Raw genomic sequence first — 115,343 nt, forward strand, 5'->3', positions numbered from 1 at the left:
AAACACATTGGAATTGCCGAAAACCGAGTCGGCATGGAACAAAGAAACCACATCGCCTCCAGCCAACAAGGCCGCGAATGGCTTCCTATAGTTAACATTGTAGCTCGAGCTTTGGAAACCCCCGGGCCAGCTCACCTGTCCGGAGAAACTACCGCTCAGAAGCAGCATGCCCTGGTCGGTCGTGCTCAAAAAATCTGCTCTGTCGGTCAGAATCATCCCAGCCGCCTGACTCTGATTGAGTCGTCCAAAATGCAGCAGGTTTCCGGTTTGCGACACAAACCGGGCGATAAGCACATCATTCCCGCTTAGGCTTATCGTTTGATTATCAATTGAATACGAACCACCAAATACGCTTACTGCATACCACAAAATCCCCTGATGCTCCACCACATTGGGATGCGAGCAGGTAATGTCGGTCATGGTTTTGTGCCACACGTATTGCAACTGGGGATTGTAGCGCACCACATAACCGTTGTAAACATCTCCGAATGAAACATTTACATCATTAAAGTTTGTACTTGCGGGCGCACAGGAACCGGCCACATAAAGGTTACCTTCGGCATCACCGGCCAGGGAGGTAACTGGGGCATCATGCACGAAGCCCGCTATTATGTCCAGCTCAGAATTGAATTTTACAAGGTTGTATGGCTGCGTCCCTGCGGGCAAGACCGCCCATATGCCGCTTGTCTGAGCATGCAGAACAGTGGAAGTTTCGGGCGTGATTGGCGCTGGATAAAATCGGTAGGCCAGCATTTGAAGCTCATGGTTGAAACGGATCAGGAGCAGACCATTGGGGCTGCTGCCGGTGCTCAGGGTTTGGCCATCGGGAAGAATTATCGGACGGCTCTGCAGGCTTTTGAAATATCCGGCAACAATCACTCCGCTCTGGTTGGCCAAAAGCGCCACTTTAGAGGCCAGGCCGGTGATACGGGTTTGCAAATCATTGTCGCCGCTCAGGTTGAAGCGGCGCAATATGATGGCATCCATGGCGGCCGTGCCACCTGTGTCGGCCACATCGGCCCGGTAAAGCAGGTTGTTGTGATAAGCAAGGGATACAGCCTCAGGCCTGTTGGGATAATTGCTCTTAACCAACCAGACGGGCTGTTGTGCAAATGCAGATTGCAAAAGCAGCAATATAACGGCAATTTGTCTCATCAGATAGTCGGTTACACAGTGCAATTTTACAACCCAAAACAGATTTAGTCAATTGATTATCATTGTTTTAACTAATTTTTAACTTGAACAACCGAAACGTAAATTGTCGGACTAAAATTTTGGTAATTCACAAAAAGGCGTCAACCACGGAAATTTTGTTACGCTATAATACTCCCCAAAATTTAGACCATCAGTTAAGTTGAAAAAAAATCAGTAGTGTCCGACTAAAAATTTGAGGTAAATTAAAAAAGGGGTTACTCCCCGGAGGTTTCACCCATGTTGTAAGGTTGTAGTTCACACACTAAAAACAACAACATGGGTAAAAGTAGCGAAATAAAATTTGTCGGACAGCCGATTTTCAAACAAATTTTGAATCTGCTCAACAGCATAGACATGCAAGGGCTGATACGCAAGCACCAGAGTGACCGCTATTACAAGGCATTCAAGACACGAACACAATTGACTACCATGCTCTTTGGCATTTTGAGCCGTTGCGATTCGATGACGGAGATCTGTGAGGGGTTGCGGGCATTTCAGGGTAAGCTTAATCACCTTGGGCTGGATAAATCTCCAGCCAAAAGCACAGCCTGTGATGGCCTGCGCAACAGGGACAGTGCGTTTTTTGAGGAGTTATATTTCACTTTGGTTAAAAGATACCATTCATTTTTGTCGGACAGCCGAACCTTTGGGTTGACATTCAAAGAGGTTTTGTTGATTGATTCGACCACGATCCGTTTATTTAGCGACATACTCAAAGGGTTTGGGCGCAACCCCAAAGGTGATGGAAAGAAAAAAGGGGGCTTGAAAGTACATATGCTTATTGATGCTGTGCAATCGGTTGGACGATTTATCAAAATCACGGCAGCCAAGGTGCACGACAAAAACTTTTTGAAAAGCCTTGAGTTGATCTCACACAGCATGATTGTTTTTGACAAGGCATACAACTACTACCATCAATTTGCCCTTTGGAGCCAGCAGCATGTGTATTTTGTCACCAGATTAAAGAAGAATGCCGTTTACACCGTTATCCAAACCCATCGGCAGCATTATCGCAAAAAGCATCAGGCAAAAGTGCTCAAAGACCAAACCATAGAAATCACCTACCATCCCGAGGATGAAACCGGCAAAAAGCGACATGATCAAAAAAGAACAATGCATTTGCGCAAGGTTTGTTATCAGGATGAGCAGAATCGTTATTATGAGTTTTTGACCAACAACTTTGAAATTGAAGCAGAAGAAGTTGCATTTCTATACAAAAAGCGCTGGGGCATTGAGATCTTGTTTAAGAAGATGAAACAGAACTTTCAGCTGCATTATTTCTATGGCGAGAACGAGAATGCCATCCGCACACAGGTATGGTGCACCCTGATAGCTCAATTGCTATTGACGGTAGTTCAAAAGATGGCCCAGACAAAGAAAGCTTTTTCTGTAGTGGCATCACTTGTTCGGCTTCATTTGATCAGTATGTTGGATGTATTTGAGTTGTTAAGAAGTAAAAAAAGAGGATATGGATTTGAATCTCTTGGTCCACCAGGTACTGCCATTCAAATGAAATTGGATCTGATTTGGTAGGGGTCACTATCGATGCAAAGGAGTGCCACTTCTGTAAATCAGTGAGTTATATCACAAAAATGGCGATTTTAAAATTTAGTCGGATAATAGTGATAAATAATAGCTTGAGCCATCCAGATGTCTGAAAAATAATTATTTACTGATCGAAAGCGGGATTTTGGCCACATTCACCACCGGCCAATGGCTTATTGCCCGGGTTTTCAAAAGAATTCTCAATGGGTTTTAATGCGGCAAACTGTAATTCATCGCGCAATTAGAATCCGATTGGTTTTCAACACATTTAGGTTTGTTGTTGCGCCGGCTAATGACTAATTCTGCCAATCCTTAAGTTTGGCACTAAATTGATCGTAGGCAAAACAACATTTTGGCTTCCTGCTCAAAAAATTATTGCGGTGCCATCTTTGTTCGTTCATTGTATCGCTTTGTCCATAACAGCATTGCCGGGGTATAAATGTTATAAAGCATACCACCAACAAATCCGGCCCAGTTTAGCGACCATTGCATCAGGAGTATGGTTGTTGCAATGCTGACCAAAGGCACCGAAAAAAGGATGCCTAGCCGCCAAAGCTGCATATGCGTGTAAAGTACTTCAAAATCGCTCATTTCCAGTGTTGTTTTAATCCTTAAGGCCCTGACATTCATCAGAAACAATATAAAATACACAGCAAAAAGCAGCAGACCAAAATATATCATCAGCTGTGGCACTTGAGCGCCCCTGATATTCAGGCTTATATCGGTTCCGAAGAATAGATTGGTAAGAAACAGGGTGAGAAAACGCAGCGGATAAACATAAAAGATAATCAGACCAATGAAAACGGTATTGAGTACTGTAAGCCATGAATCCCTGAGCGAGAAAACTTCTGCAAACCTGGAGTGCTCGTTCCAGATGAGCATCAGCATTGCAATGCTGAGCATAAAAGCAGGTAAGGTTTTTGTAAACTGCAACAAGTCAAAAAAGGAGTTGGGATTCATCAGGTTGAAGATGAGCAGTGTAATGGCTATTCCAAACACGGCATCGGTAAGGTTGTCGATACGCGAGGCGGTGGTTCCCCGGTAATTGATGCGTGGATCGCGATTTCTTGCAGAACGGAGTGAATAACTCATACAATTTACAGATTGATTGGTTCGGACAGTATGCTCAAAAAGTTAACACGCAATTTGCATCAATTAGACAAATGTTTGTCTCATTGGTTTCTTATTGAAAAGTTAAATATGCGTAACCCTTCGGCCACGAGCATATTTTAGGATGGGGTTGGGTTGCAGATATTTGCGCTTAAAATTTTTGGGATATGATTCGTAAAGAGCGCAAAGACAAGATGTTTTTTTTGGTTGAGCAGTGGGAGCAAAGCGGTCAAAGCCAAAGGTCGTTTGCAATGGCAAATGGGATGAAGCTTTACACATTGCGTTACTGGGTAAAGAAGTATCGTTCAAAGGAGCAGGCAGCAGGAGGCTTTGTGCAGTTGAATGGGCCATGTAGCACAAACCTGTTGATTCGTTATCCCAATGGCATTGAGCTACATGTGCCGTTGTCTACCCCTGTATCGCTGCTCAAATGTTTAATCCGGATGTGATGATATGTTTTCCATTACTTCGGCAAGGTATTTTCTCTACCTTGAGCCAACAGACATGCGTAAAAGTTTCGACGGCTTATGCGGGCTGGTCACAAGCAAGCTTGGCCAAAACCCCATGAGCGGAGATTTGTACATTTTCATTAACAAGCCACGCAACTGCATCAAAATGCTTCGGTGGGAACCCGGAGGGTTCGTACTGTTTTACAAGCGACTCGAGCAAGGCAGGCTGCAACTGCCCAAACAAAGTATGGATGGGGTGAAAAACCAGATGCTCGACTATAGCCAGCTGGTGATGATAATCAATGGTATTTCAATGGAAAATGCAAGAAAAAACAAGCGATTTTATCGACATGATTTTGTTGGAAACTAAGGTTTAAGGCGGTCATTTCCAGCAGGTTGATTCTGTAATTTTGCCCTATGGCAAGCACAGAAACAATCACTATTTCCAAAGCAGCACATCAAGCCTTACTGGCCGAGCTCAATATGCTTCGTCAGAGCTTGCACGGCATAAGGACATGGTATCGGAATATGATGCGATGGTGGTCGAGCTCAAGCTGCTCAAGCATGAACTTGCCCAGCTCAAGCGTATGCTATTTGGTGCAAAGAGCGAACGGTTTGTGGCTGCCAATCCCAATCAACTAACCCTTTTCGAGCTGCCGGAACCTCAGAAACCGGAGCCCCAGACCCAGCAAATAAACTACACCCGTACAAAAGCCGGGCAAAAAGACAAGCAACAACCGCTTCGTCTTGAACTTCCGGCCCATTTGCCACGCAAACAGCAGGTCATCGAACCACAGAACCTTCCTGAGGGCGCCCGCTTCATTGGTAATGCCATCACGGAGGTACTTGAATACGAGCCTGGCAGCATCTATGTCAGGCAGATTGTGCGCCCCAAGTATGTGCTTGGTCAGAACCAGGAACAAACACAGATAGCCATAGCCGAGCTTCCGAGCCTGCCTATCGAGAAAGGCAATGCCGGCGCAAGCATGTTGGCTCACCTGATAGTGAGTAAATACGCAGATCACCTGCCATTTTACCGTCAGGTACAAATGTTCAAACGTCAGAAGCTTCAGTTGTCGGAGTCAACCATCAACGGATGGTTCAGCGCCAGCTGTCAGTTGCTTGAACCGCTATACCATAGCCTTGTGGCAAAAGTTCAATCCTCGGGCTACCTTCAGGCCGATGAAACGCCCATTGCAGTATTGACAAAAGACAAGCCGGGCTCAACACACAAAGGTTACCTCTGGGTGTACCACGATCCGATGGAGCGCCTTGTGGTATTCGACTACCAAGCAGGGCGCGGACGCGAAGGCCCGGAGAAGTTTTTGAAAGACTTTAGCGGAGTGCTTCAAACCGATGGTTATGCAGCATACAACGGATTAAGGCTCAAAGGCCATATCTTGCAACTTGCCTGCATGGCACATGCCAGACGCAATTTTGAAAAGGCATTGGATAACGACAGCCAACGGGCTGAAACTGCCCTGTTGCTTATAGGCAAGCTATACCAGATTGAGCGCATGGCAAAAGAGAATCACCTGAACCATGATGAGATAAAAATCCTCAGACAGCAACAGGCCCAACCTGTGCTTGAGCAGTTGCATCGGTGGCTCAGTGAGCAACATGCCTGTGTCTTGCCCAAAAGCGCCATTGGCCAGGCCATCACTTACATGTTGACCCTTTGGCCAAGACTGATAAGATACCTCGATGACGGACGATATCAAATGGACAACAACCTGATTGAAAACACCATACGTCCTGTAGCCCTTGGCCGAAAAAAACTATCTGTTTGCAGGCTCGCATGAGGGAGCAAAGCGCGCAGCCATGATTTATTCCTTGTTAGCCACTTGCAAACTCAATGAAGTAGAACCTTTTGGCTGGCTCAGCCATACCCTCGAGGTACTTCCAGACCACCCGGCCAACCAACTGTACAAACTACTCCCAATAAAAAATCCAAAATAACAAGCAACACGCTCGTGGCCGAAGGGTTACAGAGATTCTGGCCGATGCTGCCTACAGCAGCGGCGAAAGCCTTGAATTTCTCAACCGTGCCGGTATTGATGCCTGGATGCCCAACTTCGGGCAGTATGTGGCTCAGCGCGAAGGCTTTGTCTTCATCAAAGAAGAAAACCGCTACCAATGCGTCAAAGAAGGCGGACACAAAGCCTCCCTCACTTATAAAGGTGAAAAAACCGACAGCAAAGGCTACCGCAAAAACACCTACCGAAGCAGCGAAAAAGATTGTGGTAAATGTCCACTGCGCAAAGCATGCTGCGGAGAAAGGACACGGTTTAAAAAGATTGACGATAGCATCCACAAGGAACTCTTTGATAAAATGCACCAAAAGCTTCAAAGCAATCCCGGTTACGCCAGAAAGATGTCCCGCATCAGAAGCAAAACCGTTGAGCCCGTCTTAGGCACTTTGCTCAACTTCTTAAACATGAGGCGCGTAAATACCAGAGGAATTAAACAGGCCAACAAACACGTGCTTTTGGCGGCCACTTGCTACAACCTGAAAAAATACCTCAGGTTCATCACTAAGCATCGCCAAACTTCAGTTAAGGCTGTAAAGTTAGCCACGGGACGACATGCCGGCATCGATTTTTATGCTTTTCAACGATTATCTAACCTTATTATCGCTATACGTAGAAATGGGTTCAGGATGGCATTCTGTTTTACATAAACCGTATAGGCTTATTGCAATACTAAAATTATTAAGCAAAAAATTTTAAGAGGAGAAAACAGAAAGTTTGTGAGGTTGTGCAACGGTTACTGATGTTGGCGGTAGTTGTTCTCATATTAATCCAAGTAGTTTCTTTTGTGCGTTAGTTGTATTGTCACATGGTTTACAAATGTCGGCTATGTTCTCGGGGCATAAAAGGTCAGCGTTGCCACTAGAACTGTAAATTTTTGGTCGTCTTGCAGCTGGCGTGAAAAATAGTCTGTGACGAAAATATGGGTATGCCCTTTGGTCTAATGAGCAAATTATTTTACATCCCGACACTCTCAATAATGCAACTAAATGTTGGTCGTCAAAATTGTTATGTTGAATCATATTTGAAACCACAATTTCTTCTGCATCAACTAGATTACAATCAACATATATAGCTTTTCCCGCCTTTCTTAATTGTAAGTATATGGCAAGATATTTATTTAGCTCACCAAGATATTTGGTTCCGCCATAAACTATTTTTCCCCTACCGTTATAAATCCATTCGATTACATGTTCAAATTCATTGTGATTGACTGCTTCTTTATCAAAAACAGCACTTAAACAATTTGTATCTACTATCAAACACATAGTTATACCTTTAAAAGTTCAAGCTGTTCTTTGATAAAAAACTCTCTAAATTCTTTAGGCTGGTCGTCTGGTAAAGAGCCATTTTCGTTAATATCAATACAGGTTAAAGTGTTTCCATCTTTAGTTCTATTGAAGAAAACAATTTGACTTTCTGGGTTCTTACTTTCACTCTTGAAATTCTTGTTCATTTTTAGTCTGTATCTATCAATCGTATAGTCAGAATGAGTTTCGATAATAAAGTTTTTTTCTTCACTCAAATAGGATTTAAGAATAAAATCACCGAATGCAGCTTGTCCCTTAGGATGCAGGTGTATCTCTGGTTGCTGAATGGCAAACCAAGATTTTGATGGTCTTGCAATTACTTCAACAATGAGTGGTAAAATCTGAGAAACACCATAGCCAACATTTGTAATTTTTAGTGGATTGCCGTTGATTACAATATGAATCTCAAAAGGAGAAGTGTCACTTTTTCCAAGATTCGTTATTTTTATCTCTTCAAATAGTCCGCTATCACGTCCAAACTTTTTTAGAATTTCTTCTACGCTGTTTGCCTTCTTTGTATTCTTTTTTGATGTAAGTAATTTCTTGAGAATATAAGGAGCGTGTGTTCCGTCAGGATTAAAGTTAATTTTGTAGTTGTCATATGTCCTTTTTGGTTCTGTTCTAATTGGAGCAAGCCAAGCTATATCTCTTAAAAAAGATGGTATCTTGAATCCTTTAATTTCATTCTTTTTATCATCTTTCCTTATTTCTCTGGCTATAATCGTGTCAATTTGAAGCAAAAATGCTTGTCTAAAAAACGAACCTTCGATATTTACTTTTGTGTAAGTCTTATTTTCAAGCCCATTGGATTTTATCCATTTTCCAAAATATTTTAGTTTGTTTGATTCTGTAATATTTTCCAAGTCAATGATAGAGTAACGGTATTTAAAACCATTATCTTCAATTATGGCTTGAAAATTTATAGTCTTATCTATCAAGCAAATTTCTCGTAGTTCAGGTTGTCCTTCTTTTTCAACGAATCGCATTTTAATAGCACTGATATTTACTTCCTTGTCTTTGCTGTCCCCTAAAAGTCCAATGTCGAAAAATTTTCTTTTTGATGAGTTTGAACTCATTATTTCACTAAAGTAGCCTAATTCGGCTTCTTCAGAATTGAAGTCTTGCATTAACCAAAATCGAGGGTCTGAAACAATTTTTATTAGTTTCAAAACCGAGGTTTTACCTGTGCTATTCTCTCCTACAAAAAAATTGATATTCTTTAGAGGTAGGAACGTGTCACTGAATCCACGAAAATTGTCAAAATATATTACTGGCATATTGTCTTTGTTTTAGTCGTTAAATTTATGTTTTTCTGTCGTTTTACAATTACCGCCAACGTTTTGCCGCTTGCCGCAGTGGGGGATTTCAGGGCACTTCACTGTCAAATAAGTACAAATGTTGATAGAAGCACTGCACTTGATTTAACCACGTCAGCCCCCATTGCGGCAAACGGCTGTTATAGGGCGTTTTTATTGTCAGAATAAAGTTGGGGATTCTTCTTCATATTTGATTATTTTTTTGATTTTGCCCGGTTGTGCCCAATTCATAGTCCCTTCCATCTTTAATGAGAGTAGATAATTCTCAATTTGTTTGTCGGATAGGCTCTTTTGTATTCTTTCTGCTTCAGCTAATGACTTAACTGGAATATATGCTTGTAATGATTGATTGGCTTGCCAAAAACCTTCAAAAATTTTCGGGTTAAAAGTTGTCTTGCCGTATGCTTCCCACACTACCTTGTATGGAAAGAAATTGTATTCACCAACTCCTAACAAAGCCCACCAGTAACCACGCGAAATCATTGCATTGAGCATTACGCCCTTTCTACCTTGCAAAATATCCTTGTTTGATTCAAGGTAAAAACGTAGTTCTGGAAACTGTTGAATTTGTTTCCATTCTAATGGTTTACCGTTTTTGTTATATGGCAATAGCACCCATTTTGAAGGATTAGACAATTCACCCTTAAACTCTTTTGAGGTGATCAGAGGGAAGATGAATTTCTTAGGTAATATGACTTTGTCTCTGCTCTTATTAGAAACCCTTACCAAATCTTCATTTACATCAGTCAAGTCATCAAAGAAATATACATCATTAGCTCCGCAAGTATTAATTCCTTGTCTTGGGCTTGACTCTTTCTTTATTAGGACCGGTTTTATATTGTCAAAATTATCATCTTCATCATTTGACATTATGCTCAATGGGTCGGTCTCGTGAAACATTGGTTTGGCAATGTAATGATTCCAAGTTCCGCCTTCATTTCGATAATAGGGTATAGGGAATATTGGTTTTTTGTCTCGAATAAAATGACTCAGACCATATCTTGTGGCAATACCGCCAAACACATCTTCGTCATTGAAATCAAAAACAGTATCCACGCTGTATTTTACATCTCCGATACTGTAAGTTCTGAAATTTCTATTAGCTCCATCATTTAGCAATAATGAAAGCGGCATAAAGAATACTGCTTCACCATTCCGAATTAAAAAATCCTTTATTGATATTTGAATTATCAGGGCTGCAATATCAATTCTACTTCCACCTAATAAGAGATTTTGGGTATTGCCAACTAGGTCATATTTGAAAAAGTAACTTTTAATTTGTTCTTTGTAGCTTTCTGGTAAGTCTACGAAGTTTTGCCAAGGTGGATTTCCAAAGATGATGTCGAATTTTCTAGGTTTAAGTCTTAGTAAATCTTCATTCGTGAAGTTTTTGGACATATCTAAACAATACTTTACCTTGAACTTATTTATTGCTTTATTGAAGTAATGAGTATTTAATTCATTGCCAAACAGATTGTTGGTTGGCATATTTTCAATTGCAAAGCCTTTTGACAAACCATAGGTAATTAAGGATTCGAGCAGGTTTCCTTCTCCCATTGTGGGGTCAAAGATTGAAGCACCTTTTATCCACTTGGAGAATAAGTCGAATTTTTCAATGGCAAATTCACCCCATTTTATAGGAGTGAAAATATCTCCAATTTTCAAGTCCTTATCTGATAAATCGAAAGTTTTGATATCCGCCATTTTTAAACTGTTCTATTGATTTAATTCGTTTTTCTGAATCTGCTTTTACTCGCTTGTAATGAGTTATCGCAAGGTCACAAAAAATATCGAAGAAATTGTTGTAAGACCTATTCCAATCAATTTCATCCCAAACTTGATTAATTGTATAGTTTAGTCTTACTTGACCTGTCCCCAAGTTCTCAATTCGATAAGTATTTTCTGGAAGGCAATGAAAAGGGGCAACCCGAATATATTCAATGTCCCTACTGCTGTTTTTTGTTGTTGATTTGTCGTGTCCAAATTCAACAATCATAAAGACCCCCTTGTCATTAGCTAGAAACTTGAGTAGATTTCCAACTGCACATACCCCACCATCAGAATACCTAGTTGAATCAAGGTCTTTGGTTTTTACATCAAAGCCGAATAGTTTATTTTCTATGTTGCAAGCGAAGTCAAATATTGTCCTTCTACCTGGAATATCAATGGCTTGATAACCCAAGTTGGAACAGATATTACCCCAATTTTCCGTTATTCTTTTTTCAATCATTGCACCAAATGCTCGGCTGTCTTCCCTTGCTGAAATTCCTGACCTGAGTTCTTCAAAAAGTGTTTCAATCTGAAGTTCAATTTTTTCCGAGATTCTTTTGTAATCCATATCCTGTTTCTGTTCGTTAATGTGTCTTTTTAAAATGCCCTATAACTCGTTTATAGGTCTGCCAAAATCATCCTTATTCACTGCAAAATGGGTGTATAGGTCTGACAAATGTCAGGTTTTATTTCATTCATTCTTGGTCGTTGTTTTAATAATTCATCAAAGGGTGACTTGATTTTAGTTAAACTTTTTTCGGTAACGTGGGTGTAAATTTCCGTTGTTTTACTGCTTTTATGCCCAAGCAATTCCTGGATATACCTGAGGTCGGTGCCTGACTCCAGTAAGTGGGTTGCGTAGCTGTGCCTTAACCAGTGAAGCGTGACAGGCTTATCAATTTCCGCTTTCGTTATAGCTTGTTTCAACACACTCTGAAGGCTCTTTTCGCTGTACTGTTCTCCTTCAGCCTGTCCCTCAAACAACCAAACCTTTGGTTTGTATTTTGAGTAATACTCCCTCAGCATGCTAATTGTCTTATCCGAAATGGGCACTACCCTGTCTTTTTTGCCTTTTGCGTTTCGGATGATCAGCAGGTGCCGCGCAGCGTCCACATCAGCCGGCTTCAGGTTCAGCAGCTCGCTGCGCCTGAGTCCGCAGGCATAGATCAGGCTAAGCATGGTGCGGTGCTTTACATTGGTCGGCGCTTCCAAAATAGCCTTTACTTCTTTTTTGCTCAGCACATTGGGCAGCTTATGCTGGCGCCTAGGTCGCTCCAGCTCGCCTACATCAAGTTTGGTGTGCATCACCTGGCCATAGAAAAGCTTAAGCGCGTTGATCACCTGATTCTGATACGAATAGCTCAGGCCATTTGCCAAGATGTGTTCGTTAACATAAGCTACTACCTCGTTTTTAGTTACCGAATCAACCGGCCGGTGACCCAGCCAACGCAGAAAACTCTGCAAGGCCCCTGTATATGTGCCAATAGTGGATGCGCTGTATCGCTTGTGAAGCAGCCAGTGTTCGAAGGTTTGGAGATGGATGGCCTTGTCCGGATTTAAATCGGGCAACCGGGGTTTTACGGCATTCGCATCAGGCGCCGGTGCAACAGCCTCGGCCCGCAGCGCTGAATAATCCACCCAGGCCAATCCGCGGAAAGCATTGAAAGCATCGTTGAGCCTGAACTGCGCTGCATCCTGGTACCAGAAATTCCTGCTTTGGCTCCATGCAATGCCCGACAAGGTCTTCACCCGCCGGATAAGCTCCTCATCCTTGTCGAACTGCAAGCAAACCACCTCTGCGCCACGGTGCTGCGTGCGGCTCAGAACCACCTTTTGGATTTGGCTGGCTGTTGCACTCGTTTCTGCCATTGCACTCGGTTTTGGTTTCTTCGGCCTGACCTTCCATTAGATGAACTGGATCATATTCACTTCAGGCATTGACCGTGCCGGTGCCACCTGTTTGCTGCCCAACAAATTCGCTTCGGTTTCGTGCCGCTAAACTGGTTGGTCGGCAAGTGTTAAAATTATATAAAAATTCGTTTAAATCAATAGGTTTAACAAAAAAAATCAGAATGTCTTAACATATTGATAAATAATTACATAGATATCCCAAATCGATTTTCGCCTTGAAGCACAGCAATTCAAAGGCCGGTTTTTAGGGGTTTTGGGATGTGTTGGGACGCTTTGTTGCCGGCATAAGGCGATTGGGGAAGCGTTAGATGTTCGGCTCAGCCGGTATAGGTCAGCAGGTGGAGTGTGCTGCTTTGGGGCCAGCAATGTCAGCTGGAATACTTACGAGGTTTTTCAGGATGGTTGGTGACACAAAACACGGATGGCCGAGGGGTGGCGCTGTTGAATCTGGTGTTTTAGTGTAAATCATTGTGCATGAATCAAACCAACATCTTATATAATTGGTCAAACTGAGATGAAGCTTTTGAGTGGGCTTATTGATGACAACGATTTATTTGAGGGGCCAAACTTCTGAACTACAGACAAGTAGCACTGTGCCATCAGGGTGCATAAGGTCAAGCTACAGTCCGGTTTTGACCTCAGTCTTACTCAACCCGCCTTTTGCCGGGAGGCATATTGTCGTTGGCAGGTAAATCTTAATTTTGAGGAAAACAATTTCATTGCTATGAAAATCAGGTGGTTCTTTTTCACTTTGTTTTTGGCCGTGTTGCAACCATTGGCCGGCCAGCAGACAGAAGATTTTTCAGAAAAATTCAACCAGCTCAGGCACCGGCTCGATGCCATTGACAAAAGCATTGACGACTTGTTGTGGTATCAGAAAGTGGGCGATGTGGCTGATATAGACAAGGTGTACATCTACGGTCCCCCACCGGCAAAAATTGCCAATCCCGACAAAACCGGGGCGGGCAATCCAGTGAAATTCTGGACCTACATCTTTACGCCCCGCAATATGGTTCAAGGGCGGAAATATCCGCTGATAGTGCTTCCGCATGGCGGGGTGCATGCCGATTTTACCACCTACTATGCGCACATTGTGCGCGAGCTGATTGCGCAAGGTTATGTGGTGACGGCTCCCGAATACCGTGGAAGCACCGGCTATGGCGAATCGTTTTACAAACAGATTGACTATGGTGGCCTTGAAAACGACGATGTGCTGGCTGCGCGCAATCATCTGGTGGAAAACTACCCCTTTGTGGATGGCCGGAGGGTAGGTATCATAGGCTGGAGCCATGGAGGAATGATTGCCCTGATGAACATTTTTGACCACCCCGAGGCCTATCAGGTGGCCTATGCCGGTGTGCCCGTGAGCGACCTGATTGCGCGCATGGGCTATGCCACCGACGATTACCGGCGTTTGTTCGACGGGAAGCACCACATTGGCGCCACCCCACGCGACAATATGGCGGAATATCGCCGCCGCTCCCCGGCCTGGCAGGCACACAAATTGAAGACTCCCCTGCTGATCCATACCACGACCAACGACGATGATGTGTATGTGATTGAGGTAGAACACCTTATCAAGGCTTTAAAAGCAGAAGGCAAAAAATTTGATTACGAAATTTACCAGGATGCGCCCGGCGGCCACAGCTTTGACCGCATGGACACCCCCTACGCCTGGAATGCCCGTGTGAAGATATACAAACACCTGGCCAGATACCTGAAACCGGAAAAACCCATCGAAAACATTGATCAGCTCAAACGCGCTGCCTACAAAGGCATGTGATTTCCCGCAAACAGAAGCATAAATCCGGTTTACTTTCGGAAGAACCTGATAATGAGCACTTCGGCGAGCAGGAACAAAAGTGTCAGCCAGATAAAAAGCTGATGAACGGGTCGGCCGGTCATCAGGCTGCTCATCGCCTCACCCAGCCCCCGGGCGTCGGGTTCGATGACTTCGACATGTTTGAAACCAAGCTCCTGCAGCATCTTTTTTACTTCGCCGGCCGGCACAAAATCCATGACCGACTCTTTGCGCGTTTCGTTGACTGCCAGTCTGGTAATGAGGCTATCGCCGGCATGAAGGCCATAAAATCCGGGACGAAGCAAGTCGGGATATACCAAAGCCACATCGCGGCGGCCCTCACTTGAGAGCTCGGGGAGCAACCTGACCTGCCCGTCGGCCGATCGCAGCTCGGGGGGCACACGCTCGCTGAAGGTGGAAGCAAGCGGGATGCGCACCATTCCGTCGATGAGCTGGTACAAGCCCGCATTCCGGTTGCTGAGGAGGAGTGAGCGGTACATCAGCGCCACAAACAGGTTGTTATTCATCAGATTGGTCCATGCCGGATCGAGCGGCGCTGCATGGGCATACACCAGACCTTCGCCGGCCTGGCTGCTGACAAGCATCGGCATGCTATTGAGCATGAGCACTGGCGCCTGCACCACCTGTGTGCCCATCCCACTCAGGGCATACCATTTTTTCAGCGAAGGCAGCTCGGCGTTTTCGGGCACCTTATCGAAGGCGCCTTTGAGCAGCGGATGCTCGGTTTGCAAAAGGCTCACCCTTGTGCGGGTGGTATCGGGCCGTTGAGCGTAGTTGATTCCAAACTGCTGCGCCAGTGCAGCAATGGCAGCATTCGACTGCGCTGACGGAAAAAGAATCAGGTTACCTCCGTTACGCACAAAAGCATCAAGCATGCCTGCCAGCCCAGTATTGACTTCGCTGAGCCCGCTCACGATGATGGTCTCATAGGCATCCAACATCTGCACGTCCAGCCTGAGCCGCTGGGCAACCTGATAGTCCACCTGCGGATCGTCGGCAAAAAGCAGTGAGAGATAGGTATTTGGCTGATTTTCGAAGATCTCCAGCACGGGAATGGCATCCCGGACTTCAAAACTCAAAAACAGCTCATCGTCGAACACCACGGGATCGTCAACCACCGATATCACTGCTTCGTATTTGCCGGCCTTGTCCGGGAGGTATTGCAGGATGGTTTGGGTGCTCCCACCTGCCGGTATATCCACGGTGCCTGCTGCCTTCTGCTGATTATTAACCGAGAGGGTCACAGGCAGGGCCTCCACCTTGTCGTTGCCCCAGTTGGTCAGGCTGATGTAGAAATTCACCGGCTGACCCGGCAGCAGCACCGGATTTTCGACCCAGCAACTGTCCACACTGATGTTGTCGGAGCGCACGGGCTTTGCCGGTACGAGGAAGATACGAAGGTTGCTATCGGGCGTTATTTGCTCAAAGTTAAGGCCACTGCGTTGAAAATCGCTCAACAAATACAAAAAGCGTTCATCAACATCCTTTTGAAGAATATCGTTGCGAAAACGCTGCAGTACCTGGCCAAGGTTTACCCCAGCCGCACTTGGGCGCACCTGAACAACTTCCTGCCTGAACTCGTCGGCCGACATAAACTGCTGATGCCGGGGCAGAAAGTCATTGGTCAACAGCCTGAACCTGTCGTCCAACCGGAAAGCCGTGGGCAAACTCAGTGCATGCTGGCGGAGCTCATCGAGCAGGCTCATGCGCTCGCCCCTGAGCTGCATGCTAAGCGAATTATCCAGATAAACCCCAACATGCTTCATACCTTCTCCGGCCGCGCCTTCAGGCTTGAAATAAGGCCGCGCAAAAGCCAGAACAAGCGAAGCAATGGCCAGCATGCGCGCAAGCAGGATAAGCAGATGCTTCAGTCTGCGTTGTTTGTTGGTTTGCTGCTGCAGGTTGCGAAGCAGCCTGACGTCGCTGAAAAACAGGGTACGATGGCGCCTGAAGTTGAACAGATGCACCACAATCGGAATGAGCAGGGCAAAGAGCCACCATAGCAGTTGCGGATGTACAAAATGCATGTCGGACAAGTGGATTGCAAAAGTAGCGAAAACAGGCTGTACAGGAAGAAGTTTCACCAAGCGCGCTTGCCGGAATGCCTGTCATCCTGGCAAAGACATGTTTTATCGGCAAAAACGGGAAACAAGGCAGCTGCAGCGGGCTGTGCATCAATGACCGGAAAAATCTACCTTTGCATTTCGCGTATTTAATTGCTTGCCAAACCCTATGACACTCGATTCTGCAGCCGATTTTACCCACGATGCCGGCGAAAAACAGCATGAAACCTCTGCCCCCTCCCCCACCGAAACCCATTCGGTGACCAGGCTGGCAGGTATGTTTCAGAACTGGTTTCTCGACTATGCATCCTATGTGATCCTTGAACGCGCAGTGCCGGAAATCAACGACGGACTGAAACCCGTGCAACGCCGACTGCTGCATGCCATGAAACAGCTCGATGACGGCCGTTTCAACAAAGTGGCCAATATCATCGGGCACACCATGCAATATCACCCCCACGGCGATGCCTCGATTGGCGACGCACTTGTGCAACTGGGGCAAAAAGAGCTGCTTATCGAAACCCAGGGCAACTGGGGCAACATCCTCACCGGCGATAGTGCTGCGGCACCACGATACATTGAAGCAAGGCTGTCGAAATTTGCCAACGAAGTGGTTTTCAACCCGAAAACTACCAAATGGAAGCTTTCTTACGACGGCCGCAATAAAGAACCCATTACCCTTCCGGTAAAATTCCCCCTCCTCCTGGCCATGGGCGTCGAAGGCATAGCCGTAGGCCTGGCGTCCAAAATCATGCCCCACAACTTCATCGAACTCATCGATGCTTCCATTGCAGTGCTCAAAGGGGAAGACTTTGTGCTCTATCCCGATTTTCCGACTGGTGGACTGGCCGATGTGTCCAGGTATAACGACGGCATGCGGGGAGGCAAGGTACGCATCCGTGCCAGAATCTCCCAACTCGACAAGAAAACGCTTGTAATCAGCGAGATACCTTTTTCAACGACCACTACCTCACTGATCGACAGCATTATTGCGGCCAACGACAAGGGCAAAATAAAAATCCGCAAGATTGACGACAACACGGCCGAGAATGTGGAAATTCTGGTCCATCTGGCACCAGGCGTCTCGCCCGACCAGACTATTGATGCCCTCTACGCCTTCACCCAATGCGAAGTGTCGGTTTCGCCCAACACCTGCGTGATCCTCGACGGCAAGCCTGCCTTTCTGGGTGTGAGCGACATCCTCAGGCACAACACCAACCAAACCATGTCGCTGCTGGGGCTGGAGCTGAGCATCAGGCTGGACGAACTCAGGGAAGAATGGCACCACGCCTCGCTGGAAAAAATCTTCATCGAAAACCGTATCTACAACAAGATTGAAGAGTGCGAAAGCTGGGAAGAAGTACTCGACACCATCGACCGCGAACTCGGGCCTTTCAAACCCCTGCTCCGCCGCGAAGTGACCCGTGACGACATCATTGCCCTGACCGAAATCAAAATCAAACGCATCTCAAAATACAACACTTTTAAAGCCGACGAGCACATCAGATCGCTCGAAACCGAGATGGACGAGGTGCAAAACCACCTCGATCACCTCACAGACTTTACCATTCTGTATTACGAGCAGCTCAAAAAGAAATATGGCAAAGGACGGGAGCGAAAGACCGAGCTGCGCAATTTCGATACCATCGAAGCTGCTGCCGTGGCTGCCAACAACGAAAAGCTATATGTGAACCGGGCCGAAGGTTTCATAGGCACGTCGCTGCGTAAGGATGAGTTTGTTTGCGACTGTTCCGACATCGACGACATCATCGTTTTTCGCGACAATGGCACCTTTGTGGTGACCAAGGTGGCCGCCAAAACCTTTGTGGGTGAGGGCATTATTCATGTGGCCGTGTTCAAGCGCAACGACGACCGCACCATATATAACATGATTTACCGCGATGGTAAGAAAGGCCCCTGGTATGTGAAACGTTTTGCTGTGGTGGGCGTGACGCGCGACAAGGAATACGACCTCACCGCTGGCAATCCCGACTCGAAGGTGTATTATTTTTCGGCCAATCCGAATGGCGAAGCCGAAATTGTGAAAGTGACGCTCAAGCCAAAGCCAAAACTGAAAAAGCCAAGCTTTGAATACGATTTTGCACAACTGGCCATCAAAGGCAGGGCCTCGCGCGGCAACCTGCTGACCAAAAACCCCGTACGCAACATCCACAAGCGCGAAGACGGGGTGAGCACCCTGGGCGCACGTCCAATATGGTACGACGACACCGTGCAACGCCTCAATACCGAAGGCCGCGGCAGGCTGCTGGGTCAGTTTATGGGCGACGACCGCATTCTGGCCATCATGTCGAACGGCGAATTCAAACTCACCTCCTTCGACCTCTCCACCCATTTTGACGACGACATGATTATCCTGCGCAAGTTCGAACCCGACGAAGTATGCTCAGTGATATATATCGAAGGGGAGACCGGCCTGCACTACCTGAAACGTTTCCAGATTGAAGAAGAGACACCCTCGAACAAGCGCATCAGCTTCATTGGCGAACATCCCGAAAGCAAATTTATCAGCATCATGTTCGGTGCCCTGCCCATGCTCTCGCTCAGCTTCAAACCCAACGAAAAAGGCAGGCAGCCCGAGGACGAGACCATCAACGTGGCCGAATTTATTGGTATCAAGAGTTATAAGGCCAAAGGCAAACGCCTGAGCAACAACACCATAGACACCATCACCGAGCTTGAACCCCTCGAACCTCCGGCCATGGAAGAAGCTGAGGAAACCTCCGAAACAGAAAGCGGAACCGCTGCGACAGGCGACCCAAACAATCCGGCAGACGACGAAGGCCTTATAAACAACCAGGACGAACATGGCAATAATTCACGCGGACCTGCCACACCCGGCATACAAATGACGCTGGAGTTTTAGGGGACAAAGTGCTGTAGAAATGTAGGTATCTGATGGAAATTCAGGGCTATACGTAACGGCGTGATTTCTAAGCATCCCGTCCTTCGGACGAGATCAATAACCACAAAATTTGCTGCTACTAAACCTGACGTAGGTGCATTTGCAGGTGGAGTTCTGATTTGTTGTCATGCGAAAAAAGGATTTGGGCTTTTTGGCGAAGGTTGGCAGGGCCGCGGATGGTGATTTCAATTTTTGCTATACTTTCTTGACTGATTGTTAAAACGAATGTCGGCTATTTCTTTTTAATGAAACTTTTCCGATCAAAGAAGGATTACGGAAAAAGAGACTGATTACTAAACTGTGTCAAGGTTAAGAATTAGAAATAATAACTTAAACAACGTGAAGAAGAAAAAATCATTTGATAACTGCTCATTTGAGCATTAATGCTTCCCCAAATTTTCACTCCGGCACCCAGCCTCCTGATTATTAAGAACATATCGTCACTATCTCTTGATTAAGCAAATTCGGCCTGCAATGCATGCGCTTTGCATTCGCTGCATATTAACTTTTCATTTAGATGTGACCCGATTTAAAACCCATTGTCCTTTAAAACATTACATTTAAGCAAAAACTTATGCAAAAAAGAGTGTTGATCATTGGCGGTGGTGTGGCGGGTTTGTCGGCAGGGATATATGCTGCCCGCAATGGCTTCGATACCGAAATCATAGAAATGCACACTGTGGCGGGTGGGCAATGCACGGCATGGAAACGTAAAGGTTACAGCTTTGACTATTGCCTGCACTGGCTGGTCGGCACCTCAGGAGGGGCATTTCACGACATCTGGAAAGAGACCGGTGTACTCACCGATGATACAGTCGTAGTGGACCACGAGATTCACTCGCACATTATTTTGCCCGACGGGAAAGAATTCACCATCTATTCCGACATCAGCAGGTGGGAGCAATACCTTCTGCAGATCGCACCTGAGGATGCGATCGCTATCCGGCGCATGTGCAACGATATGCGAAAAAGTGCATACCTGGAACCTTTCAGCGATCCGCCCGAACTGCGCTCAGGCATGGACTACTTACGTAGCCTGATAAAAATATGGCCTGTTTTACGAATTATCCAAAGATTTGGCAGAAAATCAGGAAAAGCATATTTCGACAGCCTGAATTTCAAAAATCCTTTGCTTCGGGATGCGCTTTATAAATCTTTCGGAGAGCGCGATTTTTCAGCCCTTGTATTTATTTTTATGCTCGGGTGGTTCAACCAGAAAAACGCTGGCTACATACTTGGGGGTTCTTATCCACTTGCGCAACGTATGCTGAAAACTTACCTGAAAGAAGGTGGTGGCATCAGCTTTGGCAAAAAAGTAAACAAAATCATTGTTGAGCAAAATTGCGCCAAAGGCGTGGTTTTAAACGATGGCACCAGGTTGAAGGCCGATTACATTATTGCAGCCTGCGATGGATATTCGACCATTTACGAAATGCTCGAAGGTAAGTATCTGAGCAAAAAAACCGCAAAGGCCTACAAAGAATGGCCCTTGTTCCCTGCCATGGTTCAGGTGTCGTTTGGTATCAACCGGTCTTTTTCGGAGGCCATTCCGGTGACCAATGTGGTAGCTCCTGGTAAAAAGATCGGAATAACAACGCTTACGCACGGCTATAGCCTCATGAACTACTTTTTTGACCCGAATATGGCCCCCGAGGGAAAAACAACCATTGTCCTCCGATTCGACAGCCCCTGGGAGCTTTGGGAAAGACTTGATAACGAAGCTTATAAGCAAGCGAAAGACGAAACCCTGGCTGATGCCGTTCAATTGCTTGAGGGTCATTATCCGGGCATTTCAGAGGACATAGAGGTAAGCGATGTGGCAACACCCCGAACCACTGTACGTTATACTGGTGTGCGCAAAGGAGCCTACGAAGGATTCTTTCCAACCAGTCAGAATATGATGAAAACGCTCGACATGACCCTACCTGGTCTGAGTAACTTCCTGATGGCAGGACAATGGTTGTTTCCTGGGGGTGGATTACCTCCAGCAGCTCAAACAGGCAAATGGGCAATTCAGAAAATTTGCAAAAGAGAGCGCATTCCATTCGCAAGCAAATCCAGGTCTTTTACTCACCAATAAATTTTGTATGACATGAATGAAACCACTAATGAAAAAAAGCACAGGCCCTACGGCAAACCCCACAGTTCGGACGCTGTGTATGGCCTTGGTCTGATCGGTGCCGCCGTGTACTACATCGGCACAGCCGGAACCTTCTGGGCCGGCGCACTAGGTTTACTGAAAGCCTTCGTTTGGCCCGCCTTCCTGGTTTATGAAGCCCTCAAGGCACTTGGCGTCTGAAACAATCTTGTTGCAACATGTTCTAATAGCCTGGCAGGTAACACACAAAAAAACGGCCTCAGGGCGAGGCCGTTTTTTCTATCGTTCAATGACTGAGAATCAGACGAGCTCCACCGGTTCGGGTTGGGTGTATGCTTCCAAAGGCAGACAGGTGCACACCAGGTTGCGGTCGCCATAGGCATCGTCGATGCGCGATACTGCTGGGAAATATTTGTCGGCAGTAACCGCAGGCAGCGGTGCGACAGCTTTCTGGCGGCTGTATGGGAGCTTCCATTCCTCTGCGATGACCATATCGAAGGTGTGGGGTGCATTGCTCACCACATTATTGTGTTTTTCGGCTTTGCCATCTTCCACTTCGGCAATCTCGGCCCGGATGGAAATCATGGCTTCGATAAACCGTTCAATCTCGCGCAATGGTTCGCTTTCGGTGGGTTCCACCATCAGCGTTCCATGCACGGGGAAAGCGACCGTTGGGGCATGAAATCCGTAGTCCATGAGTCGCTTGGCAATGTCAACCACAGTAATGTCGGCGGTGCGGCTGAACTGGTTGCAATCGAGGATAAACTCATGCGCAACGGTGCCTTTGTTGCCGGTATAAAGAATAGGATAGTGCTGCTGCAGGCGGGCTTTCATGTAATTGGCATTCAGGATGGCAATTTTGGTAGCATACGTAAGCCATTCACCACCAAGCATTTTGATGTATCCGTAGCTTATTGGCAGAATTAGTGCGCTGCCAAAGGGTGCAGCCGACACCGCGTGGATGGCCTTTTCGCCTCCGGTGCTGACCAGCGCATGGCCGGGCAGGAAAGGAGCCAGGTGGGCAGCCACACCAATGGGACCCACACCCGGGCCGCCTCCGCCGTGAGGTATAGCAAAGGTTTTGTGCAGATTCAGGTGGCATACGTCAGCGCCGATGAAGCCGGGACTGGTGAGCCCAACCTGGGCATTCATATTAGCTCCGTCCATATACACCTGACCGCCATGGGCATGCACAATATCGATGAGCTCCGTAATTCCTTTTTCGAACACGCCGTGTGTGGACGGGTAAGTAACCATCACAGCAGCAAGCCTGTCGGAATTGGCCTCTGCCTTCTGACGGAGGTCGTCGAGGTCCACATTGCCGTGCGCATCGCACTTAACCACAACCACTTCCATGCCAGCCATCACCGCACTTGCGGGATTGGTGCCATGTGCCGAGCTGGGAATGAGGCATACATTGCGGTGACCTTCGCCGCGCGACAGATGATAGGCACGAATCACCAGGAGCCCGGTATATTCGCCGCTGGCGCCGCTGTTGGGCATAAACGAAACTGCACTGAAACCGGTGATCTCGCACAAGGCTTTTTCCAGTTCGCTGATCAGCTGGGCATAGCCCTCCGCCTGATCGGCAGGCACAAAAGGATGAAGGTTGGCAAACTCAGGCCAGGTGAGCGAAAACAATTCTGAAGCAGCATTGAGCTTCATTGTACATGAGCCCAGCGGTATCATGGTGCGATTGAGGGCCAGGTCGCGATTTTCGAGCCGCTTCATGTAGCGCATCATGTCGGTTTCGGAATGGTAGGAGTTGAATACCGGATGCGTCATGAAATCGGACTGTCGGACAAAGCCCTCGAGCCTCGAGGCGCTGTCGTCCAACGATTTAGGTCCTTCGGTGATGGCCCGGCCGGTGATGCTGCTCAATACATGTACAATCATCTTCAGGTCGTCGGGCGTGGTGGTCTCATCCAGGCTGATGCCAAAGTGTTTGTCGTCGATGTACCGGAAGTTGATCCGTGCGCCTTCGGCAGCCACACGCAGGGTGGCGGTGCTGAAACCTTCGGGCATGGCCACTTTGAGGGTATCGAAGAAATGGGTGTTAAGCTGCCGGTATCCGGCTTTTTCTATCGAAAGCGACAGGCTGACGGCCAGCGAGTGGATGCGTCCTGCAATGTTGCGCAGTCCTTCCGGACCGTGGTAAGCGCCGTAAAATCCGGCCATGATGGCCAGCAGGGCCTGGGCAGTACATATATTTGAGGTGGCCCGCTCGCGCTTGATGTGCTGTTCGCGGGTTTGCAGCGCCATGCGAAGGGCCGGACGTCCTTTGCTGTCTTTCGAGACACCTATGATGCGGCCGGGTATGTTGCGTTTGTATGCCTCTGTGGTAGCAAAAAATGCGGCATGCGGCCCCCCATAGCCCAGCGGAACGCCAAAGCGCTGTGAACTTCCGATGGCCACATCGGCACCCCATTCGCCGGGAGGTGTAATAAGTACCAGACTCAACAGATCTGCCGCCACCGCCACCTGCACGCCCTGCTGCTTGAGCTGCTGCACCAGCGCACGGTTGTCGTGAATCTGTCCGTATTGATCCGGATACTGAAGCAAAGCACCAAACCAGGTCTCGTCGGCCCTGGCGTCGGCAAAGCTACCCACAAGCACCTCAATACCAAGAGGTTCAGCCCTCATACGGATGACATCCAGGGTTTGGGGAAACACACCGTCGGAAACAAAGAACCGGTTGGCACCTGCCTTAACCTGTTGGCGTGAGCGGGAATTAAAAAACATGATCATGGCTTCGGCTGCTGCAGTGGCTTCGTCGAGCAACGAAGCATTGGCAATCGGCATAGCCGTGAGTTCGCTCACCATGGTCTGGAAATTGAGCAGAGCCTCCAGCCTGCCTTGGGATATTTCGGCCTGATAGGGCGTATATGCAGTGTACCAGCCCGGATTCTCCAGCACATTGCGTTGAATCACCGAGGGCGTTATGGTACCGTAATAACCCATTCCAATGTAGGTCTTGAAAAGCTTGTTTTTCGAGCCCAACATCCGCAGGTGTGCCAGATATTCGTTTTCGCTCATCCACTCAGGCAGATCAAGCGGACGCGGCAGGCGAATATTGTCGGGCAACACCTCGTAAAGAAACTGATCCATGCTTTCCATTCCGAGATAAGCAAGCATCATCTGTACATCTTTTGGGTCGGGGCCGATGTGTCTTTTTAAAAATTCATTCGAAGGCATATCAGATCAGGCGTTTGTAGTTTGGGTAAAAGTGTTTTGTACTGCTAAAAACAGCACAAAGTTAGAAATTGTTCTGCCTTGGCTTGTAAAGCACCAACATTTGTTGTTAATATTTTCACAAATTAGGGGTTCCCATGGGATATTTGCGCAACAGGTCGAATCGGGGCAAAACGAAAGGTTTAAAAAATCTGCCCTTATCAAATATTTGTCATCCATGATGTTTTTAACTTATGTCAGGTTTTTGGTGGAGTAAAGTCCAAAATAAAAAACCGTCCGCTTTGCAGCAGACGGTCGTTTAATTTGGTTGGGCCGCGATGGGCGGGTGTCAGTCGAAATTTTTCTTCATATACTGCAGTCGCTCGAAGCCTGCGGTGTTTTCCGGGTAGCGGCTCACCTTTCCGCGGAATTCATCCACAGATTTGTATCCGTTCATTTTCATCCAGTCTTTTACGCCCTCACGAATGTCGGTCAGGTAGGTAATTCCGTTCTGGTAAAGGGTAGTGCACAACTGGGTCACTGTGGCTCCGGCCAGAAGTTGCTTCACCACACCTATGGAATAGTGAATACCTGTGGATGCTGCCAGATCGGCGGGGAAATTATTTGAACGCAACAAGGCAATCCACCGCATGGAAACAGATTTTTCGTCGGGGCTCGAGAAGATGTTATCTGTAACCACTTTGGCCGTGGCGATATCCACATCAGGATTGTAGAACCTGTTGAAGAGCACCAGTCCATCGGCTCCGGCCTCCTGCAGGCGCCATGCCATAGCCATCATATTGGTGAAGAAAGGTCCGATTTTGACCGAAACAGGTATGTTTACCTGCTTTTTGACCTCGCGCACGATGGCGGCATATGTTTCTTCGATAGCTTCGCTGCTCAAATGCCTGTCGTTCGGAAAAAGTGCAATGTTCAACTCCAGCGCATGGGCGCCTGCCGCTTCAATTTTTGAAGCAAAATGCACCCACTCGTTTGGGCTGACGCAGTTGACGCTGGCAATTACCGGAATATCGGTTTCCTTTCGTGCATCGCTGATCAGGCGGAGGTATTCGTCGAGCACCGGACCTTTGGAGATATTGGTAACAAATTCCTCAGCCTCGGGATACCAGAAGTAGAAATCCTGCTTGCGGGTTTTTGCAGCAATACGCGCAGTGATTTGTTCTTCGAAAACCGACTTGAGCACCACCGCTCCGGCCCCGGCCTTGTGGCACTCCTTTATGTTTTTCAGGTTGCCTGTGAGCTTGCTGCTGCTTACCACCAGCGGGTTCTTTAATTGTAATCCGAGATAGGTTGTTGAGAGATCCATATTGTAGGCTTTAAATTTTCAGTTTACGGTAACTTCGTTCTTCGTTTTAAGGAGAAAATTTTGCAGGAAATCGAGTGCCAGGCTGAGGTTATGCCGGGCATCTTCCGACAGGCGCTCTTCAAAATCCCAGTTGTACCCTCTGATTTGCAGCAACATAGCCTTCGGTCTGTTGCCGTTGATCTTTTGACAGAGGTCGAGCACAAAGGCGGGCGAAACGGCGTGCATGGTAAACTCCACCCGGGCATCGGACGGGTTGACCTCAGTGAAACGAAAATCGTCCACTGCCTCGTCCAGGGTTGCATCCACGAAAATCACCAGCTCGCGCCCGGCAATGGCAGCTGCATCTTCGATATTGAGCTGGTAGTTGCAATCGGTGTCCACCTCAAGTCCGGTTTGGGTGGCGAGCCACTGTTCAAGTTGTTGCACAAGGGCTGCACCCAGGCCATCGTCCTGCCGGCCGGGATTGCCGTATCCATACACCAGGATTTTCGACATCTTCCTGATTATTGTTTCATCTTACGGTCAATCAACTCGTTGCGCTCATTGAGCAAAGTGATTTCCAGAGGCATTTTGCCCAATGCATGGGTGGCGCAGCTCAGGCAGGGGTCGTACGCACGTATGGCCACCTCCACTGCGTTCATCATTCCTTCGGTGATTACCTCCTTGCCATTCATCATTTTTTTAGCCACCTGATTGACCGAGCGGTTCATGGGCTCATTGTTGTTGGTGGTCGAAACGATGAGGTTGGCCATCACAATCTGATCCTGCTCATTGATGCGGTAGTGATGGAACAAGGTGCCACGCGGGGCCTCAATCAAGCCAACGCCCTCGTTTTGCTTGGTGCCCTTGGTCACCAGATCAGTTCCCATGATATCGGGATCGTGAAGCAGGTCGCGGATCACTTCGGCGGCATGCAGGGTCTCGATCAGGCGGGCATAGTGCATATGCAGGCAGTGATTGTTTGGCTTACCGCCGGTGAGGGCTTTGTACTGCTCGAATTCGGCCTGTGCCAGGGGCGATGGAATGAAATCGCAGGTGTTGAGCCTTGCCAGCGGTCCTACCCTGTACCAGCCCTTTTCCTTGCCAAGGTGTTTCAGGTAGGGGAACTTCATATAGCTCCAGCTCCGGACTTCTTCTTCGATATAGTTTGTATATTCCTGGTAATCAATATCATTTAGGATACGATTGCCTTCTGCATCCACGGCCCTCAGGCGACCGTGATAGAGGTCGAGGGCGCCGTCGTCGCGCACCAGGCTCAGGTGATTGCTGGGGAAATAGGCAAAGCCGTCGATGAAGTCTTTGTTGGCTTTGTAGTAGCTCTTGAAAAAGTCGAGGGCTTCCTGTGCCCAGGCTACCATTTTGTCGGCATTCAGCGGGTCGGGGCCTTTGAGAAATTCGTCCACCTCGGCCTGGCTGAGGCTTTTGTTGATACCTCCCGGAATTGCGCCGGTGCCGTGAATCTTTTTACCGGCGGTGGCGCGGATGATTTCCTGTCCGAATTTGCGCATCATCACCCCCTGCACGGCCAGCGAAGGGTTGGTCAGTGCAATGCCGATGATGTTGCGTATGGCCGGGTCGCCGTCGATACCGAAAAGAAAGTCGGGTGCGCTCAGGTGGAAGAAATGCAGGGCGTGCGACTGGAAGAATTGACCGTAGTGCATCAGCCTGCGCATTTTTTCGCCTGTAGGCGTGAGTCCTTTGCCGGTGCCGGCTCCCACAATCACATCGAGGGCCTTGGCTGCTGCAAGGTGGTGGCTCACCGGGCAAATGCCGCACAGGCGCTGCACCAGCACCGGGGCTTCCCAGTAAGGACGTCCTTGCACAAAACGCTCAAATCCACGAAATTCGACAATATGCAGACGACTCTGGGTAACATTCAGCTTATCGTCCATCAGGATGGTAACCTTGCCGTGGCCTTCCACGCGGGTTACCGGTTCTATGGTGATCTTTTTGACATGGCTTTGCAGGTGTTTTAGTCAAACTTTACAACTTCATAGGGCAATTTGAGCGGATTGCCGGTGATCAGGGCCACTAGCGCTTCCCATATCAGGTCGGCTCGTGGCGGGCAGCCCGGCAGGAAATAGTCAATCTTGACGATCTCGTGGCAGGGATACACCCGGTCGAGCAGCATTGGCAGCTCATCATCGTTGGGCAGGATGCGTTCTTTGTTGAGCTGCACAGTCGGCCCGTTCAGGTAGGCTTCCTCGATGCACTCCTCCACCGGGATGCCGTTCCGCATGGCAGGCAGTCCGCCCATGATGGCACATTCGCCCAGCGAGATCAGAATCTTGCAGTTTTTGCGAAACGAACGCAGCACCTCCACGTTTTCGCTGTTGCAACAGCCTCCTTCGATGATGCCGATGTCCACCGGCTTGGTGAAGGTCTTGATATCGTCGACCGGCGATTTGTTAAATTCGACCAGCTCGATGAGCTGCAATATGCGTTCGTCAATATCGAGTATGGACATATGGCAGCCAAAACATCCTGCCAATGAAGTAGTTGCGATTACTGGTTTACTCATTTTAGTTTCCTCCTCCGGTTTTGGTTAAACGGCCACATCGCTGCCGATGGGTTTATGATCGAATTTTCGCTGGCCGATGGGTTGAACGAAGCCTTTTTCTTTTACCAGGATTGAGCCTACTGGGCAGGCATTCATGGCGGCTTCGGCCAGCTCAGGGGTCATCTGCTTGCCCAGATCCTCGTCGAGCACCACTTCCAGGTGGTTTCCCCGGTTGCGGAAAGCAAAGAGCGGGCGTCCCTGATCGTCGCGTATGGCTTTGATGCAACGTTTGCACATGATGCAACGGTTCTGGTCTTTGATGATATAAGGCGAAGAGGCATCGACACCTTTCTGCGGGAAGTCGTAGGGGAACCGCGGCACCATCATCTGATAGTAGTAGCCAAGCGCCTGCAGTTCGCAGTTTCCGCTTTTTTCGCATGCGGGGCAGAAATGGTTGCCACTCACAAACAGCAGTTCCACGATACTTTTTCGCAACTCATTGATTTGCTCTGTGTTGCTTTCAATTTCCATGCCCATGGTTACGGGTGTGGTACACGAAGTCATAAGCCGACCGTTGATGCGCACCGTGCAGATGCGGCATGCCCCTTTGGGTTTGACGCCGGGCATATTGCACAGGGTGGGGATATAAATCCCGTTTTGCCTTGCAGCCTCAACAATATAAGTACCGCTTTCGGCCATGCATTCTGTGCCGTCGATTTTAAATTTGATCAGTTCGCTCATGGGTGCTGTGTTTAATGTTCGTGATGGTGAAACACGGCCTTACGGCCCACGTAAGCATTGGCAGCCTTAACCGAAGCTTCGAGGTCGAAACCCTGGTCGAAGTCTTTGTCTTTCTGCAGCAATTGTTCGTACAGATGAGGGAAGTTTTTCAGGCTCGAAATGATGGGGTTGCCCGCTGTCTGGCCTAATCCGCAACGACTGGCCTGAAGCACTTTACCCCACTCACGCAATTCATCCAGGTCTTTTTTCACGCCCCGTCCGTTTAGGATCTTGAGCAACTTGTTGCGCATTACCTGCGGCATGTTGCGGCAGGTGGAACACGACCCGCATGACTCGTCGATGAAGAATTCCATGAAATTGAGCACCACATCGCGGAGCAGATTGCGCTGCTTGCCGAAGATGATCATCGAGCCGCCTGTAGAAAGGTCGCTGTAGCCGAGGGTACGATAAAACTCATCAGGACCGATGAGTGTACCCGAAGGCCCGCCCACCTGCACTGCCTGCACATCGTAGGCACCAACCATGTCGAGCATATCGGCTACGTTGAACCCCCAGTTGACCTCGTACACCCCGGGGAACATGCAATCGCCGGATATGCTGAGAATTTTCGTTCCCGTGGAGTCGTCGGTTCCAAATTGGGTAAACCATTCGCCTCCGTTTTCGATGATGCGCACCACCGTGGCAAAGGTTTCCACATTGTTTATTATAGTAGGCTGATCGAGATAGCCCTTTTCGACCGGGAAAGGTGGTTTGTCGCGTGGCTCGCCACGTTTACCTTCGAGCGACTCAAGCAAGGCCGATTCCTCGCCGCACACATAAGCGCCTGCACCATATTGGATGCGGATATCAAAGTTGAAGCCTTCAATACCGCAGATGTTTTTGCCCAGCAGGCCTTCGTTGCGCATGTTTTGCAACACGCCTTCCAGATAATCCTTCATGTAGCGGTACTCATAACGCAGATAGAGGATGCCCTGGTCGCCTCCGATGGCATATCCGGCTACGGTCATGCCTTCGAACACAAGTTCGGGCTTTTCGGTCAGGATAACCCTGTCTTTGAAAGTGCCCGGTTCGCCTTCGTCGGCATTGCATACCACATAATGTTTATCTCCTTTGGCCCGGCGGCAAAACTCCCACTTGAAACCGGTGGGGAAGCCTGCCCCTCCCCTGCCCCGCAGGTGACTATGTTTCACCTCGGCAATGACAGCCTCGGGCGACATCACGGTCAGCTTCTCGCGCAACACCTTGCCATAGTGGTAGTTGTCCGAAAGCACCATGCCTTTGCGGCGAATGTTGCTCGAAACCATCGCCCGGAGCCGGGGATCCTGGTTTTTGCCATCGCCAAACCCTTCGTGCACCAGTTCGTTGAGCGAGCGGCCTTCGCGGATGTACCTTATAATCTCTTTGGCCCTGAAAGGGGTAAGCCTGGTAAACACCTTGTTGTTGATGATGGCCGCCGGCTCCTGGTCGCTCATGCCGATGCAGGCCGTGTCGAACAGCCCGATCAAACCGTCGGGAGTTACCTCGCCAAAGCGAATGCCGGCCGCCTTTTCAAAAGCATCCCGAATAGCCTGACGCCCGAACATGTTGGCTACAACACTGTTGTTCAGGTAGATGGAATACTTTCCCCTTGGCTTCATACTCAGAAAATGGTAAAAACTGATGGTCTGCTCGATATCAGCCAAAGAGGTACCCAGAAGCGCAGCCAACTCGCGTGCGTTGGCTTTGCTGATGTAACCCTCCGTTTCCTGGATCTCGATCAGCATGTCCATCAGGCGTGTGCGGTCGTTGCCATACTTCCACGCAATGAGTTTTGCGATGTTTTCCATGCAGTGAGTAGTGTTTGTTGGTTAAAATGAACGACTTAAGCTTTGTTGTTAATCGATTCACAACAAATGTACAAGCAAATCTCAGCTGCACAACAGCAGAATGAAATTTAGAATGTGTTTAAATTAGATTCTTGCAGGGGGTTTCATTGAAAGGCCTGTGCTTTCAAACTCATAAATCGCTGAGGGAATGTATTTTAGCTACTCTTTATTGCACGGAGCATATGCCGTTTTCCCCCAAAACCCGGAAGACGTTCGAGGGTGAAGCCAACCTGGCGCAATGCCTGTTTTACGCTGCCTTTTGCGCTGTATGTGACCAGCAATCCACCTTTGCACAAAGCATGATAAATGGCCGAAAAAATATCACATGTCCAGAGCTCAGGCTGCACAGCCGCACTGAAGGCATCAAAATAGACCAACTGAAACCGGCCGGCCTCCGGCACAAAGGTCCTGAAATCGGCTTCCAGCTTGGTGAGGAAAAAACTTTCCGTGATTTTCTCCTCCTTGTTCCAGGCTGCCGACATGATGCGAAAGTAGCGCTCACCGGCGTCCGGCTTTAGAAAACGGGCATAGTCGAGTTTTTCCCAGAGCTCAGGAATAAGCGGAAACTTTTCAATTCCGGTGTATGCAATCTGTGAATTTTCTCCATAAACCGATGTAAGCAAGGCATTTAAACCTGTGCCGAAACCATATTCAAGCACATGGATGGTTCCTGAGAATTTTTGCAATGCCGGCTCCAAACCGTTTTTGATGAACACATGCAACGATTCGCCCATTGCTCCGGTGGTGGAATGGTAATGTTCGCCCAGCTGCGGGTGAAAGACGGTCATGCTGCCATCGGCAGTTCGATACAGTTGAAAAGTGTCCATTGATTCAAATTCTGACAGGCGCATAAATAGTGCTGTAAAACAAGCCGGTAAAAGCATTTTCGGGCAGGACCAACACAGCTGACCACTGTCCGCTTCGGGAAATTCTGATCAGGTTGCTTTGCACGCGCACCCACACGGCATCGGGCAAAACAGCCACAACATCCGGAAAACCAGGCATATTTATTGACCATTCGACCGTGCCGCCGGGTGAGTATTTTAAAAGACTGAAACCTGAGCGCTTCAGAAAATATCCATCATACCAGAAGATCAAAGTATCTGATGTAACGGACGGAACATTCCGGAGGAGCCTCATCGAGGGTGGATCGGCCGATAGCTCATAAACCTCAATTGCCTCAGGCTTTCGAATGGCAGCGAGCAATTTGTCGTTCCCCTTCCAGCGAAAATCAACCATCTTTCCGCCCATTGGCCAGATGGAGTGCAGTGCACCCGTTTGGCGATAAAAAACCCTGACCGTATGCTTGTTGCCACCTGAACGAAAGGCCACAGCTGTAAATTGGTTGTTGTTTGCCAGGGCATAGGGCAGGCTGTCGGGATTGCCCGTAATGGAAATCAGCATATGCCCGTCGGAGGCCCGCACTGCCTTGATTTGTCCGCTTTTCTCTGCAATCCAGAATCTGGCGCCATCAGCAACCGTAAAAGCAATTTCATGCGGAAGCTGGGACGCCTGCAAAGTGTAGGATATTTCGGAGAAGGGCCACTTGATTGCCAGCAGTTTCCGGCCGTCAGGCTGCAAAATAGCAGCGGTTTGTGCGCTTTCGGACCAGCTTGCCTGCCGGCAGGCCAGGGCAGCAAACTCGCTTTCAGCAATCACCCTGCCGTCGGCCAGCAAATGCATCATGCGCATGCCGGCAGTGCCTGAATTGAAAAGCAAAAAAGCTTCTGCAGGCGCAGGCTTTGCGGTCAGCAAGATCCTCACAGACTTTTTCACCTGCCTCCCCGAACGATCCCAGAGGACCACAAACGTGGCACTCCCCGCATAATCGAGACCCTCGAGCAGAAAATATCCCTGCACAAGGGCGGAATCCGCCAGCTGAAATACCTGCGGACTGACCAGACTCACCCCATCCGCATTGACCAGACTGATTTTGAGCATGCCATAGCTGGAGGGAGTAACATTCAAGCTGTAGTATAAGGTGTCGTTCTGAATCTGGACACCCGGCGCAGGTTCCAAAATATCAATCAGTGGAAAATCCTCAACATGCGCTCTCCGGCAGGCCGTGGCCAACACAAAAAAAATAAGCACAAAAAAAATCGGACGCAAAATTTTGCTCTTTGGTTACCTTTACAAAGCTAATCAATCCTGTTTGCGAATGCTTGACATCAACCTAAGCAAAGTGCTATTTCTGGATGTGGAAACCGTTCCTGCCTTTCCGGATTACGATCAGCTGGACGGTAGAATGAAGAAGCTGTGGGACCGCAAAGCCATGCACATCCGCCAGAAAGACGACCAGAGTCCTGCCGAGCTTTACCAGCGGGCCGGCATTTATGCCGAGTTCGGAAAAATTATCGTCATTTCAGTTGGGTTTCACAATGGTAATGAGTTCAGGATCAAATCGTTTTATGACGAAAACGAAGCTGAGCTCCTCAGCAGTTTTGCCCAGATGCTCAACAGGCACTTCGACGAACCTGATCACCTGTTGTGCGCACACAACGGCAAGGAGTTCGATTTCCCGTATATTTCACGACGCATGCTGGTGAATGGCATCGAAATCCCCGGCATCTTGCGCATAGCCGGCCGCAAACCCTGGGAGGTGCGCCACCTCGACACCATGGAGCTGTGGAAATTCGGTGATTATAAAAGCTATACCTCGCTCGAGCTGCTCACCGCCATTTTCAATATTCCGACACCCAAGGATGACATAGATGGCAGCATGGTTGGGAAAGTATTCTGGCACGATCGCGACCTCGAACGCATCAGGCACTATTGCCAGAAAGACGTGCTGGCCGTTGCCCAGCTGCTTCGCCGGTATATGAACCTGCCGCTGCTTCGTGAGGAGCAAATTGTACTTGCTGATTGAAAATACATTGCTGATAGTCATTACTTTAACCAATCACCATGGCAATCCATCGCCTGTCGAAATCCACCTACATCCGAAGCCTTCAGTGCCAGAAATCGCTTTATCTGCATGTGAAACGACCCTTCCTGCGCGATAAGATCAGTGCCGAACAGCTGGCCAAGTTCAAACGCGGCACCGATGTCGGCGTCCTTGCCCGCCATTTGTTTCCGGGCGGCATCGACATGAGTCCGAAATCGCCCTCGGCCTATGCCACCAAACGCGACGAAACCCTCAGCCTGGTTAAAAACCATGGCGCGGAGGTGATCTACGAGGCAGTATTTGCGCATAACGAAGTCCTCATCATGCTCGACATTCTGGTGCGCGAGGGCGACAGATGGAAAGCTATCGAAGTAAAAAGCTCCAGAAAATTAAGTGCCACATATTATAATGATGCCGCATTACAATATTACGTTTTGAAAGGCAACGAACTAAATATCAGCAGTTTTCAGCTGATTCATATCAATCCGGAGTATGTTTTCGACGGTGAGCTGCGTCTTGACGAACTCTTTGTGCCGGTTGAAGTGTTGCCGGAGCTTGAGCAGATGCTGCCCGAAACTTCCGGGGCTGTGGAACTGGCCAAACAAACCCTCGGGCTTGCCAAATCGCCCGATATTGCCCCCGGTGCGCATTGTCACCATCCTTATCCCTGCGATTTCCTTGGCCATTGCTGGAAATCAGTTCCAGAACATAACCTCCTGCAGATGAGAAGTCTGCCTCTGGAAATCTCTTCTGGTTTCTTTGCACGCAAACAATACACGCCCAACGACATCAAAGCCTTGCCCGAATATGCACTCATTCATCCTGCCGAAGCAGAGGCATTTGAGCTGGAGACACTTACATGCACCGATGATGCTCGCGAAAAAATCAGGGCAATAAAACGCCTGAGCGATCAGCCGCTCTACCTAAAAATTCTCAGTGTGCAACCAGCTGTGCCTGCGATTGAGGGCACCAGGCCCTATCAGCATATCCCTATCGCCCTGAGCTGGTCGAACGTTGCCGGAGGTCACACTATTTTTGCTCTTTCAGCGCAAGGGCTTGATGAAGCGCATGATGCGATCAGTCAACTCATTGAAGGTCATAGCCTTGTGATCACCGACGATCTGGAGGTTGTGGAGCAGGTACTGCAAAACAGTTCCCATGCTGACATTAGCGGCCCGGAAGCCAAAGTTTATGGTATCCGGCAGCTGGTTGGTCAATTGCCCTTGTTTCATCCCGGTTTTGGAATTGATTTTCCTTTCGATCAGATTGTGCGCGCACTCACCGGACTGAAGCTTACATCCGAACACTGGCTGAAACACGACCTGTTGCAGGCAAATGATGGAGATTCTGGACGCAAAATGCTGTGGAAATTAGACCAGTACACCCAGGCGATCAGGCAGGTCTGGGCCAGCATTTCGCAACTTGGCTGATTTCCTTATATCACTGTATTACAATCCTTTACAAAAGATATTAACATTTTATCACCACGTCCGCAAAGCGTCTTAACTTTGGAGCATGGAGAATAAGAACAGCAGGACGCGCTCCAAGGCGCCACAAAGCGAGGCCGACAAAATACGTGAGCTGCTTACGTCGCACGGACGTGTTCCCCCACAGGCAACCGATCTGGAGGAGGCGGTGCTGGGCGCCATGATGCTCGAAAAAGACGCCGTTAACGCGGTCATCGACATCCTCAGGCCCGAAGTCTTTTACAAAGATGCCCACCAGCGCATCTACGCCGCCATTCAGAGTCTTTTCAGCAAGCTGCAGCCCATCGACATACTCACAGTCACCAACGAACTGCGATTTCAGGGCGATCTGGAACTTGTGGGCGGACCTTATTATATTTCCCAGCTCACCAGCCGGGTGGTTTCGGCCGCCAATATTGAGTTTCATGCCCGCATCATCCTGCAAAAGCACATTCAGCGGGAGTTGATACGCATCAGCACCGACATCATCCACGATGCCTACGAGGACACCTCCGACGTGTTCGACCTGCTCGACAAGGCCGAGTCGAACCTGTTCAATGTGAGCGAGATAAACCTGAGAAGAAGCTTTAGCGCCATGCCAGAGCTGGTACAGCAGGCCATTCGCGAAATTGAGGCTGCGCGTACGCATGAGGCCACCATACGAGGTGTGCCTTCAGGTTACACCGAACTCGACCGCATCACCCAGGGCTGGCAAAAAAGTGACCTGATCATTCTGGCTGCACGTCCCAGCATGGGTAAAACGGCTTTTGCCCTCAATCTGGCACGCAATGCCGCCGTAGGTCACCAACGCCCTGTGGCCTTCTTTTCGCTCGAAATGTCGTCGGTTCAGCTGGTAACCCGCCTCATCTCCACCGAGGCTTCCATCCCGGCCGATAAGTTGCGTTCGGGAAAGTTGGAACAACATGAATGGACCCAATTGGTGACCAAGATCTCACCGTTGATCGACGCCAAGATATTCATCGACGATACCCCCCAGCTTTCGATCTTCGAGTTGCGCGCCAAGTGCCGCAGGCTGAAACAGCAGCACGACATCCAGATGGTATTTGTGGATTACCTGCAGCTGATGACCACCGGAGGCGACAACCGTGGCAACCGCGAACAGGAAATCAGCAATATTTCGCGCTCGCTGAAGAGCCTCGCCAAAGAGCTCGACATCCCGGTGCTTGCCCTTTCGCAATTGAGCCGAAGCGTGGAAAACAGGCCTGGTTCGAAAAAGCCTATCCTCTCCGACCTTCGCGAATCGGGCGCCATCGAACAGGATGCCGACCTGGTAATTTTCATCTACCGCCCTGAATATTACGGACTTGCCGGCGACAACGAAAACGAGAACACCCAGGGCCTGGCCGTTATCAACATTGCCAAGCACCGCAACGGCAAACTGGGCGACGTCAACCTGCGTTTTGTGAGCCAGTATGCAAAATTTGAAGACCCGCTCGGCTCAATGACCTATGAACAGGCTGTAGATCTGAAACCCAACCAGGCCTTTGCCGGGAACGGAACGGTGATTAAACCCTCGCGCATGAACGACGACATGGACGATGATGCTCACTTCGAAGAACACCCATTTTAATACCACACACATGAAAAAATCACATTTGCTCCTGATCGTGCTGATGCTGCCTTTCGTAAGCCTGTCGGCCAAGGACATCCGCCTTTCTTACAAGCTGCAAAAAGGACAGCAATTCACCCTTCAGATCAACAACAGGCAAAACATCAGCATGAGCATGATGGGCCAGAGCATGACACTGAACCAGCAGGCCAACCTCACACAAGTTGTAAGCGTGGCCGAAAAAACCGACGATGGCTATAAGCTGGAGCTCAAATACGACCATATCGTTTTCAAACAAAACGCCATGGGCATGGAGCTCAAATACGACTCCAAAAATCCAGACCCTAACAACCCAATGACAGCCCAGCTGGCCGAAAACTTCAAAAAATCTCTTGAAAACACCATTACAGCAGTCATCAACGAACGTGGCATGCCCGTCAGCAACAATGCCAAAGACGTAGTCGGAAACACCAACCTCTCAGGCTTCGAATCGGGCCTGATGGTGGTTTACCCCGACCATAGCCTCAAACCCGGACAAAGCTGGGATGTGCAACTCAAACCTGATCCTGCCAGCGATTTTGTCATCAACTCAACCTACAAACTCGAGTCGGTAAAAGGTAACACGGCCAAAATCAGTTACAGCGGTACAATCACCGGAACCGAAATCATGGGTGCCAGCGCCAAGGTGAACGGCACAATGAGCGGCAATATGGAAGTGAACACCACCACCGGCTGGCTCATCAAAGCCAGCATCAACCAGAACATGGAAATGGAAGTGGAAGAAAACGGCATGAAAATGCCCATGAGCCTGAGCGTATTTACGGATATTTCGACACTCTGAACATTCAGCTTTCAAATTGCCGGCCGCTCCGCACCACAGGGCGGCTTTTTTTTGCAAAAAGGGGGATTGAAACTAAGCTAACTATCTTTACCATAGGATGTAAGGTATCCATAAAACGCTTTTTGATAAGCTGCTCAGGATAAATCAATAATTTAGCCGAAAACAACTTTCAGTGAAGCTGGCGCGAATGATGAGGTTCATCAGGCAATTCCTCCGCGGACTCATGATGGCTTTGGGCATCATCGCAACAGCAATGATTATACTGAGCTTCACTGATTTACCCTGGCATGCATATTATCAGCTGGGGACCAGCCAGACCAACCGCAACATCGAAGCAGACTACATTGTAGTGCTTGGGGCCGGAGCTGTGCCTGGTCACCACTCACTGCTCAGGTGCTGGTATGCCGCCAAGGCTTCCAGACAAATGCCCGAAGCCCCTGTCATTGTTGCATTGCCTGCCGACAGCCTGCAAACAGGCACCGATCACGACCGCATGATTGAAGAACTTGTGCTCAGAGGCATACCGCAGAATCAGATTCTTTCCGAAAAATCAGGAAACAACACCTGGGCTCAGGCCCTGAACATCAGGAAGATGATTCCAGACCTGGGAAGCCGTATTTTGCTCATTACTTCGCCGGAGCATATGTATCGCTCCGTCAAGGCCTTTCGGAAGGCAGGATTCACCAATGTGAACGGACTACCCACCTTCGAGGCGGCATTCGACAGCCAGTTGCTGCTCGAACCCTCCACCAAAAAGAAAAGCAAGAGAAGCCAGGAACAAAACCTTGACCTGCGTTACAACATGTGGAGCTACCTCCAATACCAGATTATCGTGATGCGCGAATATGCAGCCATCGTTTGGTACAAACTCAATGGCATGATTTAGAGTCATTGGCATGATTTAGCGTTTATCACCGATCATCTACGACAAATCCGAAACATTTCAGCCCGGGCACGCGTTTATTCAATGAGGAGGAAAATGTAGTTTTCAGTTTTTCTGAGGCCTACGAAACACACTTTAATCTGCAAACCTTCAGAACCAACCCAGATAAAACAAAAAAGCCTGCAGCAAAACTGCAGGCCTTAGTTATTGACTTCCAGCAATTTATTTCAGAACTTCGTTTACAAGTGCTGCGGCATCCTGAAGCCTGATAGCCGAATACACTTTGAGCCCGGAGTTGTCGATGAGCTCCTTGCCTTCTTTGGCGTTTGTACCTTGCAGGCGGACGATGATGGGAACACCTATTTCGCCGATGTTGGTGTAGGCATCCACGATACCTTGAGCCACGCGGTCGCAACGCACAATTCCGCCAAAAATATTCACAAGGATAGCTTTGACGTTGGGGTCTTTGAGGATGATGCGGAAACCTTCTTCCACGCGTTTGGCATTGGCGGTGCCACCCACATCCAGGAAGTTGGCCGGTTCGCCACCCGACATTTTAATCATATCCATGGTGGCCATGGCCAGACCGGCGCCGTTGACCATACATCCCACATTGCCGTCGAGCTTCACATAATTCAGGTCGAACCTGGTGGCCTCCACTTCGATTGGATCTTCTTCGAGAAGGTCGCGCATATTGGCAATTTCGGCCTGCCTGAATAGCGCGTTATTGTCAATGACCACTTTGGAATCGGCAGCAAATATGCGGTCGTCGGCAGCTTTGATCACCGGGTTGATTTCGAACAGGCTGGCGTCCGAACTTTCGTAAGCTTTATAGAGTGCCTGCACGAATTTCACCATTTCTTTGAAGGCCGTACCCGACAATCCGAGGTTGAATGCAATCTTCCGGGCCTGAAAAGGCTGCAAGCCCACGCGGGGATCAATTTCTTCGGTGAAAATCTGGTCCGGAGTTTCCTCAGCCACTTTTTCGATATCCATGCCGCCTCGTGGCGAATACATGATCATATTGCGGCTGCGGGCGCGGTTGAGCAGGATGCTCATATATATTTCGCTCACCTCCGACGGGCCAGGGTAATAGATATTCTGCTCGATGAGCACCTTGCGCACAAGCTTTCCCTGGGCGCTGGTCTGGGGAGTAACGAGCATCATACCAATAATCTGATCAGCAAATAGCTCTACCTCCTCCAGGGTTTTGGCAATCTTGACTCCCCCACCCTTGCCACGGCCTCCGGCGTGAATCTGAGCTTTGACAGCCCAGCGGTCAGTGCCCGTTAGTTTTTGAATTTCTTTTGCAGCCTCAACTGCTTTGGCCGGCGATTCGGCTACAATTCCCACCGGCACCGATACGCCGTAGTTGCTCAAAATCTGTTTTCCCTGGTATTCGTGTAGATTCATAAAAACAATGATTGCTTGGATTTTTGCTTGCCAAAATTAGCCTTTTTCGGCCAAATGCAAACGGTTTAAATAATTTCTGTGCACACCGTAACGGCCATATGCAGCCCCCATCCGGCCTCATTTTTTCATAGCTTTGCCGCATGCAACAACCTATTATCAAGGCAGAAGGCATCGTAAAGCGGTTCGGCAGCCTCACCGTGCTCAAAGGCATTGATCTCGAGGTTTTTCCTTCCGAAGTCGTAGCTATTGTCGGTCCATCAGGTGCCGGAAAAACAACCTTGCTTCAAATACTTGGCACCCTTGAGCAAGCCGACGAGGGCAGCCTGCATCTGATGGGCACCAAAGTTAACCATATGAGCGACAAAGCCCTATCGGCTTTCAGAAATAAGAACATCGGTTTTGTATTTCAGTTTCACCACCTGCTGCCGGAGTTTACTGCCCTCGAAAATCTGATCATTCCGGCGCTAATCGGTGGGATGAAACGCAAAGAGGCAGAAAGAAGAGCAACAGAACTGCTAAGTTTTTTTGGTCTGAACGACCGCTCCGGCCACAAACCGGGAGAGCTGTCCGGGGGTGAGCAGCAGCGCATAGCCGTGGCCCGGGCACTGATGAACAAGCCCCCATTGGTGCTGGCCGATGAGCCCTCGGGCAATCTCGATTCTGCCAATGCCACAGCCCTGCATCAGCTTTTCTTTGAGCTGAGGGAAACCTTTGGCCAAACCTTTGTCATCGTAACGCACAACACCGACCTGGCCGCGCTTTCCGACAGAACAGTCCGCATGGCCGACGGTCTGATTGCCGTGCAATAATTGCAATTGTAAACCGTTGAACCTTGTTCGATACATTAAACCCACGCGTGGCATGAAGCGCATTCTACACTTTTTGCTTGCCCTTACATCTGTTCTCCTCATCCGGCTGAGTCCTGTTTTGGCCCAGCAACCCCAGACCTTTGAGCAGACCATGAAGTCGGCCGAGGAACGTTTTGCCCAAAAAGATTATCTGAGCGCCAAAACATATTACGAGCTGGCGCTCCGGCTGAAACCCGGCGATGCGACTGCAACACGTCGTCTGAACGAAACCATCGTCCTGATTCAGAAGCAGATGGAGGAACAGGAAGTCTTCTACAAACACATGGACGAGGGCGATAAGCTGCTGGCTGCAGGCAAGGAGGAAGAAGCTCTGATAGCTTATCGCAAAGCCCTGAAAGTGTTTCCCAACGACAGGTACGTCAACAGCCAGGTAGAAAAAATTACAAGGAAGCAGGAGGAAGCCCGGCAGAAGCAACAAAGCTTCGATCAGGCCATGCAACGAGGAAACCTGTTTCTGAACGACGGCCGCTATGAAGAAGCCATATTGCAATTCACAATTGCCACCGAGCTTTTTCCAACCGACAGCGAGGCAAAATCCAAATTGCAGCTGGCCGACCAAAAACTGGCCGAATTGCGTGCCAACGAAACAAGGTTTCAGCAATTGATGACCGAAGCGCGCAGCCAGATGGTCAGACGAAACTATGCAGAGGCACAAAAACTCTCGGCTGATGCGCTCAATCTGTTTCCTCAGCATCAGGAGGCAAAAAGCCTGAACGCCGAAGCGGAGCGAATGCTGGATATAAGCACCCGATACGAAGCTGCCATTGTCCTGGCCGATCAGGCTTACGAAGCTAAACGACTCGACGAGGCCAAAAGACTTTATGCAGAGGCACAGAAAATCTGGCCTGAGCAGGGTTTTGCGGCCGATATGATCAAACGGATCAACGAAACGCTCGACAGTCCGGAATATCGTAATGAGGTGCTCGTGACCGAACTGCTCAAAGAAGCCGCATCGGCTTATGAACGCCAGAACCTCAGGCTGGCCCTGGAAAAATACAACAAGGTGCTGGAAATCAACCCTGAGCACGAGCTCGCGTCACAGCGCACCACCGAAATCACCTTCGCCCTGCGCCAGCAGCAGAAACAGGCAGAAGACCAGGCAACTTTCGAGCGCCTGCTGGCCGAAGGAGTAGCGAAAGAAAAATCCGATGATTTTACATCTGCAGCAGCCGCTTTTGAAAAGGCACTCGAAATCAAGCCCGGAGACGCCACAGCCCAATCCGGCCTCGAACGGGTGCGCGCCAGGATTGCAGAGATCAACGCTGCACGGGAAGCTGATCAGCGCTTCGCAGATCTGCTCGCTCAGGGACGCAACTTATTCACCAGCAATGAATTAGATCAGGCCTTGGAAAAGCTCAACGAAGCGCTGGCCCTCAAACCTGGAAATCAGGAAGCCCTGGCCGAAAAAACAAAGATTGAAACTCTGAAGCGGGAAGCTGAAGCCAAAAATGAGCTCGAGACCCGCTACGCCAACCTCCTGCGGCAGGCCGATGAAGCCTTCGCCAAGGCTGACTACAAAACTGCCGAGCTGGCCTACACGGAAGCGTCTGTCCTGAAACCCTCAGAGAGCTATCCGCGCGAACGCGCCAGAGCCGCTCAGGAAAGCCTGGCACGGCTGCTTGCTGAAGCTGCTCAGAATGAACAATATGCGACCATCATTGCTGAGGCCGATAACGCATATCGTCAGCAGGACTTCGACAAAGCCTCTGCGCTTTACACACAGGCGCTCGACATCAGGCCAAACGAAGATTACCCCAAAACCCAGCTCAGCCGCATCAGCGAGCTGCAGCAGTCGCTGACCCAAAAACGCGAAACCGAACAGCGCATTCAAAGCCTGATGAATCAGGGCAACGAATACCTGAAAAATCGCCAGTGGGTGCAGGCCATCAGCACCTTCGAGCAGGTTCTGACCCTCGATCCCGACAACATCCAAGCACCCGCCCGCAAAGCAGAAGCCATGCTGGCAATGGACAATGAGCGCAAAGAGGCTCAACAGCGCTATGAGCAAAGTGTAGCAGAAGGCGATCGCCAGATGGGATTGAATAATTATCAGGAGGCCATCGCCGCATTTAAAATGGCGCTTGGATACAAACCTGCTGATGACTATGCCACTAAACGAATCAGTCAGGCCGAGGCCATCATCCTCGAACGGCTGGCCAATCAGCGCAACGAATACAACCGGATCGTCACCGAAGCCGACCGCAATTTTAACGCACGCAACTACGACAAAGCCATTGAGTTGTATCTGAGTGCCGAAAACACCAAACCCGACGAAGCCTACCCCAGGCAGATGATTGGCCGGATTGCCGAAATTTTTGAGAAGAACAAAGTGCGCGACCTGGTAACCACAAGTTTTACACTTGATGCCAATACAAACCGTCGGCTTACGTTCGAACCCCTCGAAGTGGCCGACCGCCGATCAAGTTATGTAATTGTCAAGGCCCGCAACCTCGGAAAAGGTAATTTCCCGCTGCTCGTCCAGTTTGGCAGCAACAACGCCCGCAACGGCGGTTTTGTGCTCCCCATTCCCGACAACGAAGAAACCAACGACTTCATCGTTCACATTGGCGCCCAATACCGTTGGTTCAGCGAAGACAACAACTGGCTGGAGTTCATTCCCGAAAACGGCAATGTGGAGATCAGCCTGGTACGCATCTCCAAACAGTGACCCTAATCCTACCCCCTGCTCTTTAGAAACACTCTAAACTCACTCCGCAAATACGCCCTGCATATCGGGAGTATTTTGAACTCAAACGCATTTTCCTACCTTTGTCCGGCACTGAAACGATTTAACCCGTTATCGGACAATAACAAAATCGGGAGGGAATGACTGAGCTGGACAAACATTTCGAATTTTTCAGAAAAAACACCATCGGGCACGACCTGGTTTTCGAAAGCCCTTTGGGCCCCCAAAAACTGATTTACGCCGACTGGATTGCCAGTGGCAGGTTATATGCTCCTATCGAAAAACATATCGCAGAGCTGATTGGTCCATATGTGGCCAACACGCACACCGAAACCAGTGAACTGGGCCAGCGGATGACTTTGGCTTATCATCTGGCGCATAAGCTCATCAAAGCCCATGTGAATGCCGGCCCCGATGATGTGATCATCACCGCCGGCTCAGGCATGACCACTGTCATAAACAAGATGTTGCGCATCATGGGGCTTAAAAACTGCCTCTGGCTCAATCACAAAAAAAGCCGTGATTGCCAGCAAATGAAAGAAAGGCCCATCGTGTTTATCACCCACATGGAACACCACTCCAACCACACCAACTGGTTCGAAGCCAATGTGGATGTAGTGGTGCTGCCACCCAACAAAGATTTGCTGGTCGATCTGGACGAACTGCGCCGACAGCTCGAAATGCCTAAGGATAGAAACTTCAAAATAGGCTCATTTACAGCCTGTTCGAATGTGACAGGTATCCAGAATCCGGTGCACGAAATGGCCCGGATCATGCATGAGTATGGGGGCGTGGTTTTTGTGGATTACGCTGCATCGGCGCCATATGTGGACATCAACATGCACCCTGAGAATGAACTCGAAAAGCTCGATGCCATTTTCTTCAGCCCGCATAAGTTTCTCGGCGGTCCGGGCAGCTCAGGCGTGATGATTTTCGACCGCTCGCTCTACAAGTCCGAATCGCCCGACAATCCCGGTGGCGGCACGGTGGATTGGACCAACCCCTGGGGAGAATACAAATATATTGACGACATAGAGATCCGTGAAGATGGCGGCACCCCGGGTTTCCTGCAGGCCATCAGGGCTGCCCTGGCTATTGAGGTAAAAAATCAGATGAATACGGCAAAAATGGCCGAAGCGGAGCACCGGCTGGTGCAAAGGGCGTTCAAATTGTTCCGTAATATTGAGGGCGTACATATCCTTGCCGATAATGCCGAAGACCGCCTAGGTGCATTTTCATTTTATCTCGAAGACGTCCATTTCAACCTGGTAGTCAAGATATTGAGCGATCACTATGGCATTCAGGTGCGTGGCGGCTGTGCCTGTGCCGGTACATACGGCCATTACCTTCTCGATGTGAGCTACGAGAAATCAAAACGCATCACAGAGCTCATCAATCATGGCGACCTGTCGGAAAAGCCCGGCTGGATCAGGGCCTCATTTCATCCGACCATGACCATGGACGAACTCGAAACACTTGCCGAAGCGGTGCGCGAGATCAGGAAGAACCACAAAAAGTGGGGGCAGGATTACATCTACAACCGCCACACCAACGAGTTCCGTCACCGCAGCGAACCAGCCGACAAAACCCCTGTTGTAGCAAACTGGTTCAAAATCTGATCAAAAAGGCACTTTGTGTGGATATAATGCCCTGACGATAAAGAACAACAACAGGGCAAAGGCTGCAATAAGTACAAACAGCCAGCCAAGAACCTTGCGCTTTTTGTAGAAAAACCAGCCCGAAAGTCCGAAAAAAAGGCCGGAGAGGATCAACAGTTGTATTATCATAGCTTTTTGGTAAAATTAATCGGCCCGGCTAACTTTTTCAACCCCGTTCACCTTGCCCAGCTTATGCATCAGTTGCTCCAGGTGATCAGTATCCCTGATCTGCAAACTAATCCTGCCTTCGAAGGCTCCGTCGCGGGTGTTGAAGGAAATAGCGCGCATATTTACTTTTAAATCACTGGATATCAAACGTGTAATCTCATTCACAAGCCCTAGGGTATCTTTACCCGACACCCTGATGTTGGCAATAAAATGTGGCTGATCGGCCTGCTGCTTCCAGCGCACCTTCAAAAATCTGTAAGGGTAACGCTCATACATTCTGGCAGCATTTGCGCAACCTTTGCGGTGAATGGTGATGCCTGTATTGATGGTCACAAAGCCCGTCACATCGTCGCCAGGGATGGGATTGCAGCACCGGGCCAGCTTGAAATTTACATTGCTGATATTTTCGTCAATTACCAGGTAGTCGTCCTTGCCCCCAAGCTTTTCCTGAAAAATTTTCGGATCAGTCTCCATCGGGCGCTGCGACCCCGTACGACCTTCTTCCATCTGGCTGGTCAGGTACTTCTTAAGCTCAATCAGGTCTATCTTTTCCGTTGCTATCTGATGATACAGCTGCATGGCTGTATTGGTCTTGTAATGGCGCACCAGATTGTTGATAATATCCTCAGACGAAACGATTTTCCAGTTTTTGAGCTTTCGAAGCAACATCTCCTTACCGATTTCCGCCTCGCGCAATTCAACATCCTTCAGATACTTACGAATCTTGCTTTTGGCACGTTCGGTCACTACAAAATTCAGCCAGTCGGCACGCGGCGACTGCTTTTTGCTGGTGATGATCTCCACCTTGTCGCCGTTTTGAAGCACATGGCGAATGGGTACCACCTTGTTGTTTACCCTTGCGCCGTTGCAGGTCGATCCGACCTGGGTGTGTACCTCATAGGCAAAGTCGAGCACGGTGGCCCCGCCCGGGAGTTGTTTCAGATCGCCATTGGGCGTAAAAACAAAAATTTTGTCACGGCCAATGCTGTCGCTGCGTTTGTATGCATCGAATTGAAGCTGATCGGGATTTTCAAGTACATCGCGCACCTGATTGAGCCAGTCCTCCATGTCGAACTTACCCGATTTTTCTTTGTAGAGCCAGTGCGCAGCCTGTCCTTTTTCGGCGTTCTGGTCCATGCGCTCGGTACGTATCTGCACTTCAACCCATTTGTCTTCCGGGCCTTTCACTGTAGTATGCAGCGATTCATATCCCGAAGCTTTGGGAGTGGTTATCCAGTCGCGCAACCGCTTCGGGTTTGGCGGATACAGGTCAGTGACAATCGAATATATCCTCCAGCAGTCTTCTTTTTCGCGTTTTGGCGGGCTGTTGGCAATGATGCGTATTGCAAACAAATCATACACCTGCTCGAAGCTCACCTGCTGCGATTTCATCTTGGCCCAGATACTGGGGATCGACTTGGTGCGCCATTTAATGGTACAATCCAGCTGGTGCTGCCTGAGCTGCTCCTCAATCGGCCGGATAAACGATTGCATGAAAGCTTCCTGCCGGTCGCGCGTGGCGTTGATCATCTGCTCAATCGAGGCGTACACATCCGCATGCTCGTAGCGCATCACACTCTCTTCAAACTCCGACTTGATTTTGTACAATCCCAGCCGGTGGGTGATGGGCACATACAGGTGCTTAACCTCCAGGATGTATTTTTCGAGCTTGTCGGCGTTGTGGTTTGGCAGGTTACGCAGGTCGTACACGCGATGGGCAATTTTCAGAATGATTACCCTGATGTCGTCGATGAGCGAGAGAAAAAGTTTTCGGTATTGTTCCGACTGGTAAGACAAACGTTCCGTAGGCAATTGCGAGATGCGCACAAAACCGCGCAGTATCACGCTCACCTCCTTGCCGTAAGTGGTTTCGACCCGGCGAAAATCCTCATCATCCTCAAACTTCAGGCTGTGCAACAAGGCCGAAATGGCTGTCGGAAGCCTCAGGCCCAGTTCGTTGACTGCAATGCATGCCACCTCGATGTTGTGCCTGATAAAATCCTCCCCACTGGTAAGTTTTCTGCCCTTGTAAGCATCCAAAGCTTGTTCGTAGGCTTTATCGAGCAGGGCCAGTTCCTGTGGCTGGTAATGTGGAAGCAGGCTGCTGCGCAGAAATTCAAAGCTGTAGCCGGATTGTGTTTCTTGCAAATCCATAGGCGGGCTGGTTCCCGAACGAAAAACGTTTGCACCCCTGAAGATACAAACGTTTTTCTGTCAGGTCAATGGTCTGAAGGATTATTTCTTGGGTTCGTCCTTGGTGCCTGAGGGCGGCTGGATGCCGGCTTCCGAAATACTTTCACGCATTCGTGTGTCGGCCTGAATGTTCTGGAATTTGTAGTAGTCCATGATTCCGATGTTGCCGTTGCGCAGGGCTTCGGCAATGGCCTGTGGGATAAGTGCCTCGGCCTGAATCACATTGGCACGGGCTTCCTGGGCTTTGGCTTTCATTTCCTGTTCCAGAGCCACGGCCATGGCACGGCGCTCCTCAGCCTTGGCCTGGGCAATGTTTTTGTCGGCCATAGCCTGGTCCATCTGCAACACTGCCCCGATGTTCTTTCCAATGTCGATGTCGGCAATATCTATGGAAAGGATTTCAAAAGCGGTTCCGCTGTCAAGTCCTTTGCGAAGCACAACTTTGGAGATGCTGTCAGGATTTTCGAGTACCGACTTGTGCGACTCGGCCGAACCGATAGACGATACGATGCCCTCGCCCACACGCGCCAGAATGGTTTCTTCACCGGCTCCACCAACAAGCTGACGGATGTTGGCGCGCACCGTTACCCTGGCCATGGCAATGAGCTGGATACCGTCTTTTGCCACAGCTGCCACACGTTTGGTATCGATCACCTTTGGGTTAACCGACATTTGAACTGCCTGGAGCACATCGCGGCCGGCCAGGTCGATGGCTGTGGCCGTTTTGAAGTTCAGCTCAATGTTGGCTTTATCGGCCGAGATAAGGGCATTGACCACCTGCTGAACACGTCCGCCAGCAAGGAAATGTGCCTCCAGGTCGTTGCGCTCCAGTTTCAGACCAGCTTTGGTTGCAGCAATCAGGCTGTTCACAATGATGCCGGGAGGAATCTTGCGCCAACGCATCAGGATGAGCTGAAGCAGCGGCACACGTACCCCGGAGACCAGAGCCGTAAACCATAAGCCGACGGGAATGAAATAGAAAAGGAACCATATCAGGAATATCGCTCCAAGTCCAATGGCTATAATAATGTACATGTCCATAACGCTATTGTTTTGATTTGACGTAAATTTTATATCCTTCTACTTTGATAACTTCAATCTCCGTATCCACATCCAGGTATTCCGAGCGGGTGTGTACTTCGTGTATTTCGCCGTTAATCAGGGCCTTGCCCGAAGGAGCACACCTCGAAATGGTTTTTCCGACATCTCCTGGCCCGATGTGTGTAAGATCAACCACATTCACCTTGCTGTCGATATTGCTTTTGAGCATGGCTTTGTCCCATGTTTTTGAGCGAAGCGCCAGGACAAGGGCTGCTACATTAACCAGCAAAGTTCCGCCAAGGGTGTAAAGCCCTGCCTCGGTGCCTTCACGTGTGAAGGCAAACCATACTCCGGCTGCCATAAGCAGAAAACCCAGGATACCGGCAAGCCCACCTCCGGGAATGACAAGAATTTCGAGCATTACCATGAGCAGCCCGGTGAGGATAAGTACCAGAATTACAGTCCACATGGGCTAGTCAATGCTTGCAGTAAGGTTCCTGTTTCTAAACTCGTTGTAAATGGGCCTGAGTTCGGAAAGCGGGCCGCTCTTCACGGCACATTTCCCTTTGTAATGCACGATCCAGGTGCAGGTCTCGGCTTGCTCCGGAGTGTGGCCACACACCTGAATCAAGGTTTCTATCACAAAATCGAAAGTGTTGAAATCATCATTGAAAAGCACCAGCGAGCGGGGCTTGTCAACCATGGCGTCGGCATATTCAACCGGTTGAAGTTTTTCCTGTGTCATATGCACATCTTTTTTTGTCTTGGTAGCGGCAAATATAGATATCATTGGTGGTAAATGCGTCAAGCCTCAGTTAAAAAAGATTAAGCCTGAGCCTTTTTTGGTTGAGCTTTCCGGCCCCTGCTATTGAGCTTTGGGTAATTTTGCAGTCATGCCAGAAAAACTGAACTTCCAGCACTTTTGCGATTACCTTCGTCACCAATTGACGCTTAAGCTTCCAGGCTATGCTGCCCAGCAACGCATGGAGCCACCGAGCCGCAGGCAACTGATGATGCAGCCCACAACTGAAGCTCCACGCCAGGGAGCAGTGCTGATTGGCCTTTTTCCTGACGGTGACGACATTTTCACAATGATGATCCGGAGAGCGGTGTACGATGGGGTGCACAGCGGCCAGATTGCTTTTCCCGGCGGGAGACGCGAACCTTCTGATCATGATCTGATTCAGACCGCTCTGCGTGAAGCTGCCGAAGAGGTGGGGATTGATCAAAAACAGGTCGTAGTAGCTGGTACGCTCTCTTCCCTTTATATCCCACCAAGCAATTTCGTCGTCCTGCCTGTCGTTGCTTTTCTCAATTCCACACCAGAACTCAGGATACAGGAAGAAGAAGTGAACGAAGCTTTCTTTGTCTCAGTCCGGCAATTGGCCAATCCGGACAACTGCCGCCTGACTCCCATTATTTTAAGCAGCGGAATCACACTCGAGGCGCCTTCCTACACCATAGGTGATAAAATTATATGGGGAGCAACAGCAATGATTATCAGCGAATTATTGCAGCTACTCCCCAACAAATTCCGGCTGCAGCAAATCAGAGAATGACGATCTTGCTCTCGATCTTGGCGCCCTTACTCAGCAATGCACTCACACCGCAATACCTTTCTTTGGAAAGATCCACGGCTTTCTGAAGTTTCTCCATATCCAGGTTGTCGCCTTTGAACATATAGGTCAGCCTGATGGTATGGTAATATTTAGGGTGCTCTTCGGTGAGCTCTCCTTCCACTTCCACATTGAACCAGCTAGGTTCAACCCGCATCTTTTTCAGGATACTTACAACATCCATTGCCGTGCATCCACCGAGCGATGCCAGGGTGAGCGGCTTAGGCCGGGGACCTTTGTTCTGGCCACCAACCTTTTCGTCGGCATCCATCATCAGTTTGAATCCGTTTACCTCGGCTTCGAAGGCCATTTCACCCGTCCAGGTCACATCTACTTTGTTGGTACTCATTGCTATATTGTTTGTATGGTTTTCATTTGTTGAAAGATAGGGCCACCGGTTGAATCCCCACCCTGACCGAATCAATTGTCATGCCACTCTGCCCGAAGATGTAAAGATATCCATCCGACAGACCGTTTCTGTAACCTGTAAGGTAAAACCTTCCCTGTGAGCGGTCGTATTTCAGGCTCGTGAATACCCGCCCTGAGTCATCTATCAACTCTTCAACAACCTGATTGCCAGAGCTTAGGTTGAGACGATATACCCGGCCTGCAAGCACATAAACTGCCTGATTTCCGTCGAAAGCAAGTGCAGCGCTCTGCCGGTCGAATGGCTGAACAGGAAAGCTGGCTTCGATTGAAAGACTTTCGGGGCTGATACACAGCAAGACATTCGCAGCCTGTTCATTACCCCAGCACAACACCCACAATTTGCCGTCAGGGCCGGCGCTTAAACCTGCCGGATAACCTGGAAGAGAGATGCTGTCGGTAACAAGATCTGAAATACGGTCGATGACGTAAATCCTGTTGGATGAAACCGAATAAGCGGGCGCAGCAAACAACCTGTCCGCAAGAACTTCCATGCGCGAAGCCGGACGTGGCAGGAATATGGTGCCCATTTGCTGAAGCGTGGCGGTCTGCATCACGTGAATTCCCTTGAGTGTAGCAGACGACATGTAAGTTTTCTCGGCATCAATGGGAACAAGGTAGCCTGGTTCTGTCAGGCGGTGGTATTTGCCGGCCAACATGGCAGTTGAGGCATTAATTACCCAAACTACGGATGACTTTTCGGCAGTTATCAGGGCATATTGTTTCCACAGCCGGATATCATTCAGTCCTTTTCCCGCAGCAATGCCATTTCTGAGCTCAAAAATATCGCGTCGCAGACTGTTGGAATCGGTGTTGTAGAAATCAATGCTGCCTGCCTCCCCGCTCGCGAGACCGTAATTCAGAATGAAAAGTCCGTTGCCAAGCCGGGCAGGCTGTTCGGGCATGGGTTGATCAAGTGCAGGGTCGCACGACGTTAGCAGCGCAACAACAAGTAAAGCAGCAAAAAAATAAATCCTTGGGTTCATCATTATGCAAAGATAAGGTTTGGATGGTTCGGGTGTTTCTTTACGCATCCGACCGGCGCACACATGGTAATATAGTCCGGAAGGCCTGCTTTTCCGTATTTTTGCCGACTGAAAGTAAAACAGAATTATTGCACACGCCGAATACAATGAAAAACAAACTTCTCCTACTGCTAAGCCTCACACTCACCGGATTGTTGAGTCTGGCTCAAAACGGACACCACATCCTCCTCAGGATGCCTGCCAGCGAAGACCAGACCTTTTTTCTGGCACATTACCACGGCGATAAAACCTACCTGATCGATACGAGCAACTACCGTACAGGTGAAGCTTTGTTTGCTGGCAGCGAACCCCTCAGGCAGGGAATTTACATTCTGGCCAACAGTAAAAAGGAAAAGCTGGCCGAATTTCTTGTGGGCTTTCAGCAGCATTTCAGCCTGGCATTTCCGCCCGATTTCAACCCCTCACAGACCCTGGTGGAGGGCAGCCTTGAAAATCAGCTCTTCTATGCCTACCTCGACAGGCTCAGCAGTGCCTCCCGCAGCAGCGAGAAACTCAGAGCAAAATTTGATTCGCTGCCCGAAAACGATCCCGAGCGCGAAAAAATACAGCTACAGCTTAAAGCCCTACAAAACGGCTCCGAGGCCTATCGCGACAGGCTGATCGAAGAAAATCCAAACACACTCCTCGCGCTGATCCTCAAGGCAATGAAAGAGCCTGTGGTTCCGGAAGAAATCAAAGAAAACAGGGAAGAAGCCTACCGCTTCTACAAGGCCAACTACTGGAAAGATGTTGATCTTGGCGACGACAGGCTTATTCGTACTCCCCTGCTTCCACGAAAGTTGCAGCAGTATATGGAGCAACTTGTGCCACCGTCGCCCGATTCAGTGATTCAGGCAATTGATTTCCTGATGAATCGTGCCCGTGGCGCCCAGGAGATCACTGATTTTCTGGCCTGGCATTTCCTCTCGGAATATCAGCAACCCAAGCTCATGGGAATGGACAAAGCTTTTGTGCATGTTGCCGATAACTACTTTTTGAAAGGGAAAGTCAGTAGCCTTACCCCATCCATCCGCGAAAAGATTCAGGAACGTGCCGACCGCGTGCGCCCCACCCTGCTCGGAAATCCGGCACCCGATATGTGGCTGATCGACACTACCGGCGCTTACCGGTCGTTCAAAGAGCTGAAATCGGAATATGTCGTAATTGTGTTCTGGGACCAGACCTGCAGCCATTGTAAAAAGGAACTCGAAGACCTGAGTAAAGTTTATTCAAACAAAAAGTTTGATTTTGAAGTATTTGCCGTCAATACAACCAACGACTACGACGGCTGGAAACATTACATCAATGAGAAAAAGTACCCCTGGCTGCATGTGAACGGCACCAAAAGTTTCACCCCCGATTTTCACCAACTTTATGATATTTACAGCGTGCCAGTGATTTACATACTCGACCGCGATCGTCGCATCATCGCCAAACGAATCGCTGCACAATTCATCGAACAAATTATACAAAGTACCATCCCCTAAAAATGGTTAATTACAATTTTTGGAAATTAACCACGTTTTTGGAAAACGTTCACTGAAGCACACAGGTGACAAAGCATATCAAGCGGCATAAGTTGACATTTCCGGCATTTATCCTGACTGCCTGTTTGCTGTTTCTGTTGTTGCCTGTAAGAGCCCAGACAATGTTTCACAATAAAAGATATTATCCTCCTGGGGTTAGATTCACCCTTGGATTTGGGCCTACGACCAATTTTACCGACATCAAAAAAAACAAGGTTTTCAATTCATTCAAGCCGGTCGACGAATGGAGGGGCGTGGCGCAAGCCACCCTGGAATACGAGGTCACAGAATATCTCAATGTGCGCGGCCACCTGTCGTATGCCCAGATAGCCGGCGCAAGTAATCATCTCAGGTTTCAGGCTGACCTTATTGAGACAAGTACAACAATAAATATCAACCCCATACTTCTATTTGAGAATTACGATGGCAGCCAGCGTTGGTTTCCCAGCATCATTCTGGGAGTTGGCCTGGCACACTACAATTCTGTGCTCGTGGATAAGCAAGACAACGAGGTGTCGTCGCGCGGCTTTGGGCGCGGAGGAGGTTTGTTCGGTTATGTAATCGAAGGAGTCGCTATTGGTGGCATTGGTCTAAGCTATGCGATCAACGAAAACTGGAGTGTACGCATCGAACTGGCAAACCGATGGATGAGCGAGGACAACCTGGACAGCTACATCAGCCGTTCTCCCTACGATTTTTACAACTTCGCCATTGCATCGGTGGGTTACAAATTCTTCCGAAAGAATCGTTACCCATTGATCTCCACGCTCCCTCCAACGCGCAGAAACTAAAAAAGCGCCCTGGCAGGCGCTATTTCTGTGGGCATTACTGGACTCGAACCAGTGACTTCCACCCTGTCAAGGTGACACTCTGAACCAACTGAGTTAAATGCCCATTGCGCTGCAAATTTACGAATATCCCGGCTATTGTCAAGCCTGTTCGGGCTTTTGCGTAAATTTGAAGCAGATTGAAAACTGTGTCAACATGCAAAATTACCGTATCATCCTCTGTTTGTTCGGTTTACTCCTCTTCGCACAACCTTATTCGGCCAAGGGACAAACAAAAGAAATCACAGTCGAAGACATCTGGGCAAGTCGCAAATTCAGCGCTGAGGGCGTCTTTGGCATCCATCCGCTGAACGACGGAAAAAGTTATGCCACCATCGAGAAAGGAAACCTGAATGTGTATGCCTATGCCGACGGGCATTTGGTACAAACACTCATACAGTCTGATGAACTGATCACAGCCGACAGCGTCAAAATCAACCTGCAATCGTACGAACTCAGCCAGGACGAAACACTCGCACTGATACCCTGGGCCACAGAGTCCATATATCGCCACTCCTCAAGGTCAGACTACTACATTTTTGACCTTCGCACCCGTAAGCTCTTCCCCTTGAGCAAAGGAGGCAAACAGCAGCTGGCCACCTTCTCCCCCGACGGCACAAAGGTGGCATTTGTGCGCGACAACAACATTTTCGTGCGTGATTTATCCTCAGACGCTGAAACCCAAATCACCAGCGACGGCAAACAAAACCACATCATCAACGGAACCACCGACTGGGTGTACGAAGAAGAATTCAGCTTCACGCAGGCATTTTTCTGGTCGCCCGACAGCCGGCGTATCGCTTATCTGAAATTCAACGAAAGCCGGGTTCGGGAGTTTAACATGGTGTATTACAATGACCTGTACCCCGAATTATACACCTACAAGTATCCAAAAGCCGGCGAAGACAACTCCATTGTTACGGTGCACATCTGGGACAGCTCTACCGGTAAAACCATACAGATTGACACAGGCGCAGAAACCGATATCTACATCCCCCGCATTGGCTGGACTACCAATCCGGAACTGCTGAGCATTCAAAGGCTGAACCGCCTGCAAAATCACCTCGAAATTCTCCTGGCTGAAGCAAGCACAGGCAAGGTTCGAACGCTTTATCAGGAAAAAAATCAATGGTATATCGACATCACCGACGACCTGACATTTCTGCCCGATGGCCGCCATTTCCTGATTACCAGCGAGAAGGATGGAAACAACCACATCTATCTTTTCGACATGAGTGGCAAGCTCGTCCGGCAGCTCACCAAAGGCCCCTGGGATGTGACAAAACTCTATGGATACAGCACCAGGCACAAACGCATCTTCTTTCAGGCAGCCACAGTTTCGCCCACAGAGCGTCAGCTTTACAGTGTTGACCTGCGCGGACGCATCAGCCCCCTGGTGCTGAGCTCCGGTCACAACAATGCCTTTTTCAGCAGCGATTTCAGCTATTTCATCCACAGCCACTCCACCATCAACCAGCCCCCCGTGTTCACAATGCGCAATCTGCAGGGCAAAGAGCTTCGTCTGCTGCGCGATAACGAAAAACTCCGGAATACCATGAAAGAATACGGCTGGCAGGACTTTGAATTTTTCACCGTTGAGCACCCCTCAATTACATTGCCCGACGGCAACCCGGTTGGCCTGAATGCCTGGATGCTTAAACCCAGGGACTTCGATCCGCTCAAAAAATATCCTGTGCTCATATATATATATGGTGGACCCGGCGCACAAACGGTAAACAACAGCTGGAGCGGTGGCAACAACTGGTGGTTTCAGATGCTGGCCTCGCAGGGTTTCATAGTAGTGTCGGTTGACAACAGAGGCACAGGTGCTAGGGGCGAGACGTTTAAAAAAATGACTTATCTGCAGCTTGGCAAATATGAAACCGAAGACCTCATCACTACAGCAAATTTTCTCGCCGGCCTGAACTATGTGGATGCCAGCCGTATCGGAGTGTTCGGCTGGAGCTATGGCGGATACATGTCGAGCCTGGGCATCACCAAAGGTGCGGATGTATTCAAATCAGCAATTGCCGTGGCGCCTGTGACCAACTGGAGGTATTACGACAACATCTACACCGAAAGATATATGCGCAAACCCCAGGACAATGCAGATGGATACGACCAGAATTCACCCATCAACCATGTATCGGCCATCAAAGGAAATTATCTGCTTGTCCATGGCAGTGCCGACGACAATGTGCACTACCAGAATGCTATGGAAATGATCAACGCTTTGGTGGCAGCCAACAAACAATTTGAGCTGATGATATATCCCAACAGGAACCATGGAATTTTCGGCGGAAACACCAGGGTGCACCTTTACAAGCTGATGACCGACTTTTTGCATCGCACGCTTCAAAATTAATCTTTCATTGTTTGGCTCCTAAGAAATATTTTTCTACCTTTGCCGCCCGATTAATCACTCCTGATTATTAACCATTTAAAAAGAAAGAGAGCGTATTCAACATGATTATTGTTCCTGTAAAAGAAGGCGAAAGCATCGACCGCGCGTTGAAAAAGTACAAGAGGAAATTTGAAAAAACCGGTGTAATGCGCGAACTGCGTAACCGCCAGAAATTCACCAAGCCCTCTGTAATCCGCCGCGAACAAAAGCTGAAGGCTATCTACGTGCAGAAGCTTCGCCAGGAATCGGAATCCTGATCCGATCCTGATTTTACAAAGGCAATTTTCAAAAAAACTTTGATGTTGGTTAGTTTTGTGCTAACTTTACATCAAAGTTTTTCGCTTTTATGACTCCCGACAGCTTCCTCGCTTACCTCAAATACGAACGACGCGCCTCCGACCACACCATCACGGCCTACCAAACCGACCTTGCACAATTTCAGGACTTCTGTGCTAATCAATTTGAAATCTTCGACATAACCCTTGTGCAGCCTTTCATGATCCGGGAATGGATGGCAAGTCTGAAATCATCCGGCCTGGAAAATCGCAGCATCAACAGGAAAAAGTCATCCGTCAGTGCTTTCTATAAATACTGCCAGCAATGCGATGCGTCGCTTCAAAACCCTGCCCGGCTGCTCAAATCGCTGAAAACGAGCACACGGACAGCAAGTTTTGTTCCCGAAGGTGATATGAAACGACATCGCGCACCAGAAACCTCTGACTTTGAACCCCTTCGCAACCACCTCATAATCGAGTTTCTGTATCAGACCGGCCTCAGACGTGCCGAATTGCTGTCGCTCACGCAATCAAACTTCGATCTGAGCCGGCAAATGATTAAGTTTACGGGTAAAGGCAACAAACAGCGCATCGTGCCTTTGCCGCCAGATCTCATCAATCGCATATCCAATTACATACAGCTAAAGGAAAAACTCTTTCCCGGTGTTGCACATTTTTTAGTCAGCGCTCGGGGAAAACCTATGCCGGCTTCCACGCTGCATAAAATCGTTGCAGAAGGGCTGGGCGCAATCACAACCTTGACGAAACGCAGCCCCCATGTTTTGCGCCATACCTACGCAACACACCTTGTAAATAATGGTGCACCTCTCATTGCAGTGAAGGAACTTTTGGGACACAGTTCGCTTGCGGCAACAGAGATATACGTGCACAACAGCATAGCCCAACTCAAAAAAATTCATCAGCAGGCCCATCCAAAGGGCTAATTTGACAACCATAACAAAAAACAGGAGGTACTTATGAAAGTTAACATCAATTCCGTGCACTTCAAAGCTGACCAAAAGCTTGAAAACTTCATCAACACCAAGCTCGACAAGCTAGTGAGCCGCTACACCGACGTGCTTGGAGCCGAGGTGATGCTCAAAGTGGAAAAGCCGGAGTCGCCGGTAAACAAGATCGCTGAGATCAAGTTGCTCATCAAGGGCAATGATCTTTTTGCCAGCAAACAATGCGACACCTTTGAAGAGGCCATTGATCAGGGTGTTGATGCATTGAAGAAACAACTGGAAAAACACCGTGCCAAATTCATCAAGTAATCTGATTAACTGTTCGTTGTATATTTTTTTTGATTCAACCACATTTTTTTCGCTTAAACCTTTTGTCAATTTAAAATATCTGTCTATTTTTGCAGACCCTTTTGAGAGGGTCTGCTTTTTTAAGCGAAGTTCTTTAAAAGTGCTGCCGGTGTAGCTCAGTTGGCCAGAGCAGCTGATTTGTAATCAGCTGGTCGGGGGTTCGAATCCCTCCACCGGCTCAGTTCTTTAACATGATGTTTTGTTTTTTGGGGGAGTTCCAGAGCGGTCAAATGGGGCAGACTGTAAATCTGTTGGCACAGCCTTCGGAGGTTCGAATCCTTCCTCCCCCACCGATGCGGGAATAGCTCATTTGGTAGAGCGACAGCCTTCCAAGCTGTAGGTGGCGGGTTCGAGCCCCGTTTCCCGCTCGAAAAAAAAGCCGATGTAGCTCAGTGGTAGAGCGCTTCCTTGGTAAGGAAGAGGTCACGAGTTCAATCCTCGTCATTGGCTCTAATTATTTTTAAAAAACCTTTAATAATCAAATTTCAATATGGCTAAAGAAAAATTCACCAGGACGAAGCCACACGTTAACATCGGAACCATTGGTCACGTTGACCATGGTAAGACTACACTCACCGCCGCCATCACCCTGTGCTTGCAGGAAAAAGGTCTGGCTGAGTTCAAGTCGTTCGACTCCATTGATGCTGCCCCCGAAGAAAAAGAAAGGGGTATCACCATCAATACCGCACACGTAGAATACGAAACCGAGAATCGCCACTATGCACACGTGGACTGCCCCGGTCACGCCGACTACGTTAAGAACATGGTTACTGGTGCTGCCCAGATGGACGGTGCCATCATCGTAGTAGCTGCCACCGATGGTCCGATGCCTCAGACCCGCGAGCACATCCTTCTGGCCCGCCAGGTAGGTGTACCGAAGCTCGTAGTGTTCATGAACAAGGTTGACCTAGTGGACGACGAAGAGCTGCTCGACCTCGTTGAAATGGAAGTTCGCGACCTGCTCAACTTCTATGGTTTTGAAGGCGACGACACTCCTGTAATTCGTGGTTCGGCTCTGGGTGCCCTCAATAAAGAACCCAAGTGGGTTGAAAAAGTGTATGAGCTGATGGATGCCTGCGACAACTGGATTCCGCTTCCGGTTCGCGATCAGGACAAACCCTTCCTCATGCCTATCGAAGACGTATTCTCCATCACCGGCCGTGGTACAGTAGCCACCGGTAGGATCGAAACCGGTATCATCCGCACAGGCGACCCGGTTGAAATCATCGGTATGGGTGCCGAAAAACTGAAGTCGGTAGTAACTGGTGTGGAAATGTTCCGCAAGATCCTCGACCAGGGTCAGGCAGGTGACAACGCTGGTTTGCTCCTCCGTGGTATTGACAAGGACGAAATCCGCCGCGGTATGGTTATCGTTGCCCCCGGCTCGGTTAAACCTCACAAGCACTTCAAAGCTGAGGTGTATATCCTGAAGAAAGAGGAAGGTGGTCGTCACACTCCTTTCCACAACAAATATCGTCCTCAGTTCTACTTCCGTACAACTGACGTAACCGGCGAGATCATTCTGCCCGAAGGAGTAGAAATGGTAATGCCCGGCGACAACCTCACCATCGAAGTTAAGCTGATTGCCGACATCGCCATGGACAAAGGTCTCCGTTTCGCTATCCGCGAAGGTGGCCGTACGGTAGGCGCCGGCCAGGTAACCGAAATCCTCGACTAAACGATAAAGAAGTGTTATTAAAGGTGCTCCCTACGGGGAGCCCTTTAATAGTTACTCAAGGCCTTTACGGGTGTAGCTCAATTGGTAGAGTAGTGGTCTCCAAAACCATTGGTTGTGGGTTCGAGTCCTACCACCCGTGCTAAATAAAGAAAATCATTGGTTAGATGTCGAAATTCAGCATTGTAAATTACGTAAAGGAAAGTTACACCGAATTGATGCAAAAGGTGTCCTGGCCTACATGGAGCGAGCTCCAGAGCAGTGCTATGGTAGTGTCCATTGCTTCCCTCATAATCGCATTAGTCGTTTATCTGATGGACCTGTCATTCAGAACCGTATTAGAGAACTTCTACCGTTTGTTCTAATACGAATCTGATCACATCACGCCGATGAAGTGTTTCCCTATGTTATTCATTGACTTGCGATGAGCGAAGCTGCAGAAAAAAAGTGGTATGTCGTCAGGGCGATCAGCGGCAAAGAAAAAAAGGTAAAAGAATACCTTGAAAACGAAATTGCCCGCCTCGGCATACAGGATTTAATCTCGCAGGTACTTATCCCCACGGAAAAGGTGTACCAAATCCGCAAGGGCAAGAAAATCAGCAAAGAACGGAACTATTTTCCGGGCTATGTGCTGATTGAAGCGCATCTTACGGGTGAGGTGCCGCACATCATCAAGTCGATACCCAATGTGCTGGGTTTTCTGGGAACCAAAGGAGAACCTGATCCGCTCCGCCCATCCGAAGTAAAGAGGATTTTGGGCAAAGTGGATGAGTTGTCCGAAATGGGTGAAGAAGCCAATATCCCCTTCATCGTAGGCGAAACGGTTACCGTGATCGACGGACCGTTCAATAGTTTCTCGGGAGTAATCGAAGAGATCAACGAAGAGAAAAAGAAGCTGAAGGTGATGGTTAAGATTTTTGGCCGAAAGACCCCCCTGGAACTCAGTTTCATGCAGGTAGAGAAAGAACATTAGGAGACACAAATCCTCCTTATTTATAACCTTTTAATAAGGATTTCCAAAATGGCAAAAGAAGTAAGTGCATTAATTAAACTGCAGATCAAAGGAGGAGCCGCCAATCCTTCACCACCGGTAGGTCCTGCATTGGGATCGAAGGGTGTGAACATCATGGAGTTCTGCAAACAATTCAACGCCCGTACGCAGGATATGGCCGGCAAAATTGTGCCAGTCATCATCACAGTGTACAAGGACAAATCGTTTGATTTTGTTGTCAAAGCTCCACCGGTAGCTATTCAGATCATGGAAGCAGCCAACCTGAAAAAAGGCTCAGCTGAACCCAACCGCAACAAGGTAGGTTCGATCAGCTGGGATCAGGTGCGCAGCATTGCCGAAAACAAGATGAAGGACCTCAATGCCTTCACTATTGAATCGGCCATGAGTATGGTAGCTGGCACAGCCCGCAGCATGGGAGTGAAGATCACAGGCGACGCCCCGTTTAACAAAAACTAATCCGCCTGAGGCGGACAGGTTTTACGCATTTTGTAGAACACACAACAAAAAAGAGCAATGCCAAGAATTAGCAAAAAAAGAAAAGAAGCTCTGGCCAAGTTCGACAAAAGCAAGACTTACTCCTTGACTGAAGCAGTTGATATCGTCAAAAAAATCACTTACACCAACTTTGATGCTTCTGTTGACCTTAACGTGCGCCTGGGTGTCGATCCCCGCAAAGCCAATCAGATGGTTCGCGGCTCGGTAACCCTGCCCCACGGAACCGGACGTGTAAAGCGCGTGCTCGTGCTCTGCACACCCGACAAGGAACAGGAAGCTCTGGAAGCTGGTGCTGATTTCGTCGGTCTGGATGAATACATCCAGAAGATTAAGGACGGCTGGACAGATATCGACGTGGTGATTACCACCCCCAATGTGATGCCCAAGGTGGGTGCGTTGGGCCGGATCCTCGGACCCCGCGGCCTGATGCCAAACCCAAAAACAGGCACCGTCACTATGGAAGTTGGTAAAGCAGTCAAAGAGGTAAAAGCCGGTAAAATCGACTTCAAGGTTGATAAATACGGTATAGTTCATGCTGCTGTCGCTAAGGTGAGCTTCGAAGACCAGAAAATCGTCGACAACGCCAAAGAGCTGCTTCAGACGATCATCAAGCTGAAGCCTACCGCTGCCAAGGGCACCTATGTGAAGAGCGTTTATATCTCGAGCACCATGAGCCCCGGTGTGCAGGTCGATCCTAAATCAGTAACCAACTAATCAACGAAAGGTAGTTATTGATATGAGAAAAGAAGATAAATTAACGATCATCGAATCGCTCACCGAACAGCTCAAGGCCAATCCCAACTTTTATCTTACCGATATTGGCGAGATGAACGCTGAGGCTACGGCAAAGCTGCGTCGTTTGTGCTTCAACCGTAATGTCAAGCTGGTAGTTGTGAAGAATACCCTTCTTCGCAAAGCCATGGAGCGTACGGGAAAAGACATGAGCGAAATCTACCCCGCCCTGAAGGGAGCCACCTCGATCATGTTTTCGGAAAGCAGCAACACGCCTGCCAAACTGATCAAGGAGTTCCGCAAGAATTCAGAAAAGCCCCTGCTTAAGGGGGCCTACATCGAAGAGTCGGTTTATCTGGGCGACAGCATGCTGGAAACCCTGATCAACCTCAAATCGAAAAACGACCTCATCGGCGAAGTTATTGGTCTGCTTCAGTCGCCGGCACGCAATGTGCTTGGTGCGCTGCAGTCGGGTGGCCAGAAACTCTCCGGTATTGTCAAAACACTTTCGGAAAGACCCGAGTAAAATTATTTTAAAATCAACAATTTAGTAAACAACTTTAAAACGTTAATAAAATGGCAGATTTGAAAGCTTTTGCAGAACAACTGGTCAACCTGACGGTTAAGGAAGTCAACGAACTGGCCAAGATCCTCAAGGAAGAATACGGCATTGAGCCTGCTGCAGCCGCAGTAGCTGTTGCCGCTGCACCCGGTGCCGCCGGTGGTGCCGATGCACCCGCCGTTGAGGAAAAGACCAGCTTCGACGTAATCCTGAAGTCGGCCGGTGCCTCCAAACTCGCTGTTGTTAAGCTTGTTAAGGAACTCACCAGCCTCGGTCTGAAAGAAGCCAAAGAACTGGTTGACGCCGCTCCCAAGACCCTCAAGGAAGGTGTGAGCAAAGACGAAGCCAATGCATTGAAATCTCAGTTGGAAGAAGCCGGTGCAGAGGTTGAAATTAAATAAGAAGGATACGATTTCTGCAAAAACCTGAGCCAAACAACCTCTATCTCAATTTCACATTGAGGTAGAGGTTTGCGGCATTTTTGCATAGGCGAAGAAAAAGTTCTTTTTATTTAGATTAATCGTCTGGAATTCAGACCTAAAACCTTTACAACCTTGGCAGCTAATTCAACCGATCGTATCAGTTTTGCATCCACAAAATCATCGCTCGAATATCCGGACTTTCTAGATATCCAGCTGCAGTCGTTCCAGGATTTTTTTCAGCTCGATACTAACCCCGAGAACAGAAAAAATGAAGGACTCTACCGGGTATTTTCCGAGAATTTTCCCATTTCGGATGCACGAAACAATTTCGTATTAGAATTCCTTGATTATTTTATCGACCCGCCCCGCTACACCATCGAGGAGTGCATTGAGCGCGGTCTGACCTACAGCGTTCCGCTGAAGGCAAAATTAAAACTTTATTGTACCGACCCTGAGCACGAAGACTTCGAAACCCAGGTGCAGGATGTGTACTTAGGCATGATTCCTTACATGACCCCTAAAGGCACATTCATTATCAATGGTGCTGAGCGCGTGATTGTATCGCAGTTGCACCGCTCTCCCGGGGTATTTTTCGGTCAGCACAAACACGCCAACGGTACAACACTCTATTCTGCACGGATCATTCCTTTCAAAGGATCGTGGATGGAGTTTTCGACCGACATCAACAACGTGATGTATGCCTACATCGACCGAAAGAAAAAACTGCCGGTCACTACCTTGCTCAGGGCTATTGGCTACGAAACTGACAAAGACATCCTCGAAATTTTCAACCTCGCCGAAGAGGTGAAAGTGAGCAAGGCCGGTCTCAAGCGTGTGCTGGGCCGCAAACTTGCCGCAAGGGTTGTTCGCTCGTGGATCGAAGACTTTGTGGATGAGGATACCGGTGAAGTCGTTTCAATCGAACGAAACGAGGTTATCATCGAACGTGAGACCATCCTCGAAAGCGACCACATTGATCTGATCATCGACTCGGGCGTAAAAGCGATCCTTCTTCACCGTGAGGATTTCAATACTGCAGATTACGCCATCATTTTCAACACACTGCAAAAGGACACGGCCAACTCGGAAAAGGAAGCCGTTGAATTCATATACAGGCAGTTGCGCAACGCAGAGCCACCGGACGAAGAGACCGCCCGTGGCATCATCGACAAACTTTTCTTCTCCGATAAACGCTATGACCTCGGAGAAGTAGGTCGCTACCGTATCAACACCAAACTGGGACTCAACACCCCTGAGGACGTGAAGGTGCTGACCAAAGAGGACATCATCTCGATCATTCGTCATCTGGTCGAGCTTGCCAACGGCCATGCCGAAGTGGACGACATTGACCACCTGAGCAACAGGCGCGTCCGCACTGTAGGCGAGCAACTGTATGCCCAGTTTGGTGTAGGTCTGGCACGTATGGCCCGCACCATCCGCGAACGCATGAATGTGCGCGACAACGAGGTGTTTACCCCTACCGACCTGATCAATGCCAAAACATTGTCATCGGTAATCAATTCGTTTTTCGGCACCAATCAGTTGTCGCAGTTCATGGACCAGACCAACCCTTTGTCGGAAGTGACGCACAAGCGCAGAATCTCGGCACTGGGACCCGGCGGTTTGTCGCGCGAGCGTGCAGGCTTTGAGGTGCGCGACGTTCACTATACCCACTACGGCAGACTTTGTACGATCGAGACACCGGAAGGGCCAAACATCGGTCTGATCTCCTCGCTGTGCGTTTATGCCAAGATCAACAAACTTGGATTTATCGAAACGCCTTACCGCGTGGTCAAGGACGGCCGTGTGGACCTCGAAGGCGAACCGGTTTACCTGAGTGCTGAAGAAGAGGAAAACAAAATCATCGCCCAGGCTACTGCTCCTCAAAACGACAACGGAGAGTTTGTGAACGAAAGGGTGAAAGTGCGCTACATGGCCGACTATCCTATCATCGAAAAGGAGAAAGTTGACCTCATTGACGTTGCACCCAACCAGATTGCTTCGATTGCTGCTTCACTTATCCCCTTCCTCGAACACGACGACGCCAACCGTGCCCTCATGGGCTCGAACATGATGCGTCAGGCAGTTCCGTTGATGCAACCCGAAGCACCCATAGTAGGAACCGGCATCGAACGCGCTGTAGCCAAAGACTCGCGCGTGCTTATCCATGCCGAAGGCGATGGTGAAGTGGTGTATGTGGATGCCAAAAAAATCATGGTCCGTTACGAGCGCACGGAAGATGAAAAACTTCTGAGCTTCGATGCGGATGTGAAAACATACACCCTCACAAAATATGTCAGGACCAACCAGAACACCAGCATCACACTGAAGCCCATCGTACGCCGCGGACAAAAAGTGACCAAAGGTCAGGTGCTTTGCGAAGGCTACGGCACACAAAACGGCGAGCTCGCCATCGGACGTAACCTGATGGTGGCTTTCATGCCCTGGAAAGGATACAACTTTGAAGACGCCATCGTAGTTTCGGAAAGGATTGTCAAGGAAGACATCTTCACTTCCGTTCACATTGAGGAATTTTCGCTTGAAGTTCGCGACACCAAACGTGGTATAGAAGAGCTTACCAACGACATTCCCAACGTGAGTGCCGAAGCTACCAAAGACCTCGACGAAAACGGTCTGATCCGTATCGGCGCCGAGGTCAACGAAGGCGATATCCTTATTGGTAAAATTACCCCGAAAGGTGAAACCGATCCCACACCTGAGGAAAAACTGCTTCGGGCCATCTTTGGCGACAAAGCAGGCGACGTGAAGAACGCCTCCCTCAAGGCACCACCGTCGATGAAGGGTGTGGTGATTGACAAAAAACTCTTTTCGAGGGTTATCAAAGACCGTAAATCGCGCAGCCGCGACAGGGATGTGCTTGCAGAAATCGAGCATGAGTTCAATCAGCAGGCTAATGAACTGAAAAACAGGCTTGTAGATAAGCTCACTGTGCTGCTTAACGGCAAGACTTCGAACAATGTGACCAACAACTTCAAAGAACTGGTGATTCCGAAGAAGACCAAGTTCACCCAAAAGTTGTTGCAGTCAATCGATTTCCACAACATCAATCCGAACGGCTGGACCACCGATGAGGATCTGAACCTGAAGGTGAGCACCCTGCTGCACAACTATAACATCAAATTCAAGGAAATTTTTGGTGTGTACAACCGCAAAAAATTCATTGCGGCCGTAGGCGACGAGCTTCCGAATGGCATTGTGCAGCTTGCAAAGGTGTATGTGGCCAAGAAACGCAAACTCAACATTGGCGATAAAATGGCCGGACGCCATGGTAACAAGGGTATTGTGGCCCGAATTGTCCGTGAGGAGGATATGCCTTTTCTCGAAGACGGAACGCCGGTTGACATTGTCCTCAACCCCCTGGGTGTACCATCGCGTATGAACCTTGGTCAGATCTATGAAACCGTGCTTGGCTGGGCAGGTAAAAAACTTGGTGTCAAGTTTGCAACTCCCATTTTCGACGGTGCCAACATCGACGAGATCAACGAGTACATGCGCAAGGCAGGTTTGCCCGAGAACGGTTCGGTTTACCTTTACGACGGCGGAACCGGCGAACGCTTCGACCAGCCTGCAACCGTAGGATACATCTACATGCTCAAGCTGCACCACATGGTGGACGACAAGATGCACGCACGCTCCATCGGACCATATTCGTTGATCACGCAGCAGCCCCTCGGCGGTAAAGCTCAGTTTGGTGGTCAGCGTTTCGGTGAAATGGAAGTCTGGGCACTCGAAGCATTCGGCGCCAGCAATATCCTGCAGGAAATCCTGACCGTGAAATCGGACGATGTGGTTGGACGTGCAAAAGCCTACGAAGCTATTGTGAAAGGCGACAACATGCCCAATCCCGGAGTTCCCGAATCGTTCAATGTATTGGTTCACGAATTGCGCGGCTTAGGCCTCGAAGTCACATTTGATTAATGAAGGGCATATGGCGGCAGGGCTTTTGTCCTGCTGCCGCTGTCAACTTAAATAAATAATATTCAACAACATGGCCTTCAGAAAAGACAACACCATCAATAACAACTTCTCGAAGATTACGATAAGCCTGGCATCGCCCGAATCAATTCTCGAACGTTCGAGCGGTGAAGTGCTTAAACCGGAAACCATTAACTACCGTACCTACAAACCTGAACGTGACGGGCTTTTCTGCGAGCGCATTTTCGGTCCGGTGAAAGACTGGGAATGCCATTGCGGCAAATACAAGCGTATCCGCTACAAGGGGATCATCTGCGACCGTTGCGGTGTGGAAGTGACCGAAAAGAAAGTGCGCCGCGAACGTATGGGACACATTCAGCTTGTGGTTCCTGTGGCACACATCTGGTTCTTCAGGTCGCTGCCCAATAAAATCGGTGCATTGCTGGGAATGCCCACCAAGAAGCTCGACATGATCATCTACTACGAGCGCTACGTGGTGATCCAGCCCGGTATCAAAAAAGGACAGCTCGAGCAGATGGATCTGCTTACCGAAGAAGAATACCTTGATATCCTTGACAGCCTGCCGGCCGACAACCAGCACCTGCCCGAAAGCGACCCCAACAAATTCATCGCCAAGATGGGTGCAGAGGCCATTCACGATCTGCTGGCCCGCCTCGACCTCGATCAGATGTCGTACGACCTGCGCCATAAGGCCAACAGCGAGACATCGCAGCAGCGCAAACAGGAAGCCCTCAAGCGCCTGCAGGTGTTCGAAGCTTTCCGCGATGCACGCAACCGCATCGAAAACAGGCCTGAATGGATGATCGTCAAAGTGGTTCCCGTAATCCCGCCGGAATTGCGACCACTCGTGCCGCTCGATGGTGGCCGGTTTGCAACCTCGGACCTGAACGACCTCTACCGAAGGGTCATCATCCGCAACAACCGCCTGAAACGACTGATCGAAATCAAGGCTCCCGACGTAATTATGCGCAACGAAAAGCGCATGTTGCAGGAGGCTGTTGACTCGCTCTTCGACAACTCTAGAAAAGCCAGCGCAGTAAAAACAGAATCGAACCGTCCGCTTAAGTCGCTGAGCGACAGCCTTAAAGGAAAACAAGGCCGTTTCCGTCAGAACCTGCTGGGTAAACGTGTGGACTACTCAGGCCGTTCGGTTATTGTGGTTGGTCCTGAACTCAATCTCAACGAATGCGGTATTCCGAAAGACATGGCCTCGGAGCTCTTCAAACCTTTCATCATCCGTAAGATGCTCGAAAGGGGTATTGTGAAGACTGTGAAGTCGGCCAAAAAAATCGTCGACCGCAAAGATCCTGTTGTCTGGGACATCCTCGAAAATATCCTCAAAGGGCACCCTGTATTGCTTAACCGTGCCCCTACCCTGCACAGGCTTGGTATCCAGGCTTTCCAGCCAAAGCTGGTTGAAGGAAAAGCCATCCAGTTGCACCCGCTTGTTTGTACAGCTTTCAACGCCGACTTCGACGGTGACCAGATGGCAGTGCACGTGCCGCTTGGCAATGCAGCAATACTTGAAGCCCAGATTCTTATGCTGGCTTCGCACAACATCCTCAACCCCGCCAACGGTGCGCCCATTACGGTGCCTTCGCAAGACATGGTGCTCGGACTTTACTATATCACCAAAGCCCGGAAGAGCACCCCTGAAAAGCCTGTGAAGGGCGAAGGAAAACGTTTCTACTCGCCCGAGGAGGTGATTATTGCCTACAACGAGCGTAAAGTTGACCTTCATGCCATTATTCACGTCAAGGTGAAGGTGCGCGAAGGCAAAGAACTAGTGCTCAAAACCATTGAAACTACCGTCGGCCGTGTGCTATTCAACGAAGTTGTGCCCGAAGGTTTTGGTTACATCAACCAGCTCCTGACCAAAAAATCGCTTCGTGATATCATCGGCGAAATGGTACGCAAGCTCGGCACTGCGCCCACTGCCAAGTTCCTCGACGACATCAAGAACCTCGGCTTCCAGATGGCTTACAAGGGAGGTCTTTCGTTCAACCTGGGCAATGTGAAAGTGCCTGCAGTGAAGGAAGAACTCATCCGTCAGGCCAATGAGGAGGTAGAAGAAGTACTGGCCAACTACAACATGGGTTTCATTACCTATAACGAGCGTTACAATCAGATCATCGACATCTGGACACATACCAACTCCCGCCTGACCAACACCGTGATGCAATTGCTGTCGAACGATGATCAGGGATTCAACCCGGTGTATATGATGCTCGATTCGGGTGCCCGCGGTTCGAAAGAGCAGATCCGTCAGCTCTCCGGCATGAGGGGTCTGATGGCCAAACCGCAGAAATCGGGGGCTACAGGAGGTGAAATTATCGAAAACCCGATTCTTTCAAACTTCAAGGAAGGCCTGTCGGTACTCGAGTACTTCATCTCTACCCACGGTGCGCGCAAAGGTCTGGCTGATACCGCACTCAAAACAGCCGACGCTGGTTATCTGACCCGCAGGCTTGTGGATGTGGCTCAGGACGTGGTGATTACCGAAAAAGACTGTGGTACGCTTCGTGGCCTCACCATCACCAGCCTAAAGAAAAATGAGGAAGTGGTGGAAAGCCTGTACGATCGTATCCTGGGTCGCGTAGCCCTGCATGATGTTTTTCATCCGCAAACCGGCGAACTCATCGTGGCCGGTGGTGAGGAAATCACCGAAGACATTGCCGAAGTTATCGAGCAATCGCCCATCGAAGGCGTAGAAATCCGTTCGGTGCTCACCTGCGAATCCAAGCATGGCGTTTGTGCGAAATGCTACGGACGCAACCTGGCTTCGGGGCAAATGGTGCAGAAAGGCGAAGCTGTTGGTGTAATTGCTGCACAAAGTATCGGCGAACCCGGTACACAGCTCACACTGCGTACGTTCCACGTCGGTGGTGCCGCTGCCAACATTTCGATCATGTCGAAAATCGAAGCCAAATACGACGGTATGCTCGAGATTGACGAGCTGCGCGCTGTGGATAGTGAGAAAGACGGCAAAGAAATCCAGATCGTACTCGGCCGCTCTGCTGAGCTTCGCATCATCGACAAGCGCACAGGCATTGTGCTCACCTCGGGTAACATCCCTTACGGCGCCAACCTGTATGTAAAACATGGTCAGGAAGTGAAAAAAGGCGACCTGATAGCCGACTGGGATCCTTACAATGCCGTTATCCTCTCTGAATACGAAGGCAAAGTGAGCTTCGAAAACATCATCGAAGGTGTCACTTACAGGGTGGAATCGGACGAGCAAACGGGTTACAACGAAAAAGTTATCATCGAAAGCCGCCAAAAAACCAGGAACCCTGCCATCAAAATCCTCGACAAGGACAATGTGCTGATCAAGACCTACGACATGCCTGTAGGCGCACACATTGTGGTTGAAGACGGTGACCAGGTGAAAGCCGGAGGTATGCTGGTGAAGATTCCCCGTGCCATTGGCAAATCGGGCGACATCACCGGTGGTCTGCCCAGGGTAACCGAGCTTTTCGAAGCCCGCAATCCCTCGGAGCCTGCCATTGTGTCGGAAATAGACGGTGTGGTTTCGTTTGGCAAAAAACTCAAGCGCGGTAACCGCGAAGTCATCGTAACCAGCAAGACCGGCGAGGAAAAGGTGTACCTGATCCCCACCACCAAACAGATTCTGGCACAGGAAAACGACTACGTAAAAGCCGGTACGCCACTCTCGGAAGGCGCTATGACCCCAGCCGACATTCTGGCCATCAAAGGCCCCATGAAGGTGCAGGAATATATCGTCAACGAGGTGCAGGAAGTATATCGCCTGCAGGGTGTAAAAATCAACGACAAGCACTTTGAGGTGATTGTGCGCCAGATGATGCGCAAGGTTGAGGTGGAAGACCCGGGCGATACCCGCTTCCTCGAAGGCGAACTGGTCAACAAAACCGATTTCCAGGAAGAAAACGACAACATCTTCGGCAAAAAGGTAGTCATTGATGCCGGTGACTCGGAAACGCTGAAGCTGGGTCAGATCATCACGGCCCGCAAGCTGCGCGACGAAAACTCGTTGCTCAAGCGTAAGGATAAGAAGCTGGTGGAAGCCCGCGATGCACGTCCTGCCACCGCACGCCAGGTGTTGCAGGGTATTACCCGCGCCTCGCTCCAAACCAACAGCTTCATATCGGCAGCATCGTTCCAGGAAACCACCAAGGTGCTCACCCAGGCTGCCATCAACGCCAAGAGCGACGAACTGCTCGGACTGAAAGAGAATGTGATCGTAGGTCACAAGATTCCGGCCGGTACCGGTCTGAAAGAGTACGACGACATCATCGTTGGCTCCAGGGCTGAGTACGAAGCCGTTATGGAAGCTGCATCACGTTCGCTTAAAGCCGGAACCGAAAAATATCGGTAATACATCCCCTTGCTATACAAGGTTTTAGCACCCGGTTAGGTAGCTCATCGCACCCGACCGGGTGCTTTGCTTTTGAAATAGATTAAATTTGCAGCAAATTCAAATTGCCATGAACGAGAACAAGAATCAGATCAATATTGAGCTTACCGAAGAAGTTGCCGAGGGTGTTTACTCCAACCTGGCCATTATCACCCATTCGCAATCAGAATTTGTGATCGACTTTGTCAAGCTCATGCCCGGAGTGCAAAAAGCTAAAGTAAAATCGCGCATCATCCTGACTCCCGAACACGCCAAACGCCTCTACAGGGCGCTGGCCGAAAACATCAAGAAGTTCGAGCACGTGAACGGGGTGATCAAAGAGGGGGGTGACGCACTCCCACCATTCAATATGGGGCCGGCTGCTCAGGCCTGACAAGCTTGCTTCGCTGATCCTCAGGCCCTGATTACCAGAGGCTCAGAAGACAAATAGACCAGATACGCCTGCACTTCGTCCTGAGAAATATGTGAGATATAGTGCACATATTTACTCAGCTGTTCCTGGTGTACCTTGTCCAGGCTTCCCGTTTTGTATTCGATGATGACGCGGCTGCCATCGAGTTCGACATATCTATCCACCCTGAAAAGTTGGCCGTTCCCATCGGTCAGGGAGGCTTCGTTGTAAACACGTGCTGGCGGACTGAAAAATCTGTTGAGCTCCGGATGTCTGACGAGGGAATCGAACCATTTGAGCAGGTTTTCAGCTTCAGGGGCTGAGAAAACACCACTTGCAGCACCTCTGGCAACCACCCTTCCGATATCGTCGGCATACACCACTTCGGCAAGCGCCTTGTGAACCCTGTTACCAAAATCTGTTGCCAGTACTGCTGAGTGCTGCCTGTAATTAAGGTCTTGATTTTCTGTCCGTACTGGCATGATTCCGGCTGAAAAAACTTCCTGCAATCCGAAAGACTTCGGTTCATGCCGTGTAGGAGCACCGAAGGCATATTCCGTTATCCCATCCTCCCATCTGCCTTGTTTGGAGAGGAAATTGCGCATATGCACCTCAAGCGGGTTTTCGGAAGGTCTGTTGTTGAGCGAAAAGAACAGGAAAAGCTGCTCCTCAGCACGGGTGTATGCCACATAGGCGAGGTTGATGGTGTCGAGAAGGATCCTATCCTGCTCTTCCTGATATTCTTTTGCGAAATCGGACTTTTCCAGCAGTTTAACTGTTTTAAGCAGCGCACTGTTCAGCGGAGGTGCCAGATCCGAGGGCAGGTTGACCCAGATGCGCTGCCTGTTTTTCTGATGGTTCGTCATATTGGCAAAGGGCAGAATAACCACAGGGAATTCAAGTCCCTTTGCCTTGTGAATGGTCAGAATGGAAACGGCCTCGCGGTTGACGGGTAACACAATGGCCGTAGATTTTATCTTTTCGTCCCACTGCCGCAGAAATTCTGAGACCCCCTTTGCTTCGGAAGTCTGAAATTCAAGGACTTTATCTAGCAGAGCCTCAATAAACGGATCGTAAGGCTGATGAAAGCCTAGCTGCCGAACCAGCGACTCGGTCAACGAATAAAGGCTATGGCTGTGAATCTGTTGTTGAAGTTCGCCAATAACAGCCTCAAGCTGAGCCTCATCGGTGGCGCCGGGGAGGAGCATATCGGAAAGCAGGGCATGGTTGTCCTGGTTTGCAGCTATTCCCGCAAGCAACTCAACCACAAGCAGTTTGTCGGAAACTTCGAGCAGCGTGCGCATGGCTGCAATAACAGCATTCACTTTTGGCGAGCTGTTCAGCTGAAGCGATTCGGATGAAACAATGCGAAGCCCCTGCCTGGTAAGGAAACGTCCGGTCAGTTTACATTCTTTGTTGGTACGGCACAAAATGGCGATATCGTTTGGAGCATAGCCGTCGGCCAGCAGCTTCCTGATGGTCGTAATAAGCTTATTTAGAATCACTTCCTGCAGGCTTTCTTCGGCATTCTCATCGAGGAAACTGATCGAGACCAGCCCAGCTTTGTCCGATTTTTTGGCATTCTGGCCACAATTATGGTAGATCGGCTTGAGATGCTCCGGCAGGGTACCGGCCACTAAATTGAAGAATTTGTTGTTAAAATCGATGATTTCCGGACAGGAGCGGTAATTGTCCGAGAGGTCAAAGAGCTTGTAGTGATTCCGAAGACTGGCCTCGTATGCTTTCAGGTGGGGTTGCTCATCGGCAGGATAAACCTCGGGCAGGCGGACAAAGAGTTCAACCTCACCATTGCGCCAGCGATAGATGGCCTGCTTGGCATCGCCAACGATGAGGCTGCCGTATCCGCCCGATAAACCATTGTCAATCAAGGGTAAGAAATTGCTCCATTGCAGGATGGAAGTGTCCTGAAATTCATCGAGCAGATAATGACGATACCGCTCACCGAGCCTTTCGTAAATATAGGGTACGCCGCTGTTGGACAGCAATCCGGCCACACGCTTGTTGAACTCTGAAATGTGCACAATCTGCTCTTCGGCAATCATTGCCTCGGTTTCGCGGTAAAGATGCGAGGTGAGCATCAGGGTGTTCATCTCCGGCAAAAGCAGATGGAGCACCAGCATTAGGCTGAATTTCTCATCTCTCCACCTGCCGATTTCCTGGAACCTCATTTTGAGATCTTCAACAATTTCAGCTGGTTGTTGTGCTTCGTTCGCCTTGCTGAAAACAATTGCCTTGGGACCGATAGCATCATTTACGGTGGCTTTGTCGAAGAAATCAATAAAGTCTTGTTTCTCAACAAGTTTAATCAGCTGCCATCCTAAACCGGACTTGCCTTTCGCCAAAGTATCATAAGAGATATTGAAATGACTGAGCCTGTCGAGCAACTGTTGTGCGAGACTGACAAGCTCGCCGAGTCTTTGTTGGTAGGCAGTCCTGAGCCTGGTGCGCAGGTTTCTAAAGGTGGCATCATCAACAGCAGCAAGCACCGGGGCGTGACTGAGCGAGCGCTCTTTGAGCAACTCGAAGCAAAATTCGACGATGAGGCTGTCGATGTCGAAGCTGTTTTGCTCATCCATATTCTCGAGCAAAAACCTCAGCAGCAGCTCGGTGAGTGCGCTATCGGTACCAACGCGCTCGAACAGCCTGTCTATCAACTTATTTACAATTTCTTCGCTGTCGAGCACCAATTCGAATTGTGTAGGCAGGGCCACATCGCGCGAAAAGGTTCGCACCAGGCGGTAAACAAAGGCATCGATGGTGCTCACCGAAAACTCACCATAATTCTGAAGAATCTGGTGAAACACTTTGGCGGCTTTTTCGCCCACCTCGGCTTCACTTCCATGCCCCTCGGCCATCATCCTCTCTACAAGTATCCTCCGGAGCTTCCGCTCGGGATGCTCAACATCTGAGAGCACCTGAAGAAACTTCAGGATGCGCGATTTCATTTCGTTGGCAGCCTTGTTGGTAAAGGTCACACCCAGAATATGCACGAATGCATCTGGCGTCCTCAACGCAAGCGAAAGATATTCGAGCGCAAGGGTAAAAGTCTTGCCCGATCCGGCCGATGAGCGGTAAACCTTGAGCGTCATCTTTCAGTTCTTAATAGCCTGTAAACCTGATGACTATCTCCTGACTGAACCCACATCACAAATAAACCCCGGCGGCCGGACAATGGCTGAGGCCAACGGATGGGGTATTCCGCGCAACCGCTTGCGGCATGCTGAACTGTTGTATAGATCATCCTGCCATCCATATCGAACAGGCTGATCTGCATGTTTCCGGCAGCCGGTGCGCAGAATCTGAAACTGAGCTGATCGCTGAAAGGCTGGGGGTAAACTACATTATCTCCGGCAGCCATTGTTTCCGGCAAACTGACTGTTTGTGTCCTGAGTGAGTCTTTATAAACCACAAAAGCCCCGAGAACAGAATCGACCGTGGCAACGAGCAAAGGAATCTTCTGGTTTTTGGCCAGCCATTTGTACTCAATATAACTCCGGTCGATGCGGATCCCCTGCCCAATGGAATCTATGTAGATGCTGTCGCTTTCGCGCACGGTCGATTTTAGCCTGAGCGTCTGGAAAGTTCCGTATGGTGTGGTCAGCGCTCCCCAGCCATCCACATGGTTTTGTCTGTTGCGTGCAATGCTTATGTACCCCACACCCGGAAGCGGATATTCGAGAAATGCATTCGAACTGAAAGTCTGGTTGTAAGAAAGCGGAAAATTGTAAAGCAGGTCGGGTGTGGTAAAGCGCAGCGGCAAGGGCAGATCGGCAATAATCAATCCATATCCCCAGTCGCGGTAATTAGTTGCGCCTTTGTTCACAAACTGCCAGGCATTGGTAATATCCACCCCCGGAAGCAGCTGAAGCGCACCGAGCTTGCTGGCCAGGTTAGCCACACTGAAGAAGGAGAGCAAGAAAACCGGCGGAACTTGTTGAATGGTAAAAAACGTATCCAGACGTTGTGCTTCGAAAGGCAGGGAGGCAAAATTCCAGGTAAAATTGGTGCCCGTAGCTGCAAAATCGAAGCCCTGTACGTTGAAACTTTGGCTGGTGCGCAGGGTATCGCCGGGATTGGCAAAGTCCAGGTTGTTGATGGTTATCTGGGCATCAGCAAGCCGGATGGAAAAAAGAAACAGGGTAAGTACCAGAAGCGAGTGTTTATTTTTCATTGCTGGTTGGTTTTTGGTTTTCTTTTGCGGCGGAAAATTTCGTTGAAGCGATCAAATTCCTGGCGATACGACAGTCCCACGCCCTGTGTATATGGGGCAAACCTGTCGAAGGCACTTGAAGTCATCCAGTTATTCAGATTGGAATGGTTGTAGGCGCGCAGCCTGAGCCGACCATCACGGGTAAGCTTCACGTTGATGTCCACGTCGCCCACGATATTGCTGGCGTTTTGAGTGGCATTGCGGCTATTGACCATGCCGAAGTTGCCGTCGATGGTTACCCTTTCGTTGAAGAGCTGGGTAGAGAGTGCCACTTCGAGCTCATCGGAGGTGATCTGGTCGCCGGGCCTGTAATAAAGGCCAATATCAAAATCTTTACTTATCTGCGATAGCCAGCTGCTCAGCTGACCCGAGAGCACATCGAGCGAGGAATTGCCGATCGAGAAATTGTCGATGCCACTGGAGGAAGCAAAACTGCCCAGCACAAGCAACGAAATCATTTGTTGGGTCATTTGGGCATCGTTGGTGGTATCGATCACAGTGAATATAGATTGTTCGAGCTGGCTGTCGAGGTTGGGGAAACGAAATCCAAACCGGATATCCGGATTAAACAGGTTGTTCGACAGGTGAATAATGCAGTCCACGTTCACCCTGTTGCCAAGGCTTTGGGTGGTATCGAGGCCCAAACCCGACAGTGAAGCTTTTACGCGGTAAACGCCTTTGGCGTCGATGGTGGCATCGTAAGGGTCGCCTGCCCAGGCAATACGACCTCCTTCAATGAGGTCGAACCGCCGTTTTATCAGGTTCTCGTAAGTGAAGTTGAATTGTCCCGACTGCAGCATATATTCCCCGTTAAGGGTAAACTCTCCTGCGGCATTCACCCCCAGCGACAGGTTTCCGGTGCCTCTGGCATCGAGTGTACCTGTGTTGTAAGGCATATAGATGCGCAATCCTGCATCGGGTGTGATAACTGTTTCGAGGCTGATGCCAAAATTTGATGTAGCTACTGCGCGCCTCTGAATTGCCTCACCCGGGCCGGAAACTGCGTTGAACTCTTTGACAAAAGCGATGTAGTCGTTTGTGCCTACACTTGTGCTCAGGTCGATGGGAATCACCATGCTTGTCCCTCTTTGCGAGATCACCCGCATGGACATATCAATATTGTCGAAAGGTCCGCGAATGAGCACCTCTCCCGAAACTACAGCGGTGCCATAAAAGAGTTCATTTTGTGCAGGTCCGGTATTCAGTGCAATGAGGTTTTCGGGCCTGAGGCGCAGGTCAACAAAGAAATCGCGCAGATGATTGTGTGTGATACTGCCGTTGACCGAGGCACGGTTGTTGGCTGTGTCAATCAGCATCAGGTCGTTGATGACAATCCTGCCGGGCTCGATCGGGAATTCATGTTGCAGCGAATAGCGTACATTGAGGTAATCTATTATGAAAGAGGTACGGTAAAGTCCAAGATTTCCTCTAACAACAGGTTTTTCAAGTGCACCGCCAATGTCGAGGTTACCGCTGGCAAAGCCCTCAAGTCCGCTGACATATCCTGCGAGAAATGAGTTTAAAAACTTCAGCCTGAAGTTTTCGAGCTGCAGACTGAGGCTTAGGTTGTCTTCGGCTCTGGTGGGGAAATAAAAGCCGCGAAGGTGAAGTATGCGGCCTGAACCCAGGTTGCCCCGGTGAATGATCTGGGCATTGATGTAGATGTTGTTATCGGTTCCTGACCAGGTACTCATCAACCTGGCGTCGCCCAGCGTCTCTTTATTGAGCTGAAGCCCGCGAATTGTCAGGTTCGAGAAAAAAGCTGGATTGTTTTCAAGATTTGCCAACGTGAGGTCACCATTCACCCGACCTCCGGTGCTGATGCCATAGGAAGCCAGCAGAAAGTTAAGGTTCGACAGTTCCCAGTGATTGAAAGAAAGCGAAAGTGTGTCGGATTCTCCGCGCGGTATGCTGCCATTAATCAGCAGGTTGCTGCTCCCCAGGTGGATGCCGAAATTATCAATATACGACTGCCGGCTACCAAGCACAAATCTACCCTCGGGATCGAACCACAACACAGAATCGTTTACCAGAATATCTGAGCTGCTTATGCCAAATTCGGCAGTGCTGCGATCTTTGGCAGCAAGCAAGGCTGATAGCCTGCCACGATTGATCAATGTGCCTGCATTCTGCCAGTTCAGGTCAAAGCGGACGCTGTCGGAGGCCGCTGATATTTTCATATTGACATCTTCCAGACCAAGCGAGGGCGTTTCTGGGCCATTGGAACGGTAAAGCTCCACTTCCTCCATGCGCATGCCAAGTGTGAGCCTACCCATCGTACTGTTGATCAGCAAATGGGGCTTTTGAAAAGAGATTCCGGCCACAGAAACCGAATCGGCAAAAAAGGTGGATTGCAAAACCCTGGTTCCGTTCATAAACACCCCTGTCAGGCTGGCATTGCGCGAAATGGAAAACTGCGGAAAAAATAAGCTGCTGATGCCAGAAAAATCCTTGATGCGCAGGTTGTAATAGAAATCCTGGGTTGCAACCTCCTGATCCTTAAACTCAAACAATTCATGTCCAAAATAGTGATGGATATAGTCGGAAAAAGATTCAGCCAAACGACTGGGCATGATCTTTCCGCCGGCCTCAAGCTGAAGGATATCGGACTGAAGCAAAAACTTTCGGGTGAGAAAAGGATCTTCGAGGGCCGAGAGCTGCAGATTGTGCAGGAGCAGGCTGCCATTTTCGTTGGTCAGGCGGGTATCGTTGAACGACAAGATTCCGATAAAGTCCTGCTCTCCTGTAAATGAAAACTGTCCGTTGAGCCGGGTCGAAAGGGCAAATATGCTATCGGCGGGCATAAGTCCCAAAGCCACAAAATCAGCTGTATCTAACTTTAAATCAATTGTATAAAGTGCCCTTTCAGAAGATAAATCTGCATTACCGTTAAGCCTGAAACTCAGTTTTGGATCACTCATTTTTGCTTCGGTGCTAAGCAGTCTTTCTTCGTACTGGGCCGATAGCAGAACTTCCGATAGGGTGGTACCGGACAACTCGAGCGAACTTATCTGGCCAGCCAGACTAACCACAGCATCATCGGCACTGAGTCCGCTCCCTTCGACCCTAAGCTCCATATTTGTCTTTCCCGGATAACCCTCTGCGCCAAAAAGCTTCCCCAATTCAAATTTTTTTGTTGTCAGTGATCCTTTGTAAGATGTCTGGTTATTCAACGGGTTGGTGCGCATCACCAAATCTGCATTCAACAGGCCCAGGGCGCTTTTCAGGCTGAGGCGGGTCATAAAATCGTTGTATTTGCCATCGAACATGCCCCGGATATTCACATCCCCAAGGCTTGCCATTTGTTCCGGAAGCGCCAGGGCACCCGCTCCGGCAGGCAGGCTGAATTTTTCCAGATCGGTTGTGTTCGTCTGCAGCAATCTGACCGAGGCTCCGATGTAAGTGTCGTAAATGTCCGGCAATCCCCGCATCCGGACATCAGCTGAAAGATGTGTCCGGGCACCGTATGTGAGCATGAAGTCCGTTGCATTGAAGTCAGCCACAGTGCCCGTAGCTTTCCCCTGGAAAAGAAGCTGATTGGACATGTCGAAAAGATCCTCGGAAAAATATCCCAGGTCGCTCATCATCAGGGTCGAAGGTCGCATTTCAAGCCGGAGGGAAACTGAGTCTATAAATTCGTCGAAAGCGCTTAATCCACTGAATTTCATTTCAATATCAAGGTCAAGCGAACTGGACCCTGCCCGCATTTTCATTTGCCGCGCTGTTGCCAGATGGGGCCTTATCGTGAGGTAAGCTTGCATGTGGTGGAGCGATAAACCACACTGCTCCGATGCACTCAGGTGGTTGATGACGACATTGAGGGAGTCGCCATTGGTGTGCAGATAACTTGCATCGAGATTCAGATTACTGAACATCAATCGGTTGTAGTCCATTTCCCGTACCGGAGCATGATCATAACCTTCGATGATATAACTGAAACTGCCATCCTGAATTTTCAGCGAACCCAGTTGCACCGGGAATAATTTGGAAGCGCTCGCAGTGTCCGGTGACTGAGCATCACCCCCCAGGGCATCAATCAGAAACTGATAATTGAAGTCGTTTTCACCCTGGTAACGCACCAGGTTGAAGACCGGTTTATCGAGTTTTACCGACTTCAATTTCAACACCTTGAGAAAATTGAAGCCTGATGGCGAAGCTTCCAGCCTGTCCACAGCGAGGAGGTTTTGCCCGTGCAGGTCGTCCACTTTCAGGCCTTGAATCAAAAGTTCAAGTCTGAAACCCAGGCCAAATCGCTGGATGCTGATGGTGGTACCGGTTTTCTCGCTCAGGTAGCTTGCGAACATACGGGCTGCCCAGGTTTGCACGCCAGGGTCGCTAAAGGTCAGAACGAGGTTGAGCCATATGCCCAAAAGCACGCCCGACACTATAAGAAACAAGCGAAAAGCCAATCTCACCTTTTAGTTACCTTTGCGTGGTTAAGCTGATTGCATTAAAAATGTATATTCTTGGTATTGAAACCTCGTGCGACGACACCTCCGCTGCAGTGCTTTTTCACCACAAAGTTTGTTCGAATGTGATTGCAGGCCAGGAAGTTCACCGTCAATACGGAGGCGTTGTTCCCGAACTGGCCTCAAGGGCACATCAGCAACACATCGTGCCTGTTGTGGAGGCAGCACTCAGACAAGCAAATGTAACCAAAAATCAACTTGGGGCAGTAGCTTACACCCGAGGTCCCGGACTTTTAGGTTCATTGCTGGTTGGCAGCTCATTTGCCAAGTCGTTGTCCATCGGTCTTGGCATCCCGCTCATTGATGTGGACCATATGGAAGCGCATATCTTCGCGCATTTTCTGGAGGACGAACAGCAAAAAAGACATCCAGAGCTGCCATTTATCTGCCTCACGGTTTCGGGCGGACATACGCAGATTGTCAAGGTGAACGAAGACTACCGCATGCAAATCATCGGCCGCACCATCGACGATGCAGCAGGCGAAGCCTTCGACAAGGCTGCTAAAATTATGGGGCTCCCCTACCCCGGCGGCCCGGTGATTGACAAACTCGCGCAGGACGGCAATCCGTTTGCCTTCGATTTTGCAGAGCCCAGAATACCAGGCTACGATTACAGCTTTAGCGGACTCAAAACCAGCATATTGTATTTTCTGCGCGACCAGCTCAAGACCCAGCCTGACTTCATTGAGCTGCACAAAGCCGACCTGTGCGCCTCCATACAACGCACTATAGTGGATATTTTGATGAAAAAACTCACTCTGGCAGCACGTGCTGCAGGCATTCGTCAGGTGGCAGTAGCCGGGGGAGTTTCGGCCAACAGCGCGCTGCGCCATGCACTTACCGAAGCAGGCGTGCGCGAAGGCTGGGAAGTTTATATACCAAGGATATCCTACACCACCGACAACGCGGCCATGATTGCAGTGGCCGGACTGATGAAATACCGCGCAGGGTACCAGGGAACGCTCGACCTGGCACCTTACACCCGTCAACTCACTCAAGGTTAAACACATCATGCACTGGGAACAAGTTTTTAATCCCTCCAGACCTCTTACCTCCACAAGCCGCGAGGACGTGCGCAGCCAGTTTCAGCGCGATTTCGACCGCCTGATCTTTTCCGGCCCTTTCCGCAGGCTTCAGAACAAAACGCAGGTTTTTCCGCTTCCGGGCAGCGTGTTTGTGCACAACCGCCTCACGCACAGTCTCGAAGTGGCTTCGGTCGGACGCTCCATCGGTCATCAGGCAGCACAACTCATCCTTGCCTCGGATGCCACAGCTCCAAAAGTGCTGGCTGAAGCAGGAGCCGTGGTAGCAGCAGCCTGCCTGGCACACGACATGGGCAATCCGCCTTTCGGTCATTCGGGTGAAGAAGCCATCAGCAGCTTTTTTGCCGGCGGTGACGGAAAAATATTCAAAAACATGGTGGACGAATGGGAATGGAACGACCTGCAGGCATTCGAAGGCAATGCCAACGCCCTGCGCTTGCTCACACATCGCTTCGCCGGTAGGCGCGAAGGTGGATTCAACCTCACTTTTGCCACACTGGGCGCATTGGTCAAATACCCCTGGCCATCCACCCTCAGGCCCGGAAAAGCCAAATATGGTTTCTTCAAAACCGAAGCCAAAACCTGGAGCCGCATCGCTACAGAGACCGGTCTTCCGCAGCATGAACCAGATCAAAACAAGTATGCCCGTCATCCGCTGGTTTACCTGGTTGAGGCTGCCGACGACATCAGCTATCTCATTATGGATGTGGAAGATGCACATAAGCTGCGAATCCTGGAAACCGAACAGACCGAACAGCTGCTGCGGGCATTTCTGCACCCTGAACTCGACCAACATGCCCTGGCCTACCTCGACCGCACCTACACCGAAGTTACCGATACCAACGAACGCATTGCTTTCCTCAGGGCAACGGTGATCAACACCCTGGTGCAACGTGCTGCGGGCATATTTGCTGCACATGCCGGACAATTGCTGCAAGGCGACCCCATGCCACCTCTGGTCAACATGCTCGACAGCCACTATACCCAGGCATTCGATACCTGCCGGAAACTCTCGGTCGAGAAAATTTACCGGCACCCAAGCGTTGTAAAAATTGAGCTCACCGGCTTCAACGTGCTTGGCACCTTGCTTGGCGAATTTTCCCATGCCATACTGAATCCGAAAAGTGCCTACAATAAAAAGCTTCTCAGCCTCATACCCGCACAGTTCCAGACCGATGAAGGAAGCACTTACCACCAGCTGCGGGCTATCATCGACTTCCTGTCGGGCATGACCGATCTGTATGCCATGCAGCTCTACCGCGACCTGAAAGGCATCAGCAGTTTCGACAGCTAATCATTTCGGATGGTAAGCTACAGGTAATTGCCCGATTTTTTTACTTGCAACCTTAAACCCCTGCTTTTGAATAAACTAAGTGTTCACAAAACATAACACATTGACTTCCAACACATCTATCACAGGTATCATGGGCGCCATGCCAGAAGAAATAGAAGGCGCCATGCAACTCCTCGAATCTCACGAAGTGGTTAGTTTAGGTGGCAGACGCTATCATCTTGGAACGATTCACGGCCAGAAAGTTGTGTTGGTTTTCTCCCGATGGGGAAAGGTTGCTGCAGCAAGCACAGCGGCAGCACTGATCCTGAAATTCGGCATCAGCGAATTGATTTTTACCGGTGTGGCCGGCGCATTGAATCCTGCACTCAGGATTGGGGACGTGGTCATCGGAAGGCGCCTTTACCAGCACGACCTCGACGCCCGGCCATTGATCCTCCGCTTCGAGATACCCCTGCTCGGACTGACGTATCTGGCCTGCCAGGAGGCACAGATCGAAAAAGCCTTAGCTGCCGCCCGCCAGGCGCTTGATCATGGGGCGCCTGCCCAAAGCGTAAATCCAAATGAAAAAATCGCCGAAGTCCCTCATCGGCCGGAAATTTACGTGGGCGACATTGCCAGCGGCGACCGTTTTATAGCCGTTAAAGCCGACAAGCTTGCGTTGGCAGAAGCCCTGCCCGGGGTGATGTGCGTCGAAATGGAAGGGGCAGCCGTTGCACAGGTTTGCCACGAATACGGCATCCCATGGCTGGTTATCCGAATGATCTCCGACACCGCCGAAGAGGGTGCACAGACTGACTTTCAATCGTTTATAAAAAACATTTCCTCCGGCTATGCAGTCGAAATTGTGCGTAATCTTTTCATGAACCGTGCCGGGCGCAATGAAAATATTTAGCTTTACCGCAAAAAAATGACTGCTGCGCTTGTATTTCAACCCGATACGGAGCTGCAGGGCTTCGAGGCTGCCACCCTCGACATGGGTCGTGATGATGAGGGACCAGTGGTGTGCACCCTGATCCGAAAACAACTGACGACGCGCCCAACCCTTGCGTTGCTGCATGTGCATGGTTTTAACGACTATTTTTTTCATGCTGAAGCCGCCAATCATTTCATTAACAACAACATAGACTACTACGGCCTGGACATGCGCAAGAGCGGCAGGTCGTGGCGAACGCACGAGAAATACAACAACCTGCGCAGCATTGAGGAGTATTTTGAAGACATTGCTGCCACCATCCGTGCTATGCGTACAATGGGTGCGGATAAGATCGTCCTCATGGGGCACTCCATGGGAGGACTTGTGAGTGCATGTTATTGTGCCTCAGCCTCGGGTGAAGCGCTGCCGGAAGCGCTCTTCCTGAACAGCCCGTTTCTGGAACAAAACAAAGATGTGGTGACACGTAAGGTGCTCATACCTCTGGTTTCTGCCATAGGCAAAAAACATCCCAAACTGCTTGTACCTGGCGGTTTTTCAAGGTTCTATGGCCCAAGCCTGCATCGCTCGGCACGGGGCGAGTGGGAGTATAATCTGAAGTTCAAACCGCATCGGTCGGAGATGGTGAATGCCGGCTGGGTGCGTGCCATTTACCTTGCCCAGCAACAAATTAAAAAAGGTATAGACGTTCCGGTGCCGATTTTGGTCATGTTCCCCGAAAAAAGCGTCAGAAGCCTGTGGTGGAAAGAAGCGTTCCATTATGCCGATGCTGTAGTTAATGTGGCTCATATCAGAACATTACACCCGAAAATCCGGTCGAAGAACAAAACCGTCAGCATAGTGGCCAACGCAAAACATGACCTGTTGCTTTCGGTGCCGGAAGTGAGGCAAAAGGTTTATAAGGAAGTGGTTGAACGGATAAAAAGCATCTTGTTATGATTTACTCACCAAAAACTCGCGCTGTGTTAATGAGGTCAATTTTAATATTGTTTGCCGTTTTGTGGTTCGCCTCCATGTCGGAAGCAGCTGGAAGACGTTTTCAGCATAGTCACAAGCCATTAAAAATCAAAACAATTAAAGACCCCGTATCGCGTAAACACCAGCCACTCCCAAAAAATTACGTGCTAAAGCCGGTAAAGAGGGAAATTCTTGGCCAGAAATATTCCAGATAAAAAAAGCCCGCTGCTTCCGGCGGGCTTCTTTGTCATTGATTATCAGGCTTCTTCCATGAAAGGATACCTGTAATCTGTGGGCGGATTGAAGTTTTCTTTTATTGTTCTGGGTGAAACCCAGCGAAGCAGATTGAGGTACGACCCTGATTTGTCGTTGGTTCCGGAGGCTCTGGCGCCACCAAACGGCTGTTGCCCGACCACAGCACCGGTAGGTTTGTCGTTGATGTAATAATTGCCGGCGGCGTTGGTGAGTGCAACATTGGCTTCCTCAATGGCATAGCGGTCGCGGGCAAAAACTGCGCCGGTCAGGGCGTAGTTGGAAGTGCGATCGACGAGTTCGAGGGTCTCGGTCCACTTGTCGGATTCATATACATAGACCGTGAGCACCGGCCCGAAGAGCTCCTCCCGCATCGTGACATACATCGGGTCGTCCACCTTCAGCACGGTTGGCTGAATAAAATAGCCTTGGGACTTATCGCAGTTTCCACCGAAAACGATTTCAACCCCCTTGTCGTTCCGGGCTTGTTCAATATAGCCTGAAAGCTTGTCGAACGAGGCCTCGTCAATCACTGCCCCCATGAAGTTGGTAAAGTCTTCCACCGGACCCACCTTGATGGTTTGCAGGTCCTCGATGAGCAGTTTTTTTACCTCAGGCCACAGATTATCAGGAATATAGGCCCTCGAAGCTGCCGAGCATTTCTGTCCCTGATATTCAAAAGCACCCCTGACCAGTGCGGTAGTCAGGGCTTTGGGGTCGGCACTTCGATGCGCCAGCACAAAGTCTTTGCCTCCGGTTTCGCCTACAATCTTTGGATAGGTATTATGGATGGCCACATGCTCGCCAATCGCCTTCCATATTTTTTTGAACACCTCAGTCGAACCAGTGAAATGAATTCCGACAAAATCAGGATGTTGCGAAAGTATTTTTCCTGCAACCGGTCCGGGGACAAATATCAGGTTGATCACACCTGCAGGTAAACCTGCTTCTTCAAAAATTTCCATGATGACCCGCGCGGAGTAAATCTGGGCATTGGATGGCTTCCACACCACCACATTACCCATGAGGGCGGGCGCAGAGGGCAGGTTGGCGGCAATGGCAGTAAAGTTGAATGGGGTGAGTGCGTAAATAAAACCTTCCATGGGCCTGTATTCCATGCGGTTCCAGGTACCGGGGGACGAAAGCGGCTGTTCGTTGTAGATCTGTGCCATGTAGTGCACATTGAAACGCAGGAAATCGGCAAACTCACATGCGCTGTCAATTTCGGCCTGATGGACGGTTTTCGATTGTCCGAGCATGGTGGCCGCATTGATCTTTGCGCGATACGGACCCGATACCAGATCGGCAGCTTTGAGGAAGATGGCAGCCCTGTCCTGCCACTCGAGCGCCTGCCACTGCTTGCGCGCAGCCAATGCAGCTTCAATGGCCATATGCACATGCTCGGCATTACCCTGATGAAAATATCCGAGCGTATGTTTGATGTCGTGCGGAGGCGCAATGCGCACCCTGTCGCCAGTGGTGACGCGCTTTCCACCAATAACCATCGGAATATCAATTACCTCGCTTCGCATGGCCGCGAGCATGGCTTTAATCTCCCTGCGCTCGGGCGTACCGGGAGCATAGGTCTTCACCGGCTCGTTGTAGGGCACGGGAACTTTGTAAAAACCACTATACATAAAGGGATTTGTTGATTTGATGCACAAAGATAGGCATTCGGCCTTCATCCCCATATTTAGTCATAAATACAAAATCACCTGCACCAGCTCACTTCTCCAGCTGTCTTTGGTAAATACCCAAAACACACCAGCTTTCGGCAATTACGGCATAAACGCCTCTATTCCAGGGTAATAAAACTTTTCACGTGAAGTAATTTCATCGAACAAATGGTAGGTGACCTCGGCTGTGGTGCACAAAGTAGCATGCTTGTCGATAATATTGGCCCGTACAGTAACTCTATTTTCTTCCCTGTTTTCAATCCAGGCCTCAAGCCGAAGCGGACCATTTTGCAGGAGCACCGGCCGGATATATTTGACTTTCAGATCGGTGGTTACGCCGGCTGATTTGCAGATCACCTGTACCACCCATCCCGCAATTTCGTCGGCCAGGGTGGCTTGTATCCCGCCATGAATCACCTGGTAAAATCCCTGAAAATCAGGACCTGGCATCCATTCCGAGACGATTTTATCTCCGTCCAGGAAAAACTCCATCCGCAGCCCGAAGGGATGCCTCGGGTCGCATGCAAAACACCTGTATTCGCTATACCGTGTATAAGGGTTGTTTAGTTTAATCATATCACGCTGACATTCAATATTTTACTTTTATTCAGGAAGCAACTCCTCTTTGCGTAGGCTTCCGTCGGAATTCCATTCCACCCATCTACCGGTTTTACGGCCATTGACGTATTCGCCCGCGATGCGTGGATTCCCGTTGTCATAATATTCCCTATGCAGGCCATGCAGAAGGTTGTTGGCAAAATTGCTTTCACTTTTCAGCTGTCCGTTGGGGTACCACGTGCGCTGCACGCCATGAAACCGGTCTCCGGCGTATGTATATTCAGCAATCGGATTGCCTTTTTCATCCATCCAGAAGGTAGTGCCTTGGCGGAGGTTATTGCTGTAATGCGCCTTTTCGCGGATGGCGCCGTTGTCGTAATAGCTTATCTTCCAGCCCTCAAGTATGCCGTTGGCAAAATTTTCCTCACCCGTTATCCGGCCTCCTGCCCGGAAATAAAGCCACTTTCCATGCTTTTCTCCCTTCAGGTAGAAACCTTGCGAAACCAGGTATCCGTATCGATCGAGCACAATGGTCGGGCCATCGGCCAAACCGTTCACATAGTGCCGCCATTCCGCCACCTGGCCATTGGCATGGTAAGCAATCCAGTTGCCCACAGGTTTACCTTCGGACAACTTCCCGAAAAACATCCTGCCGTCCATCAATAGGCTGTCGCCTCCGGAATTGCCATAAACCGGCACAGTTGCAAGGAGAGCAAACAACAAGCCTAAGAACAAAAAGGATTTACCGTTGGAAAAGTGCATTTTGGGAATTTTTTCCAAAATTAACCAAGTCTGCAGCAACAAGCCGGAATAGTAAAAAAGAAAAAGAGCCGGACAGTGGCGCGGCTCTTCTCTTCACTAACCAAAACTCAATTAACCAATATGAGATTCCCCTATTACAATACAAGTATTGTGCCAAAGCCAATAAAAGCCTGGAATACAAATTAAAAGAAAGGTTAATCTTTTCTATTTTACAGGATTTCAGCTATTTACAGACCCATAGAGGTCGAAATAGTCTGCCTTGTCGATTTTCACCTCATAAAAGTTGCCCACCTGAAGTTTGTGGTCGTGTACGGGAATGAGCACCTCGTTGTCCACTTCCGGAGAGTCGAACTCGGTACGGCCCACATAATGTCCGCTTTCGATGCGATCGATGAGCACTTTGAGGTTTTTGCCGATAAGCCGGCTGTTGTGCTCGAGCGAGATTTCCTGCTGCAGCTCCATCAGTTGATTCACGCGTTCCTGCTTCACTTCTTCCGGCACATTGTCCTCGAGCTGGTGGGCACGTGTACCCTCCTCGTGGCTGTAGGCAAATACGCCCAGTCGCTCGAACCGCTGATTTTCAACAAACTGATAAAGTTCCTGAAATTCTTCTTCGGTCTCTCCGGGATAGCCGGCAATCAAGGTAGTGCGGAAAGCCAGGCCGGGAACTTTTTCACGAATACTTTCGATGAGCCTGAGCGTCTGGGCCTTGGTCACAAAACGCCGCATCGATCGCAGCACGCGGTCGCTGATGTGTTGCAGGGGCATGTCGAGATAGCGGCAAACCTTGGGGTGCTGGTCGATGAGCTGGAGCAAATCCATCGGAAACTGGTAGGGATAGGCGTATTGAAGCCTGATCCATTCAATTCCGGGAATCTCGCCAAGTTTATCGATCAGCTGGGCGATCTGTCGTTTGCCGTTGCGGTCGATGCCGTAGTAGGTCAGGTCCTGAGCAATAAGGACAAGTTCTTTGACCCCGTTTTGGGCCAGATTTTCGGCTTCGGCCACCAATTGCTCCATAGGCACCGAAACATGCTTGCCCCGCATGAGCGGAATGGCGCAGAAGCTGCAGGTGCGGTCGCAACCTTCTGATATCTTGAGATATGCGTAATGCTTTGGTGTGGAGAGGCTACGCTTGTACTGGTAGATCGTGTTCACCAGCGACGGATCGCTTCCCAGGTGCAAAGCCACAGATTGCATATCGTTGGCCCCGAAAAATGCATCCACCTCGTGGATTTCGCGCTTAAGTTCCGCACCGTAACGTTCCGAAAGGCAGCCCATCACAATGAGCCGATCAATTTTTTTGCGCTTGCGAAGGTCGGCATACTGCAGGATGGTGTCCACCGACTGTTCTTTGGCATCACCAATAAAGCCACAGGTGTTGATGATAACCACATCGGCGGGCTTGCCGGTGTCGAAACTCACCTGATATTGTTCGGGATTGATGAGTGCGGCAAGGTGTTCAGAGTCAACGGTATTTTTTGAACAACCGAGGGTTACGATGTCAATCCGCTTCTTGTTCATACAGTAGATTAGTAACTATGAGTGCTTTCAGGAGTTTTTGAAAAGGCTTTCCACAAAGGCTTTGCGGTTGAAGACCTGGAGGTCGCTGATTTTTTCGCCTATGCCGATGTATTTCACCGGTATCTTGAACTGATCAGAAATGCCGATGACCACGCCGCCTTTGGCTGTTCCATCGAGTTTGGTCAGGGCAAGGGCATTGACCTCGGTGGCAGCGGTAAACTGTGTGGCCTGCTCGAAGGCATTCTGTCCGGTGCTGCCGTCGAGCACCAGGAGCACCTCGTGCGGAGCATCGGGAATCAGTTTTTGCATCACAGTGCGGATTTTGCTCAGCTCGCGCATGAGGTTCACCTTGTTGTGAAGGCGACCTGCAGTGTCGATGATGGCCACATCAGCCCCCATTTGCATGGCATGTTTAACGGTTTCGTAGGCCACGGAAGCCGGGTCGGCTCCCATTCCCTGGCTCACAACCTGCACTCCGGCACGCTCGCCCCAGATTTTGATCTGATCCACCGCAGCAGCACGAAAAGTATCAGCTGCACCGAGCACAACCTGTTTTCCGGCCAGCTTGAAATTATAAGCCAGCTTACCGATGGTGGTTGTTTTACCCACCCCATTCACACCCACGACCATGATCACATAGGGCTTGATGCCTGCCGGCAGTTCGAAATCGTCTCCGTCGCCCGAATTGTTTTCCATAAGCAAGGCAGCAATCTCCTGTTTGAGAATACCATTCAACTCGCTGGCGTTGAGGTATTTGTCGCGCGAAACACGTTTCTCGATGCGCTCGATGATTTTCAGGGTAGTCTGCACGCCCACATCAGAGGTGATGAGGATTTCCTCCAGCTCGTCGAGCACCTCATCGTCCACTTTCGATTTGCCCACCAGGGCTTTGGAGATTTTGGAAAAAACACTTTCGCGGGTCTTTTCCAAACCTTTTTCGAGGTCTTCTTTCTTGTCGCGGCTAAAAAACGAAAACAAACCCATAGGCAGGTAATGAAATAGAAATGAGCTTTCCCAAAAGTACTTGGAAAAGCTCACTCCAGTCGGACATTGATTTAATTATCTTTTGCTCAGGAACTCCTGAACTTTGTCGTTGGGAACGATGGTTTCGACAAAGGTGTAGGCGCCGGTTTTCTCCGAACGTTTCATCTGAATCACCTTTGCAAATTGTTTTCCCTGGGTCTGCAGGGTTGCAACTACTTTCTTTGCCATTGGTCAACTTATTTAATTTCTTTGTGAACGGTAACCTTTTTGAGGATTGGGTTGTATTTGCGCAACTCCAGACGCTCAGGCGTATTCTTTTTGTTTTTGGTAGTTATGTAGCGCGAAGTGCCCGGCATACCACTGTTTTTGTGCTCGGTGCATTCGAGAATCACCTGAATCCGTGCTTCTTTCTGTTTCTTGGCCATGCTTATGCTCCTTTCAAAAATTCGGACTGCAAAGGTACATCAAAATGCAATATGCACAAAACCATTTTCATATTTTTTCATATGAATTTCAACAGGTTCTCCCGCAATCCTGTTAATAAATCCGGCAGGTTACCAAAACTGTAAAAAAAGAACTCAGTTGATCACTGCCCGGTTTATCCTCACAGGGATATTTGCTATTGACCTGCAATCACCTGATTTACAACAGCAAGAATTTCGGCTTCCTTTTTATCTGCTTCGGCTGCCAGAGCTTCGGCCTCGGCCAGCTTTTCCTGAGCGAAGTCCCTGTTTTTCAGTCCTGCTGCATTGATCTTCACATTGAGCAGGGCGCCCTGCACGGCTGTGCGGATGCACAAGGCACCCACACCAGCATCGCTCACCGAATTGGGATTTCCCTCGCGGGCCATGGCCTCAATCAGCGGAAAAGCCTCCATGGCTGTTTGTATCACCTTAAGCGGAACAAGGGTGGCATATTCCGAAGCTGCCTGAATGGCCTGCTGCCTTTGCTGCTTTTCTGCTTCCGTCTTGTTCGGCAAACCAAAGGCATCCATCACCTTGTTGAAGGCGCGGGTGTCTTCATCCACCAGAAAAAGCAGTTGCTTTTTGATCTGCTGTCCTTTTTCGGCCCATTGCGAGAAATATTCCCAGCGCGCGTCCCATCCTCTTTTGTGGCTGGAAAGGTTAGCCACCATGGTTCCCAGGGCAGCGCCCAGGGCACCTGCATAAGCCGCCACGCTTCCGCCGCCCGGTGCCGGGGATTCGGATGCGGTGAGGTTGACAAATCCTTTGGCGCTGAGGTCAATGAGCAGTTTTTCTTTTTGTTTGGCGGCCAACACATATTCGATAATCTTCTCTTCGGGACGAAAAGGTTTGAGTTCGTCGAGACCCATCGTCCTGATGGCAATCCTGATGAGTTCGTCATCGTCCACGCCAAGCGAGCGCTGCTGTTTGGCCAGAAAATACCTGCCGGCATCGAGCATGGCTTTGAGCGGAATCAAGCCAACGAGTTCTGACCCGGTCACTCTTACACCTCTGGCTTCTGCTTTGCGGCACACTTCGTCGAAGGCCACATGCACGGGTGTGATGCTGATGTTGGTGAGGTTCATCGAAATCTGGGCAATGCCGTATTCTTCGATATACCAGCCAATAGCTTTGACTGCCTTCAGGGTGCCGGGGATATAAACCGGATTGCCCTGCTCGTCTTTCACGATTTTGCCGGTAATGGGATCGCCCTCGCGCATCGGACGGCCTTTTTCGCGCACATCATAGGCAATGGCATTGGCCCTGCGGGTGCTGGTGGTATTGAGGTTGACATTGAAGGCCACCAGAAAATCGCGCGCACCCACCGCGGTGGCTCCGGCTTTCTCGTTGAATTCGGCCGGACCAAAATCGGGTTTCCATTCCGGATTTTGCAATTTGGCCGGCAGCCCTTCGTACTCCCCTGCCCTGCAGTTGGCCAGGTTGCGACGCTCGGGTTTGAAGGCAGCGTTCTCGTAGCAATAAACGGGTATGCCAAGCTCGTTGCCGATGCGTTCGGCCAGTTTACGGGCCAGTGCGGCCACTTCTTCCATGCTGATGTTGGCCACAGGGATAAAAGGACACACATCTGTGGCGCCCATGCGGGGATGCTCGCCCTTGTGCCTGCGCATATCGATGAGCTCCGCAGCTTTTTTAACAGCCCGGAAGGCCGCTTCGAGCACTTCGTCGGGTGTGCCCACAAAAGTTACCACCGTGCGGTTGGTGGCTGCCCCCGGATCGACATCAAGCAGGCTAACCCCTTCAACAGATTCAATCTGAGCGGTAATCTGGCGGATAATGCCCATGTCGCGCCCCTCGCTGAAATTGGGAACGCATTCGATAAGTTGTTGCATCATATGATTTATGATATTGATTGTCAGATAATTTGCTTTCCGTTCAGGAATGCCATCTCCACTTTGTTCGTACCATAATAATAAGGAAGGAATTCCAGGCTGGGCATCTGGCGGGTTATGAAAAAGTTGGCCAGTTTGCCGCGGGTGATGCTACCGGTGATATGGCTGAGGTCCATGGCCGCCGCACCGTTGATGGTGGTGGCATTGATGGCTTCGGCCGGCAGCAGGCGGTACTGAATGCAGGCCATGCTCAAAATGAGCTGCATATTGCCCGATGGCGAGCTTCCCGGATTGAAATCGCTTGCAAAAGCCACCGGAAGGCCGGCGTCAATCATCCGACGTGCCGGCGCAAGCGGCATATTCAGAAAGAAAGCAGCACCGGGCAAAATGGTCGGGATGGTTTCCGAGTTGCGCAGCACCTCTATCTCCTCATCGAAAGTGTACTCCAGATGGTCCACCGAAAGGGCGTTGTATTTTACCCCCACCTGAATGCCGCCCGATCGTGCCAGCTCGTTGGCGTGAATCTTTGGCCGCAGGCCATACTTCATGCCTGCATTCAGGATGCGATCGGTGTCCTCTTCGGTAAAAAAGCCCTGATCGCAAAACACATCGATAAACTCTGCCAGGTCTTCCGAAGCCACAAGAGGTATCATCTCGTTGATGATCAGATCCACATACTCCTGCTGCCGGCCTTTATACTCCAGCGGAACGGCATGCGCTCCGAGAAAAGTGGCAACGATCTGCAGAGGTGAAGCCTCCCTGAGCCTGCGGATCACCCTAAGCATCTTCAGCTCGTTTTCAGTATTCAGACCGTAGCCGCTCTTGATCTCGACGGCACCGGTGCCGTAAGCGGCAATCTCGCCAAGCCGTTGCATGGCTTCTTCAAACAACTGATCTTCTGACACTTCCGACATCTTACGCGCCGAATTCAGAATGCCGCCTCCTCTTTTTGCAATCTCCTCATAGCTGAGGCCGCGTATTTTGTCCACATATTCGAGTTCACGCGAGGCAGGATAAACAAGATGTGTGTGTGCGTCGCAAAACGAAGGCAGCAGCCAGCCCTGCCGGGCATCCACAACCTCTGCAGCCTGTTGCAGATATTGCCTGTAAGCCGGCGCATCCATGGGTCCAAAATCGGCTATCTTGACTCCTTCGACCCACAGAAATGCCTGGTCAATGGTTTGAACATCCTGCATTTCAGCGCCTTTGAGCAAGGCCACATCCTGCCCGAGCACACCGGCTATCTGGCGAATATTGTGTATGAGTAACGACATAGATGGTTTTGGTTCAGGTAATCACGCTGCGCAAAGGTAGGAAAAAGGGTTGAGCGTGCCGGAAACGTTTGCACCATGCGCCGGCTAAAATCCCCGCTCTTTGTATTCCTCTTTCGAAATGAGGTTGCCTTCTTCGTCGAAGGTTTCCCAAAGCCCTGATTTCAGCCCCTTTTTGTATGCTCCCCGGATCTGCACCTTGCCATTGGGGTGATAAAATATTACCGGTCCCTCGGGTTCATCCTCTTCATAATAGCCCTCGGCCATGAGGGTGCCATCGGGAAAAAACTTCTTCCACGGCCCGTGTTTCCTGCCATTTTCATAATGCGTCAGCTCTGCAATCTGCTGTTTACCAGGGATGTACATTTTACTTACCCCATGCAGTTGGTTGTCGAGGTAGTCCTCTTCGGCAAGCAGGCTACCGTCGAGGTCGCTGTAGAAGCGCCAGGTGCTGTCCTTTTGCTGATCGAAATAAACACCTTCGGCCACCAGGCGGCCGTTTTCGGAATATGCCCTGTGGTAGGCCCGCAGGCCATCCGTTTCGAAGGTATTGGTAGCCCTGAGTTTTCCGGATTCGTAAAAATATTTGAACTCTCCGGTGGGTTTGTCGTTCCGGAATTGTCCGGTATATCGCAATTGCCCGTTGGGATAGTATGCCTGCCAGGGTCCGGTTTTCCGACCAAGGGCATCGGTTTGGTTTGTCAGTGCTTTGTTTTGTGCACTCAGCAATTGCGGCATTCCGCCGACAAGGATTATAAGCAGGGTTATCAGGGTTCGGGTCATTTTTGTATGCAATGTGGGTTAAAGATACAGAGAAAGGGCTATTCGCTAACTTTGCAAAAAAACGATCAGCGTGGCTGAATATTCTTCAATACTGCTCGAAAATGCCGTCAATGAGCTTTCGCGTTTGCCTGGCATAGGGCGCAAAACGGCCCTCAGGCTGGCTTTGCACTTGCTCAGGGAGGCCCCATCGCGCAGCGAACTGCTGGCCAGATCGATTGTGGACATGCGCATGCAGATAAAATACTGTGCACGATGCAACAACATCAGCGACAGTGATTTGTGCAGCATCTGCATCAACCACAAACGCGACGAAAACGTGCTTTGTGTGGTGGAAGACGTGCGCGATGTGATGGCTATCGAGCGCACGGCCAGCTACAACGGTCTGTATCATGTGCTTGGGGGTGTGATCAATCCCGTTGAGGGCATCGGGCCGGCCGACCTGAGCATTGGGTTGTTGTTGCAACGTCTGGGTAGCGAGCCGGTTCATGAAGTCATTCTGGCCTTACCCTCTACCATCGAGGGCGATACCACCGCTTTTTACCTTTACCGGCAGATGCAGGAATACCAACTGCGCATCACCACCATTGCCCGTGGGATAAGCGTGGGCGATGCCCTTGAGTTTGCCGACGAAATCACCCTCGGCAGATCGATCGTCAACAGGGTGCCCTACCAGAAAAGCCAGAGCTGAGCACCTTACAGAACCAAATTTATTCCTGTTTTGCGCTCGTGCCTTACGCACTGCCAGCTTCCGCCTGATTGTCGATGAGGTGAAATATTGTCATCTGATTTTCAGGAACTTTCTCCACCACAGGCTTTTGCTTCTCGTAACCCGACAGGTAAGGTGCAATCTTACCCCTGATAAATTTATTCAGGCTTTTGTTGCGGCTTTTGGCATAATTTGAAATTGACTCATACTGCCGGGCTGTGAGTTTGAGCTTTACCTCCCTGAATTTGCGCTTTTTGGTTTTTCGTTTTTTGGGCATTGGGCGCGTATTTATTTAGTAAAGGAGTTATCCTATAATTTCTTTTACCTGCCTGGCGAGGGCCTCAGCGTTTTCGGGAGTGTTGGCTTCGGAGTAAATCCGGATGATGGGTTCGGTATTCGATTTGCGAAGGTGAACCCAACCCTGATCGAAATCAATCTTCACGCCGTCGATGGTGTTGATCCGCTCGCCGGCGAAGGCTTCTTCCACTTTGCGAAGCACCGCATCCACATCGGTTCCGGGGGTGAGCTCCACCTTGTTTTTGCTCATGTGGTAATCAGGGTATGTTTTCCGGAGTGCTGAACAGCTAAGCCTCGATTTGGCGAGGTGCGACAAAAACAAGGCAATCCCGGCCAGGGCGTCGCGCCCGTAATGCAATGCAGGCCAGATCACTCCGCCATTGCCCTCGCCTCCGATAACGGCATCGGTGGCCTTCATCATCTCCACCACATTGACCTCGCCCACAGCCGAAGCGGAATATCTGCCCCCATGTTTTGCAGTTACGTCGGCAAGGGCACGCGTGGACGAGAGGTTCGAAACCGTGTTGCCGGGCGTATGCTGCAGGATGTAGTCGGCCACAGCCACAAGGGTATATTCCTCACCAAACATCCGTCCATGCTCGTCAACCAACGCCAGGCGGTCCACGTCGGGATCGACACTGATGCCGAGGTGTGCATGCTTTTCGACCACCATGGCCGCCAAATCGGTCAGGTGCTCTGGCAATGGTTCAGGATTATGTGGGAAACGACCATCAGGGGTGCAGTACAACTCGTGCACTTCGCTGACCCCCAGGGCGCGGAGCAGACGGGGCACAGCCAGACCACCGGTCGAATTTACAGCATCCACAACCACCACAAAACCAGCCTTTCGGATGGCATCCACATCCACCAGAGGTTGACGGAGAATCATTTCGATATGGCGGTCAATCCAGGTATCGTCGGAGGTATAGCTGCCAAGTTGATCCACCTGTGCAAACACAAGCGGCTCATGCTCAGCAATATGCAATAGCTTTTGACCCTGGGCAGCCGAAATAAACTCCCCTTTCGCATTCAGCAATTTAAGCGCATTCCACTGTGCAGGATTGTGGCTGGCCGTGAGGATGATGCCCCCATCGGCGCCCAGCGCTGGCACAGCCACTTCCACGGTTGGCGTGGTCGAGAGTCCCAGGTCGATGACATTGGCCCCAATGGCCTGCAATGTGCCGCAAACGAGCTTATTGACCATGTCGCCCGAGAGACGCGCATCCCGTCCTACGACCACCAGTGGTTTACCACTGTCCGAAATCAATTTGCAAAATGCAGCCGTAAAACGAACAATATCAATCGGGGTGAGGTTGTCACCGGGTTCGCCCCCAATGGTACCTCTGAAACCGGAAATAGATTTGATAAGTGTCATAGCCTGTATAATTCTGCGTAAAAATAAAAGATAATTGCAAGTTAAGGAGCGCATGGCAACACACATAATAATATGATATAACAGCGCTAAAGTTTCTGTCCACACATCCGACTTGTGAGCAATACAGGAAAGAAATTTCTCCACATCGTAAGAAATTGTGCCACAGCACCAAAAGTGTTATCAACATGCCAGACGTTAATAAAAAAAGCGATAAAGGCTTTTGAATCGTTCAATGGCTGGATAACTTTATCCCGTGCAACAAGCTTGCTTGGGCATTTATGTTATTTTTGCAACCGATATGTTAGTTTGGGAAGCATGAACGAAGAATTCAACTGGGAAGACGATCTGAAGCCTGAAGAGCTTGCCGAACGTTTCGACCGCATGATAGAAAGCGGGCAGGAAGAATATTTCGACACAGATGAGTTCGAGCTGCTGATCGATCATTACCTGAACGAATACAACAACGAAAAAGCCGGAATGGTGATCGAACAAGCCATCCGCATGCATCCCGGAAGCAACAGCCTGAAAATCAGATACGCAAGGCAGCTTGCCACCACTGGAAACTATCTGAAAGCCCTCAAAACCCTCGAGGAAGTGGAATTGTCGGAGCCCCGGAATCCGGACATGCTGATGACAAAAGCCTCGGTGTACAGCATGATGATGGATTTCAAAAAGGCCGTCAAAGAATACAAAAAGGCACTGGTGGTGGTTGATCAGGATGAGGTAGAGGAAGTCTATACCTCAATCGCATTTGAATACGAAAACATGGGCGCATACGACCTTGCGCTGGAATACCTTCGCAAGGCCCTTGAAGTTTCGGCCTTTCCGGAGCAGATACTTTACGAAATCGGGATGTGCTACGAAATGGCAGGCCGCATGGAGGATGCCGTAGCATTTTTCAATCAGTACATTGACGAGCACCCTTCGAGCGTTTCTGCATGGTTCAACCTTGGTATGGCCTTTCATCAGCTGGAACTTTACGAAAAAGCCATCGATGCTTTTGAATATGCCATTGCCATCGATCCCACCTACATCTCAGCCTACCACAGCATGGGACAAAGCTATATGGCGCTGGGCATGTACGCCAAGGCACTGGAGGCATTCGAGGAGAGCGCCACGCTCGATGAGCCCGATGCAGCACTCACTTATTATATAGGTGAATGTTACGAAAAGCTCGGTGAGTTCGACCTTGCCGAAGCCAATTACCTGAAAGCCATTCAGCTCGACCAAACCTTATCCGAGGCCTGGGCAGGTATGTCGGTGGTGGCCGAAGAAAAGGGCGATTTGAAAAAAGCGCTGAAGTATATAGAGCAAGCTGTAAATTACGATAGCTACAACACTGATTTTCTGCTCATTCAGGCTGAATTATATACCCGCAGCGGCTTGTTCGAGAAAGCAAAAGCCACCTATCAGCGCATCGAAAGCATTGATCCTCAGGACCCTGACCTTTGGCTTGATTTCGCGGTATTTTACCTGAAGACCGGAGAAATCGTCAATGCGGTTCAGGTGCTTAAAACCGGACTTATACACCAACCACAAAACCCTGCAATCATCTACAGGCTTGTAGCCATGTTGCTCCTAAACAACAGCGTCAACCAGGCCTTGTTTTACCTTGAAAGGGCCTTGACGCTCGACCCACGGGGTGTAAATGAATTCCTTCATTTCTTCCCCACGGCGCTCGACTTTCCGGCAATAGCCGAACTGATTGAGAGTTACCAGCAAAAGGCACATGACCGTTCGGGTGATTTGAGCAGCAGGAACTGATCAGGCATGGAGACAACAGACGTTCGTTCGGTGTGGGCAGCGCAGAGGGAATTTTATGAAAGCGGCGCCACGCAGGACCTTCAATTCAGACGCGACGCACTTCGGAGGCTGCAACAGCTCATCCGCAACAATCTCGAGCGTATCGCAGAGGCTTTGCGTCAGGACCTCGGTAAATCGGCATTCGAAGCTTATGCCACCGAAAGCGGTATTGTGCTGGAAGAAATCCGGCTGCATCTCAGAAAGATGAAAAAATGGGCCAAACCCAGACGTGTGGCCAGTCCGCTGGCTGCTTTTCCGGCAAGCAGCTATCTTACGCCAGAACCTTATGGTTGTACGCTGATCATATCGCCCTGGAACTATCCTTTTCAGCTTGCTGTGGCACCGCTTGTAGGAGCCTTGTCGGCTGGCAATTGTGCCATCATCAAGCCCTCGGAATACAGCACGCACACCTCGGCCCTTTTAAAAGATCTGATAAACAACAATTTCGATAACGGACACATATGTGTTGTGGAAGGCGATGCCAGTGTGAGTCAGGCATTGCTTGCCCTGCCATATGATCTTATCTTCTTTACAGGAAGTCCGCAAATCGGGAAAATCGTAATGCGGGCTGCTGCCGAACACCTTACGCCGGTTGTGCTTGAGCTCGGGGGCAAAAGTCCCTGCATTATCGACCGCAGCGCCGATCTTAAGCTGGCGGCAAGACGTATTGTATGGGGCAAACTCATCAACGCCGGTCAAACCTGCATAGCACCGGACTATGTACTCGTTCCGGAAGAAATCATATCTGATTTTGAGGCGATTGCAAAGCAGGAAATCAGAAAGATGTACGGAGACGAGCTGCTCCGGAATCAGGAGTATCCAAAGATCATCAACCAAAAACACTTTGGCCGGCTCAAAGCTATGCTCGACGAGGTTAGAGTGCAGGAACTGCCTGCAATGGATGCAGCCACATGCAGGATGGCGCCGGCCATTGTGAGCAACCCACCCGAATCGAGCGCAATGCTGCAAGAGGAAATTTTCGGCCCTATCCTGCCCCTGGTGCCATATCGCAAGCTTGATGATGCGATCGGTTTTGTCAAATCACGGCCTAAGCCACTTGCTTTGTACGTTTTTGCCAGCGACCGCCTTGTGCAGAAAAAGCTTGTAAATCAGTTGAGTGCAGGCGGCATTTGTATTAACGACACCATCATGCATTTCACCAATGCCGGGCTGCCTTTTGGTGGCGTTGGAAACAGCGGCATGGGAAGCTATCATGGCAAATACAGTTTCGACGCATTTACACATTACAAACCAGTGCTCCATCGAAAAAGCTGGCCCGACATACCGTTGCGCTACCCACCTTTTGGAAACAAGCTGAGCCTGGTAAAAAAAATAATCCGCTGAAATATGGGCGACTACATCAAACTGTTTTTCAAAGGTATGGCCATGGGCGCAGCTAATGTGATACCCGGCGTTTCGGGTGGCACCATCGCCCTCATCACCGGAATTTTCGAGCGATTGATAAATGCCATTAAGTCGATCAACCTGAGTGCATTAAAGCTTTTTCTGAGTGGCAGGTTCAAGGAATTTTTCACAGCAATCGACTTTTGGTTCTTGTTCTGGGTGTTTGCCGGCGTGGGTGCCGCAATTTTCAGTCTGGCCAGGCTGTTCGAGTTTCTATTCAGCCATTATCCGGTGTACATCTGGTCATATTTTTTCGGACTGATCCTGGCAAGTGTATATTTTGTGGGAGCAACCGTAGAGCGCTGGAAAGCACCGGTGGTGATCAGCTTTGTTGTGGGAGCCACGATTGCGCTGGCCATCACCTTTCTGAAACCCGCCACAGAAAACCGCGACTTTTTTTACCTGATACTTTCCGGAGTTGTCGCAGTGTGCAGCATGATCCTGCCCGGCCTTTCCGGTTCGTTTGTCCTGATTCTTATGGGCAACTACCAGCTTGTGGCCATAGAAGCCATCAACAACCTGGATTTCAGCATTCTCCTTCCCGTACTCATTGGCATGGTGGGCGGACTCATTGCATTTTCCCACCTGCTCTCGTGGCTGCTCAGAACGTTTAAAAACGAAACCCTCGGTTTGCTCACAGGTTTTATTTTAGGCTCGCTGGGCGTGATCTGGCCATGGAAAGAAGCCCATTACCTGACCAATGCCGCCGGAGAGGTAATCATCAAATCGGGCAAACAAGTGGTTGAGCGTTACGACCTCGTTCTGCCAGGTCGGATGGGAATGGAGGAAATGTTCGCCATCGGACTCATGATTGCAGGCATAATCACAATATGGCTTTTGGAAAAGTATGCTCTGGAAGAGGAAAAACAAGGCTGAAAATGCCCTCTACGGCTTGATTGGATATCCGCTGGAGCATTCCTTTTCCAGAAAATACTTCAGCGAAAAATTTGCACCCGAAGGCATCAAGGCTGAATACAGGAATTTTCCGATTGAGGACATTTCACAACTGCCGGATCTGATCCGTGCCAACCCGGATTTGAGGGGACTCAACGTCACAATCCCACACAAACAGGCTGTGCTGCGTTATCTGCATCTGCTCGACCGCACTGCAAAGCTTGTCGGATCGGTCAACACCATAAAAATTATCCCCACCAGCAGCGATCCCCGTCTGGTCGGCTACAACACCGATGTCATCGGATTTTCCGAACTGCTCAGTCAAGCCATTGGTTCTCAGCATAAACCATTTGCGCTGCTCCTCGGCAACGGGGGCAGCGCCAAAGCTTTGAAATACGTGCTTAGAGAAAGAGGGATATTTTTCAAGTCGGTTTCGACCAAACAGCAAAAAGCCGGTCAGGTCACTTACGACATGATCAGCAAGGCGCTGCTCGAGAAGTTCCGGCTTATCATCAACACTACGCCTTTGGGGATGTATCCCAACGTGAATGCAGCTCCTTCTGTTCCATTCGAGTACATCAATGAATCACACATTCTCATTGACCTGATTTACAACCCCGAAGAGACCCTGTTTTTAAAGCAGGGCCGCATGCAGGGAGCCAAAACCTTCAACGGATTGCCCATGCTTTATGCCCAGGCGGAGGCTGCATGGAAAATCTGGCAACAACGCTGATGATGAAGACAAACAGGTTTTTCAGCTTGCTTGGTCCCGGACTGTTGTACGCAGGAGCAGCCATCGGGGTATCGCACCTGGTTCAGAGCACCAGAGCCGGAGCGGAGTTTGGTTTTGAATTGCTCGGAATACTCCTGCTTACCAATCTGTTGAAATATCCTTTTTTCGAAATGGGCAGCCGCTACGTGCTGGCCAAAGGCGGCAATCTCGTGGATGCTTATGCGGCGGTGGGAAAGTGGGTGATTCTGCTCTTTTTTGCCATGACCATCATCACGATGATTCCTGTGCAGGCAGCACTCACCATTGTCACAGCAGGCCTGTCGAACAACATCTTTCACACCAGCTGGTCCGATTTCGGAATGAGCGCACTTATCACAGCTGCCACACTACTTTTGCTCCTCTTTGGAAAATTCAAAATACTCGACAGGCTCATTAAAGTGGTCATTTTATTGCTCACACTTTCGACCATTGTGGCTGTTGTGGTGGCCTGGACGCGCTGGCAGGGACAACCCGCGCTGGCAACAGGTTTCGACTGGAGCAATCGTGCGCATATCTTGTTTTTGGTCGCATTCATCGGCTGGATGCCCGCACCGGTGGACATAGTGGTGTGGACTTCCATCTGGACGCAGACCAAGTTCGGCCAGCTGAGTTTCAAACCCACCCTCAGGGAGGTGCTCACCGAATACCGGATTGGTTACTTCGGCACGATGGTCGTGGCAGCCTTCTTTCTTGCGCTGGGCGCTTTTGTGATGTATGGCACAGGCGAGGCCATGCCGGCAGGTGGTGCCGCATTTGCCGGAAAGCTGATCGGATTGTACACCCAGACCATCGGCCAATGGGCTTATCCGGTGATTGCTGTGGCTGCATTCACCACCATGTTTAGCACCACCATCACCGTGCTCGACGCCTATCCGCGCACTTTGGTAGAATGTACACGCAACTTTGGATCCGGGCAACAAAAGCTGAAGCCTCAGCATCAATACCTTATCTGGATGTTTTTGCTTGCCGCAGCCACCCTGGCTTTGTTGAAAATCTCAGGCCAGAGCATGCGCACGATGGTCGATCTGGCCACAAGCATTTCGTTTGTCACCGCCCCTTTCCTGGCTTTTCTCAATTACAAAATTATTTTTTCAGAAAGCATTGAGGACCAATTCAGGCCAGGCAGGTTTCTGAAAATCTGGGCATGGGTCGGTCTGTTTGCGCTTGCTGGGTTTACGGTATTCTATCTGATAGTCCTGTTCCGGCTTGCCTGATTGCGCGGCTTCCCCAGGCCAAAAGCCACACCCGCCCGGATGATGGGATTGCTGTAGGGCGAATCGAAACTGTCGTTCAGGTTGTAAAGGACAAGCAAATAGGCATAACCGGAAGAACTGTAATATTGCCTGTAGCCTCCGCCCACAAACAGGCTGTTGAAAAACCGGGGATCGTCTTTTTCGAGCCACAATGGGTTTCCGGTGAAAAATACCGGGGTGTAGTACAACCATTCGGTTTCGGCATGGGCAAAGAGACCTCTCCAGATTTCGTAGTTTGTAAATACCCCAATGGCCTTGTCGTGCGTGCGGATACGTTGTTGCTGCCAGCGATAGCTGCGGTAGTTGTAGGTGAGCCGGATGCCTGCTTCCCAGTCGGGATTAATCTTATAGCCCAGTTGAGGCGCGATCAGTATCGACGAGGCGGTGGAAGAGAATCCCATACCGAAATCGCCGCCCAGCACCCATTTTCGCTCAAAATCAGGCGTTTCGGGAAAGAGCTGACGTTGCTGAGCCAAAAGTTGAAAAGAAAAAAGCAGCAGGAACAAGGTAGAAAAAACAATTTTGTACTTCATGAATCTATTGTCACAAATGCTGTTTATCGTGCCCGAAGGTACAATATTCGTGCCGGATAAGCGTAAATGATATCTGCCTACCTTTGCCAGATGAAATACGGTTTCGAGCCAGGAATGAGGTTTTTTCAAGGTGCAATGCGCAGCCTGCTTCCATTGTTCTTTTTGGGGATAATGATGGCCTCGTGCCTCAAGGAAGACCCCATCAGTACCGACCCCGGCCTCCGGCTTGCATTTTCGGCCGACACGGTGATGTTCGACACCGTATTTACCAGCCTGGGAAGCATCACCAAGCCATTGATGGTTTACAACAACTCGGCCAGACGTGTGCGCATCTCGAACATAAGTCTGGCAAGGGGCGGGGCTTCGCCTTTCAGGATGAATGTGGACGGCATTCCGGGCCTGAGTGTAAACGAAGTGGAAATAGCTCCGCGCGACAGCATCTTTGTCTTTGTGAAGGTAACCATCGACCCGCGCAACGAAAACCATCCTTTTGTGGAGGAGGACGACCTGATATTCAACCTCAATGGCAATGAGCAAAGCGTAAAACTGGTTGCCTGGGGACAGGATGCGCATTATATTCTGGCTGACCGCATTGTACCCGGCTTCCCGAAATTCAAAGTGGTGGCTGACAGCAACCAAACCGTGACCTGGACAGCCGGCAAGCCTTATGTGGTGTATGGCTATGCGCTCATCGACAGCTATGGCACCCTGGTGATAGAAGAAGGTACGCGGGTGCATTTCCACAACAAGTCGGGACTATGGGCTTATGTGGACGGGGTGCTCAAAGTGCGCGGAACGCGCGAAAATCCCGTGATCTTTCAGGGCGACCGGCTCGACCCGGATTACCGAAACATCCCCGGACAATGGGACCGCATCTGGCTGATGGAAGGCAGGCTGGGATACAACCACGAAATTGATTATGCCATCATCCGCAACGGCTTCATCGGTCTGCAGGTGGAATCGTTCCTCCGACCCACCCAGAATCAACTCAATATCACCAATACCATCATCGAAAACCACACCGGTATCGGGCTGTTTACCAGGCTCTTTGCCGTGGATGCGGCCAATCTGGTTGTTGCCAACTGCGGGAATTACGCAGTTGCACTCACAGGTGGCGGGGCTTACAGATTTATTCACACTACCGTGGCAAACAACTGGACCCTCGGCATACGCAATACGCCCAGCCTGTTTTTCAACAATTTCCTGCCCGACAGCCTCAACCGGCCATTTCCCATCCCCCTGAGCATGGAATGGGGCAACAGCATCGTGTTTGGTTCGGCCGAAGAAGAAATCGGTAAGGAGCTGGTAGGCGGTGCCGACAGCACCTATATGTTCGACCATTGCCTGCTGCGCACTAAAAGGCAGACCACCAACACCGCCAACTACATCAATGTGATACGTAACCAGGACCCCAAATTCAGAGATTATCCCAGGTTCGATTACCGGCCCGACACCCTCTCGCCTGTGATAGGTGTGGGAAAAGCGGAGTATGGTCAACTGGTTCCCTTCGACCTGGATGGAATCAGCCGGCTGCCCGCGCCCGACCTGGGAGCGTATCAGTTTGTGCCCTCGCCCGACAATAAATCCAATCTCTTACGTAATCGCCTCAAAAAATGATCATCGCCATTGCCGGGGTTAGCCAGGCAGGAAAAAGTACACTCGCCAACATACTGCGTCAACAGCTTGGACACGAACACACTACGATCATCTGTCAGGACGATTTTGTGAAAGACGTGGAACTGATTCCACAGATCAGAGGACATTTGGACTGGGAGCATCCTGATTCGATTGACCACGCAAAATTTCGTGAAGCCATCCTCGCCGAAGCTGCGCGAAACAAATACGTCATAGCCGAAGGTTTGATGGTACTCTGGGACGCAGCCACACGGGCGCTGTTCGACAAGTGCATTTTCATCGAGATTGACAAAAACACTTTTGTGAGGCGAAAGTTGCGCGACGACCGCTGGGGCATCGAACCCGACTGGTACGTCGAACACATCTGGCAAAGTTATCTTTGGTATGGATTGTATCCCGAATGCAGCACCTGCCTGGTGATTGACGGACGCAAAAAACAGGACGCAACATTTATAATCAGGTATTTAATTGGCCGGCCAAATGAATAAGCGCATTGCTGAAACCATTGTGTGGGTGAAGAAGAGACTCGAATCGGCCGAAAGCGGGCACGACTGGTGGCATATTCAGCGGGTTTACCGCATGGCGATGCAACTGGCTGAACAGACCGGCGCAGATGCGGAGATTGTGGGTCTGGCTGCATTGCTGCACGACCTCACTGATTCCAAACTCACAGATCGGCCGGCGCAAATGGAAGCTGAAATTGAGGCTTTTCTGAGGCAACAACATGTGTCCCAGACTTCAATTGCACATATCATGTTTATCATCAGAAACATGTCGTTCAGACATGCCTCTGTTTTCAGCGGCGAGAAGTCGGTTGAATTCCAGGTGGTTCAGGATGCCGACCGCCTCGACGCCATGGGTGCCATTGGCATAGCCAGGGCATTCAGCTACGGAGGATACAAGAAGCGGCCTTTTATGAATTACAATTCCCGCGCCGAAGCCGAGAAGTATTTCATGGAGGGTTCGTTCGACAGTTCCACCATTGGGCATTTTTACGAAAAGCTCTTCAGGCTAAAGGAGATGATGAATACGGATGCAGCCCGACGGATGGCTGAAGAACGGCACAACTTTATGCTGATCTGGCTGGATCGTTTTTACGAAGAATGGGAGGGCAAAGCCTGAACAAAGCGATCAGGCCTGCCCAAAGAACGGATACTCATTTGAGCATGGCACGCGAAAAAAGGTGTTCGGGCATGGGTTGGTCAAAGCTTTGTACCGTTCAGGCTGCAGGCGTGTTGTGTCTAATCTTGGTTCTGTTATCGGAAGCAGTTTGTGAAACTGATTGGCCGGGTTATTTGGAAGCAGCTCCAGGGTATGGCTTAGATAGCAAAAAGTATTGCTTTCTTAAATTTGCATGTGAACAGTAAAGAAAAAATCCTTGTTGCGTTTTGCCCCATGCTGCAAACCCTCGAAGCACACTCTCGAGGCACCAGAAAAAGGTGTTTGAATTGCCGGTCACGAAGACCATTTTTGAGCTCAAAGTACTATGTAGCTATTTTTCAATATATTAAGTTCATTCATTTTTTTCGGAAAGCCTATTGACTTAACCGAATTTTTATATAAGTTTGGTGCTGCCAGCCAACCAGTTGAGCGACACGAAACCGAAGCGAATTTGTGGGGCAGCAAACAGGTGGCGCTGGCGAGGTCGAAACCGGACCGAAGATGAACATCTTGGTCAGCGGTCGGGTCAGGCCAATGAAAAACTACATGCGATGGCAGAAACGAATGCAACAACCAACCAAACCCGTAAGGTGGTTCTGAGCCGCACCCGGCACCATGATGCAGAAGTGGTTAGCTTGCAGTTCGACAAGGATGAAGAGCTTAAGCGACGTGTGAAGACCTTGCCTGGAAAAGCCTGGAGCCGGAGCAGAGAGTTTTGGTACCAGGAGGCGGCGCAGTTCAGGCTCAACGATGTTTTCAATGCTTTTCGCGGATTGGCCTTGGTGGATTATTCAGTGCTGCGGGCTGAGGCTGTTGCGAATGCGCCAGTTGCGAATGCCGTAAAACCCCGGCTGCCCGATTTAAATCCGGACAAGGCGACCCATCTTCAAACCTTCGAACACTGGCTGCTTCACAAGCGATACAGCGCATCCACTATTGGCACATATACAGGGGCCTTGCAGAGTTTTCTGCGCTGGCTGGGTCACCGGCCGGTTGATTCGGTGACTATAAACGAGGTATTAGCTTATATTAACGATCACATTTTGGCAAATGGCCTGAGCTATTCGTATCAGAATCAGGTGATCAACGCGCTCAAGCTTTTCTTTGGTCAGGTGATGCACACCAAACTTGATGTAGGCACGCTGGAGCGTCCGAGGCGCCAGCACAAGCTGCCCAATGTGCTGAGCAAAGAAGAGGTGGCTTCGGTTTTGAATGCTTAGGTGAACCAGAAACACCGCACCATGCTTAGCCTGATCTATGCCTGCGGACTCAGGCGCAGCGAGCTGCTGAACCTGAAGCCGGCTGATGTGGACGCTGCGCGGCACCTGCTGATCATCCGAAACGCAAAAGGCAAAAAAGACAGGGTAGTGCCCATTTCGGATAAGACAATTAGCATGCTGAGGGAATATTACTCAAAATACAAACCAAAGGTTTGGTTGTTTGAGGGACAGGCTGAAGGAGAACAATACAGCGAAAAGAGCCTTCAGAGTGTGTTGAAACAAGCCATAACGAAAGCGGAAATTGATAAGCCTGTCACGCTTCACTGGTTAAGGCACAGCTACGCAACCCACTTACTGGAGTCGGGCACCGACCTCAGGTATATCCAGGAATTGCTTGGGCATAAAAGCAGCAAAACAACGGAAATCTACACACACGTTACCGAAAAAAGTTTAACTAAAATCAAGTCACCCTTTGATGAATTATAAAAACATAGACCAGGTATGAAAGAAATAAAACCTGACATTTGTCAGACCTATACACCCATTTTGCAGTGAATAAGGATGATTTTGTCAGACCTATAAACGAGTTGTGGGCAATTGTAAAAAAACGATAAAAAGACAAAAATGGATTACATCAGAAAACAAATTGACCAACGAATAGACTTTTTGCAAACAATGGGCGACAAGAACGCCCTAAAACAACATTATCAGGCTAGGTTTGAATATGTATTGGTTTACCTATTAGGTTACCTTTGGAATAAGAATTTGGAAAAACTAGATTATGAAGATAAAGAATTTGTCTTTCAATCTATTATAAAACCCACAATAGGCAGCATTGTTGCTATTTGTAGGAAACTTGACACGGATAAAGAAATTTTCAAAAAGAGTAAGTTAAGCCAAGCCTTAGATAAGTATCCATCTGTTAGAAATGAATTGCTTGGACATGGCTTTGTTTATGAAGATGCCCCTGAAAAATTACTTTCAGTATTAGAAGAGCTTTACGACTGTGTTTTGACAGCAGACTTACCAATCCTGAAAGAAAACGTAGATTTGGTATATGTAACTAATGCCGAAAATACGACCTATAAAGGCATTTTATACAAAAGTGACGGAGCAAGTTATGTCCCTTGGAGTTGCCCAAAAACAATTGGTTCTTTTGAATTAGGCTGTTTGTACGCCAGTACAGGACCGAATGCATATTTCAGGCTTTCCCCGTTTATTGAAATTACATCTTACGGTAAAGAACTTTACTTTTTCAACAGTATAGATGAAAAGCTTCTTGGAAAGGTAAAGTACAATCGTTTACTTGATACAGGTATTTACTTCAAAGAATGGGACGAATTATGTGAATTAGATGTTACAAATGACGGAGTAAAAGTAAAAAGTCATAACGGTACAATTCGCAATATCTACGAAAACAACTACCGAAAGTATATTGATATTGGCATTAAGGGAAAATTAAAATCATTTCTCATAAGAAATAACGCATCTGTTTGCGCCACAGTTTGGGGACACGGGGGAGTAGGTAAAACAGCTACCATCCAAAGTCTTTGTGAAGATTTAGCCAATGATGAAATAAAGTTTTTTGACTACATCGTATTTCTATCTGCAAAAGATAGACGTTACGATTATTACACAGGTAAAATTGAAGAAATTAGTGACAGAATTGCAACCTTTTCTGAATTGATAAAAGGAGTAAATAAAGTTATTTTCAACATTGAAAGCGATGATCCAAAAAATATTATTCAAATTGAAGGCAAGAAAATTCTTTTGGTTATTGATGACTATGAAACTTTTCCAAAAGAAGAAAAAGACAAGATAGAAGAATTTATATCAGAACTTAACACAAACTATCATAAGGTTATTATTACAACGCGAGCCGTAAATATCAATATTGGTCAAGAATTTCAAACTAATGAACTCACAGAACATGAAACAAAAAGGTTTTTATTGGAAGTAATTAAAAATGAAGAACTTGGTAATAATGAAGTTATTAAACGAGAACTAGAAAACCCTGAAAAAAGTCGTAAGGTTTTTGAGATAACGGGCGGTAGACCATTGTTTATTTTTCAATTTGCTTTTATACTTGCACAACGTGGATTAGATGATGCATTAAACTTCAAAATCAAAGAAGGAGATACGGCTATCAGTTTCTTATTTGGCAGAATTTATGAATATTTATCACCCAAAGCCAAAGACCTTTTCGTAGTTCTCAGCCTTTTAGTAACAAAAGATGACCTTAGTAATGTAATTGAAAAAGCTCAATATATTTTAAACCTTGAACACGAAGCTGATACATTCAATTCAGCATTGAATGAATTGATAAAACTAAAAATATTAAAAATTGATGATGAACATAAATTTTTTGAGATATACTCAAATGAGATATTTCAAATTATGTCAAATTATTACCAAAAACGACCAATTTCTCAAAGGGGTATCTGGGAGCAAAGAAGAAATCAAGTTAATAAAGACAAATCTTTAGATGTTGAACATTCTCTTTTGCTTGCAGCAAATACCAGCCGCTTGGCAAAAAATGAAATTGAAGTAACAGATAACTACAAACAAATTCTTAATAGGGCAAGTAGTCCCTTAGAAGTTAAACTACAAGCAATTTTAAACTTAGCTGCATATCTTGTTGATAGGGGTAAAAGAGAAGATGCACTAAAATATTTACAAGAATACAGCTATATTTTTAATAAAAATTTTCAAAAAGGCTCAAAAGAGAAATTGTTCTTCGCAACATATTCAAAGATGTGGGCTACATATAATTGGGCAAATGGAACAAGAGAGCAAAAAATCAAAGCAATCTTGATTTTACTAGATTATGCATCTTCAGGTTTCAATTTTAATGAAGACATTGACTTGGAAATAGCTGGTATGCTTCTTCAATATCGTTCAATTCTAATAATTTCAGATTGGCAAGACTTAAAGGAGAAAAGAAATTACAATGAAATTAGCATTAGTGAGTTTAATACTCTTCGGGAGAAACAAAAACAGGAGTGCAAAGACATTCACGACAAGCAAGGTAATTTCCTATACAATGCAATAATTTCAAAGAAACTTGATGATATTTCATCAGGGGCTAGGCAAAATGTGATTGCAGGTTTATATAATTTTTTAGATGTTCTTGTTAGACTTCAAAAGATAGATTTTGCATTAAAAATATGTGATTTTATATTGAATTGTGCACCAAGAAATTTTCACCAGCAATTTCAGAAAAAACAAGAATGGTTTCAAACAATAATTTACAAGAACAAGTCAAAAAATATAGATATAAGTAAAAAAAGGAATGAAATTAGTGAACTTGGCCTAAAGCTAAAAGAAGCAATAAGTAAGAAAAAATAAACAACTGCCTACAACAGCGTGTATGTGTCAATAGCTGGAGTATTGGCAAATCAAAGGTCTGTGCTTCTAAGAAACTTTGTGCTAAACGGACAGGAAAATGCTCCTAATCCGCTACTGCACATACACGCTAAACGTTAGTGGCAATGGCAGGACGACCACCCGAACCGACACTTCGATACCTAACCAGACAACAACCCGACACAGAAAAAAATAAAAAAATGCCCAACGCACAAAGGAATTTTTTTGCCAACGCATTTGGCACATTTGGTTTTGCCCCGACACACAACGCCAACGCTTCGCAAAACCAAAAGAGCCAAGCCGACCAAAGCCCACCCACCACCCCAAACTATTTTTAAAACATTTTCTAACTTTGTAACGAAATAACGTGAGTAAGAAATAAATATGACAACACTCTTTATTAAAAATATGGTTTGCAACCGTTGTATTATGGTGGTGCAAAATGAATTGGATAAATTGGGATTTGATGTTATGAATATCAAATTAGGGGAAGTTATGCTTGCTAAAGAACCCACACCCGAAGAAAAAAGCAATTTAGATAAGGTTTTAATTCCATTGGGTTTTGAAATCATTGACGATAAAAAAAGCCGTATCATTGAGCAGATAAAGAATATAATTATTGACTTGGTACATCATCAGGACAACGATATTAAAACCAATCTTTCAGATGTATTAAGCAGTAAGTTATACCACAATTATAATTATTTATCCAACCTTTTTTCAGAAGTAGAGGGTACAACCATTGAAAAATATTTTATTGCCCAGAAGATAGAAAAGGTAAAAGAACTATTGGTATATGATGAATTGTCTTTGAGTGAAATTGCCTTTCGTCTGAACTATTCAAGTGTAGCGTATTTGAGCAATCAATTCAAAAAAGTAACAGGGCTAACACCAAGCCATTTCAAACAGATTAAAGAGGATAAAAGAAAACCGTTGGATAAAGTGTAAGTAAATCTTACAAATCAAATCCAAAATTTCACAACAGTACCCATAAATATAATAGCCAATTTTGTATTGTAAATTAATACAAGCAGAATATGGCAAACAATAATAGAGAAATAATTTATATTCCCTTAGAAGACGTAGAGAGCGAACACTGTGCATTAATCGTTGAAAAGGGATTGGCACAGGTAAAAGGCGTAGAAACCCATAAAGTAGAGCTGAACAACCGCAGGGCAGCGATTACAGTAGATAGCAATGAAACCGTAGGCGAAGCTGTTAAGGCAATTAAAGATTTAGGTTACGGAGTTCCTACGGTTAAAAGTGCTTTTCCGGTATTGGGCATGACCTGTGCATCCTGTGCGGGCAGTGTCGAAAGCATTGTGAAATACCAACCGGGAGTAGTTAATGCTTCCGTGAACTTTGCAACGGGCAATCTTACCGTGGAATATCTGCCCAATATGACCGATGCCTCCACCCTGCAAAAAGCGGTTCAGGGAGTAGGTTACGACCTATTGATTGAAGACGAAACCAAGCAGCAGGAAACGCTCGAAGCCATCCACGAAAAGAAATTCCGAACCTTGAAAAACAAGACCATTTGGGCAATTATCCTTTCCCTGCCCGTGGTAATCATAGGAATGTTCTTTATGGATATGCCCTATGCAGACCCGATAATGTGGCTCTTTTCCACGCCCGTTGTAATATGGTTGGGCAGGGATTTTTTTGTAAACGCTTGGAAGCAGGCAAAGCACCGTTCCGCCAATATGGATACGCTGGTGGCATTGAGTACAGGTATTGCCTACCTGTTCAGTGTTTTCAATATGCTGTTTGCCGACTTTTGGCATCAACGGGGACTGCATGCTCACGTATATTTTGAAGCGGCTGCCGTTATTATCGCATTCATCCTCTTGGGAAAACTGCTGGAAGAAAGAGCCAAAGGCAACACCTCTTCAGCCATTAAAAAGCTGATGGGCTTACAGCCGAAAACGGTTATCGTAATAGAAGCAGACGGCACGGAAAGACAAAAAGCCATCGAAGATGTAAACGCAGGCGATATTATTTTGGTTAAGCCTGGCGAAAAAATTGCGGTGGATGGTACAGTTGTATCGGGCAATTCGTATGTAGATGAAAGTATGCTAAGCGGCGAACCTGTTCCGGTACTGAAAAAGGAAAACGAAAAGGTATTTGCAGGAACCATCAACCAAAAAGGTAGCTTCCAGTTCAAGGCGGTAAAAGTGGGTAAAGAAACAATGCTTGCCCAAATCATCAAAATGGTGCAGGATGCACAGGGAAGTAAAGCACCCGTACAAAAACTGGTGGATAAAATCGCAGGTATTTTCGTTCCGGTAGTAATCGGTATTGCTATCCTGACATTTATTCTTTGGTTCTTCTTAGGAGGCGAGAATGGTGTTGTACAAGGTCTTTTAGCAGCCGTTACTGTATTGGTTATTGCTTGTCCTTGTGCGTTGGGATTGGCTACCCCTACGGCAATTATGGTAGGCGTTGGCAAAGGTGCTGAAAAAGGTATTTTAATAAAAGATGCTGAAAGCCTTGAATTAGCCAAAAAAGTAGATGCAATCATATTAGACAAAACAGGAACAATTACAGAGGGCAGACCACAGGTAACAGGCATTCAATGGCTCAACAATGATGATACCGCAAAAGATATTCTTTTGAGTATCGAAAAGCAATCAGAACACCCTTTGGCAGAAGCCGTGGTAAAACATTTGGACGGTGTTACAGCTACTCCATTATCAGACTTCGATAGCATTACAGGTAAAGGAGCAAAAGCCAATCATAATAACGAAACCTATTTTGTAGGCAATAAAAAACTATTGGCAGAAAACAACATCAATATTCCAAACCAATTACAACAACAAGCCGATGAATGGGGCAAACAATCGAAAACCGTTATTTGGTTTTCAGACAGCAAACAAGCTCTATCTGTAATTGCTATTTCTGATAAGATAAAAGAAACATCGGTAGCAGCCATAAAGGAAATGCAGGAAATGGGTATTGATTTGTATATGCTTACAGGCGATAACGAAGCCACAGCAAAAGCCATAGCAGAGCAGACAGGCATCAGACACTATAAAGCCGAAGTATTGCCACAACACAAAGCCGATTTTGTAAAAGAATTGCAACAACAAGGCAAAACTGTTGCAATGGTTGGGGACGGTATCAATGACAGTACCGCATTGGCAACAGCAGATGTGAGTATAGCGATGGGTAAAGGTTCGGATATAGCAATGGACGTAGCCAAAATGACAATCATTTCATCAGATCTTACCAAGATTCCACAAGCAATTAGGCTTTCAAAACAAACTGTAGCTACTATTAAACAAAACTTGTTCTGGGCATTTATCTATAACCTTATCGGTATTCCAATTGCAGCAGGTATTCTCTACCCGATAAATGGATTTTTACTTAATCCAATGATTGCAGGAGCAGCAATGGCATTGAGTTCTGTGAGCGTGGTAAGTAACAGTTTGCGGTTAAAATGGAAAAAGTAAAGCATTGAACCAAAATAGTAACGGATAAAAAGAAAAATATGGGACAAGAACACAACCATTCGCACAGTTCGAACAAAAAAACCTTAACCATCAGCCTTGTTATTATTACGACTTATATGGCAGTAGAGGTTATCGGTGGTTTGATTACAAACAGCCTTGCTTTATTGGCAGATGCAGGGCATATGCTGAGCGATGCTATTTCATTGTTCATTGCCTTAATGGCTTTTAAATTCAGCAGTAAAGTAGCCGATTATGGTAAAACGTATGGATATAAACGGTTTGAAATATTAGCTGCGATTATCAATGGAGCAACGCTGATACTGATTTCAGTTTATATTATATATGAAGCAATCGAACGTTTCCAAAATCCGCCCGAAATTCAATCCTACGGAATGCTCATTATTGCATTTATAGGCTTATTGGTCAATGTGCTTGTAGCTTGGATAATGATGCGTGGAGCTGATGTAAAGGAAAACCTCAATATGCGTGGAGCGTACCTGCACGTCATCAGTGATATGCTTGGTTCGGTTGGTGCCATCATCGCAGCTTTGC

93 protein-coding genes, 6 tRNA genes and 1 pseudogene (2 of these 100 only partly in view) are annotated in these 115,343 nt (G+C 49.0%); 58 read left to right on the top strand and 42 right to left on the bottom strand.

Features of this window, described 5'->3' with window-relative positions; genetic code table 11:
• Positions 1–1,155, bottom strand: the 5' portion of a protein-coding gene (locus IPM52_03845; protein ID MBK9290747.1) for a hypothetical protein. Its footprint begins 390 nt before the window's first position; only the first 1,155 of its 1,545 coding nucleotides appear in the window; the start codon lies at positions 1,153–1,155; its stop codon lies off the left edge, out of view.
• A gap of 369 nt (positions 1,156–1,524) precedes the next feature.
• On the opposite strand from IPM52_03845, the gene IPM52_03850 reads away from it, so the two are divergent.
• Positions 1,525–2,727, top strand: coding sequence for an IS4 family transposase (locus IPM52_03850; GenBank protein MBK9290748.1), 1,203 nt, complete (start codon positions 1,525–1,527; stop codon positions 2,725–2,727).
• A 384-nt stretch (positions 2,728–3,111) separates the two neighbouring features.
• On the opposite strand, the gene IPM52_03855 is transcribed toward IPM52_03850, so the two are convergent.
• Positions 3,112–3,831, bottom strand: a complete 720-nt coding sequence (locus tag IPM52_03855; protein ID MBK9290749.1) for a DUF1211 domain-containing protein — start codon at positions 3,829–3,831, stop codon at positions 3,112–3,114.
• A gap of 185 nt (positions 3,832–4,016) precedes the next feature.
• Between IPM52_03855 and IPM52_03860 the strand changes: the two genes are divergently transcribed.
• The 5 genes from IPM52_03860 to IPM52_03880 all read left to right on the top strand — a co-directional run bounded on the left by IPM52_03860 (position 4,017) and on the right by IPM52_03880 (position 6,978).
• On the top strand, positions 4,017–4,298 hold the full coding sequence (locus tag IPM52_03860) for a hypothetical protein (protein ID MBK9290750.1): 282 nt from the start codon (positions 4,017–4,019) through the stop codon (positions 4,296–4,298).
• A 4-nt stretch (positions 4,299–4,302) separates the two neighbouring features.
• Positions 4,303–4,668, top strand: coding sequence for an IS66 family insertion sequence element accessory protein TnpB (tnpB, locus tag IPM52_03865; protein ID MBK9290751.1), 366 nt, complete (start codon positions 4,303–4,305; stop codon positions 4,666–4,668).
• Between the two features lie 145 nt (positions 4,669–4,813).
• Positions 4,814–6,100: an IS66 family transposase gene (locus tag IPM52_03870; GenBank protein ID MBK9290752.1), complete on the top strand. Its 1,287-nt coding sequence runs from the start codon at positions 4,814–4,816 to the stop codon at positions 6,098–6,100.
• 19 nt (positions 6,101–6,119) lie between these two features.
• Positions 6,120–6,257, top strand: a complete 138-nt coding sequence (locus IPM52_03875; GenBank protein MBK9290753.1) for a transposase domain-containing protein — start codon at positions 6,120–6,122, stop codon at positions 6,255–6,257.
• A 127-nt stretch (positions 6,258–6,384) separates the two neighbouring features.
• Positions 6,385–6,978 (top strand): transposase, encoded by a 594-nt coding sequence (locus tag IPM52_03880; protein ID MBK9290754.1) that lies wholly within the window; start codon positions 6,385–6,387, stop codon positions 6,976–6,978.
• Positions 6,979–7,089: 111 nt separating this feature from the next.
• On the opposite strand, the gene IPM52_03885 is transcribed toward IPM52_03880, so the two are convergent.
• The 5 genes from IPM52_03885 to IPM52_03905 form a co-directional block, all read right to left on the bottom strand.
• Positions 7,090–7,590 carry a hypothetical protein gene (locus IPM52_03885; GenBank protein MBK9290755.1) on the bottom strand — a complete coding sequence of 167 codons (501 nt, stop codon included), beginning with the start codon at positions 7,588–7,590 and terminating at the stop codon, positions 7,090–7,092.
• An 8-nt stretch (positions 7,591–7,598) separates the two neighbouring features.
• Positions 7,599–8,915, bottom strand: coding sequence for an AAA family ATPase (locus IPM52_03890; GenBank protein MBK9290756.1), 1,317 nt, complete (start codon positions 8,913–8,915; stop codon positions 7,599–7,601).
• 198 nt (positions 8,916–9,113) lie between these two features.
• Positions 9,114–10,649, bottom strand: coding sequence for an SAM-dependent DNA methyltransferase (locus tag IPM52_03895; protein MBK9290757.1), 1,536 nt, complete (start codon positions 10,647–10,649; stop codon positions 9,114–9,116).
• Complete coding sequence (locus IPM52_03900) at positions 10,624–11,292, bottom strand: hypothetical protein (GenBank protein ID MBK9290758.1); 669 nt, start codon at positions 11,290–11,292, stop codon at positions 10,624–10,626. Before IPM52_03900 ends, IPM52_03895 begins: the two co-directional genes overlap by 26 nt.
• 77 nt (positions 11,293–11,369) lie before the next feature.
• Positions 11,370–12,593, bottom strand: coding sequence for a site-specific integrase (locus IPM52_03905; protein ID MBK9290759.1), 1,224 nt, complete (start codon positions 12,591–12,593; stop codon positions 11,370–11,372).
• A gap of 766 nt (positions 12,594–13,359) precedes the next feature.
• Here IPM52_03905 and IPM52_03910 point away from each other — a divergent pair.
• Positions 13,360–14,418: a S9 family peptidase gene (locus tag IPM52_03910; GenBank protein MBK9290760.1), complete on the top strand. Its 1,059-nt coding sequence runs from the start codon at positions 13,360–13,362 to the stop codon at positions 14,416–14,418.
• A gap of 29 nt (positions 14,419–14,447) precedes the next feature.
• Here IPM52_03910 and IPM52_03915 read toward each other — a convergent pair whose 3' ends face one another.
• Positions 14,448–16,484 carry a BatA domain-containing protein gene (locus IPM52_03915; GenBank protein MBK9290761.1) on the bottom strand — a complete coding sequence of 679 codons (2,037 nt, stop codon included), beginning with the start codon at positions 16,482–16,484 and terminating at the stop codon, positions 14,448–14,450.
• 205 nt (positions 16,485–16,689) lie between these two features.
• Here IPM52_03915 and IPM52_03920 point away from each other — a divergent pair, with 205 nt between their 5' ends.
• The 3 genes from IPM52_03920 to IPM52_03930 all read left to right on the top strand — a co-directional run bounded on the left by IPM52_03920 (position 16,690) and on the right by IPM52_03930 (position 21,742).
• A complete protein-coding gene (locus IPM52_03920; protein MBK9290762.1) occupies positions 16,690–19,404 on the top strand; it encodes a DNA gyrase/topoisomerase IV subunit A in 2,715 nt (904 codons plus the stop codon).
• Positions 19,405–20,017: 613 nt separating this feature from the next.
• Positions 20,018–21,523, top strand: coding sequence for an NAD(P)/FAD-dependent oxidoreductase (locus IPM52_03925; GenBank protein ID MBK9290763.1), 1,506 nt, complete (start codon positions 20,018–20,020; stop codon positions 21,521–21,523).
• Positions 21,524–21,535: 12 nt separating this feature from the next.
• The gene (locus IPM52_03930) at positions 21,536–21,742 is read left to right on the top strand and encodes a hypothetical protein (GenBank protein ID MBK9290764.1); all 207 of its coding nucleotides are present in this window, start codon (positions 21,536–21,538) and stop codon (positions 21,740–21,742) included.
• A 99-nt stretch (positions 21,743–21,841) separates the two neighbouring features.
• Here IPM52_03930 and gcvP read toward each other — a convergent pair whose 3' ends face one another.
• From gcvP to IPM52_03975, 9 genes are all read right to left on the bottom strand, one after another.
• Positions 21,842–24,736, bottom strand: coding sequence for an aminomethyl-transferring glycine dehydrogenase (gene gcvP / locus IPM52_03935; protein ID MBK9290765.1), 2,895 nt, complete (start codon positions 24,734–24,736; stop codon positions 21,842–21,844).
• A 325-nt stretch (positions 24,737–25,061) separates the two neighbouring features.
• The gene (locus IPM52_03940) at positions 25,062–26,039 is read right to left on the bottom strand and encodes a dihydroorotate dehydrogenase-like protein (protein ID MBK9290766.1); all 978 of its coding nucleotides are present in this window, start codon (positions 26,037–26,039) and stop codon (positions 25,062–25,064) included.
• An 18-nt stretch (positions 26,040–26,057) separates the two neighbouring features.
• Complete coding sequence (locus IPM52_03945; protein MBK9290767.1) at positions 26,058–26,534, bottom strand: hydrogenase maturation protease; 477 nt, start codon at positions 26,532–26,534, stop codon at positions 26,058–26,060.
• An 8-nt stretch (positions 26,535–26,542) separates the two neighbouring features.
• Positions 26,543–27,931: a Ni/Fe hydrogenase subunit alpha gene (locus tag IPM52_03950; GenBank protein ID MBK9290768.1), complete on the bottom strand. Its 1,389-nt coding sequence runs from the start codon at positions 27,929–27,931 to the stop codon at positions 26,543–26,545.
• 80 nt (positions 27,932–28,011) lie between these two features.
• Entirely contained in the window at positions 28,012–28,560 is a 549-nt protein-coding gene (locus tag IPM52_03955; GenBank protein MBK9290769.1) for an NADP oxidoreductase, read from the bottom strand.
• Between the two features lie 24 nt (positions 28,561–28,584).
• The gene (locus tag IPM52_03960; GenBank protein ID MBK9290770.1) at positions 28,585–29,280 is read right to left on the bottom strand and encodes a (2Fe-2S)-binding protein; all 696 of its coding nucleotides are present in this window, start codon (positions 29,278–29,280) and stop codon (positions 28,585–28,587) included.
• A gap of 11 nt (positions 29,281–29,291) precedes the next feature.
• Positions 29,292–31,106: an NAD(P)H-dependent oxidoreductase subunit E gene (locus IPM52_03965; protein MBK9290771.1), complete on the bottom strand. Its 1,815-nt coding sequence runs from the start codon at positions 31,104–31,106 to the stop codon at positions 29,292–29,294.
• 194 nt (positions 31,107–31,300) lie between these two features.
• Positions 31,301–31,972 (bottom strand): tRNA (5-methylaminomethyl-2-thiouridine)(34)-methyltransferase MnmD, encoded by a 672-nt coding sequence (mnmD, locus tag IPM52_03970; protein MBK9290772.1) that lies wholly within the window; start codon positions 31,970–31,972, stop codon positions 31,301–31,303.
• A gap of 4 nt (positions 31,973–31,976) precedes the next feature.
• Positions 31,977–33,254, bottom strand: coding sequence for a hypothetical protein (locus IPM52_03975; GenBank protein ID MBK9290773.1), 1,278 nt, complete (start codon positions 33,252–33,254; stop codon positions 31,977–31,979).
• A gap of 49 nt (positions 33,255–33,303) precedes the next feature.
• On the opposite strand from IPM52_03975, the gene IPM52_03980 reads away from it, so the two are divergent.
• The 5 genes from IPM52_03980 to IPM52_04000 all read left to right on the top strand — a co-directional run bounded on the left by IPM52_03980 (position 33,304) and on the right by IPM52_04000 (position 38,792).
• Positions 33,304–34,011: a 3'-5' exonuclease gene (locus IPM52_03980; protein MBK9290774.1), complete on the top strand. Its 708-nt coding sequence runs from the start codon at positions 33,304–33,306 to the stop codon at positions 34,009–34,011.
• A 38-nt stretch (positions 34,012–34,049) separates the two neighbouring features.
• Positions 34,050–35,459 (top strand): hypothetical protein, encoded by a 1,410-nt coding sequence (locus tag IPM52_03985; GenBank protein MBK9290775.1) that lies wholly within the window; start codon positions 34,050–34,052, stop codon positions 35,457–35,459.
• A gap of 85 nt (positions 35,460–35,544) precedes the next feature.
• Positions 35,545–37,086, top strand: a complete 1,542-nt coding sequence (gene dnaB, locus IPM52_03990; protein ID MBK9290776.1) for a replicative DNA helicase — start codon at positions 35,545–35,547, stop codon at positions 37,084–37,086.
• Between the two features lie 10 nt (positions 37,087–37,096).
• Positions 37,097–37,906, top strand: coding sequence for a hypothetical protein (locus IPM52_03995; GenBank protein MBK9290777.1), 810 nt, complete (start codon positions 37,097–37,099; stop codon positions 37,904–37,906).
• Between the two features lie 172 nt (positions 37,907–38,078).
• Entirely contained in the window at positions 38,079–38,792 is a 714-nt protein-coding gene (locus IPM52_04000) for a YdcF family protein (GenBank protein MBK9290778.1), read from the top strand.
• Between the two features lie 219 nt (positions 38,793–39,011).
• Here the strand turns inward: IPM52_04000 and sucC are convergent, their stop codons facing one another.
• Complete coding sequence (sucC, locus tag IPM52_04005; GenBank protein ID MBK9290779.1) at positions 39,012–40,202, bottom strand: ADP-forming succinate--CoA ligase subunit beta; 1,191 nt, start codon at positions 40,200–40,202, stop codon at positions 39,012–39,014.
• Between the two features lie 152 nt (positions 40,203–40,354).
• On the opposite strand from sucC, the gene IPM52_04010 reads away from it, so the two are divergent.
• The 3 genes from IPM52_04010 to IPM52_04020 all read left to right on the top strand — a co-directional run bounded on the left by IPM52_04010 (position 40,355) and on the right by IPM52_04020 (position 45,376).
• Complete coding sequence (locus IPM52_04010) at positions 40,355–41,011, top strand: ABC transporter ATP-binding protein (protein MBK9290780.1); 657 nt, start codon at positions 40,355–40,357, stop codon at positions 41,009–41,011.
• Positions 41,012–41,063: 52 nt separating this feature from the next.
• Entirely contained in the window at positions 41,064–43,739 is a 2,676-nt protein-coding gene (locus tag IPM52_04015) for a hypothetical protein (protein MBK9290781.1), read from the top strand.
• Positions 43,740–43,897: 158 nt separating this feature from the next.
• On the top strand, positions 43,898–45,376 hold the full coding sequence (locus IPM52_04020) for an aminotransferase class V-fold PLP-dependent enzyme (GenBank protein ID MBK9290782.1): 1,479 nt from the start codon (positions 43,898–43,900) through the stop codon (positions 45,374–45,376).
• On the opposite strand, the gene IPM52_04025 is transcribed toward IPM52_04020, so the two are convergent.
• From IPM52_04025 to IPM52_04045, 5 genes are all read right to left on the bottom strand, one after another.
• Complete coding sequence (locus tag IPM52_04025; protein MBK9290783.1) at positions 45,377–45,544, bottom strand: hypothetical protein; 168 nt, start codon at positions 45,542–45,544, stop codon at positions 45,377–45,379. It lies immediately after the preceding gene.
• Between the two features lie 15 nt (positions 45,545–45,559).
• Entirely contained in the window at positions 45,560–47,737 is a 2,178-nt protein-coding gene (locus IPM52_04030; GenBank protein MBK9290784.1) for a bifunctional (p)ppGpp synthetase/guanosine-3',5'-bis(diphosphate) 3'-pyrophosphohydrolase, read from the bottom strand.
• Between the two features lie 81 nt (positions 47,738–47,818).
• Complete coding sequence (floA, locus tag IPM52_04035; GenBank protein MBK9290785.1) at positions 47,819–48,817, bottom strand: flotillin-like protein FloA; 999 nt, start codon at positions 48,815–48,817, stop codon at positions 47,819–47,821.
• Between the two features lie 4 nt (positions 48,818–48,821).
• On the bottom strand, positions 48,822–49,286 hold the full coding sequence (locus tag IPM52_04040; GenBank protein ID MBK9290786.1) for a hypothetical protein: 465 nt from the start codon (positions 49,284–49,286) through the stop codon (positions 48,822–48,824).
• A 3-nt stretch (positions 49,287–49,289) separates the two neighbouring features.
• Complete coding sequence (locus IPM52_04045) at positions 49,290–49,562, bottom strand: ATP-dependent Clp protease adaptor ClpS (protein MBK9290787.1); 273 nt, start codon at positions 49,560–49,562, stop codon at positions 49,290–49,292.
• Between the two features lie 148 nt (positions 49,563–49,710).
• Between IPM52_04045 and IPM52_04050 the strand changes: the two genes are divergently transcribed.
• Positions 49,711–50,376, top strand: coding sequence for a CoA pyrophosphatase (locus IPM52_04050; protein MBK9290788.1), 666 nt, complete (start codon positions 49,711–49,713; stop codon positions 50,374–50,376).
• Here IPM52_04050 and IPM52_04055 read toward each other — a convergent pair.
• Both IPM52_04055 and IPM52_04060 read right to left on the bottom strand, forming a co-directional pair.
• On the bottom strand, positions 50,366–50,782 hold the full coding sequence (locus tag IPM52_04055; protein MBK9290789.1) for an OsmC family protein: 417 nt from the start codon (positions 50,780–50,782) through the stop codon (positions 50,366–50,368). The two genes, IPM52_04050 and IPM52_04055, sit on opposite strands and share 11 nt — an antisense overlap.
• 22 nt (positions 50,783–50,804) lie before the next feature.
• The gene (locus IPM52_04060; protein ID MBK9290790.1) at positions 50,805–51,848 is read right to left on the bottom strand and encodes a hypothetical protein; all 1,044 of its coding nucleotides are present in this window, start codon (positions 51,846–51,848) and stop codon (positions 50,805–50,807) included.
• 143 nt (positions 51,849–51,991) lie between these two features.
• Between IPM52_04060 and IPM52_04065 the strand changes: the two genes are divergently transcribed.
• Both IPM52_04065 and IPM52_04070 read left to right on the top strand, forming a co-directional pair.
• Complete coding sequence (locus IPM52_04065; GenBank protein MBK9290791.1) at positions 51,992–53,371, top strand: DUF5106 domain-containing protein; 1,380 nt, start codon at positions 51,992–51,994, stop codon at positions 53,369–53,371.
• Between the two features lie 161 nt (positions 53,372–53,532).
• On the top strand, positions 53,533–54,201 hold the full coding sequence (locus tag IPM52_04070; protein MBK9290792.1) for a hypothetical protein: 669 nt from the start codon (positions 53,533–53,535) through the stop codon (positions 54,199–54,201).
• A 28-nt stretch (positions 54,202–54,229) separates the two neighbouring features.
• On the opposite strand, the gene IPM52_04075 is transcribed toward IPM52_04070, so the two are convergent.
• Positions 54,230–54,304, bottom strand: a tRNA-Val gene (locus IPM52_04075).
• Positions 54,305–54,394: 90 nt separating this feature from the next.
• On the opposite strand from IPM52_04075, the gene IPM52_04080 reads away from it, so the two are divergent.
• The 19 genes from IPM52_04080 (at position 54,395) to IPM52_04170 (ending at position 71,853) form a co-directional block, all read left to right on the top strand.
• Entirely contained in the window at positions 54,395–56,602 is a 2,208-nt protein-coding gene (locus IPM52_04080) for a S9 family peptidase (protein MBK9290793.1), read from the top strand.
• A gap of 101 nt (positions 56,603–56,703) precedes the next feature.
• Positions 56,704–56,898 (top strand): 30S ribosomal protein S21, encoded by a 195-nt coding sequence (locus tag IPM52_04085; protein ID MBK9290794.1) that lies wholly within the window; start codon positions 56,704–56,706, stop codon positions 56,896–56,898.
• An 89-nt stretch (positions 56,899–56,987) separates the two neighbouring features.
• Positions 56,988–57,860: a tyrosine-type recombinase/integrase gene (locus IPM52_04090; protein MBK9290795.1), complete on the top strand. Its 873-nt coding sequence runs from the start codon at positions 56,988–56,990 to the stop codon at positions 57,858–57,860.
• A 33-nt stretch (positions 57,861–57,893) separates the two neighbouring features.
• Positions 57,894–58,190: a ribosome-associated translation inhibitor RaiA gene (gene raiA / locus IPM52_04095; protein MBK9290796.1), complete on the top strand. Its 297-nt coding sequence runs from the start codon at positions 57,894–57,896 to the stop codon at positions 58,188–58,190.
• A 144-nt stretch (positions 58,191–58,334) separates the two neighbouring features.
• A tRNA-Thr gene (locus tag IPM52_04100) sits at positions 58,335–58,408 on the top strand.
• A 29-nt stretch (positions 58,409–58,437) separates the two neighbouring features.
• Positions 58,438–58,519 (top strand) — tRNA-Tyr (locus tag IPM52_04105).
• 5 nt (positions 58,520–58,524) lie between these two features.
• Positions 58,525–58,597 (top strand) — tRNA-Gly (locus IPM52_04110).
• A 10-nt stretch (positions 58,598–58,607) separates the two neighbouring features.
• Positions 58,608–58,679: transfer RNA gene (locus tag IPM52_04115), tRNA-Thr, on the top strand.
• Positions 58,680–58,719: 40 nt separating this feature from the next.
• Complete coding sequence (gene tuf, locus IPM52_04120) at positions 58,720–59,907, top strand: elongation factor Tu (GenBank protein ID MBK9290797.1); 1,188 nt, start codon at positions 58,720–58,722, stop codon at positions 59,905–59,907.
• A gap of 66 nt (positions 59,908–59,973) precedes the next feature.
• Positions 59,974–60,046 (top strand) — tRNA-Trp (locus IPM52_04125).
• Positions 60,047–60,071: 25 nt separating this feature from the next.
• On the top strand, positions 60,072–60,269 hold the full coding sequence (gene secE / locus IPM52_04130; protein MBK9290798.1) for a preprotein translocase subunit SecE: 198 nt from the start codon (positions 60,072–60,074) through the stop codon (positions 60,267–60,269).
• Positions 60,270–60,328: 59 nt separating this feature from the next.
• The gene (gene nusG, locus IPM52_04135; protein ID MBK9290799.1) at positions 60,329–60,877 is read left to right on the top strand and encodes a transcription termination/antitermination factor NusG; all 549 of its coding nucleotides are present in this window, start codon (positions 60,329–60,331) and stop codon (positions 60,875–60,877) included.
• Positions 60,878–60,925: 48 nt separating this feature from the next.
• Positions 60,926–61,372 (top strand): 50S ribosomal protein L11, encoded by a 447-nt coding sequence (gene rplK, locus IPM52_04140; GenBank protein MBK9290800.1) that lies wholly within the window; start codon positions 60,926–60,928, stop codon positions 61,370–61,372.
• A 57-nt stretch (positions 61,373–61,429) separates the two neighbouring features.
• A complete protein-coding gene (locus tag IPM52_04145) occupies positions 61,430–62,125 on the top strand; it encodes a 50S ribosomal protein L1 (protein MBK9290801.1) in 696 nt (231 codons plus the stop codon).
• Positions 62,126–62,147: 22 nt separating this feature from the next.
• Entirely contained in the window at positions 62,148–62,669 is a 522-nt protein-coding gene (locus IPM52_04150) for a 50S ribosomal protein L10 (protein ID MBK9290802.1), read from the top strand.
• A gap of 50 nt (positions 62,670–62,719) precedes the next feature.
• A complete protein-coding gene (gene rplL / locus IPM52_04155) occupies positions 62,720–63,106 on the top strand; it encodes a 50S ribosomal protein L7/L12 (protein ID MBK9290803.1) in 387 nt (128 codons plus the stop codon).
• Positions 63,107–63,259: 153 nt separating this feature from the next.
• Positions 63,260–67,066 carry a DNA-directed RNA polymerase subunit beta gene (gene rpoB, locus IPM52_04160; protein ID MBK9290804.1) on the top strand — a complete coding sequence of 1,269 codons (3,807 nt, stop codon included), beginning with the start codon at positions 63,260–63,262 and terminating at the stop codon, positions 67,064–67,066.
• Positions 67,067–67,136: 70 nt separating this feature from the next.
• On the top strand, positions 67,137–71,441 hold the full coding sequence (gene rpoC / locus IPM52_04165; GenBank protein MBK9290805.1) for a DNA-directed RNA polymerase subunit beta': 4,305 nt from the start codon (positions 67,137–67,139) through the stop codon (positions 71,439–71,441).
• 109 nt (positions 71,442–71,550) lie between these two features.
• Positions 71,551–71,853, top strand: a complete 303-nt coding sequence (locus IPM52_04170; protein ID MBK9290806.1) for a DUF3467 domain-containing protein — start codon at positions 71,551–71,553, stop codon at positions 71,851–71,853.
• Between the two features lie 20 nt (positions 71,854–71,873).
• Here IPM52_04170 and IPM52_04175 read toward each other — a convergent pair whose 3' ends face one another.
• Genes IPM52_04175 through IPM52_04185 form a run of 3 tightly spaced genes read right to left on the bottom strand, consistent with a single transcriptional unit; the run spans position 71,874 to position 80,517 of the window.
• A complete protein-coding gene (locus IPM52_04175) occupies positions 71,874–74,981 on the bottom strand; it encodes a UvrD-helicase domain-containing protein (GenBank protein ID MBK9290807.1) in 3,108 nt (1,035 codons plus the stop codon).
• On the bottom strand, positions 74,978–76,063 hold the full coding sequence (locus tag IPM52_04180; GenBank protein ID MBK9290808.1) for a hypothetical protein: 1,086 nt from the start codon (positions 76,061–76,063) through the stop codon (positions 74,978–74,980). The genes IPM52_04175 and IPM52_04180 overlap by 4 nt, the downstream gene beginning before the upstream one ends.
• A complete protein-coding gene (locus IPM52_04185) occupies positions 76,060–80,517 on the bottom strand; it encodes a translocation/assembly module TamB domain-containing protein (GenBank protein ID MBK9290809.1) in 4,458 nt (1,485 codons plus the stop codon). Before IPM52_04185 ends, IPM52_04180 begins: the two co-directional genes overlap by 4 nt.
• A gap of 41 nt (positions 80,518–80,558) precedes the next feature.
• Between IPM52_04185 and tsaD the strand changes: the two genes are divergently transcribed.
• The 4 genes from tsaD (at position 80,559) to IPM52_04205 (ending at position 84,778) form a co-directional block, all read left to right on the top strand.
• Entirely contained in the window at positions 80,559–81,575 is a 1,017-nt protein-coding gene (tsaD, locus tag IPM52_04190) for a tRNA (adenosine(37)-N6)-threonylcarbamoyltransferase complex transferase subunit TsaD (GenBank protein ID MBK9290810.1), read from the top strand.
• Positions 81,576–81,582: 7 nt separating this feature from the next.
• On the top strand, positions 81,583–82,908 hold the full coding sequence (gene dgt, locus IPM52_04195) for a dNTP triphosphohydrolase (protein ID MBK9290811.1): 1,326 nt from the start codon (positions 81,583–81,585) through the stop codon (positions 82,906–82,908).
• Positions 82,909–83,008: 100 nt separating this feature from the next.
• A complete protein-coding gene (locus IPM52_04200; protein MBK9290812.1) occupies positions 83,009–83,800 on the top strand; it encodes a 5'-methylthioadenosine/adenosylhomocysteine nucleosidase in 792 nt (263 codons plus the stop codon).
• A 15-nt stretch (positions 83,801–83,815) separates the two neighbouring features.
• Positions 83,816–84,778 (top strand): alpha/beta hydrolase, encoded by a 963-nt coding sequence (locus IPM52_04205; GenBank protein ID MBK9290813.1) that lies wholly within the window; start codon positions 83,816–83,818, stop codon positions 84,776–84,778.
• A gap of 275 nt (positions 84,779–85,053) precedes the next feature.
• On the opposite strand, the gene pruA is transcribed toward IPM52_04205, so the two are convergent.
• The 10 genes from pruA to IPM52_04255 form a co-directional block, all read right to left on the bottom strand.
• A complete protein-coding gene (gene pruA, locus IPM52_04210) occupies positions 85,054–86,685 on the bottom strand; it encodes an L-glutamate gamma-semialdehyde dehydrogenase (protein MBK9290814.1) in 1,632 nt (543 codons plus the stop codon).
• A 141-nt stretch (positions 86,686–86,826) separates the two neighbouring features.
• On the bottom strand, positions 86,827–87,216 hold the full coding sequence (locus IPM52_04215) for a PaaI family thioesterase (protein ID MBK9290815.1): 390 nt from the start codon (positions 87,214–87,216) through the stop codon (positions 86,827–86,829).
• Between the two features lie 111 nt (positions 87,217–87,327).
• Entirely contained in the window at positions 87,328–88,044 is a 717-nt protein-coding gene (locus IPM52_04220; GenBank protein MBK9290816.1) for a toxin-antitoxin system YwqK family antitoxin, read from the bottom strand.
• Between the two features lie 219 nt (positions 88,045–88,263).
• The gene (rimO, locus tag IPM52_04225) at positions 88,264–89,568 is read right to left on the bottom strand and encodes a 30S ribosomal protein S12 methylthiotransferase RimO (GenBank protein MBK9290817.1); all 1,305 of its coding nucleotides are present in this window, start codon (positions 89,566–89,568) and stop codon (positions 88,264–88,266) included.
• A gap of 27 nt (positions 89,569–89,595) precedes the next feature.
• Positions 89,596–90,552: a signal recognition particle-docking protein FtsY gene (gene ftsY / locus IPM52_04230; protein MBK9290818.1), complete on the bottom strand. Its 957-nt coding sequence runs from the start codon at positions 90,550–90,552 to the stop codon at positions 89,596–89,598.
• 75 nt (positions 90,553–90,627) lie between these two features.
• On the bottom strand, positions 90,628–90,780 hold the full coding sequence (locus tag IPM52_04235; protein MBK9290819.1) for a DUF4295 domain-containing protein: 153 nt from the start codon (positions 90,778–90,780) through the stop codon (positions 90,628–90,630).
• An 8-nt stretch (positions 90,781–90,788) separates the two neighbouring features.
• Complete coding sequence (gene rpmG, locus IPM52_04240) at positions 90,789–90,977, bottom strand: 50S ribosomal protein L33 (GenBank protein ID MBK9290820.1); 189 nt, start codon at positions 90,975–90,977, stop codon at positions 90,789–90,791.
• A 194-nt stretch (positions 90,978–91,171) separates the two neighbouring features.
• Entirely contained in the window at positions 91,172–92,869 is a 1,698-nt protein-coding gene (gene ftcD, locus IPM52_04245; GenBank protein ID MBK9290821.1) for a glutamate formimidoyltransferase, read from the bottom strand.
• A 20-nt stretch (positions 92,870–92,889) separates the two neighbouring features.
• Positions 92,890–94,140 carry an imidazolonepropionase gene (locus IPM52_04250; GenBank protein ID MBK9290822.1) on the bottom strand — a complete coding sequence of 417 codons (1,251 nt, stop codon included), beginning with the start codon at positions 94,138–94,140 and terminating at the stop codon, positions 92,890–92,892.
• Between the two features lie 84 nt (positions 94,141–94,224).
• The gene (locus tag IPM52_04255; protein ID MBK9290823.1) at positions 94,225–94,920 is read right to left on the bottom strand and encodes a toxin-antitoxin system YwqK family antitoxin; all 696 of its coding nucleotides are present in this window, start codon (positions 94,918–94,920) and stop codon (positions 94,225–94,227) included.
• A 70-nt stretch (positions 94,921–94,990) separates the two neighbouring features.
• On the opposite strand from IPM52_04255, the gene recR reads away from it, so the two are divergent.
• The gene (gene recR / locus IPM52_04260; GenBank protein MBK9290824.1) at positions 94,991–95,608 is read left to right on the top strand and encodes a recombination protein RecR; all 618 of its coding nucleotides are present in this window, start codon (positions 94,991–94,993) and stop codon (positions 95,606–95,608) included.
• Positions 95,609–95,651: 43 nt separating this feature from the next.
• On the opposite strand, the gene IPM52_04265 is transcribed toward recR, so the two are convergent.
• Both IPM52_04265 and glmM read right to left on the bottom strand, forming a co-directional pair.
• Positions 95,652–95,903: a hypothetical protein gene (locus IPM52_04265; GenBank protein MBK9290825.1), complete on the bottom strand. Its 252-nt coding sequence runs from the start codon at positions 95,901–95,903 to the stop codon at positions 95,652–95,654.
• Positions 95,904–95,930: 27 nt separating this feature from the next.
• Entirely contained in the window at positions 95,931–97,298 is a 1,368-nt protein-coding gene (gene glmM, locus IPM52_04270) for a phosphoglucosamine mutase (GenBank protein ID MBK9290826.1), read from the bottom strand.
• Between the two features lie 315 nt (positions 97,299–97,613).
• Here glmM and IPM52_04275 point away from each other — a divergent pair, with 315 nt between their 5' ends.
• Genes IPM52_04275 through IPM52_04295 form a run of 5 tightly spaced genes read left to right on the top strand, consistent with a single transcriptional unit; the run spans position 97,614 to position 103,385 of the window.
• Positions 97,614–99,062, top strand: a complete 1,449-nt coding sequence (locus tag IPM52_04275; protein ID MBK9290827.1) for a tetratricopeptide repeat protein — start codon at positions 97,614–97,616, stop codon at positions 99,060–99,062.
• A gap of 6 nt (positions 99,063–99,068) precedes the next feature.
• A complete protein-coding gene (locus IPM52_04280) occupies positions 99,069–100,445 on the top strand; it encodes an aldehyde dehydrogenase (GenBank protein ID MBK9290828.1) in 1,377 nt (458 codons plus the stop codon).
• Positions 100,446–100,448: 3 nt separating this feature from the next.
• A complete protein-coding gene (locus tag IPM52_04285) occupies positions 100,449–101,381 on the top strand; it encodes a DUF368 domain-containing protein (protein MBK9290829.1) in 933 nt (310 codons plus the stop codon).
• Positions 101,353–102,132, top strand: coding sequence for a shikimate dehydrogenase (locus tag IPM52_04290; protein ID MBK9290830.1), 780 nt, complete (start codon positions 101,353–101,355; stop codon positions 102,130–102,132). The genes IPM52_04285 and IPM52_04290 overlap by 29 nt, the downstream gene beginning before the upstream one ends.
• A complete protein-coding gene (locus IPM52_04295) occupies positions 102,132–103,385 on the top strand; it encodes a divalent metal cation transporter (GenBank protein ID MBK9290831.1) in 1,254 nt (417 codons plus the stop codon). Before IPM52_04290 ends, IPM52_04295 begins: the two co-directional genes overlap by 1 nt.
• On the opposite strand, the gene IPM52_04300 is transcribed toward IPM52_04295, so the two are convergent.
• Positions 103,355–103,957: a hypothetical protein gene (locus IPM52_04300; protein ID MBK9290832.1), complete on the bottom strand. Its 603-nt coding sequence runs from the start codon at positions 103,955–103,957 to the stop codon at positions 103,355–103,357. The two genes, IPM52_04295 and IPM52_04300, sit on opposite strands and share 31 nt — an antisense overlap.
• 90 nt (positions 103,958–104,047) lie before the next feature.
• Between IPM52_04300 and IPM52_04305 the strand changes: the two genes are divergently transcribed.
• From IPM52_04305 to IPM52_04340, 8 genes and pseudogenes are all read left to right on the top strand, one after another.
• On the top strand, positions 104,048–105,574 hold the full coding sequence (locus IPM52_04305) for a hypothetical protein (GenBank protein ID MBK9290833.1): 1,527 nt from the start codon (positions 104,048–104,050) through the stop codon (positions 105,572–105,574).
• The gene (locus tag IPM52_04310; protein MBK9290834.1) at positions 105,571–106,080 is read left to right on the top strand and encodes a hypothetical protein; all 510 of its coding nucleotides are present in this window, start codon (positions 105,571–105,573) and stop codon (positions 106,078–106,080) included. Before IPM52_04305 ends, IPM52_04310 begins: the two co-directional genes overlap by 4 nt.
• A complete protein-coding gene (locus tag IPM52_04315) occupies positions 106,073–106,714 on the top strand; it encodes an HD domain-containing protein (GenBank protein MBK9290835.1) in 642 nt (213 codons plus the stop codon). The genes IPM52_04310 and IPM52_04315 overlap by 8 nt, the downstream gene beginning before the upstream one ends.
• Positions 106,715–107,304: 590 nt before the next feature.
• Positions 107,305–108,459 (top strand): annotated as a pseudogene (locus IPM52_04320) (site-specific integrase).
• 138 nt (positions 108,460–108,597) lie between these two features.
• Positions 108,598–111,321, top strand: a complete 2,724-nt coding sequence (locus tag IPM52_04325) for a hypothetical protein (GenBank protein MBK9290836.1) — start codon at positions 108,598–108,600, stop codon at positions 111,319–111,321.
• Positions 111,322–111,723: 402 nt separating this feature from the next.
• A complete protein-coding gene (locus IPM52_04330; GenBank protein ID MBK9290837.1) occupies positions 111,724–112,287 on the top strand; it encodes a helix-turn-helix transcriptional regulator in 564 nt (187 codons plus the stop codon).
• A gap of 89 nt (positions 112,288–112,376) precedes the next feature.
• A complete protein-coding gene (locus IPM52_04335) occupies positions 112,377–114,791 on the top strand; it encodes a copper-translocating P-type ATPase (protein ID MBK9290838.1) in 2,415 nt (804 codons plus the stop codon).
• Positions 114,792–114,829: 38 nt separating this feature from the next.
• Positions 114,830–115,343, top strand: the 5' portion of a protein-coding gene (locus tag IPM52_04340) for a cation transporter (GenBank protein ID MBK9290839.1). It continues 428 nt past the right edge of the window; 514 of the gene's 942 nt are visible here — the first part of the coding sequence; its start codon is at positions 114,830–114,832; the stop codon falls past the right edge of the window.

It is taken from the genome of Bacteroidota bacterium (assembly GCA_016715945.1).
GTDB lineage: Bacteria > Bacteroidota > Bacteroidia > Bacteroidales > F082 > JALNZU01.

Bases quoted from the DNA above. Each gene is read 5' to 3' on its own strand.
- IPM52_03855 (MBK9290749.1), bottom strand. From the start codon at position 3,831: ATGAGTTATTCACTCCGTTCTGCAAGAAATCGCGATCCACGCATCAAT.
- IPM52_03860 (MBK9290750.1), top strand. From the start codon at position 4,017: ATGATTCGTAAAGAGCGCAAAGACAAGATGTTTTTTTTGGTTGAGCAG.
- tnpB (MBK9290751.1), top strand. From the start codon at position 4,303: ATGTTTTCCATTACTTCGGCAAGGTATTTTCTCTACCTTGAGCCAACA.
- IPM52_03870 (MBK9290752.1), top strand. From the start codon at position 4,814: ATGGTATCGGAATATGATGCGATGGTGGTCGAGCTCAAGCTGCTCAAG.
- IPM52_03875 (MBK9290753.1), top strand. From the start codon at position 6,120: ATGATTTATTCCTTGTTAGCCACTTGCAAACTCAATGAAGTAGAACCT.
- IPM52_03890 (MBK9290756.1), bottom strand. From the start codon at position 8,915: ATGCCAGTAATATATTTTGACAATTTTCGTGGATTCAGTGACACGTTC.
- IPM52_03900 (MBK9290758.1), bottom strand. From the start codon at position 11,292: ATGGATTACAAAAGAATCTCGGAAAAAATTGAACTTCAGATTGAAACA.
- IPM52_03905 (MBK9290759.1), bottom strand. From the start codon at position 12,593: ATGGCAGAAACGAGTGCAACAGCCAGCCAAATCCAAAAGGTGGTTCTG.
- IPM52_03910 (MBK9290760.1), top strand. From the start codon at position 13,360: ATGAAAATCAGGTGGTTCTTTTTCACTTTGTTTTTGGCCGTGTTGCAA.
- IPM52_03915 (MBK9290761.1), bottom strand. From the start codon at position 16,484: ATGCATTTTGTACATCCGCAACTGCTATGGTGGCTCTTTGCCCTGCTC.
- IPM52_03920 (MBK9290762.1), top strand. From the start codon at position 16,690: ATGACACTCGATTCTGCAGCCGATTTTACCCACGATGCCGGCGAAAAA.
- IPM52_03925 (MBK9290763.1), top strand. From the start codon at position 20,018: ATGCAAAAAAGAGTGTTGATCATTGGCGGTGGTGTGGCGGGTTTGTCG.
- IPM52_03930 (MBK9290764.1), top strand. From the start codon at position 21,536: ATGAATGAAACCACTAATGAAAAAAAGCACAGGCCCTACGGCAAACCC.
- gcvP (MBK9290765.1), bottom strand. From the start codon at position 24,736: ATGCCTTCGAATGAATTTTTAAAAAGACACATCGGCCCCGACCCAAAA.
- IPM52_03940 (MBK9290766.1), bottom strand. From the start codon at position 26,039: ATGGATCTCTCAACAACCTATCTCGGATTACAATTAAAGAACCCGCTG.
- IPM52_03945 (MBK9290767.1), bottom strand. From the start codon at position 26,534: ATGTCGAAAATCCTGGTGTATGGATACGGCAATCCCGGCCGGCAGGAC.
- IPM52_03950 (MBK9290768.1), bottom strand. From the start codon at position 27,931: ATGGACGATAAGCTGAATGTTACCCAGAGTCGTCTGCATATTGTCGAA.
- IPM52_03955 (MBK9290769.1), bottom strand. From the start codon at position 28,560: ATGAGTAAACCAGTAATCGCAACTACTTCATTGGCAGGATGTTTTGGC.
- IPM52_03960 (MBK9290770.1), bottom strand. From the start codon at position 29,280: ATGAGCGAACTGATCAAATTTAAAATCGACGGCACAGAATGCATGGCC.
- IPM52_03965 (MBK9290771.1), bottom strand. From the start codon at position 31,106: ATGGAAAACATCGCAAAACTCATTGCGTGGAAGTATGGCAACGACCGC.
- mnmD (MBK9290772.1), bottom strand. From the start codon at position 31,972: ATGGACACTTTTCAACTGTATCGAACTGCCGATGGCAGCATGACCGTC.
- IPM52_03980 (MBK9290774.1), top strand. From the start codon at position 33,304: ATGCTTGACATCAACCTAAGCAAAGTGCTATTTCTGGATGTGGAAACC.
- IPM52_03985 (MBK9290775.1), top strand. From the start codon at position 34,050: ATGGCAATCCATCGCCTGTCGAAATCCACCTACATCCGAAGCCTTCAG.
- dnaB (MBK9290776.1), top strand. From the start codon at position 35,545: ATGGAGAATAAGAACAGCAGGACGCGCTCCAAGGCGCCACAAAGCGAG.
- IPM52_03995 (MBK9290777.1), top strand. From the start codon at position 37,097: ATGAAAAAATCACATTTGCTCCTGATCGTGCTGATGCTGCCTTTCGTA.
- sucC (MBK9290779.1), bottom strand. From the start codon at position 40,202: ATGAATCTACACGAATACCAGGGAAAACAGATTTTGAGCAACTACGGC.
- IPM52_04015 (MBK9290781.1), top strand. From the start codon at position 41,064: ATGAAGCGCATTCTACACTTTTTGCTTGCCCTTACATCTGTTCTCCTC.
- IPM52_04020 (MBK9290782.1), top strand. From the start codon at position 43,898: ATGACTGAGCTGGACAAACATTTCGAATTTTTCAGAAAAAACACCATC.
- IPM52_04025 (MBK9290783.1), bottom strand. From the start codon at position 45,544: ATGATAATACAACTGTTGATCCTCTCCGGCCTTTTTTTCGGACTTTCG.
- IPM52_04030 (MBK9290784.1), bottom strand. From the start codon at position 47,737: ATGGATTTGCAAGAAACACAATCCGGCTACAGCTTTGAATTTCTGCGC.
- floA (MBK9290785.1), bottom strand. From the start codon at position 48,817: ATGGACATGTACATTATTATAGCCATTGGACTTGGAGCGATATTCCTG.
- IPM52_04040 (MBK9290786.1), bottom strand. From the start codon at position 49,286: ATGTGGACTGTAATTCTGGTACTTATCCTCACCGGGCTGCTCATGGTA.
- IPM52_04045 (MBK9290787.1), bottom strand. From the start codon at position 49,562: ATGACACAGGAAAAACTTCAACCGGTTGAATATGCCGACGCCATGGTT.
- IPM52_04050 (MBK9290788.1), top strand. From the start codon at position 49,711: ATGCCAGAAAAACTGAACTTCCAGCACTTTTGCGATTACCTTCGTCAC.
- IPM52_04055 (MBK9290789.1), bottom strand. From the start codon at position 50,782: ATGAGTACCAACAAAGTAGATGTGACCTGGACGGGTGAAATGGCCTTC.
- IPM52_04060 (MBK9290790.1), bottom strand. From the start codon at position 51,848: ATGATGAACCCAAGGATTTATTTTTTTGCTGCTTTACTTGTTGTTGCG.
- IPM52_04065 (MBK9290791.1), top strand. From the start codon at position 51,992: ATGAAAAACAAACTTCTCCTACTGCTAAGCCTCACACTCACCGGATTG.
- IPM52_04070 (MBK9290792.1), top strand. From the start codon at position 53,533: ATGTTTCACAATAAAAGATATTATCCTCCTGGGGTTAGATTCACCCTT.
- IPM52_04080 (MBK9290793.1), top strand. From the start codon at position 54,395: ATGCAAAATTACCGTATCATCCTCTGTTTGTTCGGTTTACTCCTCTTC.
- IPM52_04085 (MBK9290794.1), top strand. From the start codon at position 56,704: ATGATTATTGTTCCTGTAAAAGAAGGCGAAAGCATCGACCGCGCGTTG.
- IPM52_04090 (MBK9290795.1), top strand. From the start codon at position 56,988: ATGACTCCCGACAGCTTCCTCGCTTACCTCAAATACGAACGACGCGCC.
- raiA (MBK9290796.1), top strand. From the start codon at position 57,894: ATGAAAGTTAACATCAATTCCGTGCACTTCAAAGCTGACCAAAAGCTT.
- tuf (MBK9290797.1), top strand. From the start codon at position 58,720: ATGGCTAAAGAAAAATTCACCAGGACGAAGCCACACGTTAACATCGGA.
- secE (MBK9290798.1), top strand. From the start codon at position 60,072: ATGTCGAAATTCAGCATTGTAAATTACGTAAAGGAAAGTTACACCGAA.
- nusG (MBK9290799.1), top strand. From the start codon at position 60,329: ATGAGCGAAGCTGCAGAAAAAAAGTGGTATGTCGTCAGGGCGATCAGC.
- rplK (MBK9290800.1), top strand. From the start codon at position 60,926: ATGGCAAAAGAAGTAAGTGCATTAATTAAACTGCAGATCAAAGGAGGA.
- IPM52_04145 (MBK9290801.1), top strand. From the start codon at position 61,430: ATGCCAAGAATTAGCAAAAAAAGAAAAGAAGCTCTGGCCAAGTTCGAC.
- IPM52_04150 (MBK9290802.1), top strand. From the start codon at position 62,148: ATGAGAAAAGAAGATAAATTAACGATCATCGAATCGCTCACCGAACAG.
- rplL (MBK9290803.1), top strand. From the start codon at position 62,720: ATGGCAGATTTGAAAGCTTTTGCAGAACAACTGGTCAACCTGACGGTT.
- rpoC (MBK9290805.1), top strand. From the start codon at position 67,137: ATGGCCTTCAGAAAAGACAACACCATCAATAACAACTTCTCGAAGATT.
- IPM52_04170 (MBK9290806.1), top strand. From the start codon at position 71,551: ATGAACGAGAACAAGAATCAGATCAATATTGAGCTTACCGAAGAAGTT.
- IPM52_04175 (MBK9290807.1), bottom strand. From the start codon at position 74,981: ATGACGCTCAAGGTTTACCGCTCATCGGCCGGATCGGGCAAGACTTTT.
- IPM52_04180 (MBK9290808.1), bottom strand. From the start codon at position 76,063: ATGAAAAATAAACACTCGCTTCTGGTACTTACCCTGTTTCTTTTTTCC.
- tsaD (MBK9290810.1), top strand. From the start codon at position 80,559: ATGTATATTCTTGGTATTGAAACCTCGTGCGACGACACCTCCGCTGCA.
- dgt (MBK9290811.1), top strand. From the start codon at position 81,583: ATGCACTGGGAACAAGTTTTTAATCCCTCCAGACCTCTTACCTCCACA.
- IPM52_04205 (MBK9290813.1), top strand. From the start codon at position 83,816: ATGACTGCTGCGCTTGTATTTCAACCCGATACGGAGCTGCAGGGCTTC.
- pruA (MBK9290814.1), bottom strand. From the start codon at position 86,685: ATGTATAGTGGTTTTTACAAAGTTCCCGTGCCCTACAACGAGCCGGTG.
- IPM52_04215 (MBK9290815.1), bottom strand. From the start codon at position 87,216: ATGGAGTTTTTCCTGGACGGAGATAAAATCGTCTCGGAATGGATGCCA.
- IPM52_04220 (MBK9290816.1), bottom strand. From the start codon at position 88,044: ATGCACTTTTCCAACGGTAAATCCTTTTTGTTCTTAGGCTTGTTGTTT.
- rimO (MBK9290817.1), bottom strand. From the start codon at position 89,568: ATGAACAAGAAGCGGATTGACATCGTAACCCTCGGTTGTTCAAAAAAT.
- ftsY (MBK9290818.1), bottom strand. From the start codon at position 90,552: ATGGGTTTGTTTTCGTTTTTTAGCCGCGACAAGAAAGAAGACCTCGAA.
- IPM52_04235 (MBK9290819.1), bottom strand. From the start codon at position 90,780: ATGGCAAAGAAAGTAGTTGCAACCCTGCAGACCCAGGGAAAACAATTT.
- rpmG (MBK9290820.1), bottom strand. From the start codon at position 90,977: ATGGCCAAGAAACAGAAAGAAGCACGGATTCAGGTGATTCTCGAATGC.
- ftcD (MBK9290821.1), bottom strand. From the start codon at position 92,869: ATGATGCAACAACTTATCGAATGCGTTCCCAATTTCAGCGAGGGGCGC.
- IPM52_04250 (MBK9290822.1), bottom strand. From the start codon at position 94,140: ATGTCGTTACTCATACACAATATTCGCCAGATAGCCGGTGTGCTCGGG.
- IPM52_04255 (MBK9290823.1), bottom strand. From the start codon at position 94,920: ATGACCCGAACCCTGATAACCCTGCTTATAATCCTTGTCGGCGGAATG.
- IPM52_04265 (MBK9290825.1), bottom strand. From the start codon at position 95,903: ATGCCCAAAAAACGAAAAACCAAAAAGCGCAAATTCAGGGAGGTAAAG.
- glmM (MBK9290826.1), bottom strand. From the start codon at position 97,298: ATGACACTTATCAAATCTATTTCCGGTTTCAGAGGTACCATTGGGGGC.
- IPM52_04275 (MBK9290827.1), top strand. From the start codon at position 97,614: ATGAACGAAGAATTCAACTGGGAAGACGATCTGAAGCCTGAAGAGCTT.
- IPM52_04280 (MBK9290828.1), top strand. From the start codon at position 99,069: ATGGAGACAACAGACGTTCGTTCGGTGTGGGCAGCGCAGAGGGAATTT.
- IPM52_04285 (MBK9290829.1), top strand. From the start codon at position 100,449: ATGGGCGACTACATCAAACTGTTTTTCAAAGGTATGGCCATGGGCGCA.
- IPM52_04290 (MBK9290830.1), top strand. From the start codon at position 101,353: ATGCTCTGGAAGAGGAAAAACAAGGCTGAAAATGCCCTCTACGGCTTG.
- IPM52_04295 (MBK9290831.1), top strand. From the start codon at position 102,132: ATGATGAAGACAAACAGGTTTTTCAGCTTGCTTGGTCCCGGACTGTTG.
- IPM52_04300 (MBK9290832.1), bottom strand. From the start codon at position 103,957: ATGAAGTACAAAATTGTTTTTTCTACCTTGTTCCTGCTGCTTTTTTCT.
- IPM52_04305 (MBK9290833.1), top strand. From the start codon at position 104,048: ATGAAATACGGTTTCGAGCCAGGAATGAGGTTTTTTCAAGGTGCAATG.
- IPM52_04310 (MBK9290834.1), top strand. From the start codon at position 105,571: ATGATCATCGCCATTGCCGGGGTTAGCCAGGCAGGAAAAAGTACACTC.
- IPM52_04315 (MBK9290835.1), top strand. From the start codon at position 106,073: ATGAATAAGCGCATTGCTGAAACCATTGTGTGGGTGAAGAAGAGACTC.
- IPM52_04325 (MBK9290836.1), top strand. From the start codon at position 108,598: ATGGATTACATCAGAAAACAAATTGACCAACGAATAGACTTTTTGCAA.
- IPM52_04330 (MBK9290837.1), top strand. From the start codon at position 111,724: ATGACAACACTCTTTATTAAAAATATGGTTTGCAACCGTTGTATTATG.
- IPM52_04335 (MBK9290838.1), top strand. From the start codon at position 112,377: ATGGCAAACAATAATAGAGAAATAATTTATATTCCCTTAGAAGACGTA.